Consider the following 115,343-nt stretch of genomic DNA (forward strand, 5'->3'; position numbering starts at 1 on the left):
TGCAGATCGGCGCAGCGATCATTCATCTCCCCGTCTATGAAACCGAAGACCTTGTCGACCAGGTACGCGTCATTACTGCCCAAGGAGTCGTTTATGCTGTCGACAGCCTGTTTGAGCGAGTTTATGTGGAAGCGCTCGATGGCCGGTATTTTGCCCCTCTCACCGATCCCAGCGCAGTATTGCCCAGTGCACTGTCCAGCCTGACATCCGAAGAACTGAAGGTGCTTCACATTGCCGTCAAGGATGGGTCTCCTGGCACCTTGAGCTATCACCTCAAAACCCGCAAATGGACCCTTGATACAGATAAGTCCCGAGTCATAGAGGCGGCGAACCTGAGAAAAACAAACCTGTGTGAGCACGCTCTCAAGATCTATCAGGATCTGGCTCGCGAAGGCCTCAATCAGACCCCACCCATGAGTGATGACGCCCTTCGTTTGTTGCGCACAAAGTGCACTGAATTAATGGAGAGCTTCACATTGGAACACTCGGTGAGGTTTGCCCGAGCGCTAGCACTGAGCGCGGTCTTCGGCATAAGGCTTTCTCAACTGAATTGGTTCCTCTCATTGGGTGAGGCCTCTTCCAAACGTACATAGCCTTCACAACTCTTTTTCGAAGGTTTTTCAGACGCCATATATATATGTAGTGCACCTGCCTGTTGGTTTTCCATGAACATTCTTAAGCCCGAGGCCTGCCAGCTATATGACAGGCCATTCGCTTCATGGCCACATGAAGCATCAATACTTAAGAGCAGGCGTTTTCAATGAGTCCAAGACGAAACACCCGGCCCAATATGCCAAAGTCGTCCCCTGATACACCTCACTCCAGTCGCGATACGCCACTGGAAACAATGCTCGGAATGCGGGGAGATGGGACCGATCAGGCGTCCGTCTCGCCAACCGGGCATCCCATTGAAGCCCGTGAATCTCAGCGCCCGACCATTCGCATATCCGAAATGGCATCACAGACCGCCATCAGTGATGCCCCCCTCTCGGTAACGCTGGACAACTATTACCTCTCACCCGAGCTGGTGCCCATGTTATCGGAGCCAGACCCAACCTCTGGAATCCGCACGTTCAGGACACGCACTTATGTCGATCTTTCAGAAGGTGGAACGGTGCTGCTGGGTCGTGATTCGGAGCAGAATTACAGAGCTCGCTCAGGCATCGAACTCGTCGCCTCCGGACCACGCCTGGAGCAAGTGGAAGGCAGCCATCTATGGCGTCGGATTGCGCACCGAGAGGTATTCAATAAAAACTGGGGGATTGACCCAAGGTTCACAGTGTCCGGCTTCATCACCCTGGACAATGTTCACTATAAGGTGGTGACACGCAGCGACGCGCGCGAACACCCGATCGCCTACATTCAGCCACCCACCCATCCCACCTATGATTTTGATCTGTTGGAAGCCACCCTCAGGCATACGCCTGACGAGCAACCCCGAGGCGCAGTGCAAATCCCACCGCACAACCATTGGGAAATTGACGCCCGGCTTCCCTTTGAAAAACCACTGACGGCTTACGTCAGGGATTGTTTTCCAGAGGTCACGACAACCACTCTGGAAAACATCGCAAGAAAGCAATTTGAACTCGCCAATGACGCACCGTTCGCCGATGCCGCGGGTTTGACTGCCCTGCGGCAGATTTTCAACAGCTGGAAAAACGCGACGCCCACGCCGCATCCACACTGGTCCGATCCGCTCTTGATGCTGCCGACGCTTGCGACCGCGTCCTCTTCCAGAGGGGCTGCCCGCTCGATAACGCTGCCCATCCCATCCTCAACGGGGACGTTGGAGCGGCTGGATTTTGATCCCCTGCGGTTCCAGCGACAGTGGCTGTTTTTCCAAACGACGTACACACCCGTGGAGTTCAAACGCTTTATGACCGCCCTTCTGACTCGCAATGGCTACACGGTCATGGAGCCAAGCTCCTACAATAGTTTTCCAGCGTTGGTATTCCAACGAGCAGGGCATGACTATGTATTTTTCATAAGCCTGCATCGCACCAGGATCCCAAAGATTTCCCTGCCAACGTACCTGGATCCCAATACAGCCGGCGTCCTCTTGGAAAACCAGATCGGCGAAGCCGCGGCGAAAGTCGTCAGGGAGGCCCACGCTGCCAACAAAATCATCTGGCTCAGAGGCGGTACCGAAATCCGTCCAGGCATTCCAGACACAGTCTTTATCATCCGGGATGACTATTCCAGGCTGTAAATACGCCGCAAAAAAAAGCCCGCAGTGTGGGCGGGCGAAAACCAAAGAAGCGCTATGCGCAGTCGCTTCCAGGACAAGGCAGTTGCTCCGGGGATCAACTGCCTCGATAGGTTGAATAGGCGTAAGGCGAAATCAGCAGGGGTACGTGGTAATGCTCCTGCTCGGCCGACAAGCCGAAACGCAGTACCACTACATCCAGAAACGCCGGTTCGGACAACTGGACGCCACGGGCGCGGTAGTAATCGCCAGCGTGGAATTGAATCTGGTAGACCCCGGTACGGTAGTCATCCCCTTGCAGCAACGGCGCATCGCAACGACCATCGCTGTTGGTCTGCGCGTTGGCGACCAGGTGCAATTGCGAACCTTCCACACGGTACAGCTCGACCTTGATCGAGCTGCCCGGGCAGCCGTGTGCGGCATCCAAAACGTGAGTAGTCAAACGTCCCATAGATTGTGCGAGCCTCGCTGCTGGGCAGCCCGGCCCGACGCCTCCTGAATCAGTTGAAAGACAGGCCGCACCGTTTCGGAGCAGGAAACGTCACGGCGATGAACGAATTAAGACACTTTAAAAGAAAATTGTACACAATAAAAAACAGATATTTCCCCCGCACCTGTTCCGACCATGCTTTCTGTCCAATCTGAAGCCAAGCCAACGGATACGTTATCCTTCCACCGATTAATTGACCAGGTGGGGCAGGTTTCTTGCAGTGTAGACAAGCCAGGAGGCGCCTTGAAAAATGCAAAAAATCAGGCTTACAAATCGCACATAAAGTTGTATACAATCACCCCATCGTCGTGACGCCAGCCTGTGACACATATCCAAGGCGCCACCAACATGGTTCGAACAAGAAGGAAGACTGCAGTGAGCGCTGACTACCCACGCGACCTGATCGGTTACGGCAGTAACCCTCCCCATCCCCGGTGGCCGGGCAATGCCCGCATCGCCCTGTCCTTCGTGCTCAATTACGAGGAAGGCGGCGAGCGCAACATCCTGCACGGTGACAAGGAGTCCGAAGCGTTCCTCTCGGAAATGGTCGCGGCGCAACCGCTGCAGGGCGAACGCAACATGAGCATGGAATCGCTGTACGAGTATGGGAGCCGTGCTGGTGTCTGGCGGGTCCTCAAGTTGTTCAAGGAATTCGACATTCCCCTGACCATCTTCGCCGTGGCCATGGCCGCCCAGCGCCATCCTGACCTCATTCGCGCCATGGTCACCGCCGGTCACGAAATCTGCAGCCACGGCTATCGCTGGATCGACTACCAATACATGGATGAAGCCCAGGAACGCGAGCACATGCTCGAAGCGATCCGCATCCTCACCGAAATCACTGGCGAGCGCCCGCTGGGCTGGTACACCGGCCGCACCGGGCCCAACACCCGTCGGCTGGTGATGGAAGAAGGCGGTTTTCTCTATGACAGCGACACCTACGACGACGACCTGCCCTACTGGGAGCCGAACACGCCCAACGGCAAGCCGCATCTGGTGATCCCGTACACCCTCGACACCAACGACATGCGCTTCACCCAAGTGCAGGGTTTCAACAAGGGCGACGATTTCTTCCAATACCTCAAGGACGCCTTCGATGTGCTGTATGCCGAAGGTGCCGAGGCGCCGAAGATGCTGTCCATCGGCCTGCACTGTCGGCTGATCGGCCGCCCGGCCCGCCTTGCTTCCCTCAAGCGTTTCCTCGAATACGCCAAGGGCCACGAGCAGGTCTGGTTCAGCCGTCGTGTCGACATCGCCCGCCACTGGCAGCAGACCCACCCCTGCCCGGAAGCGGTGAAACCAGGAGCGTCGAAATGACTGCGTTCCAGACGCTCAAGCCTTCCACCTTGGGCCGCGAAGCGTTCGTCAACGCCTTCGCCGATATCTACGAACATTCGCCATGGGTCGCCGAAAAGGCGTTCGACCTGGGCCAGGACCCGTCGATCGACCAGATCGAAAACCTGCACCAGCGCATGAGCGATATCCTGTTGAGCGCCGATCACGCCAGCCAGCTGGCCCTGATCAACGCTCACCCGGACCTGGCCGGCAAAGCCGCCGTCCAGGGCCAACTGACCGAAGCCAGCACGAACGAACAGGCCGGCGCCGGTATTCACCAATGCACGGCCGAAGAGTTTCAACGCTTCACCGAGCTGAACGACGCCTACAAGGCCAAGTTCAAGTTTCCCTTCATCATGGCGGTAAAAGGCAGCAACCGGCACCAGATCCTCGCGGCGTTCGAAACGCGCATCCATCACTCGGTAGACACCGAATTCAAATGCGCGCTGGCAGAGATCAACAAGATCGCGTTGTTCCGACTACTGACCCTTTAGCGAGCAGCCTCCTGCAAGCATCCCCAGCCAACTTATTTAAAGGCAGACAAGAAGAATGAAAGCTTACGCCGTACCTTTCGAGAAGTTCGTCAACCTGGCCGACGCCCGCCTGGGCACCCGGATCATCTCGGTCACAGATGACTGGTTCGCCGACGCCAACCGTCTGTTCCAGCCGACCCCGGCCGTCTGGAAGGAGGGTGTGTTTGATGACAACGGCAAGTGGATGGACGGCTGGGAGTCGCGCCGCAAGCGTTTCGAAGGCTACGACAGCGCAGTGATCCGCCTGGGCGTGGCGGGTTCGATCAAAGGCGTGGACATCGACACCTCATTCTTCACCGGTAATTACCCGCCCTCGGCCTCCCTCGAAGCTTGCTTCCTGACTGAAGGCGAGCCGGACGAAAACACCCAATGGACGGAAGTGCTGTCGGCCGTCGAGTTGCAAGGCAACAGCCACCACTACCATGAGATCAGCAACGACCAGGCCTTCAGCCACTTGCGTTTCAACATCTACCCCGATGGCGGCGTGGCCCGGTTGCGGGTCTACGGCATTCCGTACCGCGACTGGTCGGCCGTCGGCGACAACGAACAGATCGACCTGGCCGCCGCCCTCAACGGAGGCCGTGCCCTGGCCTGCTCCGACGAGCACTTCGGCCGCATGAGCAACATCCTCAACCCGGGTCGTGGCGTGAACATGGGCGACGGCTGGGAAACCGCCCGTCGGCGTACCCCGGGCAATGATTGGGTGATCGTCGCCCTGGGCCATGCCGGCACCGTTGAGCAAGTCGTCGTCGACACCCTGCACTTCAAGGGCAACTACCCGGACAGTTGCTCGATCCAGGGCGCCTTCGTCAAGGGCGGCACCGACAGCCAGATCGAAACCCAGTCGCTGTTCTGGCGCGAACTGCTGCCGAGCCAGAAGCTGGAGATGCACGCCGAGCACACCTTCGCCGAGCAGATCAAGGCCCTGGGACCGATCACCCACATCCGCCTGAATGTGTTCCCGGATGGTGGCGTGAGTCGTCTGCGGGTGTTGGGCAAGGTATCGAAGTAAACACCGCACCTGTGGCGAGGGAGCTTGCTCCCGCTGGGTCGCGAAGCGGCCCTCAAAATGGGACTGCTGCGCAGTCCAGCGGGAGCAAGCTCCCTCGCCACAAAAGCTGAACAAACGACACAGATTTTTTTGGATAAGAAGACCAGCATGCGCACACTCAAGATCGAACCGTTGACCAAAGAAGCCTTCGCCCCGTTCGGTGACGTGATCGAAACCGACGGCAGCGATCACTTCATGATCAACAATGGTTCGACCATGCGTTTCCATCGCTTGGCGACGGTGGAAACCGCCACGCCAGACGACAAGGCGATCATCAGTATCTTCCGCGCCGACGCGCTGGAGATGCCGTTGACCGTGCGCATGCTGGAGCGCCATCCGCTGGGCAGCCAGGCGTTCATTCCGCTGCTCGGCAACCCCTTTCTGATCGTGGTCGCGCCACTTGGCGATGCACCTGTATCAGGTTTGGTCCGCGCCTTCGTCACCAATGGCAGGCAGGGCATTAATTACCATCGCGGCGTCTGGCACCACCCGGTGCTGACGATCGAAAAGCGGGATGACTTCCTGGTGGTTGATCGCAGTGGCACAGGCAATAACTGCGATGAGCATTTTTTCAAAGAGGATGAATTTCTAATCCTCGCCCCCCACCAATAAGAGAAGGTCCGATCACGCGAAAACAAGCGTGACGGGCGAGAGGTAAAGACTGTGGAAGCACATATGCTGGAATGGCTGAACCTGAGCGTACGCTGGGTTCATATGATCACTGGCGTGGCTTGGATCGGCGCGTCGTTCTACTTCGTCTGGCTGGAAAACAACCTCAATCGCGTCAACCCCCGAAGCGGCCTGGCCGGTGACCTGTGGGCCATCCATGGCGGCGGCATCTATCACCTGGAAAAATACAAACTCGCGCCACCGTCCATGCCGGACAACCTGCACTGGTTCAAGTGGGAAGCCTACTTCACCTGGATGTCGGGGATCGCGCTGCTGTGCGTGGTGTTCTATTGGAACCCGACCGTGTACCTGCTGGCCCCCGGCAGCGGCCTGAGCGGCCTCGAAGGCGTCGCCCTGGGCATCGGCTCGTTGTTCGTCGGCTGGTTCGTCTATTCCTTCCTGTGCGACTCGGCCCTGGGCAAGCGCCCTGCCCTGCTCGGCCTGATCCTGTTCGTGCTGTTGATCGCCGCCGCCTACGGGTTCAGCAAGGTGTTCAGCGGTCGCGGCGCCTACCTGCATGTCGGGGCTGTCATCGGCACGATCATGGTCGGCAACGTGTTCCGCATCATCATGCCGGCCCAGCGCGCGCTGGTGGCGGCCATCACCGAGAACCGCACGCCCGATCCAGCGTTGCCGGCCAAGGGCCTGCTGCGCTCGCGCCACAACAACTACTTCACCCTGCCGGTGCTGTTCATCATGATCAGCAACCACTTCCCGAGCACTTACGGCAGCCAGTACAACTGGTTGATCCTGGCCGGTATCGCCGTGGCGGCGGTGTTGGTGCGGCATTACTTCAACACGCGCCATGACAGCAACCGGTTTGCCTGGACGCTGCCGGTCGGCGCCCTGGCGATGATCTGCCTGGCGTATGTCACGGGTCCCAAACCGATGCCCAGCGCACCGGAAGTGGCCAAGGCACCCGGCGTGATCGAGTACCAACCGTTGCCGGAAACGGCAGTGGGCGGTGGCGCAAAACCGGCGACGGCCCCTGCCGCACCGGCTTCGGCGCCCACCCAGGCCGCCAACGCCCAAGGCCCGTCGTTCGAGAAGGTCCACAGCGTGATCCAGGAACGCTGCTCGGTCTGCCACTCGGCCAAGCCCACCAGCCCGTTGTTCAGCGCGGCGCCGGGGGGCGTGATGTTCGATACGCCGCAGCAGATCCAGCAACAGGCCGCGCGCATCCAGGCCCAGGCCGTGACCAGCCAGATCATGCCCTTGGGCAACATCACCCAGATGACCCAGCAGGAGCGCGACCTGATCGGCGCCTGGATCAACCAGGGCGCGCGCACCAACTGAGCCGCGCCCCAAATTCGCCGCGAATGCGCCGTTGCAGGGCACTTTAGCCCGTCAGGGCAAGCCTGTATCCTGCGCGGCCGTTCGCATCCGGGCACCGTAAAAACCATCGAATCCTGACCGAAACGCCAACTTACCCCGGCATCACGGGGGATATTTTCGACTGTTCCAAATAGCTGGACGAGCTTTTTCCGGCCTTGGCGCAGCTCTTGCTATCAGCATCTGCCACAAACGAAAAGCTGACCGAACGGATGTTTTTCTACGTCGGAAAACAGCGCCACACCAGAGCGCTGACCTTAAAAAATTGCGGTACCACTTACCTTTGGGAGCAAACCGAATGAAACGTACGTGCACCAGCCTGATGTTCGCCGGATCCTTGCTGGCGGGGGGCCAGGCGATGGCAGATGACCTGTTCCAATGGCAGAACAACAGCCTGACCTATCTCTATGGCAAGGACTTCCAGGTCAACCCACGCATCCAGCAGACCGTGACCTTCGAACACGCCGACGCCTGGAAATACGGGGACAATTTCTTCTTCCTCGATCGGATCTTCTACAACGGCCAGGACGACAGCCAGTCCGGCCCGAACACCTACTACGGTGAGTTCAGCCCGCGCCTGTCGTTCGGCAAGATCTTCGACCAGAAGCTGGAACTGGGTCCGATCAAGGACGTGCTGCTGGCCATGACCTATGAGTTCGGCGAAGGCGACAACGAGTCCTACCTGATTGGCCCGGGCTTCGACCTGGCCATTCCCGGCTTCGATTACTTCCAGCTGAACTTCTACAACCGCCAGACCGAAGGCCCACGCGCCGGCGACAATGTCTGGCAGATCACCCCGGCCTGGGCCTACACCATTCCAATGGGCTCATCCGACCTCCTGATCGACGGTTTCATCGACTGGGTGGTGGACAACGACAGCAATTCCAAGGGCACCTACCACGCCAACCTGCACATCAACCCGCAGATCAAATATGACCTGGGCAAGGCCTTGAAACTCGGCGCCAAGCAGTTGTATGTGGGCGTGGAATATGACTACTGGAAGAACAAGTACGGGATCGAAGACAGCGAAGGGTTCAAGACCAACCAGAGCAACACCAGCTTCTTGCTCAAGTATCACTTCTGACCTGATTCAGTCTCAGCTTAATCCCGAACCTGGAGCCCGCCACAAATCCCCTGTGGGAGCGGGCTTGCTCGCGAAAGCGGTGGATCAGCTTGCACTGATGTTGAATGTGCAGCCGCCTTCGCGAGCAAGCCCGCTCCCACAGGGGCTCGGGATGGAATCACCCCTGAGCCAACCCCAAAAACCGGCTCAACGCCTCACGCTGCGCCAACGCATCCTGCCGTCCCAGCTCGATCAGCTCGCTGCAATACCCCGCCTCGAATAGCAGGTAACTCAGCACCCCCGCACCGCTGGTCTTGGTCGCGCCCGGCCCGCGCAGAAATACCCGCAGCGCACGAGGCAGTTCCTGGCGATGCCGGGCCGCAATTTCATCGATGGGCTGGCTGGGCGAAATCACCAGCACCTCCACCGGCGCCGCCCCCAAGGCATGGGCCGGTACATCATCGGGCAACAGGTGGCTGAAGCCGTTCAGGCGCTGAAGCAACTCGATATCGCTTTCCAGGCTGTCAATGAACGTGCTGTTGAGCATATGGCCGCCGATCTGCGCCAGGGTCGGTTGCAGTCCGGTGTAGCTGCGCTCCAAAGGATCCTGCCCACCCGCACCACGCGGGTTGCCGCTGACGCCGATGACCAGCACTCGATTGGCCCCCAGGTGCAGGGCCGGGCTGATGGGCGCCGATTGACGCACGGCGCCGTCACCGAAGTATTGCGGGCCGATCTTGACCGGTGCAAATAACAAGGGAATCGCCGAGCTGGCGAGCAAATGCTCCACCGACAATAGCGTCGGCACGCCGATGCGCCGGTGTCGCAGCCAGGCGTCGATGGTGCCGCGCCCTTGATAGAACGTCACGGCTTGGCCGGATTCATAACCGAACGCCGTCACCGCCACTGCCCGCAATTGCTGCTCAGCGATGGCCTGCTCGATACCCGAGCCGTGGAATTGTGCCTGGAGCAGCTCGCGCAATGGCGAACTGTCGATCAGCGCCACCGGCAACTTGGCCCCCAGGCCCAGCAGGCTGTGGGTGATGAAACGCGTCGCCTGCGCTATCACGCCGCGCCAGTCGCTGCGCATCACCTGATGGCTGCGCACCGCTTGCCAGAAGGCGGTCAGGCGTTCGATGGCAGTCTTGAAGTCCATCGCCCCGCTCGCCAGGCTGACCGCGTTGATCGCCCCGGCCGAAGTGCCGACGATCACTGGAAATGGATTGTGCGCCCCATCGGGCAGCAATTCGGCAATTGCCGCCAATACCCCCACTTGATACGCCGCCCGAGCCCCGCCGCCGGAAAGAATCAAACCTGTAACCGGTTCAGCTGGGGTCATCGCAACACTCCGTGCTCAAGATGCGGCTCAAAAAAACGGACTCAACCGCGTTTTTCGTACAGTTTCGGCTCACCCGGCGGACGGCTCTTGAAGCGCCGATGAGCCCAGAGGTATTGCTCGGGGCAATCGCTCACCGAGCGCTCTACCCACTGATTGATGCGGATGCAATCGGCTTCCTCGGTCTCGCCCGGGAAATCTTCCAACGGCGCCTGGATCACCAGACGATAGCCGCTGCCATCGGCCAAGCGCTCCTGGACGAAGGGCACGACCAACGCCTTGCCCAGGCGGGCGAACTTGCTGGTGGCGGTGACCGTCGCGGCCTGGATACCGAACAATGGCACAAACACGCTTTGCTTGGCGCCGTAATCCTGATCCGGCGCATACCAGATCGCCCGACCGGCCCGCAGCAACTTGAGCATGCCTCGCACGTCGTCGCGCTCCACCGCCAGGGAATCGAGGTTGTGCCGCTCGCGGCCGTGGCGCTGGATGAAGTCGAACAGCGGGTTCTTGTGCTCGCGGTACATGCCATCGATGGTGTGCTGCTGGCCGAGCAGCGCCGCGCCGATTTCCAGCGTGGTGAAATGCAACGCCATCAGGATCACGCCCTTGCCTTCGCGCTGGGCCTGCTTGAGATGTTCCAGTCCTTCGACATGGGCCAGCTTCGCCAGGCGCGAACGCGACCACCACCAGCTCATGGCCATTTCGAAAAAAGCGATGCCGGTGGAGGCAAAGTTTTCCTTGAGCAAACGCTTGCGCTCGGCAGGGGATTTTTCAGGAAAACACAGTTCCAGGTTGCGCCGGGCGATGCGCCGTCGGTCGCCTGCCACCCGGTACATCAGCGCACCCAGTGCACGCCCTACCCGCAGCAGCAGCGGATAAGGTAACTGGACGATCAGCCACAACAGCCCCAGGCCGCACCACAGCAGCCAGAAACGCGGATGAAAAAAAGCAGCTCGTAAACGCGGGCGATCCATTAAAGCTTCCACAAAGGCATGGGCCGCGCATTCTACATTGTTCGACCCGGGTTGCGGCTGGCGGACGTTCTCGTTATAAGTCTCGGCACTTTTAGTGACAAGCCGTTGTACGCCGACCATGAGCCAAACCGAACCGCTAGACCAAGATCCCGTGTTCCAGCTGAAGGGCAGCATGCTCGCCATTACGGTGCTGGAACTGGCCCGCAACGACCTGGAGAGCCTCGACCGGCAGCTGGCGGCCAAAGTCGCCCAGGCCCCGAACTTCTTCAGCAATGCCCCGCTGGTGCTGGCGCTGGACAAGCTGCCGGCCGGCGAAGGCGCGGTGGACCTGCCGGGCCTGATGCGCGTTTGCCGCCAGCATGGCCTGCGCACCCTGGCGATCCGCGCCAGCCGCATCGAAGACATCGCCGCCGCCATCGCCGTGGACATTCCGGTGCTGCCGCCGTCCGGTGCCCGGGAGCGTCTGCTGGAGCTCAACCCGGTCGAAGCGAAGAAAGCCCCGGAAAAACCACCGGAGCCCACCATCAAGCCCACCCGCGTCATCACCTCGCCCGTACGCGGCGGACAGCAGATTTATGCCCAGGGTGGCGATTTGGTCATCGTGTCCTCGGTCAGCCCAGGCGCGGAACTTCTGGCCGATGGCAATATCCATGTATACGGCCCGATGCGCGGCCGTGCGCTGGCCGGTGTCAAGGGTGATACGAAAGCCAGGATCTTCTGTCAGCAATTGAGCGCTGAACTGGTCTCCATCGCCGGGCAGTACAAGGTTTCCGAGGATCTACGCCGCGACCCGTTGTGGGGGGCCGGCGTCCAGGTCAGCCTGTCGGGCGACGTGTTGAACATCATTCGGCTTTAACGGATACTGCCGCATTTTCCAAGCATCTCTAAAACGTAGCGAAAACGGCTTAAACGACGTAGGAAACAGGATCAGGCAGTGTTTACCGGAGGTAGACCCCGCCCACCATCCGATTCCAGCCAAGCCTGTCCAATTGCAGCAGTTTTCCAGAGATGTTTTTCAGGGCTGACAAAGTCCTTTTTCCTTAGGGGTGAAACACCTTGGCCAAGATTCTCGTGGTTACATCCGGCAAGGGTGGTGTGGGTAAGACCACCACCAGCGCCGCTATCGGTACCGGCCTCGCTCTGCGCGGCCACAAAACAGTCATCGTTGACTTCGACGTCGGCTTGCGTAACCTCGACCTGATCATGGGTTGCGAGCGTCGCGTGGTCTATGACTTCGTCAATGTGGTCAACGGTGAAGCGAACCTGCAGCAGGCCCTGATCAAGGACAAGCGTCTTGAGAACCTCTACGTGCTGGCCGCCAGTCAGACCCGCGACAAAGACGCGCTGACCCAGGAAGGCGTGGAAAAAGTCCTGATGCAACTCAAGGAAGACTTCGAGTTCGTGGTCTGCGACTCCCCGGCCGGTATCGAGAAAGGTGCCCACCTGGCCATGTACTTCGCCGATGAAGCGATTGTCGTGACCAACCCGGAAGTCTCGTCGGTACGTGACTCCGACCGTATGCTGGGCCTGCTGGCGAGCAAATCCCGTCGCGCCGAGCAAGGCGAGGAGCCGATCAAGGAACACCTGCTGCTGACCCGCTACAACCCACAACGGGTCAGCGACGGCGAAATGCTCGGCGTCGAAGACGTCAAGGAAATCCTGGCGGTCACCCTGCTGGGTGTGATTCCGGAATCCCAAGCGGTACTCAAGGCCTCTAACTCCGGCGTGCCGGTGATTCTCGACGACCAGAGCGACGCCGGTCAGGCGTACAGCGATGCGGTCGATCGCCTGCTGGGCAAAACCGTGGAGCATCGTTTCCTCGATGTAACGAAGAAAGGCTTCTTCGAGCGCCTGTTTGGAGGTAGGTAATGAACCTTTTTGACTTCTTTCGTGCCAACAAGAAGCCCAGTACCGCCTCGGTCGCGAAAGAGCGTCTACAGATCATCGTGGCGCACGAACGCGGCCAACGCAGTACCCCTGACTACCTGCCAGCCTTGCAGAAGGAATTGGTGGAAGTGATCCGCAAGTACGTCAACATCGGTAGCGATGACGTGCATGTGGCGCTGGAAAGCCAGGGCAGCTGCTCGATTCTGGAACTCAATATCACCCTGCCGGATCGCTGATAGATCCTGCGGGAGCCACGGCGGCTCGGGTCCCCACAGCCTTTTTTTGTGGGAGCGGGCTTGCTCGCGAAGACGGTGGCACATTCAATATCAATGTGCCTCAGACACCGCTTTCGCGAGCAAGCCCGCTCCCACAAGGGGCGGGACCCGGCCGCCGTTGGCGTTTGTACGAGACTGTTTCAATGCCCCTCTCCAATATCCGCATCATCCATCAGGACGCCGCCGTCCTGGTGGTCGACAAGCCGACCCTGCTGCTGTCCGTGCCCGGCCGGGCCGACGACAACAAAGACTGCCTGATCACCCGCCTGCAGGAAAACGGCTATCCGGAAGCACGAATCGTGCACCGACTGGACTGGGAAACCTCCGGCATTATCCTGCTGGCCCGTGACCCGGACACGCATCGCGAACTGTCTCGGCAGTTTCATGATCGAGAAACCGAAAAGGCCTACACGGCGTTGTGCTGGGGCCAGCCGGCGCTGGACAGCGGCAGCATCGACCTGCCCCTGCGCTACGACCCGCCGACCAAACCTCGCCACGTGGTGGACCACGAACACGGCAAACACGCCCTGACCTTCTGGCGGGTGCTGGAGCGTTGCGGCGATTGGTGCCGTGTCGAACTGACGCCAATCACCGGGCGCTCGCACCAGTTGCGCGTACACATGTTGTCCATCGGTCACCCGCTGCTGGGCGACGGGCTTTACGCCCATCCGCAGGCCCTCGCCGCCTGGCCACGCCTGTGCCTGCACGCCAGCATGCTGAGCTTCACCCATCCGCAAAGCGGCGAGCGCCTGCGCTTCGAGTGCCCGGCACCGTTCTGAAACACACCACAGCCCCCTGTGGCGAGGGAGCTTGCTCCCGCTGGGGCGCGAAGCGGCCCTAAAGACTGACACCTCGGAAAGTCTGCTCGATTGGGTTGCTGCTGTTGGGGCTGCTGCGCAGCCCAGCGGGAGCAAGCTCCCTCGCCACCGGTCAACAATCCAAGTCACCCACATATCCCTACCTCACCCTCCCCATCGACCACCAATACGGTAAACTCCCGCCCATCGCTGTCTGGAGCTTTTTATGCGCGCAGAGTTGAACCAAGGCCTGATCGATTTCCTCAAGGCCTCCCCCACCCCATTCCATGCCACCGCCAGCCTTGCCCAGCGCCTGGAAGCGGCAGGTTATCAGCGCCTTGACGAACGCGAGACCTGGACCACCGAGGCCAACGGCCGGTATTACGTCACGCGCAACGACTCCTCGATCATCGCCTTCAAGCTGGGCCGCAACGCACCGCTGCACGATGGCATCCGCCTGGTCGGCGCCCACACCGACAGCCCCTGCCTGCGGGTCAAGCCCCAGCCGGAACTGCAACGCCACGGTTTCTGGCAACTGGGCGTGGAAGTCTACGGCGGCGCATTGCTGGCACCGTGGTTCGACCGCGACCTGTCCCTCGCCGGCCGCGTGACCTTCCGTCGTGACGGCAAGGTCGAGAGCCAGTTGATCGATTTCAAGGCCCCCATCGCCACGATTCCGAACCTGGCCATCCACCTCAATCGCGAAGCCAACCAGGGCTGGGCCATCAACCCGCAGAATGAACTGCCCCCGATCCTTGCCCAGTTCGCCGGTGACGAACGCGTCGACTTTCGCGCCGTACTCACCGATCAACTGGCCCGCGAACACGGCCTGAACGCCGACGTGGTGCTCGACTACGAGCTGAGCTTCTACGATACCCAAAGCGCCGCGATCATTGGCTTGCATGGCGACTTCATTGCCGGTGCGCGCCTGGACAACCTGCTGTCGTGCTATGCCGGCCTGCAAGCCTTGCTGAATGCCGACACTGAAGAAACCTGCGTGCTGGTGTGCAACGATCACGAGGAAGTCGGCTCTTGCTCAGCCTGCGGTGCCGACGGCCCGATGCTTGAACAGACCTTGCGGCGTCTGCTACCGGAAGGGGAAGAGTTCGTACGGACCATCCAGAAATCCCTGCTGGTCTCTGCCGATAATGCCCACGGCGTGCACCCCAACTATGCTGACAAACACGACGCCAACCACGGCCCCAAACTCAACGCCGGGCCGGTGATCAAGGTCAACAGCAACCAGCGCTACGCCACCAACAGCGAGACCGCCGGGTTCTTCCGTCACCTGTGCATGGCCGAAGAAGTCCCGGTGCAGAGCTTCGTGGTACGCAGCGACATGGGCTGCGGCTCGACCATCGGCCCCATCACCGCCAGCCAGCTGGGCGTGCGCACCGTGGACATCGGCCTGCCGACCTTCGCCATGCACTCGATCCGCGAGTTGTGCGGCAGCCATGACCTCGCGCATTTGGTGAAGGTGTTGAGTGCGTTTTATGCCTGTCGTGAGTTGCCTTAGCCGCAGCTGGACCGGTTTGGAGCAAAGGCAGATGAACACTTGTGGCGAGGGGATTTATCCCCGCTGGACTGCGGAGCAGTCCCAGAATCCACCAACCACCGCGATTATCCGGTAGGGCGTAGGGGGTTGCTGCGCAACCCAGCGGGGATAAATCCCCTCGCCACAAGAGTGTTCGCCTCTGGATTGGGGGGTGATGTGACCCACATCACCACAACCCGACAAAACCCCAACTAGACTGGCCTTATCCCCCCCGACAAGGCTGTCACCATGATTTCCATGTCTTCGTTCAACGCCATGCTGGTGCCCATCATCGCCGGCATGATCCTGCTGGCCATCGGTTTCAACTTCCGTGACAAGAACGTCGGAGTCTTTGCCATGTGGATCGGCATGTTGCTGATCCTCGCCACGGTGCTGTTCAAGATCCTGGCCAAGCTCAACGAATCAGCCTGAGCTCACCTCAAGGGGCGGGCGGTTGCTCGGGCACGTCCACCCCGACGTGAATCGCATCGTGTCGCCAGAACTCCAGGTCACAGTCGATCAGCCGCTGATGCTGGTCATAGTTGACCCGTGCAATCCGCAGCCCCGGGCTGCCCACCGAGACCTTCAGCGCCGCCGCGGCTTCCGGCTGGAGAGACGTGGGCACGATCTCGAATTTCACCCGGCCATAGTGCAAGTCGTAGTGGCGAGCATACAGCTCGGTCATGGATTGGTTGAGGTCGAACTCGAGGATGTCCGGAAAGTACTGCGGGTTCAGGTAGTGCTCGACGTACAGCACCAGACGCTCATCGATGCGCCGCGCGCGACAGATCTGGATCACGCTGGACAGCGCCGGCAGTTGCAACCAGGCACACACCGCCGCCGAGGCAGGTTGCAGGCGCGCCGAGATCACTTGGGTAGAAGGCACCCGCCCCTGCGCCGCGACCATGGCGTGAAAATGGCTGCGCTGCATCAGGTTATAGGCCAGGCGTGGTGGCGAAACGAACCAGCCCCGGCGTTCCTCCCGATAGATCTGCCCCTGGGCTTCGAGCTGCAACAACGCCTCACGCACGGTAATCCGGGTGGTTCCGAACAACTCACTGAGCTTGCGTTCGGCCGGCAACTTGCTGCCCGGCGCCAGCAACCCATGGTCGAGCTGCTCTTGCAGGACCTGCCCAATGGTTGTCACCGCCTTGGTTGTCTCGATGCGCATCAACGTTACCTATCTGGACTAGACCAGCACTGTTTCAGGGCGAAATCGATGGCGCATCGATCCGCTTCTCGTTCCCGCAAGCCTAGGCACTGCTCATGACTGCGAGATGACAGACCCGCCGAACGGTTGCCAGGCAAACCTGCAAATTAACGGCCAAGTCCTTGCAGATCAGCTGTTTAACCATGGTCTACGCTTAATTCGCAGCCAACCGGTACGTGCCTGATATTTTCCGCCTCCATCGGCGTCGACATCAAAATGTCACAGGGCTCGCCTACATTGGCTCAGGTATTGCTGACCTAGACCAACACAACCGCAATCGCAGCGTTGAAAACGCCCATAGGAGCTTCGGATGAAACAGCTTTTCCTGGCATCACTGTTAGGCTCGACCATTGCCATGTGCACCGCCGCCATGGCCGCTGACACCGATCTGAAAACGTTGGAAGCCGCTGCGAAAGCGGAAGGCGCCGTGAACAGCGTCGGCATGCCCGATGACTGGGCAAACTGGAAAGGCACCTGGGACGACCTGGCCAAGCTCTACGGCTTGAAGCACATGGACACCGACATGAGCTCGGCCCAGGAAATCGCCAAGTTCGCCGCCGAGAAAGACAACGCCAGCGCCGACATCGGCGACGTCGGCGCGGCCTTCGGCCCAATCGCGGTCAAGCAGGGCGTGGTGCAACCCTACAAGCCAAGCACCTGGGACCAAGTGCCTGCCTGGGCCAAGGATAAGGACGGTAACTGGGCGCTGGCCTACACCGGCACCATCGCGTTCATCGTCAACAAGAAGCTGCTGCACGGCTCCGAAGTACCGACCAAATGGGCTGACCTGAAAACCGGCAAGTACAAAGTCTCCATTGGTGACGTGAGCACCGCGGCCCAGGCCGCCAACGGCGTGCTGGCAGCCGCCCTGGCCAACGGCGGCGACGAGAAGAACCTGCAACCGGCCCTGTTGATGTTCGCCGAAATTGCCAAGCAAGGGCGCATCTCCATGGCCAACCCGACCATCGCCACGATGGAAAAAGGTGAAGTCGAAGTCGGCGTGGTCTGGGATTTCAACGGCCTGAGCTACAAGGCCAAGATGGCCAACCCGGATGATTACGTCGTGCTGATTCCGTCCGACGGCTCGGTGATCTCCGGCTATACCACCATCATCAACAAATACGCCAAGCACCCGAACGCCGCCAAGCTGGCCCGTGAGTACATCTTCAGCGACGCCGGCCAGATCAACCTGGCCAAGGGCAACGCCCGGCCGATCCGCGCCGAGCACCTGACACTGCCGGAAGAGGTCAAGGCCAAGCTGCTGCCAAACGAGCAGTACAAAGGCGTGACCCCGATCAAAGATGCGGATGCGTGGGAGAAGACTTCCAAGGCACTGCCACAGAAATGGCAGGAAGAAGTGATCATCAATATGCAGTGAGGCGGTAGTTAGCCCGTTCGGATATCCGATGCAAATCCCTTGTGGGAGCGGGCTTGCTCGCGAATGCTGACTGACATTCAACATTGATGTTGGCTGACAGACCGCATTCGCGAGCAAGCCCGCTCCCACACGGGACCTTCGTTGATTCGAGTTTTCTGGTATCTGCCCCGGAGTCCCGGTCCCTATGAAGCACAACGTCATCCTGGTGGTGCTCGACGGCCTCAACTACGAAGTCGCCCGGCATGCCATGGGACATTTGCAGGCCTATGTTGGCGCAGGACGCGCAGCCCTCTACACACTGGAATGTGAACTGCCGGCCCTGTCCCGTCCGCTCTATGAATGCATCCTCACCGGCGTCGTGCCCATCGACAGCGGGATCGTGCACAACAATGTCACGCGCCTGTCGAACCAACGCAGTATTTTCCACTACGCCACCCAGGCCGGCTTAAGCACCGCCGCCGCTGCGTATCATTGGGTCAGCGAGCTCTACAACGTGTCACCGTTCATCGCCGGCCGGGACCGTCATACCGACAACCCCGACCTGCCCATCCAGCACGGGCATTTCTACTGGAATGACCATTACCCCGATTCCCATCTGTTCGCCGACGCCGAACACCTGCGCCAGCGCTACTTGCCGAACTTTCTGCTGGTGCACCCGATGAACATCGACGACGCCGGCCACAAGCACGGCCTCGACACGCCGCAATACCGCAACAGCGCCCGCTCGGCTGACATCAACCTGGCGGTCTACCTGCAAGCCTGGCTCGACGCCGGTTATCAGGTGCTGGTGACGTCTGACCATGGCATGAACAACGATCGCTCCCATAACGGCCTGCTGGCCGAAGAACGGGAAGTGCCGCTGTTTGTCCTGGGTGACGGCTTCAGTCTCGATCCCGCGGCAGCGCCCCGGCAGACCGAACTGTGCGGCACCATTTGCCAGTTGCTCGGCGTCGACCACGACAAACCCTATTGCCAGGAGTTACTCAAGTGAACGCCATGACGCGCGGCAAATGGCTGGCAGCGTTGTGCCTGGTGCCCTTCGCGATTTTCTTCATCGTGTTCCAGATTGCCCCGCTACTCTGGGTGTTGATCAACAGCCTGGAATCGGAAGAGTTCGGCTGGGGCCTGGCCAACTTCAGCAAGATTTTCAGTTCCAAGTTCTACCTGCAAGCGATCCAGCACAGCCTGGAGATCAGCTTCTGGTCCAGTGTGTTCGGCATCATCATCGCCGTGCTCGGCAGCTACTCCCTGCGCCGGGTGGATTCGCGGCTGCGCAACTTCGTCAACGCCTTCGCCAACATGACCAGCAACTTTGCCGGCGTGCCCCTGGCCTTCGCCTTCATCATCTTGCTGGGGTTCAACGGCAGCATCACGATCATGCTCAAGCAGGCGGGGATCATTGAGGATTTCAACCTGTATTCGAAAACCGGGCTGATCATTCTCTACACCTACTTCCAGATTCCTCTGGGCGTGCTGCTGCTCTATCCGGCCTTCGACGCCCTGCGTGAAGACTGGCGCGAATCCGCCGAGCTGCTGGGCGCCAATGGCTGGCAGTTCTGGCGGCACATCGGCTTGCCGGTGCTGACGCCGGCACTGCTGGGCACCTTCGTGATCCTGCTGGCCAACGCCCTCGGCGCCTATGCCACGGTCTACGCGCTGACCACCGGCAACTTCAACGTCTTGCCGATCCGCATCGCCGCCATGGTTTCCGGGGACATTTCCCTCGACCCGAACATGGCCAGCGCCCTGGCCGTGGTGCTGGTAGCGTTGATGACCCTGGTGACCATCGTCCATCAGTTGCTGCTCAAGAGGAGCTACCATGTCTCGCGCTGAACCGGGCTCCGCCGGGCTCTATCATCGGGTGGTGGTGTACCTGCTGTTCGCCATCCTGCTGCTGCCCCTGGTCGGCACGCTGGTCTACTCCATCGCCAGCAGTTGGTCGGCCACCGTGCTGCCCAGCGGCTTCACCTTGAAATGGTATGTGCAGTTGTGGAGCGATCCGCGCTTTCTCAACGCCTTCGGTCAATCACTGCTGGTCTGCGTCGGTGCCCTGGTGCTCTCGGTGGTGTTGATCCTGCCGCTGCTGTTCGTGGTGCATTACCACTTCCCGAAACTCGACGCGCTGATGAACATCCTCATCCTGCTGCCCTTTGCGGTGCCGCCAGTGGTGTCGTCGGTGGGGCTGCTGCAACTCTACGGCTCCGGGCCGCTGGCGATGGTGGGCACGCCGTGGATCCTGATCGGCTGCTACTTCACCGTCGCCTTGCCGTTCATGTACCGGGCGATCACCAACAACCTGCAAGCCATCAACCTGCGCGACCTGATGGACGCTGCCCAACTGCTCGGCGCCAGCACCTTCCAGGCCGCCGTGCTGGTGGTGCTGCCGAACCTGCGCAAAGGCTTGATGGTAGCGCTGCTGCTGTCTTTCTCGTTCCTGTTCGGCGAGTTCGTGTTTGCCAACATCCTCGTCGGCACGCGCTATGAAACCCTGCAGGTCTACCTGAACAACATGCGCAACAGCAGCGGCCACTTCACCAGTGCGCTGGTGATTTCCTACTTCTTCTTCGTATTGGTCCTGACCTGGGCGGCCAACATCTTGAACAAGGACAAAAGCCAATGAGCTACGTCAGCGTCCAACACCTGCAAAAAAGCTACGCGGGCACTCCGGTGTTCAGCGACATCAACTGCGAGATCCGCAAGGGTGAATTCGTCACCCTTCTCGGTCCTTCCGGTTGCGGCAAGTCCACGCTGCTGCGCTGCATTGCCGGCCTGACGGCGGTGGATGCCGGGCAGATCCTGCTGGATGGCCAAGACATCGTCCCGCTGAGCCCGCAGAAGCGCGGGATCGGCATGGTGTTCCAGAGCTATGCCCTGTTCCCCAATATGACTGTGGAGCAGAACGTTGCTTTCGGCCTGCGCATGCAAAAGATCGAGACCGAGGACAGCCGCAAGCGGGTACAGGAAATCTTGCGGCTGGTGGAACTGCAGGATTTTGCCGCCCGCTACCCTCATCAACTCTCCGGCGGCCAATGCCAGCGCGTGGCCCTCGCCCGCTCCCTGGTTACCCGTCCGCGCCTGTTGCTGCTGGACGAACCGCTATCGGCCCTGGATGCGCGGATTCGCAAGCACCTGCGCGAACAGATCCGTCAGATCCAGCGCGAACTGGGCCTGACCACGATCTTCGTCACACACGATCAGGAAGAAGCCCTGACCATGTCTGACCGGATTTTCCTGATGAACCAAGGAAAGATCGTACAAAGCGGCGATGCCGAAACCCTTTACACGGCACCGGTCGATGTCTTCGCCGCTGGTTTTATCGGCAACTACAACCTGCTGGACGCCGACAGCGCCAGCCGGTTGCTGCAACGGCCGGTGAACGGTCGCATCGCGATTCGCCCGGAAGCCATTGAACTGAGTCGCAGCGGCGAGCCCGATGCGCTGATCCGCAGTCACAGCCTGCTGGGCAACGTGATCCGTTACCGGGTCGAGGCCCGCGGCGTGGAGCTGGTGGTCGATGTGCTCAATCGCTCCGCCGCCGACCTGCACCCCGATGGCACACGCTTGTCACTTTCCATCGATCCAACGGCGCTGTGTGAGGTAGCCTGATGGCTTTGTTGATTTTCAAGAGAGAAGCGCGCTGATGGCCCTGGCAATTTTTGATCTGGACGAAACCTTGATTCACGGCGATTGCGCCACCCTCTGGAGCGAGCAGATGGGACGCCTGGGCTGGGTCGATCCCGAGTCGTTCATGCATCGCAACAACGCGCTGATGGACGCCTACAGCCATGGCAAGCTGCGCATGGAGGAGTACATGGATTTCAGCCTGGAGCCGATGATCGGCCGCACGCCAGAAGAAATCGAACACCTGGTGGCGCCGTGGGTGGAGGACTTCATCGAACCGATCATCTTCAGCGACGCCACCAAGGCCATCGCCGAACACCGCAAGGCCGGCGACCGGATCCTGGTGATCTCGGCCTCGGGCACGCACCTGGTCAAACCGATCGCCGAACGCCTGGGCATTGATGAAATCCTGGCGATTGAACTCGAAGTGACCCATGGGGTGTACAGCGGCAAGACCGTGGGTACCCTGACCTACCGCGAAGGCAAGATCGCGCGGTTGCTGGACTGGCTGGATGCCGAGGAAGAGAACCTGGAAGGCGCGAGTTTCTATTCCGATTCGCGCAATGATTTGCCGCTGTTGCTGCGGGTGGATTTCCCCCACGTGGTCAACCCGGACCCGGTACTGAAGGCCCATGCCGAATCGGCCGGGTGGCCGATTCATACCTGGAAGTGAGCGCTGATCGGTCCCTGGAAGAACAATCAGGCTCTATTTGGAGCTGGAACAGTGGACCCTGTGGCGAGGGCTGCCTCAACGACTATCAATGAGAGTTCACAAACCAGCGCGTGTAGGGGCAACGTGATCTGGCATGGCAGCGCCCTACTTGAACTTGGAAAAGGCTTTTGCCAGATCCAGAATGGCTTTTTCGTCTTGCCTGTCCATATCGCCGTCGCCATCAGCGTCGGTTTTGACATTGACGGTATCGTAGGGGCCGTTCTTTTTCGAAGCAGAGACGAAGGTGGCAAACTGCAGTTGTTTGCCCCTATAGATTTCCAAGACAACTTCAGGCGATCTATCACCGTCAATATATTCCTGGGTCATGCGGAGTTCTTTCGTAGCCATCACAACACCTCTTCTGTTAGTGAACACTAATCAGAGAGACATCTATTACTCTCGAACCCACTCTAGGATGGCTTTCTTCGTAGTGTCTACTGTCAGACTTGACAGTGTGCAAGCCTATCCAGCCCTTGAAAGGTCACGGCGAAACGCAGGACCGAGCGCTCACTAAAGAGCACTCAAACTCCTGTGGCGAGGGAGCTTGCTCCCGCTCGGCTGCGCAGCAGTCGTAAACCGGCTGGCGCGGTCTGCCTGGACAACCACATCGCCCCGATTGGGGCGGCGGCGCCGCCCAGCGGGAGCAAGCTCCCTCGCCACAGAAGCTGTATCAGCTGGATTGCTTGCGCGACTAGCTCAGGCTTTCATCGATCACCAACACCAACTTCCCAGACACCTTATTAGTTGCCAGCTCCGCAAATGCCGCCTCGGCATCCTTGATCGCAAAGGTCTTGGCCAGCTGCGGGCTCAAGCGTTTGTCGGCAAACAGCGGCCATACCTCTTGCCCCAGCCCACTGATCAGGTCGGCCTTGAACTGATCGTCGCGGCTACGCAGAGTCGAGCCGAGCAATTGGATACGCTTGCCCAGCACCTGTGCCAGATCGAGGTCGGTCGAGCGCCCGCCCATCAGCCCGATGAGCACCCATCGCCCGTCAACTGACAAAAGTTTCACGTTGAGTTTGGCGTAGTTGGCGCCCACCGGATCGAGGATCACGTCGAAGGGGCCGAGGTCGTTCAGGCTTTCCATATCGTCGGTGCGCACCACGCCACCTTGGGCGCCCAACGCCTCGCAATAGGACAGGCGCTCAGCCGAGCCAACGCTGACCCAGCACGGGTTGCCAAACGCCTTGCACAGCTGGATCGCGGCCGAGCCGACGCCACTGGCACCGGCGTGCACCAGTACTTTTTCACCCGGCTTGAGCCCGGCAAGTTGGAACAAATTCAGCCACGCGGTGCTGTAAACCTCCGGCAGCGCGGCCGCTTCAGCCAACGACAACCCCTCGGGCACCGGCAAGACATGCCGGCCATCGACCACCACTTCTTCGGCCATCCCGCCGCCGGCCAGCAAGGCGCACACGCGGTCACCAATCTGCCAGGACGAGCCCGGCCCGACTTCGCTGATCACCCCGGAACACTCCAACCCCAGCACCTGGCTGGCACCGGGTGGCGGCGGATAATGCCCGGCCTTTTGTAACAAATCGGCCCGATTCAGGCCGGCGGCGGCCACACGAATGCGAACTTGCCCCACATCACACGCCGGACTTGGCTCATCAGCCCATACCACTTGGCCTTCAACGCCTTGCAATGCTTTCACGGTGCCTCCATAGTGAGTCTCGACTGGGCCCGCTGCTGTAACGCCGGGCTTTCTTGCATTATGCGCCCGGGCCACATGGAACCGGCGACTTCAAAGACGGCCTAATATGCGTTATCAATTGTCCCTGCGTCGAATCAGCATGAAGCACCTGTTCCCCAGCACCGCCCTCGCGCTTGTCATTGGACTCGGTCTGTTGCCGCTGTCGAACGATACGTTCGCAGCCAACAGCTGGGACAAGCTTCAGCCCGATCGTGACGAGGTGATTGCCAGCCTTAACGTCGTTGAGTTGCTCAAGCGCCATCACTACAGCAAGCCGCCGCTCGATGACGCGCGTTCGGTCATCATCTATGACAGCTACTTGAAGCTGCTTGATCCGTCGCGCAGTTATTTCCTGGCCAGCGACATCGCCGAATTCGACAAGTGGAAAACCCAGTTCGACGATTTTCTCAAGAGCGGCGACCTGAACGCCGGGTTCATCATCTACAAGCGCTACCTGGACCGCGTGAAAGCGCGTCTGGATTACGCCCTTGCCGAGCTGAACAAGGGCGTCGACAAAATCGATTTCAATGCCAAGGAAACCTTGCTGGTCGACCGCAAGGACGCCCCTTGGCTCAAAAGCACGGCCGAACTTGATGACCTGTGGCGCAAACGCGTCAAGGATGAAGTGCTGCGCATGAAAATCGCCGGCAAGGATTCCAAGCAGATCCAGGAAACCCTGACCAAGCGCTACAAGAACCAGTTGGCTCGACTGGACCAGACCCGCGCCGAAGATGTCTTCCAGGCGTACATCAACACCTTCGCCATGTCCTATGACCCGCACACCAACTATCTGTCGCCGGATAACGCGGAAAACTTCGACATCAACATGAGCCTGTCCCTGGAAGGCATCGGTGCGGTGCTGCAGAGCGACAACGATCAGGTGAAGATCGTGCGCCTGGTGCCCGCCGGCCCTGCCGACAAGACCAAACAGGTGAGCCCGGCGGACAAGATCATCGGCGTCGCCCAAGGCGACAAGGAAATGGTCGATGTGGTCGGCTGGCGCCTGGACGAAGTGGTCAAGCTGATCCGTGGCCCGAAAGGCTCGGTGGTGCGCCTGGAAGTCATCCCGGCCAGCAATGCGCCGAACGACCAGACCACCAAGGTCGTGTCCATCACCCGTGAAGCGGTGAAGCTGGAAGAACAGGCGGCGAAGAAATCGGTCCTCAACCTCAAGCAGGACGGCAAGGACTACAAGCTCGGCATCATCGAGATCCCGGCCTTCTACCTGGACTTCAAGGCGTTCCGCGCCGGGGATCCGGACTACAAGAGCACCACCCGCGACGTCAAGAAACTGCTGACCGAGTTGCAGAAGGAAAAAGTCGATGGCGTCGTCATCGACTTGCGCAACAACGGCGGCGGCTCCCTGCAGGAAGCCACCGAATTGACCAGCCTGTTCATCGACAAGGGCCCGACCGTGCTCGTGCGTAATGCCGATGGCCGGGTGGACGTGCTGGAAGACGAAAACCCGGGCGCATTCTACAAAGGCCCGATGGCCTTGCTGGTCAATCGCCTGTCCGCTTCAGCCTCGGAGATTTTCGCCGGCGCCATGCAGGACTACCACCGGGCACTGATCATCGGCGGCCAGACCTTCGGCAAAGGCACCGTGCAGACCATCCAGCCGCTCAACCATGGCGAGCTGAAGCTGACCCTGGCGAAGTTCTACCGGGTTTCCGGCCAGAGCACCCAGCATCAGGGCGTACTGCCTGATATCGATTACCCGTCGATCATCGACACCAAGGAAATCGGCGAAAGCGCCCTACCCGAAGCGATGCCGTGGGACACCATCCGCCCGGCGATCAAACCGGCCGTGGATCCGTTCAAGCCGTTCCTGGCTCAACTCAAGTCCGAGCATGATGTGCGCACAGCCCAGGACGCGGAGTTTGTCTTCATCCGCGACAAGCTGGCCCTGGCGCAGAAGTTGATGCTGGAGAAAACCGTCACGCTCAACGAAGCCGACCGCCGCGCCCAGCATGCCGACATTGAAGGCAAGCAACTGGTCATGGAAAACCTGCGTCGCAAGGCCAAGGGCGAAGAGCCGCTCAAAGAGCTGAAGAAAGAAGACGAAGACCTGATCACCGAGCCGGAAAAAACCAAGCCGGAAGACGATGCCTACCTGAGCGAGACCGGGCGGATCCTGCTGGATTACCTGAAACTCAACACGGCCGTCGCCAAACACTGAGATGATGGCCATTTAATGGTGAAGCTCGTCGGAGTGTCATCAAACTGACATCAGTCTGTCGTGAAATACAGGACCGGGCGCTCCCTTGAAGGGATCGCGCCCCGTCCTTTTTTTATCGCCAGAGATTGCCATGACCACGACAGAACAGCTGAGTGCCTTGAGTTCGATCCTGGCTCAAAGCGGTTTGCACAGTCTGTTCCAGCCGATCGTCTGCCTTTCTGAACGGCGCATCGTTGGTTACGAAGCCTTGACCCGCGGCCCATCCAACAGCCCGCTGCACTCCCCCATCGCCCTGCTCTCCGTGGCCCGCCAGGCCGGACGCCTCAGTGAGCTGGAACTGGCCTGCCGCCGCAGTGCCTGCCAGCGCTTCAACGAGCAAAAACTGCCCGGCAAGCTGTTTCTCAACGTCTCGCCCGAGTCCCTGCTGGAATCGGCGCACCAGACCGGGCGCACGCTGCAACTGCTGCAGGACTTTGGCATCCCGCCCAGCCAGGTGGTAATCGAACTGACCGAACAAACCCCCATCGATGACTTCCAGCTCCTGCAAACCGCCTTGCATCACTATCGGGCCATGGGTTTTTCCATTGCCCTGGATGACCTTGGCGCCGGCTATTCGAGCCTGCGGCTGTGGTCCGAACTGCGGCCCGATTATGTGAAGATCGACCGGCACTTCATCGACGGCATTCACCAGGACGCGCTCAAGCGCGAATTCGTCGGCTCGATCCTGAAAATCGCCCGGGCGTCCCGGGCCCAGGTCATCGCAGAAGGCATAGAACTGCCGGAAGAGCTGGCGGTGCTGATCGAAATGGGCATCGATCTGGTCCAGGGTTACCTGCTCGCCCGGCCCCAGGAGCAACCGTCCAAAGACGCCAGGGCGCTGATGCCACGGCAGGACAGCGGCGCGGTGTCGCTGACCGAGGAGGTCAATGATCTCGGGGCGCTGCTCAACGAACAACCGGCCGTGGCCCACAACACACCGACGGCCACCGTGCTGGAAGCGTTTCGGCGCCAGGCCAACCTCAACTCTCTGGCGGTGCTGGACGATCAGCAGCAACCCTGCGGCATCGTCCATCGCCATTCACTCTCGGACGCCCTGCTCAAGCCCTTCGCCACCGACCTGTTCGCCCGCAAACCCATCAGCCGGCTGATGAGCGATGACTTCCTCGCGGTGGAACTGAGCCAGTCGTTGCAACAAGTCAGCCGCCTGATCACCAGCCGCGCCCGGCAACGTATCGAAGAAGACTTCATCATCACCCTCAACGGCAACTACCTGGGCCTGGGCCGGGTGATCGACGTGCTCAAGCTCATCACCGAGCTGAAAATCCAGCAGGCCCGCTACGCCAACCCACTGACGCTGCTGCCGGGCAACGTACCGATCCAGCAGTGCCTCACGCGCCTGCTGCAACAACGGCAGGAGTCGGTGATCTGCTACGTGGACATCGACAGCTTCAAACCCTTCAACGACATCTACGGCTACGGCCGCGGCGACGAAGTCCTGCTGTGCCTGGCCCAATGCCTGAACGAACGCATCGACCCCAGCCGCGACTTCGTCGGCCACATCGGCGGTGACGACTTCCTCCTGGTCCTCGGCCCAGACGACTGGCGCAAGCGCCTGAACCAACTGCTGAACGACTTCCAGACCCATTGCCGACGCTTCTACCGGCCTGAACATCTGGAGGCTGGGTGCTTTACCGCGCTGAATCGGCAAGGGGTTCGGCAGGAGTTCGCGTTGCTGTCGTTGTCGATTGGGGTCGTGCATCTGCGCTCGGAGGCGTGTGGGGAATTGGATGCGAGCCAGTTGGCGGAACTGGCTTCGCAGGCGAAGCATCATGCGAAGGAGATTGTTGGGGGGAGTGTGTATCTGGTTGATGGTTTGGTTGAGCGGGAGCCTGTGGTGGAGTTGGGTTTGTTGATGTGAGTGGATTACTCGCTCGCATCCGCGCCACGGCCCGAACGCCTGGCGATACCTCTGTGGCGAGGGGATTTATCCCCGCTGGGCTGCGAAGCGGCCCCCAACCAGACAACCCGGAGTGCCAGGAAGATTGAGTTCGCTGCTTTAGGGCTGCTCGTAATAGAAAACTTGATGATGCTGCCACGCGGGGCCTTGGATTTCTATCTGCAACCTACACCTGTCACTCTACTTCCATGATTTTTCTATATTTTTCAAAAATAGCTTCAGCTTGATCGTCGCCTGAGATTAGGTTTTCATAAAAAACCTCATCAGTGGCCCATTCAAAAAAAACCAGTTGAGTTTGATTTTCGCCATTACTGGTTTCTTTAAAATTAAGCTCCCAATGGGCTGAAAGGCGCTTGTCAGTGATCTCAAAAAAATCGGCGGCAACGGGGATTGGGTATTCATCGTAGTCGTCGGGGCAGAGATAGAACCAGGGGCAGTTATCCCAGAATTCTATGCCGTAGACGACATACTCTTTGCCTATTTCCAAATTCAGTTCGCCATCGGAGCGAGAGATGTAAGGTTTTAGGCGTATGAGTGTTTGTGCTGAGAGCTTGTCGCTGCTTAAGTTATTTACTATGCATTTAACTTTCATTTTTTAATGTCTCCGGGTGGTACCGATGGATCATTACCCCAAGACCTTATGTTGTCGTGGCTATGCTTTTTGAATTTAAAATCCATTAACTTTTTTGTGCTTGGGTCTCGAACGTAATGCACTACGGAGTCGTTTCCGTTATTGGACTTCGTTTTTAACGTTACGACTAAGGGTCCTCGAGGGTTTTGAGCTTGATCAATTCCTTCTCCCCGACCTACCAAGTAGATGGGTCTTCAAGGGATGCTTTTTTTAGATCCTCTTTCCAAGCCTCTTTTGCTAGAACATGAACATCTTGAAGAAACTCTTTAGGATTTTTCAAGTTATACCACTCCCCACGAGGCCAACTACCTGCACAGTCCTCGTCTATTTCAAAGAGGCTTTGAAAGTCGAAGTTTGGATCATTAAGCTTATCCTCCAAAAACTCCACCAACACATATTTATGCCTGTATGATAGGCACGCCAAATCCAGGCCGTATTTAACAATAAGCTCTGTCCTTTCGCGTTCGTCATCAGGATTGTAAACTTCCAGTAATGCCCCGCGCGTCTCTTCACGGTCATACACATCAAACTGACCGATAAACCACATCAGATCAGGAACGAATTCCTCATCAATAAAAGGATTTTTCAACATTATTTTCTCTCCATGGGAAATGCGGTGTACGGCACTCCGTTCTTATCGAACTTAATTTCAAACCAATTTAAATTTTCATTAAGTTTGGGATTTTGCTTATCTTTTTTGTTGGGTTTATAGCCGCGCCCTGCCCCCGGCAGCTCCTGCCTAACAACTCTATCTTTCTTGTGGTCCAAGCCCGTAAACGGATCCAATCCAAGCTTTTCTCTAGTCATCGCTTTATTCAGCGCATTTAAATGGACTCTCCAGTTATTAAACTGGGAACTCAAGCTTCCATTTGCCCCCTTTGGAATTTCACCTGTATGAGGATTTGCACCGTTAATGGCTCGCTGCTTGAGTGCGGCATCTGATATTTCCGGGCTATGTTTTTCAACAGTATGCATATCGTATTCTTTTTCCATTCGAGTAACTCGCCGCTTAGCATTCGCCTCCCCCAATTCATCAATTCGCGCCCGCCGCTGCTCCGCCGTCATCGGCAGCCGCGGCTCCCCCTCATCCACCCCGACCTTACCCGCCGAATCCTGCTCCCCAACCGCCGGCCGACACCCACCCGTCCCCGGACAATCCACCAACCCCAACGGATCCACCCACCCCGTCGGATTCACGGTGTAGCGATACCCATTGAGCCCACCCGCCAGTTTGCTCGGGTCAGGCGTCAAATAGCGGCCGGTTTCGGGATTGTAGTAGCGGTGGCGGTTGTAGTGCAGGCCGCTTTCCGGGTCGAAGTATTGGCCCTGGAAGCGCAGTGGTTGTTCCAGCTGTTCGCCGCCGCCGTGGACCAGTTCGGTGGTTTTGCCGTAGCCGTTGTAGCGTGCCGACCAGACGATCTGGCCGCCGTAGTTGGTCAGTTCCTGCGGCGTGCCCAGGTGGTCGAGGTGGTAGTAGAACGGGCAGGCGTTGAGGCCTTTGCCGTCGAGCATTGCCAGCGGGCGGAAGGTGCCTGGTTCGTAGAGGTAGCTGCGGTGGTGACGCGGGCTGCTTTCGGCGACGAGCTGGTCGCCCTGCCAGAAAAATTTCGTGGTCAGGCCGTCCACGGTCTTGCTGATGCGTCGGCCGAAGGCGTCGTAGCGGTAGGACGCTTCGCGACCGTCCGGCTGGGTCACGCCGATCAGCCGGTGTTGGCTGTCGTAGCGGTATTCGCTGACGAGGCTGTGGGCCTTGCCGCGGCGTTCGCGGATCAGGTTGCCGAAGGCGTCGTAGTCGTAGTGGCGGTCGCCCTGCATCAGCAGGCGGTTACCCTTGACGGTGCTCGGGCCGGGGCGGTCCAGCATCAACAGGTTGCCGGCCGGGTCGTGGGCGAAGTGTTCCGGTGGTGCGCTGTGGGAAGAGTCGATGCGCACCAGGCGATCCAGTGGATCGTATTGGTAGCTGCGGCGGTTGCGGTTGTCGGAAAGGACTTCAAGGTTGCCCTTGGCGCTGTAGGCATAGTCGCGCCAGAACAGTTGCTGCTGGTGCTGCCACACCGTCTGGGCCTTGAGGCGGCCCTGTTCGTCGTAGTCGTAGTGGCTGCGCAGCAAACCCTGTTGCCGCTGTCGTTCGCGACCGCCGTCAAACTGATGCTCGGTGAGGCGTGTGCCGTTCAGGTCTATCGCGGTCAGCGCGCCGCCCCGGGCGTGGTGGTAGTCGAGCGTGCTGTGGTCCGGCAGGCGCAGGTGATTGAGCCGGCCGCAGGCGTCGTAGCCATAACGCAGGGTGCCCCAGCCCTGGTGCTCGGTGATCAGCCGGTCCTGGGCGTCGTACTCGAAGGCCAGCGGATGATCGCTGCCGTCATTGACGTGGACCAGCCGACCGAGCCGGTCGTAGCGGTACTCGATCGCCTGGCCGTCGGGCAGGGTCTTGACCCGCAGTCGCCCGGCCGCGTCGCGTTGGTAAGCGGTGACAAGCTGGCTGCCGTCGTCGCCGTATTCGGTTTTCTCCAGCAAGTGGCCGTTACGGTCGTAGGCGTAGGCGGTGCGTTGGCCGTCGAAGCCGATCTGCTGTCGGATCAATCCATTGGGCGTGTAGTCCAGCTGATATTTTTCGCCGGATTCGTTTTCGATCTCGGTCAGCAACAGCCGCGCCGAGTCGTAGCGGTACTTCAGCTCGGTGCCGTCGGGGTTGAGGCGGCGGCTGACCAGGTGCAGGTCGTCGGCGTATTCGTAGCGGGTGACGCGGCCCTGTTCGTCGCGCTCGCTGGTGACCTTGCCGTAGGCGTTGTAAGTCCAGGCCCGGGTCGCCCCGCTCGGCAAGATGGTCTGGAGCAGGCGGCCGACGGCGTCCCATTGGTAGTGCGTGAGGGCGCCGTGTTCGTCCTGGCGGGTCAGCAGACGCCCCAGGGCGTCGTAGGAAAAACACCGGCGGCCGCCGTCGGGCAGGGTTTCTTCCGTCAACTGGCCCAGGCGATTCCAGGTAAACCGATGTGCGCTGCCGTCCGGGTAATCCACCGACAGCAGTTGCCCCTGGTCGTCGTAGGCATATTCCGTACGCTGACCATCCGGATCGATGCGCTCGGTCACGTCACCTTGGGCGTTGCGCCGATAGGTCCAGACGGCTTTGCCGCGACAGCGGGTATGTAGGAAACCGTTGCGGTATTCGTAGGACGTGGGCTCATCCAGGGGCGGAATCAGCGCCACCAGCCGGCCGGCTTCGTCGTAGCGGTATTCGGTGACGGCGCCCAGCGGGTCCTGCTCGGCGATCAGCCGGCCCTGTGCATCATAGGCCTTGAGGTGCTCGCCGCCATCGGGCTCGACCTGGCGCACCAGCCGCGCCCGGTCGTCGTGGACATACACCTCCTGGCTGCCATCGAGGTGCTGGACCGTGACGCTGCCGTCCTCATCCCAGCGGTAATGGCTGTCCATCTGCGCAAACGAGGCCCAATGCCTGACGCAGCGAGCCGCCCGCCCGACGCCTTGCCACTCCCAGAAAAAACTCGCCCCGCCGGCCAATTGCCGCTGGAGGATGACGTGCTGGTCGTCGTAGTCGTAGCGTTCGCTTTCACCGGCGGCGTTGGTCGCTTCGATCAGTCGGAAACGTGCGTCATAGCGGTAGGAAACCAGCGTCTGCTCGGTGCGCCAGGCGTCGTCCAGGGTCAGGGCCGGGTGGAAGCTCTGGTAGTCGATGGCGACCAGGTGGCGCTGCTCGTAGCGCAAGCGCAGGGCGCGCCCGGCGCCGTTGTCCAGGCGACAGATGTCGCCGTGGATGTTGCGCTGCAGGGTCAGGCGGTTGTCGTAGCGGTCGCTGAGGGCGGTCAGATGACCGTCGCGAAAGTGTAGGAAAGGTGCGTTTTCGCCGGGCTGGGCGATGATCAGTTCGTCCGGCTCGGCGCCCAGGTAAATCGCCGCACGGGCCAGGCTGTTGTGGATCGCAGGGCGCTGGGCGTTGGGCAGCGGAAAGGTCGTACGGCGGTTTTCTTGGTCGATCCAGATGACCTGCTCGCCTTCGAGCAGCAAGCGGTGCGCCAGGGCATGGCTCCAGCCGCGCCCAAGGCCGACGTCCAGGTCCACCGCGCTGGTGCGGCGGTACAGGCGGGTGAAGACAAACGGTAGGCGCCCATCGAGGCTGCCATCCTCCAGGGTCAGCAGTTCCTCGCCGGTGACCATCGACACCGGGCAGCCGCTGGTTTGGGTCTGGGCCGCGGTGTCGGCGCTGTCGCCGTTGGGGTTTTTCGATTGCGCCGGGGCGTCGTCGTGGGGTTCGTATTTTTTCAGCGTGGTGTTGCGCTGCGCATCCCAGCGCAGCTGCATGCGACCCTTTTTCACCCCGGCCGCGATCCCCCGCGCCGCCACGGTCTTGTAGCGGTCCACGTAGGCCATGACACCGTTGACCACCGCGAAAATCCCACGGATAAAACGCTGCGCGGCCTCCAGCAGTTGCGCACCCACCTTAGCCAGGCGCATCGACAGATAAGCAATCCCGGCCCCCGCCCCGGCGAAGGTCAGGACTACACCAATCAACAAGTCGATCAACAACTGCACCGTCACCCTCGATAAGGCTTCGGCGGTTTCGCCAGCCATCTCGCTGGGCGGCAGCATCTCCAGCCAGAGGCTGGCGGTGCGCACCAGCAGGCACAACGCCGCTTCGTCGCTGGCCAGCAGTTGCAGCTTGGCCATGAGCAACGGCGTTTTCTCCGCCAGCTCCGCCAGTTGTTTAGCGCTCTCGCCCAACCGCTCAACAAACTGATTGGGGTCCTTGAGGATGTCCGAAAGCAGGCTGATGCTGTCCCACACGCCCTCGATCGCCGCCCAACTGCCGGCCAGCAGGCCATTGCCGACCGCGGCCGCCGAAGTCGCCAACGATTGCTGTGACCACTGCGGCTTGAAGCCCTGCCACTCGCCGCGCAACCAGTCTGTCAGGTCGTTGCTCAAGCCATCGTAGGAAGAAAACAGAGTCGCGATTTGTTTGGGGGATACTTCGCCCTGGACATGGACCCGATAGGACTTGCCTGCCTCGCCCTTGAAGGTTCCCAGGCCCTGGGCATCCAGGGTAACCGGCGTGACCTCGCCGCTGTCCACCGCGACCACATCCACCACGATGCCGCCCAACGGGATGTCGTACACCGACTCGAACTTGCTCTCGATCGTCATCTCCCCACCCTGGGGGCACTGGACGACGGTGGAGAGAAAGTCATCATCGCCGGTGCTGACGGCGGTGGTGCTATCGCCGAAGCGGATCACGCGCTCCATGCCCATCAGCGCGGGCAGGTCGGCCGCCTGGCTGGCCCGATCCGCCGCGCGGCTGTACCAGCGTTCAAGTTGCTCGCGGTAAAGCCAAAGGGTGTCTTTGAAGCTATCGAGTTCCTGCTCGATACGGCTCACCTGATCCATCAGGACAGGGCTCGATCAAGGGCCGGCAGGAAAAAACGGTCGAACATGGGCAGACGTCTCGCAGCACTCAGGAAGCGCGAGACTTTGCCGGGGATGACAGGGGAAATAAGTCAGAGAAGGAGACGGTGCATGTAGGGCGATTCGCTAAATTCGCCGAGCACGAAAAACAATCAACTGGCTAGGGAGGAAGGCAGTTTTCCAAACGGCCTGGGGATAACGTTACGGCTGAGGGTCCTCGAGGGTTTTGAGCTTGATCTCGGCCAAGGGATGCCCGGCTTTCGCCGCCAAGGTCCACCAACGTGCCGCTTCGACCGGATCCGGCGCCTTGCTGGCCGTACCGGCGAGGCTGATCACGCCGATCTGATAGGCCGCCTTGCCGTCACCGGCCAATGCCGCCAGCCGCAACAGGCGAATCCCCTCTTCCCGAGCCCCCAGCCCATGGCCGCGAAACGTCAGGATATGCCCGTAGAAACTTTGCGCACCAACGTCGCCCAGATTCGCCATCCGTGAGAACTGCCCCTCGAGCCAGGCCCAGCCACGCGGCTGACGGACAAACCATGACCAATGAAACAACCGCCGCGCCAGCCAGTAGCCGGCCCGTGCCTTGATACGCCAGAGCACTCAGGCCTCCGCCGATTCGGGGTACTCGTATTCGAATACCCGGACCACTTCCGAGGCATGCCAGGAAGCGGCGGCCACGCCATCGGAAGGCCCGGAAAAACGGCCAAGGCGTTCAACGCATTCGAAGAAACCGGTGCGCGGCAACCGACTGGCGCCCTGGCTGATGACCAACGAACTGCGCAGCGGCTGTTCAGCCCGGGCGTCCAGCGCAGCCAAATGCTCAAGGGCCGCCGTCAAGGTTTGCATGGCCGGGCTGGGAAGCTGCAGGCGCTCCAGCAAGGCGCGGTAAGTCAACAAATGGCGCTGGCGGCGCGCCTGGTCCAATTCACCCAACAACCCATCCCAATGCTGCCGACTGATGCGTACGCTCACGATTCATCCCTCCAACCCGGAACCGTCAATTCCCAGGCCAGACTGCGCCGAATCGCGGCGTCGGGCTGACGCTCGCCACTTTCGATCAAGGCCAGATAAGACGGACTGATACCTACCGTGCGGGCCAGCGCCTCAATGGCGATACCCTTCCCTTCGCGCAAACTGCGTAATTGATCCAGGCCAGGAAGAACCTGACCGGGTGCCGCCGCGTGACGGACGGTGGCCTCGCGCGACGGAGCTTGTTCGATGCCTGCTGCCTTCAGCAACGACTGGTACTGATCCCACGGTAAAACCGCGTATTCGGGCTCACCGTCGCGTGTGATTATTTGGATATCCATGTCTACCCCGTAGGACAACAACACTTAGCGAGTCAGCTTTTTTCTTTAGAAGTGTAATCCTAATAGCAGCTAAGGTCGCGGGGCTATGAATCTCTGCAGGGGAATGGCGCAGGATCAGGTTTTTTTCTGACCCTGGAGTTGGAGTTGTTCCGGGGTGTCGGGAAGTCTTTCGGCACGGGCAAGCTGCTCGGGCGATTGCCGATAACGCCAGGCACGGAAGGCTTCGAGTTCGCCGTCGAGGTTTTTCATGATCCAGGCCAGGACGGCGATATCGTCGAACATGCCGAACATCGGCAGAAAATCGGGAATCGCATCCAGGGGGCTGAGGAAATACATGAGCCCCGCCACAATCGAAAGCAGCGACTTGGCACTGACCGCCCGGTATTCGCCACGCCAGTAAGCCAGGCACAGCGCCTGCAGCAAGCGCAGGTCCTCCTTGAGCTTACCCAACCGGCCACCTTCCCGGGCACTTTTGCTGGCGACGGCAAACAGCAACGTCGGTAATCGACCGCGGGCCAGCAAGCGCCCTGCCAAGGGCAGAAATCGCGCAAAATTCCACGGGGCCTTCATTTTTTCTCCCACTGAAATGTTATCCACACAAATTGTGGATAACCTTGTGAACAGAGCTGCATTTCACCGCTGAAGCCCCCGTTTCATAAGGGCCTGGCTCAGATCGGGCGTTTTTTACTCACATAAAAAAACCCAATATTTCATTGACTTGACCGGCTGACTGCGTCTAGCACAGCGCCTGTAATGCCTATGACTGTCACCTGCGTTGGCCGTTCGGTTTTTTTTGGTATTGACCAAACCCCAGATGCAACAACGCCCCGCATAAGCGAGGCGTTGTTGTTATAGCAGATGCCGTTACTTGGCTGCGTCTGCTTTTGCCGGATCCTTGATCGCCAGCAGTTCCAGGTCGAACACCAGGACCGAGTTGGCTGGGATGGCCGGGCTCGGGCTCTGGGCGCCGTAGGCCAGGTCACTTGGGATGTACAGCTTGTACTTCTCGCCGACATGCATCAGTTGCAGGCCTTCGACCCAACCCGGGATGACGCCGCTGACCGGCAGATCGATCGGGCTGCCACGTTCAACGGAGCTGTCGAACACGGTGCCGTTGGTCAGCTTGCCAGTGTAGTGGACAGTCACGACGTCGGTCGGCTTAGGCTGTGGGCCATCGGCTTTCTTGACCACTTCGTACTGCAGGCCGGAAGCGGTGGTGGTCACACCGGTTTTCTTGCCGTTTTCTTCAAGGAATTTCTTGCCGGCGGCTGCCGACTCTTCGCTCATCTTGGCCATGCGCTCTTCGGCACGTTTTTGCAGTGCGGCAAAGGCTTCGACCAACTCTTCGTCTTTCAGCTTCTGTTCTTTCTTGCCGACGGCATCTTCGATGCCCTGGGCGACTGCTTTGGAGTCCAGGTCATCCATGCCTTCCTGAGCCAGGCTCTTGCCCATGTTCAGGCCAATACCGTAGGAAGCTTTCTGCGCCGGGGTTTTCAGCTCCACGCTGGTCTGCGAGTCGCAACCCGCGAGTACCAGGCCAACCAGGGCCACCGCCGCCGCCAACCGATGCTGTTTCATGCTATTTCCTTGTTCATGCGCCTAAAGGGCAATCGAATAAAGCCGCGAGCTTATCAGGCGGCCACGACCAATGGCTACCGGCATGTGAGCAGCAAAGTGATGATAAGTTCACGTCCGCAAACGCTTTTTAATCCTGGGCCGATGAAGCCTCTGTCATCCGTTACGTACAGAGACAAATTGCCGCTGACCAACGTCCCGCAGGTAATGGCCACTTGCCGGTGGCGCGACGCTGAGGCATAAGGGCATATCAAAAAAACAAGGACGTTACCGTGCGCCTTCTCTCTCGCATCCTCTTGCTGCTCCTCGCGCTGCTTGTTGTCGCCGTGGCCGTGGTGCTTTATTACATCGCCAATCCTCGCCTGCCGTTCTATACACCGGCCCAGCAGGTGCACTACCTGGATCAATGGAGCGCCGCCGAGCGCCAGACGTATTACTTCACGCCCCAAGGCACCCAGGTCAAAGGCCTGCGCTACGACTGGTTCACGGCACTCGAATTACCGTTTTCGCAACAACGCTTTGCTTCGCCGGACTATCTGGCGCGGTTCGGCTTCCTGGTCGACCCGGCGCAAAAAGCCTCGCCGAACAATCCCGGTAACTTGCCGGTGGGTTTCGCACGGCATCAGAATTCGGGCAGTAGCGATGAGTTTCTGGATATTACCTGCGCCGCCTGTCACACCGGCGAGTTGCGCTTCAAGGGCCAAGCCATAAGGATTGATGGCGGCTCGGCGCAGCACGTCCTGCCTTCCAGTGTTCCGACACTGCGCGGTGGCAGTTTCGGACAAGCACTGGTCGCCAGTCTGGCTTCCACCTACTACAACCCGTGGAAATTCGAACGCTTTGCCCGCCAGGTTCTGGGCAAGGACTACGATGCCCGTCATGAAGAATTGCGCGAGCAATTCAAGGCCTCCCTGTACACCTTCATACGGGTGGCCTGGAACGACACCCATCGCGGCCTCTACCCCACCGAAGAAGGCCCCGGCCGCACCGACGCCTTTGGTCGCATTGCCAATGCCAGCTTCGGCGATGCCATTTCGGCGGAAAACTATCGGGTTGCCAACGCACCGGTGGATTACCCGCAGCTGTGGGATATATGGATGTTCGACTGGGTGCAGTGGAACGGCTCGGCCCAACAACCCATGGCTCGCAACGTTGGCGAAGCGCTGGGCGTGGGTGCCACGCTGAATTTCTTCGACGCCCAGGGCAAGCCGTTGCAGGGCGATGCGCGATACCCCTCCAGCGTGCGCGTGCGCGACCTGAATAAAATCGAAGAAACCCTGCAATTGCTCAAGCCCCCGGTGTGGCCGGAGGCACTGCTTGGCACGATCGACAAACCTCTGGCCAGCAAGGGCCGGGCGCTGTTCGTCGAAAACTGCGCCGGTTGTCATGTGCCCAAAGTGGTTCAGGGGCCCGACAGACCGGTTCAGCAACTGCACATGCTGCCAGTGAAAGCGATCGGCACCGACCCGGGCACCGCCAATAACATTGCCGACCATCGCTTCGACCTGACCAGCCTGCAGTGGGATCCGGCCGAGCTGGCGAAACTGGACGTGCAACTGCACCCGACTCCGACGGCGCCGCTGGACATGAGCCAGCTCTCGGTTGCCAAAGGCCTGGCCTACGTCACCGCGTTTGTCGAAAACCGCGCTTACCGCGACGCCGGCGTCACCCCCGTCGAGCGCCCGGCCCTGGACGGCTTCGGCTTGCCCATCGGCGTACGCGAACTGCGCGCCTATAAGGCCCGGCCGCTGGCGGGCGTCTGGGCCACGCCACCGTTCCTGCACAACGGCTCGGTGCCGACGATCTATCAACTGCTGTCGCCCCAGGCCGAGCGTGCGACCAGCTTTTATAAAGGCAGCTTCGAATACGATCCGCGCCACCTGGGCTATCGTACCGAAGCCTTCACCAATGGTTTCCTCTTCGATACCCGAATCACCGGCAACCACAACAGTGGCCATGAATTCCGCGCCGGTGAGCGGGGCAACGGCGTGATTGGCCGGCTACTGCAACCGCAGGAACGCTGGGCGTTGCTGGAGTACCTCAAGGTGCTTGGCGGGCCGCTGGAGTCGCAACTGTAATGATGACCTTCTCAGGCAAAAGGATTTTCCCATGCTGATCACGCTCTGGCTGCGCCTCGGCGCCTTTTTGGGCAAGACGCTCCTGTGGCTGCTGGGCATCGGCCTGCTCGGCTGGGCGCTGGCCACGGCCTGGTTCGCCTGGCAACACAGCGGGGCGGTGTCGGACAAAGAGCAGATACCGCCCGGCGAATCCGCCATGACCCAGGACATCATCCAGACCGCGATCCGCATCGTCGATCAGCACCGTGAAGGCACGCGCTATCTGCGCGACGCCCATGCCAAGGCGCACGGTTGCGTCATGGCCGAGGTCCAGGTGCCGAACGACCTGCCGACGCCGTTGCGCCAAGGCGTGTTTGCCGAACCGGGCAAGACTTGGCAGGCAACGATCCGTCTCTCCAACGGCAACGCCTATCCTCAATTCGACAGCTTGCGCGATGCACGGGGGATGGCGATCAAGCTGCTGAACGTGCCGGGCAAGCAACTGCTCGCTGATCGGCAATCACAAGGCGAACAGGATTTCGTGATGTTCAATCACTCGAACTTCTTCGTCAGCGATGTCGCCGAATATCGTCAGAATGTGGCGGCCCAGGCCGATGGCAAAAAAGCGCTGGCATTCTTTCCGAGCGTGGACCCACGCAGTTGGCAGATCCGCCATTTGTTCATCGCCCTGGCGACCCTCTCACCGCCACCGGCCAGTCCGACCCAGACCACGTACTTTTCCGTATCGCCCTACAAGTTCGGTGAAGCCAACGCCAAGTTTCGCGTCGCGCCGGACCCGGACAACTGCCCGGCCTATACCCTGCCGGCGCAAAACCAGGACTTGCCGAATTTCCTGCGCAGCGCCCTGAATCAGCAGCTATCCACAGACCGGGTGCCGGCGTGTTTTGTCCTGCAGATCCAGCGCCAGGATCCGAGCAAGTACATGCCAATCGAAGACACCAGCATTGAATGGCGAGAAAGTGATGCTCCGTTCGAGACGGTGGCGAAAATCAAGGTACCGGCCCAGGACTTCGATACACCCAAGCTGAACCTGGCCTGTGACAACCAGTCCTTCAACCCCTGGTTCGGCATTGAGGCCCATCGCCCCATCGGCGGCATCAACCGCTTGCGCAAAGCGGTGTATGAGGCGGTCAGCGATTACCGTCACAGCCGTAATGCCGAGCAGTAGATAGCCGGCAAATCCCAGACAGCAAAAAGCCCGCTCGATTGAGCGGGCTTTTTGTAGGTGACCTGGCGTTCAGCGGGCCAGGAAACCGAATATGGCGCAGCGGACGGGACTCGAACCCGCGACCCCCGGCGTGACAGGCCGGTATTCTAACCGACTGAACTACCGCTGCGCGTAACATTGAAAGTTTGGTGGGTGATGACGGGATCGAACCGCCGACATTCTGCTTGTAAGGCAGACGCTCTCCCAGCTGAGCTAATCACCCTTCACTTTCGATGCGGGGCGCATTCTCTCACAGTTTTTCGTAACGCGCTGATTTAAATAGAAAATTCAGCAAAAAACCTGAGAAAAGCACATCGCATTAACTGCAAACAGCAAAAAGCCCGCGTGAGCGGGCTTTCCGTGGTCATCTGGCGTTCAGCGTTCCAGATAACCGAATATGGCGCAGCGGACGGGACTCGAACCCGCGACCCCCGGCGTGACAGGCCGGTATTCTAACCGACTGAACTACCGCTGCGCGTAACACTTGAAACGAATGGTGGGTGATGACGGGATCGAACCGCCGACATTCTGCTTGTAAGGCAGACGCTCTCCCAGCTGAGCTAATCACCCTTCGCTTTCGGTGTGGCGCGCATTCTACGGAGCACTCCCTAAGCTGGCAAGCACTTTTTAAATTAATTTTTTCATGCCTTCCAAAGGCTTAGCGAAGGGTTGGCCTATGGCGCCGCGAAGAGAATAATGCCCCCCTTTGTATAAAGGAGAGACTCACCCCATGTGGTTCAAAAACCTGCTTATCTATCGCCTGACCCAAGATCTGCCTTTTGATGCCGAGGCGTTGGAAACTGCACTGGCCACCAAACTGGCGCGTCCATGTGCAAGCCAGGAGTTGACCACTTACGGTTTCGTCGCGCCGTTTGGCAAAGGCGAAGACGCGCCATTGGTGCATGTCAGCCAGGATTTCCTGCTGATCGCCGCTCGCAAGGAGGAACGCATCCTGCCGGGCAGCGTCGTGCGCGACGCCCTGAAGGAAAAGGTCGAAGAGATCGAAGCCGAGCAAATGCGCAAGGTCTATAAAAAGGAACGGGACCAGCTCAAGGATGAAATCATCCAGGCGTTCCTGCCACGGGCCTTCATTCGTCGCTCGTCCACCTTCGCCGCCATCGCGCCGAAACAGGGCCTGATCCTGGTGAACTCCGCCAGCCCGAAACGCGCCGAAGACCTGCTGTCGACCCTGCGCGAAGTCATCGGCACGCTGCCGGTGCGCCCACTGACGGTGAAAATGGCCCCGACCGCCACCATGACCGACTGGGTCAAGACCCAGAAAGCCGCGGACGATTTCTTCGTGCTGGATGAGTGCGAATTGCGCGACCCCCATGAAGACGGCGGTATCGTGCGTTGCAAGCGTCAGGACCTGACCAGCGATGAAATCCAACTGCACCTGAACACCGGCAAGGTAGTGACGCAATTGTCGCTGGCCTGGCAGGACAAGCTGTCCTTCGTGCTCGACGACAAAATGGTGGTCAAGCGCCTGAAGTTCGAAGACCTGCTGCAGGACCAGGCGGAACAGGACGGTGGCGAAGAAGCCCTCGGCCAGTTGGACGCCAGCTTCACCCTGATGATGCTGACGTTCGGCGAGTTCCTGCCGGCGCTGGTTGAAGCGTTGGGTGGAGAAGAGATGCCGCAGGGGATCTAAAGGCTGGTGATTCTCCTGTGGGAGCGGGCTTGCTCGCGAAAGCGGTGTATCCGTTAACGACTATGTTGACTGGCATACCGCTTTCGCGAGCAAGCCCGCTCCCACATTGGTTTTTATGGTGTTATCAAGAATAAGGATCAGGTCATGCGTGCATTGGCTGCATTGAGCCGCTTTGTCGGCAATACCTTCGCTTACTGGGTACTGATTTTCGCCGTCGTGGCATTCCTGCAACCGCAGTGGTTCGTCGGCCTGAAAAGCGCCATCGTGCCGCTGCTGGGCCTGGTGATGTTCGGCATGGGCCTGACCCTCAAGCTCGATGACTTCGCCGAAGTCGCGCGCCATCCCTGGCGCGTGGCCTTGGGCGTGGTCGCCCATTTCGTGATCATGCCCGGAGTGGCGTGGTTGCTCTGCCAGGTGTTCCACCTGCCGCCGGAAATCGCCGTCGGCGTGATCCTGGTGGGCTGCTGCCCGAGCGGCACCTCGTCGAATGTCATGACCTGGCTGGCCCGTGGCGACTTGGCCCTGTCGGTGGCTATCGCCGCCGTCACCACCCTGCTTGCGCCGCTGTTGACCCCGGCGCTGATCTGGCTGCTGGCCTCGGCGTGGTTGCCGGTATCGTTCATGGAACTGTTCTGGTCGATCCTGCAAGTGGTGCTGCTGCCTATCGTGCTGGGCGTGGTCGCGCAACGGCTGCTGGGGGACAAGGTGCGTCATGCCGTGGAGGTGTTGCCGCTGGTGTCGGTGGTGAGCATCGTCATCATCGTCACCGCTGTGGTAGCCGCCAGCCAGGCGAAAATTGCCGAATCGGGCCTGCTGATCATGGCCGTGGTGATGTTGCACAACAGCTTCGGCTTTTTGCTGGGTTACTTCACCGGGCACCTGTTCAAGCTGCCGCTGGCCCAGCGTAAATCCCTGGCGCTGGAAGTGGGCATGCAGAACTCCGGCTTGGGCGCGGCCCTGGCCAGCGCGCATTTCTCGCCGCTGGCGGCAGTCCCCAGCGCGCTGTTCAGCGTCTGGCACAATATTTCCGGGGCTTTGCTCTCGACGTACTTCCGGCGCATGAGCGAAAAACAGGACCGTGAAACGCTAGCCGCCCGGCAAACCGCCGACTGAGGCAGACTTGATCGAGTGCCCGATCATGGGCACTCTATCCATCCACTGCGGGGACGACCCCGCCACTCGATTGAGTCTTGAATCCGGGGACGACCCCATCCATCGATGAGGTGCCTGATGTCCTGGATCATTCTATTTTTTGCTGGCCTGTTCGAAGTTGGCTGGGCGGTCGGCCTGAAGTACACCGACGGGTTCAGCCGCCCTCTCCCCACTGCACTGACGATTGCCGCCATGGCCATCAGCCTCGGGCTGCTCGGCCTGGCGATGAAGGAGTTGCCCTTGGGCACGGCCTATGCGATCTGGACCGGGGTCGGTGCCGTGGGCACGGTGATCGCCGGGATCATTTTGTTTGGCGAGTCGATGGCACTGGTTCGGTTGGCCAGTGTGGCGTTGATCATCGTCGGGCTGGTAGGGCTCAAGGTCAGCGCCTGAATGGACCTGTGGGAGCGAGCTTGCTCGCGATAGCGGTCTGCCTGCGACATCAACGCCAGCAGACAGATTGCAATCGCGAGCAAGCTCGCCCCCACAGTTTTTCTGTCCTAGCGGACGGTGCCGCGCAAATCTCCCACCAATGCCTGCAAACTCGAAGGCGTTGCCGCCTCTACCGCGACCGCCGAACCCGCCACCAATGTCACCCGCGACCAGAACCGACGGAACATCCCCTTGCTTGGATCGCGACTGAAGAAACTGCCCCAAAGCCCCTGCAACGCCAGGGGAATCACCGGTACCGGGGTTTCCTGGAGGATGCGCGTCAGCCCACTCTTGAACTCATTGATCTCACCGTCAGCCGTCAGTTTTCCTTCCGGGAAGATGCACACCAACTCACCGTCCTTAAGGTATTGGGCGATTCGGGTGAAGGCCTTTTCGTAGATGTGAATGTCTTCCTGGCGCCCGGCAATCGGAATCGTCCCGGCGGTACGGAAGATGAAGTTCAACACCGGCAGGTTGTAGATCTTGTAGTACATCACGAAGCGAATCGGCCGACGCACCGCGCCGCCAATCAGCAAGGCATCGACGAAGGACACGTGATTGCAGACCAACAGCGCGGCGCCTTCATCGGGGATCGTCTCCAGGTTGCGATGCTCCACGCGGTACATGGAATGGCTCAGCAGCCAGATCATGAAGCGCATGCTGAATTCGGGGACGATTTTGAAGATGTAGGCGTTGACGCCGATGTTCAGCAGCGACACCACCAGGAACAGTTGCGGGATCGACAGTTTGGCCAGGCTCAGCAAGACGATGGAGACCAGCGCCGAGACCACCATGAACAACGCATTGAGGATGTTGTTGGCGGCGATCACCCGCGCCCGTTCGTTTTCGACGGTGCGTGACTGGATCAAGGCGTACAGCGGCACGATATAGAAACCACCGAAGACACCCAGGCCAAGGATGTCGATCAGCACCAGCCAGGCGTGGCCGAAACCGAGTACTTCAAGCCAACCGTGCCCCTCGACACTGTCGGGAATTCCACCGGAATGCCACCACAGCAACAGGCCGAACACCGTCAACCCGAACGAGCCGAACGGCACCAGGCCGATCTCGACTTTGCGCCCCGAAAGCCTTTCGCAGAGCATCGAACCCAGGGCGATCCCCACCGAAAACACGGTCAGGATCAGGGTCACCACTGTTTCGTCGCCGTGCATCCACTCCTTGGCGTAGGCCGGGATCTGCGTCAGGTAAATTGCCCCGACAAACCAGAACCACGAGTTGCCGACAATCGAGCGCGATACCGCCGGGGTTTGCCCCAAGCCCAGTTTCAGGGTGGCCCAGGATTGGCTGAAGATGTTCCAGTTCAGGCGCATTTGCGGCGAGGCCGCCGCCGCTCGCGGAATGCTGCGGCTGGCCAGGTAACCGAGCACGGCCACGCCGATGATCGCGGTCGACACCACGGGGGCGTAATGCGCCGAGGACATCATGATCCCGGCGCCGATGGTGCCGGCCAGGATCGCCAGGAACGTGCCCATCTCCACCAGGCCGTTGCCGCCAACGAGCTCATCCTCACGCAAGGCCTGCGGCAGGATCGAATACTTCACCGGGCCGAACAGCGCCGAATGGGTGCCCATGGCAAACAGCGCCACCAGCATCAGCGATAAATGATCGAACACAAAGCCCACCGCGCCGACCGCCATGATGACGATTTCGCCGAGTTTGATCAGGCGAATCAACGCATCCTTGGCGAACTTCTCCCCGAACTGCCCCGCCAACGCCGAGAACAGAAAGAACGGCAGGATAAACAGCAGTGCGCAGAGGTTGACCCAAATCGAGCGATCACCGTCGATGGTCAACTTGTAGAGGATGGCGAGGATCAGCGACTGCTTGAAAATGTTGTCGTTGAACGCGCCAAGGGACTGCGTGATGAAGAACGGCAGGAAGCGCCGCGTGCGAAGCAAGGTGAACTGCGAAGGGTGACTCATCTTCCATGTTCCTGAGTGGCGTGGACGCTTATTGGAATGACGCTTTTTGATCCAGGCCACACATTACCTGTCTTTAGCGATTATTTCGCCAGCCCCGCAATGCACGGCGACACAAACAACTCACCGTGCCAGGCCCCCGCGAGGGTACGCCGCCCGACGATCAGCCACATCACCACCAGCATCGCCACCAGCACGCCCCCAAACACGCTGAAAAAATCCAGGTTCAGCAGGTCCGCCAGCTTCAGCGTCGTCAACGCATACACGCCCAAGGGGAAAGTAAAGCCCCACCAGCCCAGATTGAACGGGATGCCCGCGCGTAAATAACGCGCGGTGATCAGCAGCGCCATCAACATCCACCAGAACCCGAAGCCCCACAGCGTGATACCCGCTACCAACCCCAACCCGGCAGCGATTTCACCCATGCCAGGCAGGCCATTGGCGGCAAAAATCAGCGGCGCATCGCTGCCCAGCAGCAACATGCCGAGGGCGCCGGTGCCGATGGGGCCGAGGGCCAGCCAGCTCGAGGCGGCCATGTTTTCGTGGGGCAACTTGTGCAGGGCCATGCGCAACAGCAGGATCGTCAGAATGCTGAACGCGACCGGTAGGGAAAAAGCCCAGAGCACGTAGCTGGTGACCAGCATCACCAGTTGCCCATGAGCGTCTGCCAGATGCGGTGCCAACAGCCCACCACTGGCGGCTGCCACTTCGGCGGCCACCACCGGCAGTAACCACACAGCGGTCATCTGGTCGATCCGGTGTTCCTGACGGGTGAACATCAGGAACGGAATCAGTACACCGCAGGCTATCGACATGGCCACGTCGAACCACCATAAGGCTTCGGCCAACGGCACCACACCGCTTCCCCAGCGCGGCAGCCCGAACACCAGAAAGCCATTGATGATTGTCGCCAACCCCATGGGAATGGTGCCGAAAAACATCGAAACCGTTGAATGGCCGAAGATCCGCCGCGCCTCGTCGAAGAACAATAGCCAACGGGCCGTGTACAAGCCGGCGAACACCACAAACAACAGCATGTTGAACAACCATAACCCTTCACCCAGTAGGTGCAGGCCCGGCACCTCCCCAGGCCATTGCGCCAAAGCCAGCGCCAGCACACCGGTGCCCATGACGACGGCAAACCAGTTGGGCGTGAATTGGCGAATGGCTTCCAACGGCCTGGGCAAATGGCTCAGTGGGCGAAAGCGGGTCTTGGCGGCGCAGCATGTCATGGCGAACTCCTGTCCTCGGATGAGGTGGAGCCATGCTAGATCCGGATCGAATATCTATATAACGGGTAATTTCTCTATATGTTATCGATCCAGCAGATAATCATCAGACGCTGCCCTCGGTCTCGATCACCAGGATTCTCGCTTCGCCCAACGGTTTGGCCACATGCTCGGTGCCCACCGATGCGTAGAAAATATCCCCTACACCTAGCAGGGCTGCTTTTTCGACGCCCTCCTCCCGGTAGCACATTTGCACTTGTCCATCGAGCACCACGAAGACTTCCTGGCCGTCATTGATGTGCCATTTGTACGGCTGGTCGGTCCAGTGCAAGCGCGTGGTGATGCCGTTCATGTTGGCGATGTCCAGCGCCGCCCAGGCGCGGTCGCCGGTGAAGGATTTGCTGCGGATAATTTTCAAAAGCGATCGACCGAAAAGAAGGCTGAGGCGCCAAGGCTAGCGCAAATCAGCCGACAGCGGCGTCAGTATGCAAACGTTTTCAAGGTCGAAGTCCATCGCCTAGCGGTTTTGCAGGCTGGCGCAACAAACCCAGCAACGCAGTAGCCGACAACACGATCAGCACCGCGCCATAGCCATCGGTGGTCGGAATCAAGCCGAATACCCGCGTCAGGTTCCCGGCCAGCAGCGAGGGCAGGCTGAAGGCCAGGTAACTGAGGACATAGAACGCCGACATCAAACCGGCCCGTTCATGGGGCAAGGCCAGCGGCATGATGCTGCGCAATGCGCCGAGGAACCCGGCGCCAAAACCGCTGCCGGTGACCAGCGTGCCGACGAAAAACAACGGCAAGCTACCGCCGTGTACCGCGAGCAACACCAATGCCAGGCCGATCACCAATAGGCTGGCGGCCAGGCGCAGCATCTTGTCTGCCCCCTGGTTGCGCAGCGTATAGATGGACAGCGCGCCGGTAAGCGTCAACACCGCCACCAGTGCGCCGCCAATCAGGTTGGACGTCGATCCGGTTGCGGCCCGCACCAGGGACGGCGCCAATGACAGATAAAAGCCGCCCACCGCCCAGGCCGCCAGGTTCAGGGGCAGGATCAACCACAAGGCGCGCCGCGCCTGGACCGGTACATGCAAGGTCGGACGCAGCGACTGCCAGGCACCGGGTTGCGGGCTGACGCTCTCCGCCAGGCGCCAGATATAAAGCGCCTGAAGCAGGAACAACCCCAGCAGAATCCAATACGTCAGTTGCAAGGGCCGCGGCGCGAATTCCGCCAGCAGGCCACAACCCAGCGCCCCAGCAGCCATGCCCAGCAAGGGCGCGACACTGGTGATCAGCGGGCCTTGGCGACGGTCGAAATCCAGCAACGCAGCGCCCAGCACGCTGGTGGCCATGCCCGTGGCGAAACCTTGGATCAAGCGGGCACCGACCAGCCAGGCGACACTGTCGGCGTTGATGAACAGCAGCATCGCCAGCATATTGAGCAACAGCGCGACGAAGATCACCGGTTTGCGGCCCAGGTAATCCGACAGCGACCCCACGGTCAGCAAAGCCGCCAACAGACTGAAGGCGTACACCCCGAAAATCAGCGTCAGAATCGCCGGGGAAAATTGCAATTGTTCCTGATAGAGGTGATACAACGGCGTCGGCGCGCTGGACGCGGCGAGAAAACCGAGCAAGGTGATCGCCAGGAATATCAGGCTGGCACCGGTCGAAGCTGGACGAGACATGGGCACGCTCCACGAAGGCATACACAAAAGCTAATTTTTTGCTTTTGCGGAGTGTGCTACCGATGTGCGCTTAAAGCAAATTCTTTGTGTTAAGGTCCGATGCATGGCTATTAAAGAAGGTTTACGCCCGGGCGGCAGAAGCGCCCGGGTCCAAGAGTCGATCCATTCGGCGGTCCGTGCCCTGCTCCAGGAGCAGGACCGCGCCACTCTGACCGTGCCGCAAATCGCTGCGCGCGCGGGCGTCACGCCGTCGACGATCTACCGGCGCTGGGGCGATTTGCCGGCGCTGCTGGCCGACGTCGCCATCGCCCGCATGCGCCCCGACAGCGAACCGGCCAACACCGGCAGCCTGCGCGGCGACCTGCTGGCCTGGGCCGAACAGTACCTGGACGAAATGAGTTCCGAGCCCGGTCGCAACATGATGCGCGACATCCAGGCCTGCGCGACGCCGGGGCATTGCGTGGGCATCCTCAGCGCCCAGTTGCAGATCATCCTGGATCGCTATCCCGAGGCGCCAAACCCGGGTATCGAGCGGCTGATCAATGTGGTGGTGGCGCCGACGGTGTTTCGCATTCTCTTCGCGACCGCGCCGCTGGAGGTCGAGGAATTGTATCGGTTGGTGGATATCGCGTTGGGGCAGTAACACCGTCATCGCGAGCAAGCTCGCTCCCACACTGATCGAGTCGTGTACAAATAATGTGTCCACTGAAGATCCAACAGGTGGGAGCGAGCTTGCTCGCGATGAGGCCCGCCCAAACCTCTCTTCACCCTATGTTTACCGCCATCCGCGACACCCCGCCACGCCTCGACCTTGGTCGACACTGACGAACCCGAGCGGGCATGCCAGACTGTCCTGTCGGGCCCACGCACCGGTGTCTTTGTTCGGGAGTTTCCATGTCGCTGTCCAGCGGGCTGATCGCCGTTGTTGCCCTGGCCTATATGGCCATCATGTTCGCCATCGCCTTCTACGGCGACCGGCGCAGCACGCCGCTGCCGCCACGGGTGCGGGCCTGGGTCTATAGCCTGTCGCTGGCGGTGTACTGCACCAGCTGGACGTTCTTTGGCGCCGTGGGCCAGGCTGCCGAACAACTCTGGTCGTTCCTGCCGATCTACCTCGGGCCAATCCTGTTGCTGGTGCTGGCGCCGTGGGTCTTGCAGAAAATGGTGATGATCAGCAAGCAGGAGAACATCACCTCCATCGCCGACTTCATCGCCGCTCGCTACGGCAAGTCCCAGTCCCTGGCGGTGGTGGTCGCGCTGATCTGTTTGGTGGGCGTGCTGCCGTACATTGCCTTGCAGCTCAAGGGTATCGTGCTCGGCGTGAACCTGCTGATCGGCGCCGGCGCCGATGCCATGGGCACCCGTGCCCAGGACACCGCGCTGATCGTCTCGCTGATCCTGGCGCTGTTTACCATCGTCTTCGGTACCCGCAACCTGGACGCCACCGAGCACCACCGGGGCATGGTGCTGGCGATTGCCTTCGAATCCCTGGTCAAGCTGTTCGCCTTCCTCGCGGTCGGCGCGTTCGTGACGTACGGCCTCTACGACGGCTTCGACGACCTGTTCAATCAGGCGATGCTCGCGCCGCGCCTGGAGCAATACTGGAAAGAAACCATCAACTGGCCGTCCATGGTGGTGCAGACCGGGGTGGCGATGATGGCAATCATCTGTTTGCCGCGACAGTTCCACGTGACCGTGGTGGAGAACATCGAACCCCAGGACCTGCGCCTGGCCAAGTGGGTGTTCCCCGCTTACCTGGCCCTGGCCGCACTGTTCGTGGTGCCCATCGCCCTCGCCGGGCAAATGATGTTGCCCAGCTCCGTGCTGCCAGACTCGTTCGTCATCAGCCTGCCACTGGCCCAGGCCCACCCGGCCCTCGCGGTGCTGGCCTTCATTGGCGGTGCCTCGGCGGCCACCGGCATGGTGATCGTGGCGAGTGTGGCGCTGTCCACCATGGTTTCCAACGATATGCTGTTGCCCTGGCTGTTGCGCCGCAACAACGCCGAGCGGCCATTCGAAGTGTTCCGCCAATGGATGCTCTCGGTGCGGCGGGTGAGCATCGTGGTGATCCTGCTGCTGGCCTATGTCAGCTACCGGCTGTTGGGGTCGACGGCGAGCCTGGCGACCATCGGCCAGATCGCCTTCGCCGCCGTGACCCAACTGGCCCCGGCCATGTTGGGCGCGCTGTACTGGAAACAGGCCAACCGCCGTGGTGTGTTCGCCGGTCTCGCCACGGGCATTTTCCTGTGGTTCTACACCCTGGTGCTGCCCATCGCCGCCCACAGCCTGGGCTGGTCGCTCAGCAGCTTCCCGGGCCTCGCCTGGCTGCACGGCAACCCCTTGAACCTGCCGATTACCCCACTGACCCAAGGGGTCGTGCTGTCCCTGGCCGGGAACTTCATTCTGTTTGCCTGGGTGTCCATGCTGTCGCGCACGCGCGTGTCGGAACACTGGCAGGCCGGGCGCTTCATCGGCCAGGAAATCAGCGCCCGCCCCAGCGCCCGTTCGATGCTGGCGGTGCACATCGAAGACCTGCTGCAACTGGCCGCACGCTTCGTCGGTGAGGAACGGGCGCGTCAGAGTTTCATCCGCTTTGCCTACCGCCAGGGCAAAGGCTTCAACCCCAGCCAGAATGCCGACAGCGAATGGATCGCTCACACCGAACGCCTGCTGGCCGGCGTACTCGGCGCCTCTTCGACAAGAGCGGTGGTAAAAGCCGCCATTGAAGGTCGGGAAATGCAGCTCGAAGACGTCGTGCGGATCGCCGATGAAGCGTCGGAAGTGTTGCAGTTCAACCGCGCCCTGCTGCAAGGTGCCATCGAGAACATCACCCAAGGCATCAGCGTGGTCGACCAATCCCTCAAGTTGGTGGCCTGGAACCGTCGCTACCTGGAGTTGTTCAAGTATCCGGACGGCTTGATCAGCGTCGGACGGCCCATTGCCGACATCATCCGCTACAACGCCGAACGCGGCCTCTGCGGCCCGGGCGAGGCGGAAGTGCATGTCGCCCGGCGCCTGCACTGGATGCGCCAGGGTCGCGCTCATACCTCCGAACGCCTGTTCCCCAACGGCCGGGTCATCGAGCTGATCGGTAACCCGATGCCCGGCGGCGGTTTCGTCATGAGCTTCACCGACATCACCGCCTTCCGCGAAGCCGAACAGGCCCTGACCGAAGCCAACGAAGGGCTGGAGCAACGGGTGGCCGAGCGCACCCGGGAATTGTCGCAATTGAACCTGGCGCTGACCGACGCCAAAAGCACCGCCGAAGCGGCCTATCAATCCAAGACGCGCTTCCTGACGGCCGTCAGCCATGACTTGATGCAGCCGCTTAATGCCGCGCGCCTGTTCTCCGCCGCGCTGTCCCACCAACACGAGGGTTTGCCGGAAGAGGCCCGACAACTGGTGCATCATCTGGACAGCTCGCTGCGTTCGGCCGAAGACCTGATCACTGATTTGCTGGACATTTCCCGCCTGGAAAACGGCAAGATCAACCCCGACCGCAAGCCGTTTGCCCTCAACGAACTGTTTGGCACCCTTGGCGCCGAGTTCACCGCGTTGGCCCAGGAACAAGGCCTGAAATTCCGGGTGCGAAGCTCGCGACTGCGGGTCGACAGTGACATCAAGCTGCTGCGGCGGGTGTTGCAGAATTTTCTCACCAACGCCTTTCGCTATGCCAAAGGCCCGGTGCTGCTAGGTGTACGGCGCCGCAACGGCGAGTTGTGCCTGGAAGTCTGGGATCGCGGGCCGGGCATCGCCGAAGACAAACAGCAGGTCATCTTCGAAGAATTCAAACGCCTGGACAGCCACCAGACCCGCGCCGAAAAAGGCCTCGGCCTGGGCTTGGCGATTGCCGACGGGCTGTGCCGTGTGCTGGGTCATACCTTGCGCGTGCGTTCCTGGCCGGGGCGCGGCAGTGTATTCAGCGTCAGCGTACCGCTGGCCGGCACACAGGTAGTCGCGCCCAGCCCGGTGGCCGAACTCAATGGCCATTTACCCAGCGGCGCTCAGGTGCTGTGTGTCGATAACGAAGACAGCATTCTGATCGGCATGAGCAGCCTGCTGACACGCTGGGGTTGCCAGGTATGGACCGCGCGCAACCGCGAAGAATGCGAGCGTTGGCTCGCCCAGGGCGGGCGACCGCAACTGGCCTTGGTGGACTTTCATCTGGACGACGGCGAAACCGGCACCGAGCTGATGGCCTGGCTGCGCACGCGCATGGGTGAACCGATCCCAGGCGTGGTGATCAGCGCCGACGGCCGGCCTGAGATGGTGGCGCAGGTGCATGCGGCGGGCTTGGACTATCTGGCTAAACCGGTGAAGCCGGCGGCGTTGCGGGCGTTGTTGAGTCGGCATTTGCCGTTGTAGGGAACTGGGGAGGTAGGGTGGCCTCTGTGGCGAGGGAGCTTGCTCCCGCTTGAGTGCGCAGCACTCACAAAAAAAGGGCTGCTGCACAGCCCAGCGGGAGCGAGCTCCCTCGCCACAGGGTTTTGCATCAAGCCTAAGGGTTTCATCAATCCCGGGTTTTTGCCGTTTCTTCAGGCAATTCAGGCAGTCCATCCGCATCCGTCATCGCGCGTTCGAGCAAATCGGCGGGCAAACTCTTGCTCGCCCGGGCACCGAGCAGCTTGAGCTGTTCGCTGCGGCTGATCAGGTTGCCGCGCCCTTCTGTCAGTTTGTTGCGCGCTGCGCTGTAGGCTTTGTCCAATTGCTGCAGGCGACCGCCGATCTCGTCCAGGTCCTGGATGAACAGCACGAACTTGTCATACAGCCACCCCGCCCGCTCGGCGATTTCCCGGGCGTTCTGGCTCTGGCGCTCCTGTTTCCACAAGCTGTCGATCACCCGCAACGTCGCCAGTAGCGTGGTCGGACTGACAATCACGATATTGCGGTCAAACGCCTCCTGGAACAGGTTCGGCTCGGCTTGGAGGGCGGCGGAAAACGCCGCTTCGATCGGCACGAACAACAACACGAAATCCAGGCTGTGCAGACCGTCCAGGCGCTTGTAATCCTTGCCGGCCAAGCCTTTGACATGGGCTCTCAACGACGCCACATGTTGCTTGAGGGCATGTTGGCCAATGGCGTCGTCCTCAGCGGCCACGTACTGCTGATAGGCCGTGAGGCTAACCTTGGAATCGACCACCACTTGCTTGTCGCCGGGCAGGTAAATCAATACATCAGGTTGGAAACGCTCGCCGTCCGGCCCCTTGAGACTGACCTGGGTCTGATACTCGCGGCCCTTCTCCAGGCCCGCGTGTTCGAGCACCCGCTCCAGGATCAACTCACCCCAGTTACCTTGAGTCTTCTGGCCTTTGAGGGCGCGGGTGAGGTTGGTGGCCTCATCGCTCAGGCGCAGGTTCAGTTGCTGCAGCCGTTCCAGCTCCTTGCCCAGGGAGAACCGTTCCCGAGCCTCAGCCTGATAGCTTTCTTCGACACGTTTTTCGAAGGACTGGATGCGCTCCTTCAGCGGATCGAGCAACTGGCCCAGGCGCTGCTGGCTGGTTTCGGCGAAACGTTGCTCACGTTCATCGAAGATTTTTCCTGCAAGCTCGGCGAACTGTGCCCGCAGCTCATCGCGCGAACCTTGCAGATCATCCAACCGTTGCTGATGGCTTTCCTGCTGCTCGCGCAATTCGGCATGCAACGAAGCCGCTTGGGCATCGAGCCGCCGCAGCTCCGCTTCTTTACCGGCACGCTCCAGATTCCAGGCATGGGCCGCGTCCCGGGCATTGTCGCGCTCGATCTGCAACAGCTCGACTTCGCGACAGGCGGCGGCTAGCTCGGCTTGCTTGGCGGCGTTGGCCTGGCTCAAGTCGCTGATTTCGTCGCGACAGGCATCGAGCTGGGCATTGAGGCCATCGTGGGCCATATGGGCGGTGGCCAAGCGTTCTTCCAGCAGGGCCTGTGCGGTCTGTGCGGCGCTGGCCTGGCGTTGCAGGTGCCAGGCCAGCGCAAGCAACGGCAGCGCCGCGCCCGCCAGGCCCAACAATAGGCTGGTCAAATCCATAGCCATGAAAATTCCTGCCGATGAAATAAAGCCCGAAGGTTAACCAAGCGGCCGGGGGTTGCCCAGCTCAGTCTTCGATTTCACCCAGTGCCAGGCGGGCGCGTTGATCCCCGGCCCGGGCGGCTTGGCGCAGCAGGTCGTGACCAATGCGTCGGTCCCGCGCGTTCCCGCATTCACGGCACATCAGCTGCCCGAGACGACTCTGCGCAGCCACCACGCCTTCACGGGCCGGTTGCTTGAGCAGACGGCCGGCCAGATGTTTGACACTGGGGCTTTCTCCCAGGCGCGGGCTGTCGAGCAGCCACTCGGCCACACGCATCGACATGCGCTTGGGTGGGGTAACACCAGAGGGTGTGGAAGTAACAGGATTTGATACTGAGCGAAACTTCATAACGCACTGTGGGCTAGATCGGAAGGCGCGCCACTCTACTCCTTTTTTCGCACGGGTAAAGTCGAAAAAAACCGGCACGCCCGTTCTAGAGCAAGCGCTTGGGACAATCCACAGAAGCTGTGGATAACTCAGTGGACAACCCACCCTGAACTCTCCGCAACCCCTATGACACGGGGCCTGCGCTCAAACTGACGATTTTTTCACCAGTAAAAAAAAGCGATGTTTTTCATTGACTTAAATTTTGGACACAGGCACCCACCTCGGATTGTTCGCACATGACAGTTCGGTGACAAGCCTCGTCGTGAGTGTGCACAAGTAACACCCGAAGGGGTTATAAGGCTGCGTTTTTTTGGTGTGTTTGGCAGCAGAACCTGGGGATAACCTTGGTGGACTGCCTGGCGCAACAGTGGGCTTGGATGCACCGCAGGCCTTGGAATCCTGTGCTATGTCGGTGGCGAGGGAGCTTGCTCCCGCTGGGCTGCGCAGCAGCCCCAAAAACAGGGCCGCTTCGCGCCCCAGCGGGAGCAAGCTCCCTCCCCAAGGGGTCAGTGTCCACCTTGTCTCCGTACAGGTGTCCACCCTGTCCTCGGTGCAAACAGTCATGGCTTGGCTTTGCTCTTATGGCCCGTTTGAATATTTTTTAACCAACGCCCTTCCCTTCAGTCATTCGTTCCGTTAGTATCCGCAGCGTTAGTACCAAGCTGAAAGTCAATTCCGGGTCGAACACATCTCCGCGGTCAGCCTTCCCTCAAGAGAAGCCTCACCGATAAAAAGAGACCGACCCCCTCGATGGTTTCCAGGTAACCCTTGCACCAACACAGCCTTTGATCCAATGCAAAGGGTGTTGCCAAGCTCATTACTCTGACCGAACCAACCTGCAAATTGATCAGGATCTTCACCCCGGGCCCAGAACCTTTGCCCTTGATGTGTTGCCTGCCCTCCTAAGTACCTACCTGCCAGCCCAAGCGCGCACTTTTTATAGCGCTCAAACTGGCTGCTTTGTTCCAGTCGGGTTCTTCGTTCGACCAATGGTGGTCGACGTTACTGGAACGTTTTAACGTTGCACGGTTCTTAACCGTGTCATTTGTAGGAACACCCATAACATGTCTACTCAAATCCATACCCAGGACGCTATCCGCACCCTGACCAACGCTTTTGCCCCAATGAACTGCCTGATCATGGCTGCTCGCAAAGGCTGCTTCAGCTTCACCCTGGTCAACGAACACGGCATCGCTCGTCACAGCGAACGCCTGTACCCCGATCAATACTCCAGCGCCGAACCGCTGCAGGCCGTGATCGAGCGTACCCGTCAGGCACTGGTTGCCTGAGACGCCAGAAAAGGCTGAAAACCCAAAGGCCCCGCCCAAAAAGCGGGGCTTTTTATTGCCTGGAATTTCTCAACAAAACGAAACGGCTTAAGCACCGAGGGATATAAGGGTTATAACCGTTCGCTGAAGATGTTTTAAAAACAGTCCTTTACAGCGGGAATATGACACTACACTTCAAGTCAAGCGGCATGAGCCGCTTCCGGCGGGCCTGAACCGATCCACTGCTGCCAAACCCACACCCTTCAGGTCCCGCCCTTTTCACACTTCGAGGGTTTTATGGGTATCGCTGCCAGCGAACTGTGTCGATATGTGATCCGCCCGACGCTCCTGTACCTGGGGCGCCACAGTGCAACGGCGGAATCCCTGCTGCTGGGCATTGCCGCCAGCCAGTCGGCCCTGGGTTCGGCCCTGCATGACCGTCGCGGGCATGGCCTCTATCGCATCCCCGAGCCCCGCCACCAGGCGCTGTGGGACCATTACCTGGCACTGGACCCGGAGCGTGCCAGCCTGGTGCGTGGCCTGGCCAGCCAGCACGCCTTTCTCAGCGGCCCGCATCTGGAATTAACCGTCAACCTGCGCTACGCCACGGCCATTGCCTGGCTGCTGGTGGAGGAACAGAACACCCCGCTTCCCGAAGCCGATGATCTGCTGGGCATGGCCCGGATCTGGCGTCAGACCTTCCATCCTCAAGGACGTTTGCGAGATTTCACCTACGCTTGGCAACACTGTGTTTCACCGTTGAGTCAGGTCGCTTGCTGACGGGAAATTTGGAAACTTCCTACAACGGTCGCGAATTTGGTCGGATTGTCCTACAAAACCGCTCTAAATCAAGCAAATCAGGCTATGGCGCTTGAACGAAAATGTTGGTAATTTTCGCCCCGGTGATCATCAGGAGTTCTAACAATGAAAAAAATACTCAAAACCACCCTTGGACTTGCCGTGACCTTGGCGTCCACTCAGCTTTTCGCCAGTGGCTTTGCTTTGAACGAACAAAGCATCAGTGGCATGGGGACTGGTTTCGCGGGTCGCTCTTCCGCTGCCGACGACGCAAGCACTGTATTTGGCAACCCTGCCGGCATGTCGCGCCTCAAGCGCCAGCAAGTCACCGGTGGTTTCGCCGCCATTGACGCTTCTACCGATATCAACGATGCCAGCGGCACCCAATCCGGTACCAACAAGGGCGACATGGTGCCGCTCACGGGCGTCCCGATGGGCTACTACGTCAAGCCTATCGATGATCAATGGGCTTTCGGCCTGGGTGTCTACGCACCGTTCGGCCTGATCACCGACTACGAAAACAGCTTCCAGGGCCGTAACTTCGGCAGCAAGAGCGAAGTGAAGGTCGTGACCTTCCAGCCGACTGTCAGCTATGCGTTCAATGACAAGGTGTCGATTGGTTTTGGTCCGACGATTAACCGGATTTCCGGTTCGCTGGAATCGTCGCTGGACGTACCAGGCCTGTCTACCAACGGCGATGTGAAGATCAAGGGCGACGACATTGGCTACGGCTACAACGTCGGGCTGCTGGTCCAGGCAACCGACACCACCCGTGTTGGCCTGACCTATCACTCCAAGGTCAAGTACAAGCTCGAAGGCCACACTGAAGTGACTCCTGGTGGTACTCCCGTTTTTCCTGGCGTACTCGTCGGAGCACGCTACGACGCTTCGCTGGACATCACGACCCCTGAGTCGGTGGACTTCTCGGTTACCCAGCAGCTCAACGATGCCTGGACCGTCTACGCTGGCAGCACTTGGACCCGCTGGAGCCGCCTGAAAGAAATCACCGTAAACAACGACGTAACGGGTGGCGGCGCCCTGAACCCAACCCTTTTCGGCACCATCACCGAAGAACAAAACTGGCACGACACCTGGGCCTACGCCATCGGCACGTCCTACCAGCTGAACAAGCAATGGGTGCTGCGTACCGGCCTGTCCTTCGACCAGTCGCCTACCAACAACCAAGACCGCTCGCCACGCATCCCGACCGGCGACCGGACCATCTTCAGCCTGGGTGCCGGCTGGAGCCCGACCGATGACCTGACCATCGACGTGGCTTACTCCTACCTCAAGGAAGAGAAAGTCAACATCAACCGCAGCAATGCGCTGGGTCAAACCTACAACGCCGAATATGAAAACAGCGCCAACGGTTTCGGTGTCGGTGCGACCTACCGCTTCTGATGATCCACGGCGAAGCTGAACGCCTCGCCCGCTATAACGAAAAAAGCCCCGCACTCTGCAAAGAGCCGGGGCTTTTTCGTGGTTGGCGATCAGGGCTTCGAAGCGATGGCAGCTTCTACGGCCTTGATGAACTCAGGATCATCGGGCTTGATCCGGCTGGAGAAGCTGGCGATCACCTTACCTTGGCGATCCACGACGTATTTGTAGAAATTCCATTTCGGCGCGCCGGATTGTTCAGCCAGGTGCTTGAACAACGGAATGGCATCAGTCCCCCGCACCGGTTGCGGTTCGGTCATGGTGAAGGTCACACCGTAATTGACATAGCAGACCTTGGCCGTCTCAGCACCGTCCTTGGACTCCTGCTTGAAATCGTTGGACGGCACGCCCAGCACTTGCAGACCTCGATCCTTGTAGCGCTGGTTAAGCGCCTCGAGGCCTTTGAATTGTGGGGCGAAGCCACAGAAGCTGGCGGTGTTGACCACCACCAGTGGCTTGCCGGCGAAGCGTTGGCACAGGTCGATGGTCTCTTTGGCCCGCAACTTGGGTAACGAACCTTCCAGCAACGGCGGGCAATCGGCCGCCCATACCGGCCCGGCCACAGCCAGTAACAGAGCGGGAACAGCAAACCAGCGCATCAACATGTCCGTTTTTCCTTAAAAGCATGTCAGACCACGACGTTACTCGCAGCGTCCGTTGCCGTCCATTGTTCAGCACGTCCCCATGCCCAGTTGCATCAAGGCCAACCCACCCTGATGCCAGCCCCACCAGGCGATCGCCAGCAGCAGGCCGGCGCCGGCCGCGACCAACCACAGGCCGACGCGACTCATGCTGCACCGGCCTGAGCCTGCAGGCGCGCCACCGGACGTTCACGCACCGGCCAATTCAACGCCGCTGCCAACAAGCTGAGCAGGATCGACACCTGCCAGATCAGGTCGTAACTGCCGGTGCGGTCATACACCACCCCGCCCAACCAGCCGCCCAGGAACGAACCCAACTGGTGGAACAGGAACACGATCCCACCGAGCATCGAGAGATTTCGCACACCGAACAAGGTCGCGACGGTGCCATTGGTCAAGGGCACGGTGGACAACCACAAGAAGCCCATCGCCATCCCGAACGCATAGGCCGTGGTGGTGGTCACCGGCAGCCACAGGAACAAGCCGATCACCACCGCTCGCACCAAGTACAACCCCGTCAGCAGCCGGGGCTTGGACATGCGTCCGCCCAGCCAGCCGGCGGTGTAGGTGCCGAAGATATTGAAGAGCCCGACCAGGGCCAGCACGGTGGTCCCGACGCTGGCCGGCAGGTGTTGGTCCACCAGGTAGGCCGGCAAATGCACGCCGATGAACACCACCTGGAAACCGCAGACAAAAAAACCGATCGCCAGCAGCCAGAACCCCGAATGGCTGCACGCCTCGCGCAACGCCTCGGACAAGGTTTGCTCATGGCCCAGCAGCGGCGCCGGGACGTCCTTGAGCATGCTCACCAATGGCACGATCAACGCCACCAGCAGTCCCAGCGCCAACAAGGCCGCCGACCAACCGAGCCAGCCGATCAGCCCCAGCGTGCCGGGCAACATGGCGAACTGGCCGAAGGAGCCGGCGGCACTGGCGATGCCCATGCCCATGCTGCGTTTTTCCGGCGGCACGGCTCGCCCGACCACACCGAGGATCACCGAGAACGACGTGCCTGACAGGCCGATGCCAATCAACAGACCCGCGCTCAACGACAGCGACCATGGCGAGTCAGCCATGCCCATGAACACCAGGCCAATGGCGTAGAGGACACCGCCGACCAGCACCACTTTCGCCGCACCGAAGCGGTCGGCCAGCGCGCCGGTAAACGGCTGCGCCAGGCCCCAGATCAGGTTCTGCAAGGCAATGGCGAAGGCGAACACCTCGCGGCCCCAGCCGAACTCGGCACTCATGGGCGCCAGGAACAGGCCGAAGCCATGCCGCACGCCCAGGGACAACGCCAGGATCAGCGCGCTGCCCACCAGGACCCAACCACAAGTACGCCACATCGATGTCATTCTTATTCTCCGCTCGCGGGTAGATACCCGCTTTTCATCGAACGAACCGGCTTCACGCAAGTTCATCCAGCAAGGCTAGCAACGCTGTGCGCTTCTCGGCGCCCAGTTTTTCGATCAATCGTTGTTGCGCCGCTTCCCAGGCCGGCAATGCGGCCGCCAACCGGGCATGCCCGGCGTCGGTCAGCTCGACGATACGATTGCGCAGGTCTTCACCCTCGGCCAGCGCCACCAGCCCCTCGCCTTCCAACACCCGCAGGTTACGCCCCAGGGTGCTGCGGTCCAGGCCCATGGCCTCGGCCAGGGAAGAAATACTCGGCTGGTCCAGGCGCGCCAGGTTACTCAGCAAAGAATACTGGGCAACGTTGATCCCGAAGCCATCGAGGGCGCCGTCGTAATACCTGCTGACGCCACGTGCGGCGCGACGCAGGTTGATGCACAAGCATTGGGAAGGAAGCATGATGCGTGTATATACCCGTGATTAAGGGAATGCAAATTTAAATAAAAAAAACCTAACACAAAGGGGCGTTCAATTTCAGATCAATGCCGCCACCAACACCACCATTTCAAGCAGTTCCAGCAAAGCCCCAGCCGTGTCCCCGGTGCATCCCCCCAGCCGACCCAGCATCATCTGTCGCAGCGAAAAAAATACCGAGGCCGCCACCACCAGCATCCATGCCCCCGTCCAACCCGCCACCAGCACGCAGGCCAACGCACAGGCCAGCAGCACCTGCCAACCCACGCGCCGAGGCAAGTGATCAGCGAGGGCCTGACCCAAGCCAGCAGCACGCACGTAAGGCGTGGTCAGGAACAGCCCAAGCAACGCGCCGCGCCCCAACACTGGGACGATGAGCAACGCCAAGGTCTGCCCTTGCTCGATCAGTGCCAGCAGCGCGGCGAATTTTAGCAACAGCACCAACACCAAGGTGATCACGGCGATCGGCCCGCTGCGCGGGTCTTTCATGATCAGCAGTGTGCGGTCGCGGTCGCCGAATCCACCCAACCAGGCATCCGCGCTGTCGGCCAGGCCATCGAGGTGCAGTCCGCCACTGAGCAACACCCACGCCGTCAGCAACAGCGCGGCATGCAGCAGCGGCGGCGCGCCGAGCAGCACGGCATCGAGCAAGCACAGCAAGCCACCGAACAGCAGCCCCACCAGCGGGTAGAACAGCAGCGAACGGCCCAGTTGCTCAGGCTCGGGCATACCCGGCAGGCGAACCGGCAGGCTGCTGAGAAATTGCAGGGCGATCCAGAACGGCAACATGCTCAAACCGCCTCTTTCAGCATTGGACCGGACGACACGCGCAGGGAGAACACCGCGCCATGACCGACTTCGACATTGAGCAGTTGCTCGCGAGGTAGGCCGCGGGCCTGGGCCAGCAACAAGCGCATCACGCCACCATGGCTGACCAGCAAAACGCGCTGGCCAGCATAGGCGGTATGCAGGCGTTCGACCGCCGCCAAAACGCGCCCGGAGAACGCCAGCACCGGCTCGCCATCGGGTGGAGTAAAACTGTAGGGATCGGCCCAGAACCGGCCCAGGGCTTCGGCGTCAGTCTCCATCAACGCCGCCGCGCTGCGGCCTTCCCAAGCGCCGAAATTCAGCTCTTGCAGATCCTTGTCCAAATGCACTGGCACACCGAGTTGGGCGCCAAGTTGCTCGGCGAAACGCGCACAACGCTGCAATGGCGAACTCACCAGCCGATCCCAGGGCCCGCCCTCTATGACAGCCGCGTGCATCTGTTCCCAGCCCTTCGCGGTCAAGGCGTCGTCGAGGCTGCCGCGCAATCCGCCGCCCAACTCGGTTTCGCCGTGACGCAGCAGGTCCAGGCGCAACGTCATGCCGGGCGATCCGCCACGGCGGCTTCGGCAAACGTCGCCATCTGCCCATGAAGGTCACAGGCCAGGCGCAACAGCGGCACCGCCAGCGCCGCGCCACTGCCCTCGCCCAGGCGCAGGCCGAGCTCAAGCAGAGGTTCGGCGCCGAGGGTTTCGAGCACGTGGCGATGGCCCGGCTCGGCACCGCGATGGCCGAACAGCAACCATGGCCGGCATTCCGGATTGAGGCGCACCGCCACCAGGGCCGCAACGCTGCAGATGAACCCGTCCACCAGCACAGCGACGCCCTTTTGGGCACAGGCCAGATAAGCGCCGGCCAACGCGGCGATTTCAAAACCGCCGAGGTTGAACAGGGTCTGCAACGGGTCGTCGCACTGGACAGCGTGCCGTGCCAGGGCCCGTTCGATCACTTGGGCCTTGTGGCTGATACCCGCCGCGTCCAGGCCGGTGCCCGGGCCGACCAGATGCGCCACCGGGCAATCGAGCAAGGCACAGGCCAGGGCGCTGGCCGCCGTGGTGTTGCCGATGCCCATCTCGCCGCCGATGAACAAGTGCGTCCCGGCCGCAACGGCACGTAGCACACTGTCGCGGCCGGCTTGCAAAGCCTGTTCGCCCTGGGCCACGGTCATCGCCGGGCCGTGGACGAAATTCGCCGTGCCGGGACCGACGCGCAGATGCCGCACGCCGGGTAGGTCCAGCGCAGGCGTCACGGTGCCTAGGTCCACCACTTCCAGATATGCACCCAGTTGCCGCGCCAGGACGCTGATCGCGGCGCCGCCACTGACGAAGTTGAGCAGCATCTGCCCGGTTACTTCCTGGGGAAAGGCTGATACACCCTCCGCCACCACGCCATGATCGCCGGCAAAAATCGCGATCCAGACTTGATCCAGGCTCGGCTTGACCTGCCCTTGCAGCCCCGCCAGTTGCACCGCCACCGACTCCAGTCGCCCCAGGGAGCCGGCCGGCTTGGTCAGTTGTTGCTGACGGGCTGCGGCCTGTTCCAGGGCCTGGGTATCGAGGGGCTTGCACGGGTCCAGCCACCAACGGTGATTCATAACGCAGTACCTTTGAGAGTCAGGGGCAGGCCGGCGACGGTCAGCACGACGCGCTGACACCGTTCGGCCAAGGCTTGATGCAGCCAACCGGCTTCATCGACATAACGGCGAGTCAACTCGCCCAGGGGCACGACACCCATGCCGGTCTCGTTGCTGACAAAAATGATGTCCCCGGGCAACGCGGCGAGGCAGTCCAGCAGTGCATCGCGTTCTGCGCTCAATCGCTCAGGGTCGTCGAGCATCAGCAGATTGGTCAGCCACAGGGTCAGGCAATCCACCAGCAGGCATTGTCCGGAGGCAGCGTTTTCCCGCAGCACCCGGGCCAGGCTCAAGGGTTCCTCCACCAGCGCCCATTCGGCCGGGCGGCGAGCGCGGTGTTGGGCGACTCGTGCGTTCATCTCACCGTCCAGGGGCTGGCTGGTGGCGATGTAGGTCACTGGCCAGCCTGTTTCGACCGCGAGTTTTTCCGCCAGGCGGCTTTTGCCGGAGCGGGCGCCGCCGAGGATGAGTTGGAGCATGGTGCATTACCTTTTATTGGCGGTGTGACGACTGACGCTTTCGCGAGCAAGCCCGCTCCCACATTTTGAAATGCATTCCCCTGTGGGAGCGGGCTTGCCCGCGAAGAGGCCAGCCTAGCCACCCTAAATCCCACAGAGTTCACGCAACAACCGAGTATCCAAATGCCGCTCCACCAGATCCGCCAACCGCTCGATGTCCCGCTCACGCAACCCGTGGTAATCCACATCCTGCACATCCTGCAACCCGGCCCAACGCAACAACGCACTGCTGGCCTGGGGAGACTCGAACAACCCGTGCAGATAGGTGCCGAATATCTGCCCATCGAGACTTTGCGCACCGTCGCAACGGCCGTCTTCCAGGTACACCGCCGCGTGTTCCAGGGCCGGGCCGGAGGTCACACCCGCATGGATCTCATAGCCGCTGACTTCAGCCTCTTCCAAGGCCAATCGCCCGCGGACATTGCGCAATTGCTTCTCGTGTTCCAGCGTCGTTTCGAAGGCCAGCAAGCCCAACCCGGCGCTGGAACCCGCCGCGCCTTCCAGCCCCAGCGGGTCGTGGACGTGCTGGCCGAGCATCTGCAAACCGCCGCAGATGCCCAGCAGCTTGCCGCCGTAGCGCAGGTGCCTTTGGATCTCGCTTTCCCAGCCGTTGGCGCGCAGGTAGGCCTGGTCGCTGCGCACGCTTTTCGAACCGGGCAGGATAATTAGGTCGGCCGGGGGGATGGCCTGGCCAGGGCCGATGAATTGCAGGTCGACCTGCGGATGCAGGCGCAGCGGATCGAAATCGGTGTGATTGCTGATGCGCGGCAACACCGGCACCACCACCTTGAGCACCTGTTCGGCCTTGTCGGTCTGGCGCTGGTCGAGGCCGTCCTCGGCTTCCAGGTGCAGGTCCATGACGTAGGGCAACACGCCCACCACCGGTTTGCCGGTGCGCGCCTCCAACCAATCCAGGCCCGGTTGCAGCAAGGCGATGTCGCCACGAAAACGATTGATGATGAAACCCTTGACCCGCGCCTGCTCACTGGGCGACAGCAGCTCCAGGGTACCGACGAGATGGGCAAAGACCCCGCCGCGATTGATGTCGGCGATCAGCAGCACCGGGCAATCCACCGCCTCGGCAAAGCCCATATTGGCGATGTCGCCGGCGCGCAAATTGATCTCTGCCGGCGAGCCCGCGCCCTCCACCATCACCACCGGATACGCCGCGCTCAAGCGTGCGTGGGAGGCCAGCACCGCCTGCATCGCGATGGCTTTGTAATCGTGATAGGCCACGGCGTTCATGGTGGTGACGGCGCGCCCATGGATGATCACCTGGGCGCCCGTGTCGCTGTTGGGTTTGAGCAGCACCGGGTTCATGTCGGTATGCGGTTCAAGGCCGGCGGCCTGGGCCTGCACCGCCTGGGCGCGGCCGATTTCGCCGCCGTCGGCGGTCACGGCGCTGTTGAGCGCCATGTTCTGCGGCTTGAATGGCACCACGCTGACGCCCTGGCGCCGGACCCAGCGGCACAACGCCGTGACCAGGGTACTTTTGCCGGCATCGGACGTGGTGCCTTGCACCATCACAGTGGTCATTGAATGTCCTTGGTGTAGGCCTCGAGCGCCTGTTCGAGGCGCAAGAACTCGGCGTCATCGGCCGCAAGCCCGAAACGCAGGCTGCTGTTGTTCACGAACAGCCGCAGGAGAATGCCGCGATGGGCCATGAAATCGTGAAGCCCCACGGCATGCTCAGTGACCAGCCATTGGAACAAACCGCAGCCGCCCTGGGGCTTGAAGCCATGGCGCTCCAGCATCAGCGCGAGGCGTTGGCTGGCAGCTTCGCAGCGTTGGCGTTGGCGGACGTGGGCGGTGGTGTCCAGCAGACAGGCTTGGCCCAGCACCCGGGTTGGCCCGCTGACGGCCCACGGCCCGACCTGTTCGGCGAGCAACTTAAGCAAGCGCCGCTCGGCCAGGACAAACCCCAGACGCACGCCAGCCAGGCCAAAAAACTTACCGAACGACCGCAGCACGATCAGCCCGACCTGATGGGCGTGCGCCGCCAGGCTCAGGTGCGGCGTGATGTCCATGAACGCTTCATCCACCACCAGCCAGCCACCGCGCTGGGCCAGGCGCGCGTGCCAGTCCAGCAAACGCTCCGGGTCCAGGCTCAAGCCCGTGGGATTGTTCGGGTTGACCACCACCAGCACGTCGAGGCTGTCGAGGAAGAAATCCACCTCCGGCTCCAGCACTTCGCGCACGATGTAGCCGGCGCGGCGCCAGGCTTCGGCGTGCTCGGCGTAACACGGCGACAAGACGCCGACCTTGCCGGCCCGGCGCAGGCGCGGCAATAGCTGGATGGCCATCTGCGAACCGGCCACCGGCAGCACATCCAACGCCCCGTAGTAATCGCAGGCGGCCTGTTCCAAGCCGTCATCGGTTTCAGGCAGGCGCGCCCAGGCCCGCAGTGGAATCGCCGGGACGTCGAACGGCCAAGGCGCCAGGCCGCTGGACAAATCGAGCCAGTCCCCCTCGGCGATCCCGTATTGCCGGGCCGCGTTGCGCAGGCGCCCACCGTGCTCAAGCATAAAACTCAGCTCCCAGGCAGAGAATCAGCAGCCATAACCATACGCCGCGCTGGACCAATTGCCAGCCGCGATCAATGGAGTCCGCGCTCGCTGGCACGCCTTCGCCCAGGGCTGGACGCTGGTGCAGTTCGCCGTGATAAACCGCCGCCCCGCCCAACTCGACGCCCAGCGCACCGGCACCGGCGGCCATGACCGGCCCGGCATTGGGGCTGTCCCAGGTCGGACCCTGGGTGCGCCAGCATTTGAGCGCCAGGCGGGTCTTGCCGAGCAGCGCATAGGTCAACGCCACCAGGCGCGCCGGAATGTAGTTGAGCGCATCATCGATCTTTGCCGCCGCCCAGCCGAAGCGCTCGAAGCGCTCGTTGCGATAGCCCCACATGGCATCGAGGGTATTGCTCAGGCGATACAACACCACACCGGGCGCACCGGCCACGGCGAACCAGAACAGCGCGGCGAACACCGCATCGCTGCCGTTCTCCAGTACCGACTCGGTGGCGGCGCGGGCCACGGCGGTTTCGTCCAGTTCCCGAGTCTCGCGGCTGACCAGATAGCCGACACGCAGGCGCGCTTCGTCCAGATCGCCACTGCGCAACGCCTGGGCCACCGGCTCGACATGTTCCCCGAGGCTGCGCAGGCCGAGGGCACAGTACAGTGCGAGGATCTCCACCAGCCAGCCAACCATGGGCGCCCAAGACAGGGCGGTGGCCAGCAGGGTCAGCGGCAGTACAGCGATGATCCACGCCGTCACCCCATGGCTGCGCCAGCCGCGCCCACCGGAGTTGAAGCGTTGTTCGATCCGCTCGGCAAAACCGCCGAACGCCACCAGCGGATGCCAGCGCCGGGGCTCGCCCAGCAGCGCATCCAGCGCCACTGCGGCGACACTGAGCAACGCCACGCTCATGGGCTCACTCCCCAATGGTTTTCATAAAGCAATTCATTCAGCGAACGCGGTTGTGCCCAACCTTCCAGGGCGAGCATCGGCGCCGGGTAAAACCCCTCGACCGGCCCCAGGCAGAGTATCGCCAGCGGTTTGGCACCGGCGGGCAAGCCCAGCAGATCGGCCAGGGCCTGAGGCTCGAACAATGACACCCAGCCCAACCCCAGCCCTTCAACGCGAGCGGCCAGCCAGAGGTTCTGGATCGCGCAGGACAGCGAGGCCAGGTCCATTTCCGGCAAGGTCCGTCGGCCGAAGATGTGCCGCTCGCGATCCTCCATCAACGCCGCCACCAGCACTTCGGCGCAGTCGTTGATGCCTTCGACCTTGAGCTTCATGAATTCATCGCTGCGCTCGCCGAGGGCCTCGGCGGTGCGGATGCGTTCTTCCTCCACCAACTGCTGGATGTTCCCGCGCAAGGCGCGGTCGCTGATGCGGATAAATCGCCAGGGTTGCATCAGGCCGACGCTGGGCGCCTGGTGCGCGGCTTCCAGCAGGCGGCGCAGCAAGGCCGGCTCGACCGTGCCGCCGGTGAAGTGGCGCATGTCACGGCGCTCGGCGATGGCGCGGTAGACCGCATCGCGTTCGGCCTGGGGGAAGGCGTTGTCGGTCATGGCCTTTTCGCGAGCAAGCTCGCTCCCACAGGGTTCAGGTGATCAAATGTGGGAGCGAGCTTGCTCGCGAAGGCGGCCTCGAGGTCAGGCGCAAACAGCGCGGCAATCGCCCTCGGATTGGACGGAAAATAAAAGTGCACATAAGAAGCCGTCATCCGCCCCAACCGGAAAACCGCCTCGGCGCCGCGTCCGCCATTAGGGCTATGCCCACGGGCAATCGGCGCCAGCTCGGTGCTGGTCAGCGAATGATGATAGGTGTGCCCACGCAGGGTGCCTTCCGGCAAATCCACCGCTTGTAGGGCCAGGGCTGCCAGACGCTTTTGCATCTGCGCCTCACCCGCCAGCAAGCCCAATAGTTTGGCGCGGTTGCCTTCGACGTCAGTCAGGGAATCCAGCAGATACAGCATGCCGCCGCATTCGGCGAGCAGCGGTTTACCGGCTTCATGGTGAGCACGGATCGCCGCCAGCATCGGCGCGTTCCGGGCCAACGCAAGGTGATGCAGCTCCGGATAACCGCCGGGCAGGTAAAGACTGTCCGCCTCGGGCAGCGCGGTGTCATGGATTGGCGAAAAAAAGCTCAACTGCGCGCCCATGGCCCGCAGCAGATCCAGGCTCGCGCCATAGGTGAAGGCAAACGCTTCGTCCCGAGCCACGGCGATGCGCACACCGTCGAGCCACGGCAGCGGGTTGATCACCTCGGGCGCGGCGAATTCGACCGCTGGCGGCAGTGCCACCTCGCAACTGCCGGCCAGGGCCTCGGCTGCCGCATCGAGGCGCAGGTCGAGGTCGTTCAACTCGCTGGCCTGGACCAGCCCGAGGTGGCGACTGGGCAATTCAATGCCGGTTTCCCGGGACAGCGCGCCATACCAACGCAGGCCTTCGGTCAGGCTGCCTTCGAGCAACTGCGCGTGGCGCAAGGTGCCGACCCGGTTAGCCAATACGCCAGCGAACGGCAAGTCCGGTTGATAACGCGCCAGGCCCAGGGCCAGGGCGCCGAAGGTCTGGGCCATGGCCGTGCCATCGATCACCGCCAGCACTGGCACGCCAAAATGCCGGGCCAGGTCAGCGCTGGACGGAGTGCCGTCGAACAGCCCCATCACCCCTTCGATCAGGATCAGGTCCGCTTCGGCGGCGGCTTCCCACAACAACCGGCGACTTTCCTGCTCACCGACCATCCACATGTCCAACTGATAGACCGGCGCGCCGCTGGCACGCTCGAGGATCATCGGGTCGAGAAAGTCCGGACCGCACTTGAAGACGCGCACCTTGCGCCCCTGATTGCGATGCAAGCGGGCCAGGGCGGCGGTAACGGTAGTCTTGCCTTGCCCCGAGGCCGGGGCGGCGATCAGCACCGCCGGACAGCGGCGGCTTGTCAGGCAAGGGTTACTCACAGTTCGACGCCTTTCTGCGCCTTGATACCGGCCTGGAACGCGTGCTTGATCATGCCCATCTCGGTGACGGTGTCGGCCAGTTCGATCATTTCCGGCTTGGCGCCGCGACCGGTCACTACCACATGCTGCATGGGCGGACGGGCCTGGAGATCGCTGAGGACCTGATCGAGGTCGAGGTAGCCGTGCTTGAGGGCGATGTTGAGTTCATCGAGCACCACCAGGCCAAGGGAGGGATCGCCGAGCAATTGCCGCGATACCGCCCAGGCGGCTTCGGCAGCGGCGATGTCGCGCTGGCGATCCTGGGTTTCCCAAGTGAAACCTTCGCCCATGACGTGAAAGCGCACCTGTTCCGGGAAGCGGCGGAAAAACAGTTCCTCGCCAGTGCTGTTGCGCCCCTTGATGAATTGCACCACGCCGCATTGCATGCCATGCCCCATGGCCCGGGCGAGCATACCGAACGCCGAGCTGCTCTTGCCCTTGCCGTTGCCGGTCAGCACCAGCAGCAAGCCACACTCGTTCGGCGAGTTGGCGATGCGCTCGTCGATCACGGCTTTCTTGCGCAGCATGCGCGCCAGGTGGCGTTCGTCGCGATCAGACGTATCGGTGCTGAGGGAGTCGGTCATGGGGGGCTCTCCGTTGGGATTGGATAACGGCGGGCAGGCACAAAAAAGACGGCAACAAGCCTGGCATCGCCCACCGTGATGCCGTTGGATGAATCAGGCCGGTCTCCGGGCTCATGAGCGGCGTGGTGCCGGGCTGCGCGCCTTCCCATGTCCATGGACACAGTGGCCTGTAGGCAACCTTGACTCATTTACCGTTGCGGGGGCAGCGCCGGGTTCGTGTGCACTCACCGGCTTCCCTGTTTCACTCTGTCGGCCAAACGGCCACAGAGCACCTGAAACAAGCGGCGAAGGTTAGAGGGTTGGGGGTGGAGCGTCAATTAAAGCCGTTTGTCGACACAGTCATTGGCGCCAATCAATAAAATGACGCCAATCTTGTGTGATTCTGCGGCAAGTGATATCAAAGCGACATTACGACCCGATATCACAAAAACAAGAGGGCAAGGTATGCAAGGCATGATCATCAGCAATCCAAAACTGGAGTTCCTGCGCCCGGTGCTGGAACGTTGGTTTGACTGTATCGACCGCTACAACGCCGTGCGCGGCGATAACGACACGCCTTACTGGTTCGATGAACGCGCCAATCTCAGCTTGCTGTCGGCCGCCGCCTGGATGGCCGAGATGGTCACGCTGCAGAACGCGCCGACCCGCAAGCAGAATGAAGAAGGCGAACGCAACGTCAGCGCCGATCTGCTTATCGCCAGTACCGAGGAGCGCGCCTTCATCCAGGCCACCCAACGCTGGCCCAAGGTCAACAACCTGAACCTGACCCAACCGCTGTCGGAAGCCGCCAGCGATGCCAAGCGCATCAGCTACCCCAGCGACCTGAAGCTGGGCTGCCTGTTCGTCTCGCCGCAAAAAGCCCAGCAAAGCGCCACGCCCGAAGAACTGCAAGACATGATCGACGACCTGCAAAAGGAAAACACCTGCGCCGTGGCCTGGTACTTCCCTTATGCCTATCGCAAGTTACGCAACGAGGCTGGGCACTATCACCCCGGCATCGCCGTGCTGTTCAAACAGGCCCACGGCTGACTCATTCAAGAACTGTGGGAGCGAGCTTGCTCGCGATAGCGGTGCACTTGGCAACATCAATCTTGGCTGTCACACCGCCATCGCGAGCAAGCTCGCTCCCATAAAGTTTTACCTGGCAGACTGGCCTACCCGCAGTTGAACCATCGCGCGTCTACGCTTCTCTATGAATAACTACATGCATTCATAGGGAAGCCAGCATGCTCAAGCCACCGCACCTTCTGATCGTTGCCCTTGCCGCCGGGCTTGTCGCTTGTGGCGAGTCTTCCACGCTGCAAGTGTCCGACGGCACCGGTCCTGCACCGAAACTGCCCGAACCAAACAAGACCCTGGTCCCTACCGTCAACATCGCCGAAGCAATCGGCTGGCCGGACGGCGCCAAGCCTACCGCGGCCCAGGGCCTGCAAGTGGGCGCCTTCGCCGAAGGGCTGGACCATCCGCGCTGGCTCTATGTGTTGCCCAATGGCGATGTGCTGGTGGCCGAAACCAACGCCCCGCCCAAACCAGACGATAGCAAGGGCATTCGTGGCTGGGTGATGAAAAAGGTCATGGGCCGCGCCGGTGCCGGCGTGCCCAGCCCTAATCGCATCACGCTTTTGCGCGACGCCAATCACGACGGCATCGCCGAAACCCGTACGGTGTTCCTGGAAAATCTCAATTCACCGTTCGGCATGACTTTGGTGGGCAATGACCTGTATGTGGCCGACACCGACCGACTGATCCGCTTCCCCTACAAGGACGGTGACACGCAGATCAAGGCGCAACCGACCAAGGTCGTCGACTTGCCGGGCGGCACACTCAACCATCACTGGACCAAAAACGTGATCGCCAGCCAGGATGGCAGCAAGCTGTATGTCACCACCGGCTCGAACAGCAACGTCGCGGAAAACGGCATGGAGGCCGAAGAAGGCCGCGCCGCCATCTGGGAAGTGGACCGTGCCAGCGGCAATCACCGTATTTTTGCCTCGGGTCTGCGCAACCCCAACGGGCTGGCCTGGGAACCCAGCAGCGGCGCCCTGTGGACAGCAGTGAACGAGCGGGATGAGATCGGCAGCGATCTGGTGCCGGACTACATCACTTCGGTCAAGGACGGCGCGTTCTATGGCTGGCCCTACAGCTACTACGGGCAGCACGTCGATGTCCGGGTCGAACCGCAGAACCCGGCCCTGGTGGCCAAGGCCATCGCCCCGGACTACGCCGTCGGCCCTCACACCGCCTCGCTGGGCCTGACCTTCGCCGAAGGCAGTCGCTTGCCCGCGCCGTTTACCGAAGGAGCTTTCGTCGGGCAGCACGGTTCCTGGAACCGCAAGCCCCACAGCGGTTATAAGGTGATTTTTGTACCGTTCACTGGCGGCAAGCCAGTGGGACAACCCGTGGATGTACTCACCGGTTTCCTGAACACCGACGAAAAAGCCCTGGGCCGGCCGGTGGGCGTGGTGATCGATAAACAGGGGGGGTTGTTGGTGGCCGATGATGTGGGGAACAAGATTTGGCGGGTGTCGGCTAAATAACCCGCCACCCAAGACTTGTGAAGGAACTCTGTTTGGTCTGGGGACATGGTGAACACCTGTGGCGAGGGAGCTTGCTCCCGCTGGGCTGCGAAGCAGCCCCCAGCTTCTGGCGGTTGCTGCGCAACCCAGCGGGAGCAAGCTCCCTCGCCACAAAAGCTTTCTAGCACTGCAAAAGTCGAAGGGTCAGGGATTACGCGCCAGATGCTCCGGCTGCAGCACCCGCTTGGCGCCCAGGTAAGCCTTCTGCCAATAGGCCTTGGACAGGCTATCGAGCTTGACCGTGCCACCGGTGGCCGGTGCATGGACGAAACGGCCCTCGCCTACATAGATCCCGGCATGGCTGACTTGGGAGCCGCCGTTGGTGGCGAAGAAAATCAAGTCACCGGACTGCAAGGCTTCCTTACCGACATCCGGGGCGCGCATGCCGATCATTTCCCGCGTGGAACGCGGCAGGGAAATGCCCGCCGCATCGCGGTAGACATAGCCAATCAGGCCGCTGCAATCGAAACCCGAATCCGGCGTGTTACCCCCCCAGCGATACGGCGTCCCCACCAGGCCCAGCGCCCGAAAAAGCACATCTTCGGCGGCCGGGGAAAAGGCTTGCGAGGGGGCGAAGACCACTGGAGCCCGCACGGGTGCTGGCGGCGGAGTGCGGCTGGCGCAGGCGCTGAGCAGCGCGGCAAGGAACATGAGAGCGAGGCGGGCCGACGTCGACATATGCAGAACAATCCTGATCTGGATGCGGCTTTTCTGCCGTGGGCATGAAAACAAATCCGCCTGCGTAATACGCAGGCGGATTGCCATCAATCAATGATCAAGGATTCTAGCGGCTATGCAGCAAACTTCAAGTAAGACTTTAAGTTTGCCTTACAAACTGTGTGCTTACTTGCGGGCAGTGACCACAGTCGGGGCCATGGCGAGGGCGCGCTTGGCTTCGATGAAAGTCTTGTTCCAGTAGCTGTCGCCCAGGCTATCGATTCGCACGCCACCGCTGCGGCGGCTGCTGGAATGGATGAACTGGTTGTCACCCAGGTAGATACCGGCGTGACTGACACGACCGCGACGACCGTTGGTGCTGAAGAACAGCAGGTCACCGGGTTCCAGTTGGTTGCGCGCAACCAGCGGAGCGTTCACGTTGATCATTTCCCGCGTGGAACGCGGCAGGTTCATGCCGGCCTCTTCGCGGAACAGATAGCCGATGAAACCGCTGCAATCGAAGCCGGCTTCAGAGGTACCGCCAAAACGGTACCGGGTACCGATCAACGACATGCCACGCTCCAGAATGCTGTCGGCCAACACTGGAAGCTGATAAGGCTTGCTGCCGGCGAAAGCTGCCAGCTCTTTGTCGGAGGCCATTTCTTCCTGGAACGCAACGGAGGAAGACTGGGCGGTAACGGAGTTCCTGACCTGTGGTTGTGGCGCTTGCTGGGACACTGGAGAGTGGGCAGCGCAACCGAACAACAGGGTAACGAGTGCGAGAGGCACGAGGGGTGCGAAGCGATTTAGCATGGGCACGACCGTGGCTGAAGTAGTAAAGATGGCGAGACTATGCCTTCTATCATCCTCATTTGCAAATTCAATCGATGCAAATGTGACTTCTCGGTTTCGCCTTTACATCTAAGCGCTTAAGCCCGATTTGAACGGCTTGCAGCCCTGCAGCCCAGCAAAACCGCGGGCTTCACCGCGTCCAGAAGAGGCTTTGAGCCATCATCGCGGGACAGTTTTACCAGCCCAAAGTTTCTTTCAAAAAAGGAATAGTCAGCTTGCGCTGGGCTTGAAGGGAGGCTTGGTCGAGGCGCTCGAGCAATTCGAACAGCGCGCTCATGCTGCGGGTGCCACGGGTGAGGATGAAATGCCCGACTTCATCGGTCAGGTGCAGGCCACGTCGGGAAGCACGCAGCTGTAGGGCACGGAGTTTGTCTTCGTCGGAAAGTGGACGCATCTGGAAAATCAGCGCCAGGGTGAGACGGGACTTGAGGTCCGCCAGCTTCACCGGCAACTCTCGCGGCGACGTCGATGCGGCGATCAGCAACCGCCGACCGCTGTCGCGCAACCGATTGAACAGATGGAACAGCGCTTCTTCCCAATCGGACTTGCCGGCCACCGCCTGGAGATCGTCCAGGCAGACCAGCTCGTACTGTTCAAGGTTGTCGAGGATTTCAACACCGCGATCCAGCAATTCAGCCAGCGGCAGATACACGGCCGGTTCGCCCAACTGCTCGAACCGCAGGCAAGCCGCCTGCAACAGGTGCGTGCGCCCTACCCCGTCCTTGCCCCACAGATAAATCAGGCTTTCGGTCCAGCCGGCGTCGGCTTCGCAGAGCCGCTCGACATAGCCGAGTGCAGCGGCATTAGCGCCTGGATAGTAATTGATAAAGGTAGCGTCATCACGCAGACGCACACCTAGGGGCAGCTGAATCGGTTTCATGCTGACTGAACAGTTCCCAAGGAACCGTTAGTGGCCTCTGTGTAAAGTGCGCAAAGTTTATACCCGTGGCGCGGGCCGCACAATGCGCCGGACCACGAGCAAAATCAAAGGTTTGCAGCGGCAAGGGTATGGAGCGTCAGTTTCCCTGACGCCCAGCCCCATCAGCCGCCCTATAGGTCGGGGTCTTCGGCGCCGCTATAAATGTCCGAATCCTTGTACAGATCGTGCATATGGCGCACCAGCACCATGATCACTGCCGCCACCGGCAGCGCGAGCAGGATCCCAGTGAAACCGAACAACTCGCCGCCGGCCAGGATCGCAAAGATCACCGCCACCGGATGCAGGCCAATCCGGTCGCCCACCAGCAGCGGCGTCAACACCATGCCCTCCAGGGCCTGACCGACCATGAACACCGCCACGATGCCAACCATTGGGTACAAGTCGCCGCCGAACTGGAACAACCCGGCGACCAACGCCGCACCGATACCAATCACAAACCCCATGTACGGCACGATGGCCGCCAGGCCGGCGATCAGGCCGATCAACAGCCCCAACTCCAGCCCCACCAGCATCAAGCCGGCCGCGTAGATGAAACCCAGCGCCACCATCACCAGCAACTGCCCGCGCACGAACGCCCCCAGCACTTCGTGGCATTCGCCGGTCAGGGTCATGATGCGTTCTTCGCGGTGACGCGGCAGCAGGCTGCGGATCTTGGCCATCATCAAGTCCCAATCCCGCAGCAGATAAAAGGCCACCACCGGAATCAGCACCAGGTTCGCCAGCCAACCGATCAACGCCAGGCCCGAGGCTGTGGCCTGGCTCAACACCACGCCAACGATGTCGGTGGTCTGGCCCATGTGCTCGCTGATGGCCGCCTTGACCTTGTCGAACTTCCAGAAACCGTCCGCCAACCCCAGCTTCGACTGCACCCACGGCACCGCGCTGTGCTGCAACCAATCGAGCATCTGCGGCGCCAACTCGTACAGGCGCACCAGTTGCTTGGCAAGCATCGGTATCAGCACCAGCAACAGGGCGCTCACAATCAGCGTGAACAGCGCAAATACCGCCACCACGCCCCAGGTTCGCGACAGGCCGAGTTTTTCCAGGCGATCCACCACCGGATCGAACAGATAGGCCAACAGCAGCGCAACCAGGAACGGCGTGAGGATCGGATGCAGCAAATAGATAAGCGCAATCAGCAGGGCGACCCCACCCAACCAGAACCAACGCCGCGTATCGCCCATGAACCACTCCCTAGCTATATAAAGAAAGAAAACCTACCAACGGAACCGCAGATTGGCTGCCGGCGCAGGCGTTGGCGCGGTGACCGGAACCGAACCGTCGGCGGCTGGCTGAGGCACAGGCTCTGGCGCGACAGGCTCACCGGCAGGCACTTCCTGCAACTTCGCCAGGGCCAGTTGCGCTTTCAGTTGCTCGGCGCTGCCGTTGACCCGATAGACGATCCGGTCGCCTTCAACCCGCTGCAACTGCCCACCAAACGGCTCGAGCAAACGCCCAAGGGCCGCATAACGCTCCAGGTTCATGCCCTGCACTTCCAGCAATTGTTCGGTGGCCACGCCCGGCTTGGCGACGAAGCGCGGCGCCAGCCGTTGACTCACCGCCAACATCACCGCATCGGCCAGGGCGGCAGGATCGGCGCCTTGGGCGGTGCCCTGCTCGCGCTGGTCGCCCAACCACAGGCGCCAGGTCCCATGCCACTGCCCGCCCTCCTCCTTGGCATGAACCGCCAGCAAGGCGTCCGTCGCGTATCGCTCCGAGGCTTCACGCAAGGGCGCCGGGTCGTTGCCTTCCAGATTCGGCGCGGTGGCGACGATCTGCTCGCTCAAGTCCGCCAGCGGCAGGTGCAGCGGCAAACCCCGGTGCTGGGCGGCACGCCGCAGTGGCGCGGCGCTGGCCTGACCATCGCCCACCAGACTGGAGCCCTCGGTCGAGTCGTTCAGCCACCACCCCAGGATCGATGGCCGATTCGCGCCCCACAGCGACAACCCCGCCGAACGCAAGGCCCGGTCGGAGCTCGCCGGATCGAAGTCCACCTTGAGGCTTTCTGGAGGGCCGGCGTCATAGCCATATTGAAGAATGATCTGTTGCGGATCCTTGCGGATCGCCGCCAGGCCCGGATTTTGGGCGGCCTTGGCGTCGCCGGTCAGGCGCAGCACCAACGTGTCCAGCGCGCGCAGAGTTGCCTGGTTGCGCTCTTCCGGGGTTTGGTTGCTGACCGGCTCGAGTACTTGAAACAGGCCATTGAGGGTTTCGGCATGGCTCGCCAGGCTGATCAGCGACAGGCAGCCCACAGACAAGAATTTGAACAAACGCATGGAAGATTCCCGGACATAACGGCTGGAACAGGCCGTGTGAAGAAGATTGAGCATGGCTGTGACCACAGCACCCGGCAAAACATTCACACGCCCGATGGAAGTTTCGCCCTGTCATCACCATAACCGGTTACCGCTACACCTTATACAGACGCGCTACGCAGTACCAATATAAGAAATATCGGTTTTTTTCCGTGGATATGTCCCTGCCCGTCGGCGCGAGGATGGCCGCTGCCCCTCAAGCCTGATAAAATCGCGCGCCTTCGCAGACCGGCAATGGCTGGGCTCCCGGAATAATTCGTACAACGGTTATTCAATGGCCCCGGCGCCGGTCGTTACCCAGAAATCCCCCCTAAAGGCCTGGATCATGAGCAAGCAACCCTCCCTGAGCTACAAGGACGCCGGTGTAGACATCGACGCCGGTGAAGCATTGGTCGAACGCATCAAGAGCGTCGCCAAGCGCACTGCGCGTCCGGAAGTCATGGGCGGCCTGGGCGGTTTCGGCGCCCTCTGCGAGATCCCGGCCGGCTACAAGCAACCCGTGCTGGTCTCGGGCACCGACGGCGTCGGCACCAAGCTGCGCCTGGCACTGAACCTGAACAAGCACGACAGCATCGGCATCGACCTGGTGGCCATGTGCGTGAACGACCTGGTGGTCTGCGGTGCCGAGCCGCTGTTCTTCCTCGACTACTACGCCACCGGCAAACTGAACGTCGACACCGCCGCCCAGGTCGTGACCGGCATCGGCGCCGGCTGTGAATTGGCCGGCTGCTCGTTGGTCGGCGGTGAAACCGCTGAAATGCCGGGCATGTACGAAGGCGAAGACTACGACCTGGCTGGTTTCTGCGTCGGCGTGGTAGAAAAAGCCGAGATCATCGACGGGTCGAAAGTCGCCGCCGGCGATGCCCTGCTCGCCCTGCCGTCCTCCGGCCCGCACTCCAACGGCTACTCGCTGATCCGCAAGATCATCGAAGTCTCCGGTGCCGACATCGAAAACACCCAGCTCGACGGCAAGCCACTGGCCGACCTGCTGATGGCCCCGACCCGCATCTACGTCAAGCCGCTGCTCAAGCTGATCAAGGACACCGGCGCCGTCAAGGCCATGGCCCACATCACGGGCGGCGGTCTGCTGGACAACATCCCCCGCGTACTGCCAAAAGGCGCCCAAGCCGTGGTCGACGTGGCGAGTTGGACCCGTCCAGCGGTGTTCGACTGGCTGCAAGAGAAAGGCAACGTCAATGAAACCGAAATGCACCGCGTGCTGAACTGCGGCGTGGGCATGGTGATTTGCGTAGCCCAGGAGCACGTCGAGACCGCCCTGAACGTATTGCGTGAAGCCGGCGAGCAGCCTTGGGTCATCGGCCAGATCGCCACCGCCGCCGAAGGTGCTGCCCAGGTCGAGCTGAAAAACCTTAAGGCGCACTGATGTCCGCAACCTGTGACGTGGTGGTGCTGCTGTCCGGCACCGGCAGTAACTTGCAGGCGTTGATCGACAGTACGCGGACCGGCGACAGCCCGGTCCGTATCCGCGCGGTGATTTCCAACCGCGCCGATGCCTACGGCCTGCAACGTGCCCGGGAGGCGGGTATCGACACCCGCGTCCTGGATCACAAGGCGTTCGAGGGCCGCGAAGCCTTCGATGCCGCGCTGATGGAACAGATCGATACCTTCAACCCACAACTGGTGGTACTGGCCGGCTTCATGCGCATCCTCAGCGCCGGCTTCGTGCGTCACTATCAGGGTCGCCTGTTCAATATCCATCCCTCGCTGCTGCCCAAATACAAAGGGTTACACACTCACCAGCGGGCCCTGGAGGCCGGAGACACGGAGCACGGCTGCTCGGTACACTTTGTCACCGAGGAACTCGATGGCGGACCACTGGTCGTACAGGCAGTAATACCGGTAGAGTTGCACGACACGCCGCACAGCCTGGCGCAACGGGTTCACGCCCGCGAGCACCAGATCTACCCGATGGCCGTGCGTTGGTTTGCCGAAGGACGGCTGACCCTCGACGATCGCGGTGCCTCACTGGACGGCCAGTTACTCGCCGCCAGCGGCCATTTGATTCGATACTAGGAGATTTTATGCGTCGCGCCCTGCTCTTCGCTTGCGCTCTGCTTGCCTTGCCCTTGGCACAGGCTTCGGAACTTCAACCGTTCTCCGCCAGCTACACCGCCGACTGGAAACAGTTGCCCATGAGCGGCACCGCCGAGCGCAGCCTGACCAAGGAAGCCAATGGCACCTGGAAGCTGAGCTTCAAGGCTTCGATGATGATCGCCAGCCTGACCGAAGAAAGCACCCTGACCCTGGACAAGGACACTTTGCTGCCACAGTCCTACCATTTCGAACGCGGTGGCCTGGGCAAGGCCAAGAAGGCCGACCTGGACTTCGACTGGAACACCAAGATGGTCACCGGTACCGATCGCGGTGACGCGGTCAAGCTGCCGCTCAACCGTGGCATGGTCGATAAATCCACTTATCAACTGGCCCTGCAGCACGACGTGGCGGCCGGCAAGAAAAGCATGAGCTATCAGGTCGTTGATGATGGCGAAATCGATACCTATGACTTCCGCGTGCTGGGCTCGGAAAAGGTCGACACCAAGGCCGGCCAGATCGAGGCGATCAAGGTCGAGCGCGTGCGCGACCCGACACAAAGCAAACGCATCACCGTGCTCTGGTTCGCCAAGGACTGGGACTACCTGCTGGTGCGCCTGCAACAGGTCGAGACCGACGGCAAGGAGTACAACATCATGCTCCAGGACGGTACGGTCAACGGCAAGGCTGTGAAAGGCAGTTGACCCACGCTGATACCAAGAAGCCCCGCACATGCGGGGCTTTTTTTGCCCGGATTTTCATGAACACCCAAAAGGGCTGTGCCTTCACGGGGCATTGCCGCTGCAACATGAAATCTTCTTCATGAAAAACACCTGCGACCGAATGCCGCGCACCACCTGGCCCGTAGGATTGGTGTGATTTTCATGAAAACTTCTTAACGAACCGGAGCATTTACTTAGCAGGCTATCCAAACCTATAACAAAGGCCTGCACACGCCTTGCTGCAGATAAAGAGATTGGAGAGCTTGCAAGATGACTGTGAAAGTAACTGAACGCGACGACGCTCACATGTCCCACGAAGGCATTGCCGCCGGTATCCGAATCTGGGATGTGCATCAACAGGATTTGCTGGTGGGAATGTTCCATTCGGAGACAGATGCTCATAGCTACAAGGCTGAGCTGGAGCGCGAGGAAAGGCTGCGTTCGCGAGAAATGGCGGAATCCTGAACAAGAGAAAACACCTGTGGGAGCGGGCTTGCTCGCGATAGCGGTTTATCAGCGACAAACATAGCGACTGACACACTGCTATCGCGAGCAAGCTCGCTCCCACAGGCTTTGTGTTTCAGCTCAACGGCATTGCGCCGTTCTTACCACATCAAATCATCCGGAATCTGATACGCCGCGTACGGATCATCAGCATCCACTTCTTCAGTCTGGGTGTTGAGCTGGACGATGCGCTGGGGATCGCGCTCCTGGATTTTCAGGGCCGCCTCGCGCGGGATCACTTCGTAACCGCCGGCATGGTGGACGATCGCCAGCGAGCCACTGCTCAGCTTGTTGCGCATCAGGGTGTTGACCGAGATGCGCTTGACCTTTTTGTCGTCGACGAAATTGTAGTAATCCTCAGTGGTCAGCTTCGGCAGGCGCGAGACTTCGATCAATTGCTTGATTTGCGCGGCCCGGGCTTTCTGCTCGACCTTTTCCTGCTGCTGACGGTTGAGTTCCTGGTCGCGCTTGACCTTCTCGGCCATGGCCTCCTGGGCAGCGCGCTGCTGGGAGTCGTCCAGTTCGATCTGGCCTTTGTGGGCCAGGCGCTGCTGCTTCTGTTTCTCTTTGCCGACCTGTTTGGCCTGCTTTTGGTTGACCAGCCCTGCTTTGAGCAACTGGTCGCGAAGGGAAAGGCTCATGGTGCTTACTCACTTAGGCAACGGCCTCAGCCACAGCTGGGCAAATTCTTTTCCTGACGTTTGGCTTCGCCCCACAAGGCGTCCAACTCTTCGAGGGTGCAATCTTCCATGGGACGATGGGTGTCGCGCAATGCCTGTTCGATAAATCGGAAGCGTCGTTCGAATTTCCCGTTGGCGCCACGCAGGGCGGTTTCCGGGTCGACTTTCAGATGCCGGGCCAGGTTTACCACGCTGAACAGCAGGTCGCCGATCTCGTCGCTGATGGCGACCGGATCATTGTCGGCCATGGCTTCGAGGACTTCGTCCAGTTCCTCCCGGACCTTGTCGAGCACCGGCAACGGGCCTGGCCAGTCGAAACCGACCTGCCCCGCACGCTTCTGCAACTTCGCCGAACGGGACAACGCTGGCAAGGCCGCCGGCACATCGTCGAGCAACGATAACTGCTCCGGTGCCGAAGCCTTCTCGGCCCGCTCCTCCGCCTTGATTTGCTCCCAGCGCAGCTTGACCTGCTCTTCGCTCAGGCGCGGTATGTCCATTGGCGCGTAAAGATCACCGGTAGGAAACACATGGGGATGACGGCGGATCAGCTTGCGGGTGATGCTGTCGACCACGCCGGCGAATTCGAAGCGGTTTTCTTCCCGGGCCAGCTGGCTGTAATACACCACTTGGAACAACAGGTCGCCCAACTCGCCCTGCAAATGATCGAAATCACCGCGCTCGATGGCATCGGCCACTTCGTAGGCTTCTTCCAGGGTATGGGGAACGATGGTCGCGTAGGTTTGCTTGATGTCCCACGGACAGCCGTACTGCGGGTCCCGCAGGCGGTTCATGAGGTGGAGCAGGTCTTCGAGGCTATACATTAAATCGTCTCATCACACAAAACCCTGTGGGAGCGGGCTTGCTCGCGAAAGCGGCGTATCAGACAACATTTATGTCGACTGACACATCGTCTTCGCGAGCAAGCCCGCTCCCACAATTAGTTATGGGATCACCCCGGCGTCCGGTTACGCCGGGTCTCGATGATGTTCGGCAACTGGGAAATCCGCCCCAGCAACCGCCCCAGCGCATCCAGCCCCGGAATTTCGATGGTCAGGGACATCAGCGCGGTGTTGTCTTCCTTGTTCGAACGGGTGTTGACTGCCAACACGTTGATCCGCTCGTTCAGCAACACCTGGGACACGTCACGCAGCAGGCCGGAGCGGTCGTAGGCGCGGATGACGATGTCCACCGGGTAGGTGAGCACCGGCACCGGGCCCCAGCTGACCTGGATGATCCGCTCCGGTTCACGACCGGCCAGTTGCAGCACCGAGGCGCAGTCCTGGCGGTGAATGCTCACGCCACGGCCCTGGGTGATGTAGCCGACGATCGCATCCCCGGGCAACGGCTGGCAGCAGCCCGCCATTTGGGTCATCAGGTTGCCCACGCCCTGGATCTGGATGTCGCCGCGCTTGCCTGGCTTGTAGCCGGTGGCCTTGCGCGGGATCAGTTCCAGTTGCTCGTTGCCGCGTTCCGGCTCCACCAGTTGCTGGGCCAGGTTGACCAGTTGCGCCAGGCGCAGATCGCCGGCACCGAGGGCGGCGAACATGTCCTCGGCGGTTTTCATGTTGGCTTTTTCGGCCAGCTTGTCGAAATCCACCTGCGGCAGGCCCAGGCGACTGAGTTCGCGCTCGAGCAAGGTCTTGCCAGCGGCGACGTTCTGGTCGCGGGCCTGCAACTTGAACCAGTGGACGATTTTCGCCCGCGCCCGCGACGTGGTGATGTAGCCCAGGTTCGGGTTCAGCCAGTCGCGGCTCGGCGTGCCGTGCTTGCTGGTGATGATCTCGACCTGTTCACCGGTCTGCAGGCTGTAGTTGAGCGGCACGATCCGCCCGTTGATCTTGGCGCCACGGCAGTTGTGGCCGATCTCGGTGTGGACCCGGTAGGCGAAGTCCAGTGGCGTCGCGCCCTTGGGCAGGTCGATGGCGTGGCCGTCGGGGGTGAAGATGTAGACCCGGTCCGGCTCGATATCGACCCGCAGCTGTTCGGCCAGGCCACCGATGTCGCCCAGTTCCTCGTGCCACTCCAGCACCTGGCGCAACCAGGAGATTTTCTCTTCGTAGTGATTGGAGCCGGACTTGACGTCGGTGCCCTTGTATTTCCAGTGGGCGCAGACCCCCAGCTCGGCTTCCTCGTGCATGGCGTGGGTGCGGATCTGTACTTCCAGCACCTTGCCTTCCGGGCCGATCACTGCGGTGTGCAGCGAGCGATAGCCGTTTTCCTTGGGGTTGGCGATGTAGTCGTCGAACTCCTTGGGAATGTGCCGCCACAAGGTGTGGACGATCCCCAGCGCGGTGTAGCAATCGCGCATTTCCGGAACCAGTACGCGAACGGCGCGAACGTCGTAGATCTGGCTGAACTCCAGGCCCTTGCGCTGCATTTTGCGCCAGATCGAATAGATGTGCTTGGCCCGGCCACTGATGTCGGCTTCCACGCCGGTGGCCTGTAATTCTTCCCGCAGTTGGGTCATCACATCGGTGATGAAGCGCTCGCGATCCAGGCGCCGCTCATGCAACAGCTTGGCGATCTGCTTGTACTGATCGGGCTCCAGGTAGCGGAAGGACAGGTCCTCCAGCTCCCACTTGATGTGACCGATGCCAAGACGGTGGGCCAGGGGGGCATAAATGTCGAACACTTCCCGGGCGACTCGGTTGCGCTTTTCGTCATCGGCGCCTTTCACCGCGCGAATTGCGCAGGTTCGTTCGGCCAGCTTGATCAGCGCGACGCGTACGTCGTCGACCATGGCCACCAGCATCTTGCGCAGGTTTTCCACCTGGCCTTGGGTGCCCAGGACCATGGACTGACGCGGGCTGAGGCTGGCGCTGATGGCGGCCATGCGCAGCACGCCGTCGATCAGCTTGGCGACCACCGTGCCAAAACGCTGGCTGACCACCGGAAGCTGGATCTGGCCTTCGCGCACGCCCCGGTACAGCACCGCCGCCACCAGCGAATCCTGGTCGAGCTTGAGGTCGGCGAGGATTTCGGCGATCTCAAGGCCCGTCTGGAAACTCGAGGTGCCTTCGGACCACAGGTTTTTCGCCGCGTTGTGTTGTTGTTCCGCCTCGCGAGCGAACTCACAGGCTTCCTTCAAGGCTTCGCGATCCAGTGCCGTGTCGACACTGACCGCATGATCGAGCCAAGCCTCGAGGTTGATACTGCCGTCGGTGTTGATCGGCTGGTGTGCTCTCACCTGTACCATCTTTACCTACCTTCCCTACGACGCAGATTCAATGCGTCAACATCGCTGACCTTCGCTGTTCGTGTTTCCGCACAGGGCTGTGACGGGTTGGCACGAACGGGTCAGTCGGACAAGCCATCCTGGCTCGCTTCAAATAACGCCATGGCCTCGACATGTGCCGTTTGAGGAAACATATCGAGAATCCCGGCACGTTTTAACCGGTAGCCCTGCTTGATCAATTCGACCGTGTCCCGCGCCAAAGTTGCGGGGTTGCACGATACATATACCAACCGCCTGGCGCCCAGGGACGCCAGCTTGCGCACCACCTCGAAAGCACCGTCACGGGGTGGGTCCAAGAGTACCGCAGAAAAGCCTTCGCCGATCCATTCGGCACCTGCCAGTGGCTGGGATAAATCGGCCTGAAAAAAGGCAGTGTTATTCAAATTGTTGCTGACGGCATTGGCCGCCGCACGGTCCACCATGGTTTGCACGCCTTCCACGGCCACCACCTGGCGCACATGCCGGGCCAGGGGCAAGGCAAAGTTGCCCAGGCCGCAGAACAGATCCAGTACTCGCTCTTCGGCTTGGGGCGCAAGCCATTGCAGCGCCTGGGCAATCATCGCTTCGTTGACCCCAGCGTTCACCTGGATGAAATCCCCCGGCCGGTAAGCCAGGTCCAGGTCCCAGGTCTCCAGGCGATAACCCAAGGCTTGCCCTGGATCGACCGGTTGCGGCTCGCCTTCACCGTGCAGCCACAACTGGGCCTCGTGGAAAACACAGAAGTCCTTGAGGATCGTCAGGTCGGCGTCCGACAGCGGCGTCATGTGTCGCAGCAGCAGCGCCAGGGACGAGCCCGCGAACAATTCCACGTGCCCCAGGGCCTGGGGTTTGCTCAAGCGTCGAAGCATGTCCGGCAGACGGCTCATGATCGGCTGCAAGGGCTGTACCAGTACCGGACAATCGCCGATGGCAACGATGTCCTGGCTGCCGACGGCGCGCAAACCCACTTCGAGCTTTTTCGCCTTCTGATCCCAGCGCACCGCCACGCGGGCGCGACGTCGATAACCGAACTCAGGCCCGCTCAACGGCGCCGCCCACTCATCGGGTTCAACCCCGGCCACTCGCGACAACTGCTCGGCCAGCATGCGCTGTTTCAGGGCGAGTTGTTCGTCATGGGGCAAATGCTGGACGCTGCAACCGCCGCAACGACCGGCATGGATGCACGGCGCCGCACGCCGCAGTTCACTGGGCTGGAACACACGCTCGGTCCGGGCCTCGACCACTTTGCCATGGGCCCCCAGCACCCGCGCCTCGACCTCTTCGCCAGCCAGGGCGCCGATGACAAACCAGGTGCGCCCGTCAACAAAGGCGATGCCCCGGCCATCGTTGGCCAGGCGCTCGATGGTCAAGCGCTGCTTTTTACCGGTGGGCACTTGCGGGGCCCGGCTTCCGCCGCTGGGCTGGAAGCGCAGGCCTCTCTCTTGCTTGGCCATCAGTTGGGCGCGTCGAAAATGCCGGTCGACAGGTAACGGTCGCCACGGTCGCAGATGATCGCGACGATCACCGCGTTTTCAACTTCCTTCGACAGGCGCAGCATCCCCGCCACGGCACCGCCCGAAGACACGCCGCAGAAGATGCCCTCTTCGCGAGCCAGGCGACGGGTGATGTCCTCGGCTTCGCTCTGGGCCATGTCGATGATGCGGTCCACGCGCTCGGCCTGGTAGATCTTCGGCAGATACTCTTCGGGCCAGCGACGGATGCCAGGAATGGCCGAGCCTTCCATCGGTTGCAAGCCGATGATCTGCACGTTCGGGTTCTGTTCTTTCAGATAGCGCGAGGTGCCCATGATGGTACCGGTGGTGCCCATCGAGCTGACGAAATGGGTGATCGTGCCGTCGGTCTGGCGCCAGATCTCGGGGCCGGTGGTGGTGTAGTGGGCCTCTGGATTGTCGCCGTTGGCGAACTGGTCCAGCACCTTGCCACGCCCTTCGGCCTGCATGCGCTCGGCCAGGTCCCGGGCGCCTTCCATGCCCTGCTCCTGGGTCACCAGGATCAACTCGGCGCCATAGGCGGTCATGGCCGCCTTGCGTTCGGCGCTGGAGTTGTCGGGCATGATCAGGATCATCTTGTAGCCCTTGATCGCCGCCGCCATCGCCAAGGCAATACCGGTGTTGCCGGACGTCGCCTCGATCAGCGTATCGCCAGGCTGGATCTGCCCGCGCAACTCGCCACGGGTGATCATCGACAGCGCCGGCCGATCCTTGACCGAACCCGCCGGGTTATTCCCTTCGAGCTTGAGCAAAAGCGTATTGCTGGTGACGCCGGGCAGGCGTTGCAAACGGACCAGCGGAGTGTTGCCGACGCAATCGGCGATGGTGGGGTACTGCAAAGTCATGGCGTATTCGCAATCCGGACTGCGGGGGCGCCTATCATACCGGCAAACCTGGCGCGGCCATATCACGCAAAGTGTGGTGGTTATGGCTTATGGGAATAAGCGGGGCGAAAGCCGAGGACGCTGCTCTATGGGTAGCTTGTCTCCCCGCCACCACACAGTCCTTTTCCTACAGATTTGAAAGCTCAAATCGTGAATGCATATCTGTTGTAAGCACCGTCTGTAAGCACTCTTCCTGCCTGCTTGTGGGTTCGTTCCTTTATAGCAATGACCAAGCAGTCAAAGATATCTGGCTTTGCACCGTGTTCTTTACTGTTGTATGGCTAAACGTATTAGTAGGTGTTGAGCAATAACGATGGCCGACGCAACACCAAAAGATCCACAGCCCAGCGCCCGGCGGACTTGTGGGCAACGCTTGCGCAACCTATTGGAAGAGTACGGCATCTCTCACTCGGCCTTTGCCGACGTGCTAGGTGTCAGCCCTCAATGCATAACTAACTGGAGCTCGCGGGGTATCCCTCGGCTGTGGGTGGAGCCATTGGCACGTTTGCTGAGTGTCAGTGAGGAGTGGCTGACGACTGGGGAGGGTAAGCGGACACGTGACCTACATCGGGAGGTAGAACAGGATCAAACAGGTCTGAGGGGTTGAGACCGGAGCACCCCCCGATAAAAGCACCCTCCTCAACTTCCTCGCCTGATTGAAAAGCGCGAATTGGTTACCGGCATTCTGGCTGTAATCAATGGCTAGCTGGGCGCCCGGGCCTGTCGCTGCGCCAAGGCTTTATCGTTGGCTTCCTCCATATTCGCTCCATCTAACTGTCATATCTGCCACTTTCTGTAGTACTTATTACCCATCAGAGGAAGTTCTTTCCTCGCACCACATAAAAATCTGTAGGAACACGATTTTTTATCGGATCTTTCCTGCGATTCATCGAGACATTCATGAACTAGCGAATTATCAGACATACCGATAATATTATTACCAAGCAATTCAGCACTCAATCTTAACCAAGGAACAGCCAATTGAAGAAAAACAATGAAGACCTAACAAAGCGAGAACATGAAGTCCTGCAATTACTTCTGCTAGGTGAAACAAACAAAAAAATAGCTTTAGTGCTCGGCATTAGCGATTTCACCGTGCGAGAATACGTTTCCTCAATTTTAAGAAAGAAAGGGGTAAACTCCAGAGGAAAATTATTCTCGGAGAAACTCAATAAATATTAAAATCCGTAGCTAATTTAAAAGTCTTAACCGCCCGCCCCTCCAGACAAATTATCAGTCGCGGGACCACCTGAATTAGAAACACAAAAACAACCGGATATATAAACATAAACATCATATTATCTGAAATCGTATAATCAAACGCAGACCTACATACCGCAACCAGCCCCCTTAAAGCAAGCCCCGTCATCCCGCCCATTAAAACCCATAACAGAATAGACATACCAACTCCATTGAAAACCGATAAGACAAGCGCTATAAACGTGCCTAGAACAACAGACATATCATATACATAGCACCACCGACAAAACAACTAAAAATATACAAAAGTCAAAGAAATCCAACACAATCAACTTTTTTAAATTACGAGACTGCAATCCGGTTATTCCTTCACCAATAACGGCCCTTAGATAGAGTTGTACGATAACAACAAAATTACGTGATTTGTACCCTACACATGTAGGGATGACCTCGACGAACATCCATGTAAAGCTTCAACGCTGTAGTGGCGTTAGCTAGGCAACCTAGACCGCTCTTGCGAACTCAAGGGAAACCTAGAGGGAAGTGCCGACAATTATATTGTGATTCATAATAATGGATGAAATGGAGAGCAAGTGTAATGACAGAAGCACGGCTGTCTGATCTGCAGGAGATTTTCGTACCGTTTGAAGTCGAAAAAATTGATGGATGCAGTGTTATTTATTTTAATAAAGCACTAGCCGAAGGAAAAACCGCGACAGACATCCTCAACTCTTACAGCTATATTGTGAGGTCTAAGTCATCAGATCCATGCAACCAGGGTTCAGTGAAGACGTTCATGGCCGAGCGATATGGTGGTGACGGTATACTTGGCAATGGCGGCGGAGGACGTTGCGGTTTCGACGGAACATGGCAGCTTAAGGGGCTCGGCCCCAACCAGCTAGTTGGAAAGAATGTCGACGCAGGTCATAGTGATGGCAACTTAAGCTTGGACACAGCTATTTATGAGTCTATTTGGTCTGAAATAATAAATGTGGCGCTCCCTTATGGAGCCATTAGAACTGTAGCTATTTTAGATACTGGACGCTCATACGAAGCGCAGGGAATTTCAACCCCCCGCGGGCTATTAATTCGCCAGCCTGTCGTGCGTCCAGCTCACTTTATTAGGGCGACTTTCTTTAAAGAAAATCAGCAAAATGGGCTAAGCGAAGACGCTAAACGGGTTAAAACTGCAATCGCTAAACTTGAAGAGTTTCTTCCAAGCGCAATGCCCGCATCACCATCTGACAGAGCGAATAAATGCTTGAAATCTGGATTTTTCGAGCTTGCTTCCCGATTTGCAGAGCAATTCGCCGCGGCCAAAGCGAAGCGTATTATCCATTACAATGTAAGTGCGTCTAATTTATCTATTGATGGGGCTTGGCTAGATCTGAGCGGGACTCGTCTATTCACCCACTTGATTGCGCCCGACCAAATTGATATCGAGAGATTTAATACCGAGTATTTCCCAGCTATAGATTGCATAAAGAGCTTATGCTATTACCTCAATAAGTACTCGGTAGTCACCCCCCAGGCATCCACACATCTTATGGAGGTAACAGTCAATCGATTCATACAGACATATCAGAGAAAGCTCAATTTGTATCAAGCGGCACAAGCCGGATTTCCTTTATGGGTATTGCGATTACTAGAAGATAGTCCAGAATTAAATAATTTCTCCAAAAACCTGCAGAAAATTTTTGCCTTAAACGATTTCACGGTTAGCGCCGTGAATTTGAATGGAGGGTGGAGCGGGTATGTACGCTGGACGGCACGGCTATTTACTGACTTACTTTTAAATACAGCTGATGCTTCGGCCGCAAACTTATTTTGGTTAAAAACAAACGCCTTGACCAAAGAACAACTGCTCACAAGCTTTAAACAATTATTTTATCGAGCATCCGTAATCTCCGAAGAACATAGCATCAGCCAGATGCACCTCTGCCACTGCATGCTAATAAATATAACGCGACTAAACCGCAGCGACAACATCCTACACAACCTTGAATCAAGGATAAAACTTATTACAAAAGATCCATCAGCAGATAAAAGAACCGCTTACCAGAAGCTTTCAGATGAAGCCATTTTTGCCGCAAACATGAGCCTCGGCAATGAAGAACAAAAGCATATTCTATTCTGGTTGAGCAGTACACTATCCATCTGGTTTGACCCCGTAACTGGAATGTTTAAACTGCATAACACTAGCGGCACTTCATTGTCGTTCGACACACTTATCAATCTAAGCGAACACAGGATGGACATACAGAACGCGCTTAGCTTTTACAGCGAAATTAGGAACCATCTAGCGAAAAAAACTCAGTTTAAGGGTATTGAGGCACTCTATCTAAATTAAGGCAATAAATCGAAGAGCTAATATTCTCGCCCCAAACGACTCACAACAATCATCCACCTCGCTGAGCACTAAATCACCTATTAGTGATACAAACAAAACGGCTCTACACTTGCGTCAAGAAAGTGCGATGCAATTGAAATAGAGCATACAAACCCTAACATTTGTTAACTGCCACAGGACTAAAATATGAAAACCTCATCCGGCCTATACACCTACTGCCGAAGTAATTACTCATCAAACAGGGCAAAACTCATTGGTTTTGCCTGTATGATAATTTGCACGAGCAATAACTATTCGTTATTTGAAATCATGACTTTGCGGCTCTGGATAGCTCCGGCCATAGACCACAAACAGATTTTATTTTTTTTCGATAGAAATGACTCCCCCATTGGATATGTAACTTGGGCTCACTTAGCTCCAGACAGCGAGACCAGGCTCCTGAGAGATCCAAACTTTTTACTTCATGCATCCGAATGGAATGAAGGAGGTAAAACCTGGATTATTGACTTTTGCTTTCCTTTAGGGCGCACCGCAGAAGCTATCAAACCTCTAAAAATGCATTTCCAATCACTTGGAATAGATAGGGTGTTTTGGGCGCGTCGGAATAGCGAGAACTTAATCAGAAGGGTAGGAAGCAGTGCCATCCCCATCAGGAAACAGATAACGAATTCGATAAATTTTGCAGATATTAATTCATAAGCGAAAGCTATTGATCGCCATCTACTCCATACTGCCAAATTTTGAAAAAGGCGAACCTCCAACTCATGTAGACTCAGTGCATACATGTGACAATTTTAACAGTTTGTCGTAGGGCCCCGTAAAAACTGTCGCCCCTCTTTGCGGAGTATATGTTATAGCTTCTGACTTGCAATAAAAAAAGAAACTGAAGAGCTTCTTTGATAAAAATACATTAACTTTTTTCTCCGAATAACCGATGGATAGCATCGCCATGTACAATATTTCTTGCTTCACCTCAGAACTTATTCTAAGCTCAGAAAGCGCTCCATCATAATACATTTTTTTGGTGGTAATCGCCAAATACCCAATCAGTCCGCTCAGCACCTCCCAACCAAAAAATCCGTTCGCCAGGGATATTCTATTAATAAAAACAAATACCAGCATCATCAGCGCAGAAGCCATTAGAGTTTTTTCAACCAAAGCAAAAACCTTTAAAAGATCAGTCGACAACTGCTCTTTAATCTGCAACCTATTTAATTTTATTTCGGTCATACCTCAACCTCTTGCGCTCTATTAGTTTCAATCTACTAGACATGCTCGCAACTTCACATCTAGTAGACAATCTAGTAGTTAACTACCCATACCTCCGGGCCCTTGGGGAAAAAAAGAAGTCCCATGAAAAGCACTTGGATCCCAAGAGTTAGCTGCGTTCCTCACAGCATTGTAAGCCGCGCCCCCTACCAAGGCTCCCAGCCCACTCCCAACGGCCGCGCCTGGCGTGGCAAGTCCTACTCGTCCCCCTATCGCTGCGCCCGCTGCTGCGCCCAAAGTGGCTCCTGCATTTCCGAAAAACGTGAAACCCGAGTCACCTGAACCGGCCCCGGACACTAATGACATTTCAATACATGATAACTTTCTCATGACAATTTTTTCCTTTCTCTAACTAAGTAGCATAGCGATTACCTTCTTACTTTATCCACATTAATACAAATGTGACAAAGTGCAGTTCACGATAGCGACCAAATTCGATGATTTGTACCCTACACATGTAGGGATGACCCAAACAGGCATCCATGGGATCTTCCCTGCCTCGCCGCGATGCGGCATGGCTTCCCAAGGGGCTCCGGAATGCAATTATTGTCAGCAAGGAATGCTCACATTGACCCAAGACACGTCACTATTCAGAACAGAGGCTCTAGAAGCCCAACAGGTGCAATGGTTAGGCAGCATCGTGCTGATTCGCCCCGTCTCATTCACCTTCCTCACAGCCTTCGCCACACTCCTTGCATCAATCGTAATTATTTTTTTCATATGGGGAAGCTATACCAAGCGAAGCACCATAGCTGGGCAGTTACTGCCCTCCTCGGGACAGATTAAAGTTTATGCACCACAGCAAGGACGGGTGCTCGAAAGCTTTATCCATGAGGGGCAATACGTTAAGGCGGGCACGCACTTGCTCACATTATCCAGTGAGCACTATGGCGAAAATTCCGATCCGATTCAGGAAAGCATCAGTAACAACCTCAAGGAAAGGAAACTGTCCTTGATTGATGAGCTCAAAAAAATAAAATCTCTGCAGGCTGATGAAAGAAAAAGCCTCACCAGCCACTTAAGCAGCCTAGAGAATGAGTTGGATATTCTAGCCGGACAAATTTCCAGTCAAATACAGCTGGTCGCCTTGGCTTTAAATGCCACCAGTCGCTATTCGGGATTAATGGAAAAGGGATATATAGCTATGGATCAGCTACAGCAGCGCCAAGCAGAGCTACTCAATCATCGACAGAAACTAAATACTCTTGAACGTGACCGCTCCGCGCTGCGACAACAGATAACCGAGCGGCGCAACGCGCTTTCTGGCTTATCCTCTCGACATGAAAATCAACTCGCCATCGTGCATAGAACGCTATCAGAAATTGATCGAGAGCTCATTGAGAGTGAGGCGCGGCGAATATTAGTTATCAAGGCTCCCCAAGAAGGTGTCGTGACTGCAATTTTTGCGGAGCCCGGACAGACCGCAGGCACCGCTAGGCCGCTTTTAAGCATCGTCCCAAACAACTCGCAATTGCAGGCCGAACTTTATTCCCCAAGCAAATCTATCGGTTTCATCCGGGCCGGCGATGAAGTACGTATTCGCTATCAAACCTATCCCTATCAAAAATTCGGGCAGCACAACGGTACAGTTAAATCCATCTCCAAGGCCTCGGTTTCTGCCGGGGAGCTTGCAAACGCGGTCGGAGAAATACCCGGCATTGGCCTAGACGGCGAACGCTATTACCGGATACGCGTCGGCCTGGACCAACAGCATGTTCTGGCGTATGGCGAACAACGGCCATTGCAAACGGGCATGTTACTTGAAGCGGACATAATGCAAGAGACTCGTCATCTTTATGAATGGGTACTTGAGCCTCTTTATAGCTTGACGGGAAAGTTTTAGGAGCAATGCCGTTGAATTATACGAATGCAGTTTCACTCCACTGGAGGCGCCGGCTTCCGCTATTGCTGCAAACCGAAGCCACTGAATGCGGCCTGGCCTGTTTAGGAATGATTCTTGGCTATCATGGACATAACTCAAGCCTGCATGAACTCCGAAATAGATTCCAAACCTCATTAAAAGGCATGACATTAAAGCAGATAATTCAAATAGCGCACCGATTGAAGCTAGGAACACGCGCCATCAGGCTCGACATAACAGACCTTCTGCAACTTAAACTACCGTGCATTCTACACTGGAATTTCAATCACTTTGTAGTTCTGAAGTCCGTACATAAAAGCCACCTTGTGCTACATGACCCAGCCAGAGGTATTCTACATATATCACTTACCGACAGCAGCGATTCTTTTACCGGAATAGCGCTGGAATTATGGCCAGAATTTGATTTTGAAGAGAAGAAAAAAAAGCCAAGCATCAGACTTTACAAGATGCTCGGAAAAACGACAGGGCTGTTTCAATCGCTATTGCAAGTACTTCTACTGGCGTTCGCACTGGAAATATTTTCTCTCGTCAGCCCATTTCTTCTCCAGTGGACAATTGATAATGTTCTTATCAGTGAAGATAACGAATTACTGAAAACACTTGTATTAGGCTTTGGGTTATTAATGCTTATGCAACAGGGGGTAGCGGCCATTCGTGCATGGGTGTTGATCTACATGAACACAATGATTAGCGTGCAATGGCGAGCCAATGTATTCACTCATTTATTGAGATTGCCCATTCACTTTTTTGAAAAACGACATCTGGCGGATGTTGTATCGCGTTTTGGTGCAGTTAACCAAATCCAACAGACACTTACCGCCGCATTTTTCTCCGGCGTTCTTGATGGCCTGATGAGTGTTGCTACATTAGCACTGATGTTCATGTACAGTCCTACTCTAGCTTCTATTTCCCTCATCACCATGGCACTTTATATATTAGCTCGCTGCATCTGGTACGCCCCTTTCCGCAGGGCAACGGAAGAACAGATAATCCACGCTGCGCGTCAGGAGAGCCACTTTCTGGAAACCGTCAGGGGTGTTCGGGCGATCAAACTATTCCGGCGACCCGATGAACGACGTTCCACTTGGTTAGGCCTATTGATTGAGCAAATCAACGCGGATATTCGAACCCAAAAAATGCAACTTCTTTATACACAACTTAACGGTTTACTTTTCGGCATTGAAAATCTGCTTGCGGTGTGGTTTGGCGCCGGCATGGTGATGAGTGGACATTTCAGTGTGGGTATATTAATGGCCTTCACCGCCTATAAGGCACAATTCGTCAGTAGAGTGTCGAACCTGGTAGACCATGTTTTTGAATTGCATATGCTCCAACTCCATGGTGAGCGCTTGGCCGACATTGTTCTTCACCCGCCGGAAAATATCCACGGGGAAATTAATTTAGCCATACCCCCCACACACAGTGCAAATATTGAAATAAGAGACTTGATGTACCGCTACTCCGACCAAGAGCCTTATATCATTAACAAACTAAATTTATCTATAGCCGAGGGAGAATCGGTAGCCATCACGGGAGCGTCAGGCGCCGGGAAAAGTACATTGTTCAACTTGATGCTAGGAATTCTCCCTCCCAGCGAAGGGCAAATAAAAATCGCCGGAATTGACGTAAAAGACATGGGCGTGAACACACTCCGAGACATGGTCGGCACGGTGATGCAGGATGATATCTTGTTTGCCGGGTCACTTGCGGAGAACATTTCTTTTTTCGACCAGGATGCTGATATGTCCTGGATAATGCAGTGCGCACAAATGGCCGCGATCCATAATAGTATCCAATCAATGCCTATGGGATACAGCACGTTGGTTGGGGACATGGGGACGGTGCTCTCAGGTGGACAGAAACAACGCGTATTCTTGGCTCGCGCGCTTTATAAAAGAGCTAGAATTTTATTCCTTGACGAAGCCACCAGCCATCTAGATCTGCAATGCGAGCAATTAGTCAACGACGCCATTCGCTCCCTCAAAATAACCCGAGTAATTGTCGCACATAGGCCTGAGACGATCGCGTCTGCGGACCGGGTTTTCATATTGGATTCTGGCAAATTAGAACCTTCACCCATCCACGCGAATGTGGATGCGATTAAATGATGGGCTATTCCAGCTGTGCGCTTTCCATACTTGTCGGGGGCATAACGTTATCAGCTATAGGTGCTGAGCTTGTTGCATCTAAACAAGTGACGTCAGCCTCTTCAAAGGCAAGCTCCTACACGGGCCGGCCGTGCGCCTTTGGAAATCTCCCAGCAAAATTGTCTCTACAAGAAACTATAGAACGAATACTTTGCAGCGACCCGAAAACACGCTCGGCCTGGGCTCATGCAAAAGCGCAAGCCGCTCAGATCGGAGTCAGTCGATCTTCGTATTTTCCGAAACTTACCGGCAGCACCGGCATGTCTACGGGACGGACCATTACCAGTTATGAGCAACGCAGTGAACTTTCCAGAGAAGGTAACCAACGGCAGATTTCCAATAGACTGCATTTCAGCTGGGTCTTGTTCGATTTTGGGCATAGGGAGGCCGAGCTGCGAAGATCCATACAACTCTTGGTTGCTGCCAATGCCAATCAAGACGCCGTACTGCAAAAATCTTCCGCGTCCGCTGCGGAGCTCTACTATGGTGCTCTCGCCGCTCAGCGCAGCTTGATCATCTCATCAAAAGTTACATCGTTTGCAGCCGAAAATCTCGATGCAGCAGAAGCCAGGTATCGATCTGGTGCCGCAGCACTTTCTGATTTATTGCAAGCGAAGGCAGCCTATTCCCAAGCCAGTCTGAATCAGATTCGCGATAAGGGAGCGCTCCGCAATGCCGCTGGGATGCTTGCGCTGCGCATGGGACTCTCTCCTGAAACGCCATTCGAATTGGAGGGTAATCTGACGTCGTTACCTGACACGCGATTCATCAAGGCAATTGATGACCTATTTCAACAAGCCCAACACGATCATCCCGCCTTGATAGCCGTTAGAGCCAAGATCAAAGCTACTGAGGCGAAGCTTGACGAGAGTCGTGCGGCTGGAAAGCCGACTCTTTCACTAACGGCGGATATTTCCCATACCCGAATTGATCAATCCCAAATGCTTAACGGTGACAGGCGCGACCGGGATAGAGCCCTTGGCCTGCAATTAAATATTCCTCTGTTTGACGGCTTCAGCCGAAAGTATCAAATACGTAGCGATCTTGCCCTTCTTGAGGCAAGCAAAGAGGAGCTTCTGGAGGAAGAACAGAGGTTATCGCTTGAGCTATGGGAAAACTATCAAACCCTAAGCACCGAATTTCAACGACTGGACCATACCAATAAATTGATCACACAGTCACAGCAATCCCTCGAGGTGGTACAAGGTCGCTATCGATCCGGGGTCGGTAGCATGATTGAATTATTGAATGCTTTAAGTACCTACGCAGCCGCTGAAGAGCAACACATCAACGCCTTGACTACTTGGCACACCACACGACTAAGACTTTCTGAAAACCTTGGATTGCTTGGCTTTTGGAGACTGCCCTAACGCTTCACAAAAAATCATAAACAAGGACTTTACTATGAGATTAGCATGGACCCTGCCCTTTTAGATCCCAAACCTTCGCAACACCACGAAAACTTCATCAAGAATACCTTCTCCATTTTGTTACCGTATTGGCAGAATGAAGAACGAGTATTTGCGCGAGTTACAGCGGCAGCGCTTATACTTTTATCGCTTCTAGCCGTTGCTACAGCGTTGGCCGTCAATGAATGGTATAGATACTTCTACGACGCAATACAGGAAGGCGACATAAAACAATTTTATCTCCTGATATCAATATTCATTGGCATCGTCATTTTTTCTGTCTTCAGATCGGTCTTGATAGCCTATCTGGTTGACATCCTGGCTTTGAGATGGCGAAGATGGTTAACTACTCATTACCTTCTCCTTTGGACATCAGATCCTGCCCCAGCCGATCAAACTGGAAACGCCGTAGATAATCCAGACCAGCGTATAGCAGAGGACATTAATAAATTTACCTTTGAGACCATCGACCTGGCTTGTGGGCTAACCTTTACCTTCGCCAGCATAATATCTTTTAGTATAGTATTAATCAGCGCATCCGGCGATGCTGTAGTCATGGGACTCACAATACCTTGCTACATGTTCCTAGCTGCCATTATCTATGCGTTCATCGGGACTCTTATCAGTCAGAAAATCGGTTTCAAACTAATTTCCTTAAGCAACGATCAACAACGATTGGAAGCCGATCTACGCTACTTCTTAATTAGGCTCCGGGAGAAACTCAGAACGTCTCCCTCACACCTCAAATATGAACCTAAGAAAAGCAGCATTAATCAAAGACTAGAAGCCAGCCTGGCTAACATGCGCACAATAATAAAAACCAAGATGCGTCTATCATTATTCACCGAAACGTATGGTCAACTCGCCTTGATCCTTAGCAGCTTATTGGCCGCCCCACGCTTCTTTGCAGGCCATATAACCTTTGGCGACTTGATGCAGATTAATTCGGCTTTTGGAAATCTCAGTGAAAACCTAAGCTGGTTTATCAACGCCTACCGCAGGATCGCAGATTGGAAAGCAACGACAGATCGCCTGATCGCTTTCAATAAGGCAATGAGGAACTCTCCTGCGGAGGCGCCGAAGTATCCAGCGCATGACTGCTCATCTTTTCGTGCTCCTGAGCCACCAACCTAAAGTTCAACCGCAACCTCTTCCAGCCACTCGGCACCCACAGCCGCCCTCCCCCTGACACTGGTCTATCGGCGGATACTCACTAAGCGATTCAGGGCGCGTTACGACTAGTCCCCTGCCGGACCGATGCACGGCGCACACGAATTTTGCGAAGATTGCCCGCCCGCAAATCGCTACACTGCGCAGGTATTGCGTGCCGGATGCGCGCAAAGTTCAATCAAACCCGCTGGATGCAGGAGACAAGTGTGCTCAAGAAACTGGGAATCAAAGGCCGTGTGCTGTTGCTGACCCTGTTGCCGACCAGCCTGATGGCGCTGGTCCTGGGCGGCTATTTCACCTGGATGCAGCAATCGGACCTGCACGCCCAGCTGTTGCAACGAGGCGAGATGATCGCCGAACAGCTTGCCCCGCTGGTCGCCCCGGCCATGAGCCGCCAGGACACCGAACTGCTCGAACGTGTCGCCACGCAGTCCCTCGAACAAACGGACGTGCGTGCCGTGACTTTTCTCGCCCCCGACCGTACGTCGCTGGCCCACGCCGGCCCGACCATGCTCAACCGGGCGCCAGAAGGCAACAGTGCCCAACTGCTGCAACGCACCGGCAACGACGCCACGCGCTACTTGCTGCCGGTATTCGGCAAGCACCGCAACCTGGCCGGCGAACTGATTCCCGAAGAATCCGACCGCCTGCTGGGCTGGGTCGAGCTGGAGTTGTCCCACAGCGGCATGTTGCTGCGTGGTTACCGCAGCCTGTTCGCCAGCCTGCTGTTGATCACCGCCGGCCTGGGCCTGACTGCATTGCTGGCCTTGCGCATGGGCCGCACGATCAATCGACCGCTCAGCCAGATCAAACAAGCCGTGGCGCAACTCAAGGATGGCCATCTGGAAACCCGCCTGCCACCGCTGGGCAGCCAGGAGCTGGATGAGTTGGCCTCGGGCATCAATCGCATGGCCGGCACCTTGCAGAACGCCCAGGAAGAACTGCAGCACAGCATCGACCAGGCCACCGAAGACGTGCGCCAGAATCTGGAAACCATCGAGATCCAGAACATCGAACTGGACCTGGCCCGCAAGGAAGCCCTGGAGGCGAGCCGAATCAAGTCCGAGTTCCTGGCGAACATGAGCCATGAGATCCGCACGCCGCTCAACGGCATCCTCGGCTTCACCCACTTATTGCAGAAAAGCGAACTGACCCCGCGCCAGCTCGATTACCTGGGCACCATTGAAAAATCCGCCGACAGCCTGCTGGGGATCATCAACGAAATCCTCGACTTCTCGAAGATCGAGGCCGGCAAGCTGGTGCTCGACAACATCCCATTCAACCTACGCGATCTGTTGCAAGACACCCTGACCATCCTTGCCCCGGCCGCCCACGCCAAACAACTGGAGCTGGTGAGCCTGGTCTACCGGGACACTCCGCTGTCGCTGGTGGGTGATCCGCTGCGCCTCAAGCAGATCCTCACCAACCTGGTGAGCAACGCCATCAAGTTCACCCGCGAAGGCACCATCGTCGCCCGGGCCATGCTCGAGGACGAACACGAAGACAGCGTGCAGTTGCGCATCAGCATCCAGGACACTGGCATCGGCCTGTCCAACCAGGACGTGCGGGCGCTGTTCCAAGCGTTCAGCCAGGCCGACAATTCGCTGTCCCGGCAACCGGGCGGCACGGGGTTGGGCCTGGTGATTTCCAAGCGCCTGGTGGAGCAAATGGGCGGAGAAATCGGGGTCGACAGCACACCGGGCGAAGGCTCGGAGTTCTGGATCAGCCTGCGCCTGCCCAAGACCCGCGACGACGCCGAGGACTTGCCCGGCCCGCCGTTGCTGGGCCGGCGCGTGGCGGTGCTGGAGAACCATGAACTGGCGCGCCAGGCCTTGCAGCACCAGCTCGAGGACTGCGGCCTGCAAGTGACGCCGTTCAACACCTTGGAAAGCCTCACCAACGGTGTCACCGTCGCGCACCAGACCGAACAAGCCATCGACTTGGCCGTGCTGGGCATCACCAGCAACGACATGCCGCCGGAACGCCTCAATCAGCACATCTGGGACCTCGAACACCTGGGCTGCAAGGTGCTGGTGCTGTGCCCCACCACCGAACAGACGCTGTATCACCTCTCGGTGCCCAACCCCCACAGCCAGCTGCAGGCCAAGCCGGCCTGCACTCGCAAGTTGCGCCGTTCGCTTTCCGACCTGGTCAACCCACGCCCGACCCGCAGCGAACCCCATGAACCGGTGGCCAGCCGCGCGCCCAAAGTCCTCTGCGTGGACGACAACCCGGCCAACCTGCTGCTGGTGCAAACCCTGCTCGAAGACATGGGCGCCAAGGTGCTGGCCGTGGAAAGCGGTTATGCGGCGGTCAAGGCTGTGCAGAAGGAAACCTTCGACCTGGTGTTGATGGACGTGCAGATGCCCGGCATGGACGGCCGCCAGAGCACCGAGGCGATCCGTCAGTGGGAGAGCGAGCGACACTGCACGCCACTGCCGATCGTCGCCCTCACCGCCCATGCCATGGCCAACGAAAAACGCGCCCTGCTGCAAAGCGGCATGGACGACTATCTGACCAAGCCCATCAGCGAACGACAACTGGCCCAGGTGGTGCTCAAGTGGACCGGCCTGGCCTTGCGCAATCAGTCACCGGAGCGCAGCGGCGACGCCCAGGGCGGCAGCGAACTGCTGGTGCTCGACCACGAAGAAGGCCTGCGCCTGGCTGCCGGTAAGGCCGACCTGGCGGCAGACATGCTGGCGATGCTGCTGGCGTCCCTGGAAGCCGACCGCGAAGCCATCCGACAGGCCAGCGAGGCCAACGATCACAACGCTCTGATCGAACGGGTCCATCGTCTGCACGGCGCCACACGCTACTGCGGCGTCCCGCAATTGCGCGCCGCCTGCCAGCGTAGCGAAACCCTGCTCAAGCAACAGGACCCTAAAGCCGCTGCCGCCCTCGAAGACCTGGAACGCGCCATCAACCGCCTGGCCAGTGAGGCACGTATCAGCGCCTGATCCAGGGCAATAGCGACAGGGACGATGGCGGTTAAGCTGAGTCGATTCCAGTGCCAGGAGGCCGCCATGCGCGCGATTTTTTTCAGCAGCCAGACCTACGACCGCGACAGTTTCAATAAAGCCCCGGCGCCCGCCGGCCTTGAATTGCAGTTCCAGCCGGCCCGCTTGGACCTGGACACCGTGGCCCTGGCCGAACGGCATGAAGTGGTCTGTGCGTTTATCAACGATGACTTGAGCGCCCCGGTACTGGAGCGGTTGGCAAATGGTGGCACCCGGCTGATCGCCTTGCGCTCGGCCGGCTACAACCATGTCGACCTGCCCGCCGCCAAACGCCTGGGGTTGAGCATCGTCCGGGTGCCGGCCTACTCGCCCCACGCCGTGGCTGAACATGCGGTGGCGTTGATCATGGCGCTCAATCGCTGCTTGCACCGCGCTTACAACCGCACCCGAGACGGTAACTTCAGCCTCCACGGGCTGACCGGTTTCGATCTGGTGGGCAAGACCGTCGGCGTGATCGGCACCGGGCAGATCGGCGCCACGTTCGCGCGGATCATGGCCGGTTTCGGCTGCCAGTTGCTGGCTTACGACCCCTACCCCAACCCTCAGGTCGAAGCCTTGGGGGCTCGCTATTTGCCCCTGGCCGATCTGCTGGCGCAAGCCCAGGTCATCAGCCTGCACTGCCCGCTGAACGAACAAAGCCACCACCTGATCAACGCCCAATCGCTGGCCACGATGCAGCGCGGCGCCATGCTGATCAATACCGGGCGTGGTGGCCTGGTGGACACACCGGCCTTGATCGAAGCGTTGAAAAGCGGCCAGTTGGGCTATTTGGGATTGGACGTGTATGAAGAAGAGGCCCAACTGTTTTTCAAGGACCGCTCCGACCTGCCCTTGCAGGACGATGTACTGGCACGACTGCTGACTTTTCCCAACGTGGTGGTCACCGCGCACCAGGCATTCCTGACCCATGAAGCGTTGGGCGCGATTGCCGTGACCACCCTGGACAACATTGCTGCCTGGGCCGACGGCGTACCGCAGAACCTGGTGGACCGCTAAACCTGCTCCCCCCCCTGTGGGGGCGCGCTTGCTCGCGATAGCGGTCTGCCAGTCAACATCAATACTGACTGATTTGCCGCCATCGCGAGCAAGCTCCCACAGGGGTGGAGTTTCGTCGGCAAGATTCGTGGTTGACCATCCCAAGCCATGCCCCGTGCTAGCATGTCGCGCCTATTTGGAGGACCCATGGCCGAACACGATTTCCGCTACACCCTGATGAACCCCCAGCACACCCTGACCGAAGTCCGCGCCCTGGCGCCGGGCCGCTATCAGGTCACCGGCAATGGCGGTTCGATCCAGGCCAACGATGTACTGCTCGTCACCCTCAAGGGCAGCAAGGATTTGTCCATGCGACTGACCGTGGACACCGTTCGGCACTTGCTCAAGCCCATGGGCCAATGGACTGCCATGGCCACCGGCCCGGTGTTTGGCGAGCTGGCGATCCATACCTGGCAGGTCAATTGCGACGGTTGCGCCAAGGCGTTGAGCTTCGAATTCGCCGTCGATGCCAAGCTCGGCGTCAAGGCCCAGAAACCGGCGGCCACCGCGCGCATCGCCGAGTTAGGCTGGACCAGCGTCGGTGAAAAACACCTGTGCCCGAAATGCCAGGAAGCCGCCTGATGAAGCGCCTGGTCCTGCCCGCGCTGATCAGCGCCGGCCTGATGGGGTGCGCCGCCGAACCGGTGCAACTGCAACACAACCGCAGCTACATCCTGGAATGGATCGGTGAACGGCCGTTGATGGACTATAGCCACCTGACCATCACCCTCGGTGACGATGGCCGGGCGTATGGCAACGGCGGCTGCAACCACTGGTTCGCGCCCTACACCCTGGAAGGCCACCGTTTGAGCTTCGGCAAGATCGGCAGCACGCGCAAGCTGTGTGCCCCGGCGGTGATGGAGCAAGAGACGCGCTTTTTGCAGGCGCTGGAAAAGGTCGAACGCTGGGACATCTCGCCCATCGAGCAAATGCGCTTCTGGCCGGCCCAGGGCAAACCGCTGCGGTGGTGGCTGGAAGAAGGCTGAAGCTGACGCCGTCCCCCAGTGGCCTAGAGCCCCCTTGTGGCGAGGGAGCTTGCTCCCGCTGGGCTGCGCAGCAGCCCCAAAATGTATCTGTCACCGCGGTGTCGGACAGGACGCAGGGGCCTGCTGCGCAGTCCAGCGGGAGCAAGCTCCCTCGCCACATACAAAACTCTCAGCCATAACAGGGGTTATTTGAACGCCTGTAACGCCTCAAGCTTCGCCATCACCCCGCCGCCGTCTGTTCCCCCAGCAACTGCTCGCGCACCTTGCCCTGGTTATCGATGATGTAGGTCACTGGCAGACCCTCGCTGCGAGGCAGGTCGAAGATCTCGGCCGGATCCCGGGCCAACACCGTGAAACGAATCCCCATCTTGTCGCTCGCGCTCTTGAGCTCCTCGCCCTGGACCTGATCGAAATTGACCCCGAACACACCGACATTTCGCCCCTTGAGCTGTTCGGCCAAGGCATTGAATTCCGGGATTTCGGTACGGCACGGCGCGCACCACTCGGCCCAGTAGTTGAGCACCAGCCAGTGTTTGTCCAGCCGTTGCGAGGCGATGGCCTGGCCGTTCTGGTCCACCCCGTAGTCGTTTCCGCAGCCGGTGAGCAACAAAATGCCGATGAATGTCAGTGCCGCCGTCAATCGCCTTGCCATGTGCCAATCCTTGTCTGAATGTAAACGCTGCCGCAGCCCATCGACCTCTCTCAACGTGCCGGCCGCCTCGCGGCACAGTAGAATAGCCGCCACCTTACGCAAGATGCGACCCGCTCATGACCGATCTGACGCTTTATCACAACCCGCGCTGCTCGAAATCCCGCGGCGCGCTGGAACTGTTGGAGGCCCGAGGCCTGGCGCCCACTGTGGTCCGCTACCTGGAAACCCCGCTCGACGCCGCCCAGCTTGAGCGCCTGCTGGGCAAGCTTGGCATCACCGCCCGGCAGTTGCTGCGCACCGGCGAGGAGGAATACACCGCACTGAACCTTGCCGACCAAAGCCTGAGCCAGGCCCAGTTGATCGCCGCCATTGCCGCCCACCCGAAACTCATGGAACGGCCGATTCTCGAAGCCGCTGACAAGGCCGTGATCGGTCGTCCACCGGAGAAGATCCTGGAGATCCTGCCGTGAGCACGCCATACATCCTGGTGTTGTATTACAGCCGCAGCGGCTCCACCAACGAAATGGCCCGGCAGATCGCCCGTGGCATCGAGCAGGCCGGGCTGGAAGCCAGGCTGCGCACGGTGCCGGCGATTTCCACCGAGTGCGAAGCGGTGGCCCCGGACATCCCCGAACAAGGCCCGCTGTACGCGACCCTCGATGACCTGAAGAACTGCGCCGGCCTTGCCCTGGGCAGCCCGACCCGTTTCGGCAACATGGCCGCGCCGCTGAAGTACTTTCTCGACGGCACCAGCAATCTCTGGCTGACCGGCGCGCTGGTGGGCAAGCCGGCCGGGGTGTTCACCTCCACGGCAAGCCTGCACGGCGGCCAGGAAACCACCCTGCTGTCGATGATGCTGCCGTTGTTGCACCACGGCATGCTGATCACCGGACTGCCCTACAGCGAATCGGCTTTGATCGATACCGTGGGTGGCGGTACACCGTACGGCCCGAGTCATCACGCCGGCGCCGACGGCAAAAGCGGCTTGAACGAACACGAAGTCGCCTTGTGTCGGGCCCTGGGCTCGCGGCTGGCGAAAACTGCCCAACTGCTGGAGAACGGCCGTGGCTAAGAAGCCGAAAATCCTGCCGTCCATCCAGTGGCTGGAGCCGCGCGTACGCATCGCCCGAACCCTCAGCCTGCTGTGCTTTCTCGGCCTGGTGGGGTTGCTCAGCGGGTATTACTTGCTGATCGCCGACCTGCACGGCGCGCGGCCCTGGGTGATTCTGCTGATCGAGCTGGTGCCGCTGCTGATACTGGCGCCCGGCATGCTCAGCGGCAGCGCCCGTGGACACTCATGGATGTGTTTCGTGGTGAACCTGTACTTCATCAAGGGCGCGCTGGCGGCCTATGACCCGAACCGGCAACTGTTTGGCGTGCTCGAAATGGCGGCGAGCGTGGCGGTGTTCTGCTCGGCCTTGCTGTATGTGCGCTGGCGGTTTCAGTTGAACCGGCGGTTGGCGGGGGAAGGCGGGATTTCCGTCGCCTGATACACCGCTATCGGGAGCAAGCTCGCTCCCACAGGGTGCCATCGAGCCCTTGTGGGAGCTTGCTCGCGATGGCCGCAACGCGGCCTCAATGATTAACGGTATACGCCAGCATCATCGATATCTGGCTCATGGGCCGTCCCCCGCTCTCTTCATGCCACTGGTTGAAGGCATTCTGCACCGTCGCCAGGTCCCGCTGGCTGGTGGGGACTTTGTCGATGATGTCCTGGGCATTGAGCGCTGCCACTACGTCATAACTGGATGTGAAGGTGTCCTTGCCCATCATCCGCAGGTAGCGCGGCGCTGAGTGACCGCCCAGTTGATGGCCGTGTTTTTTCAGGTAGGTCCACAGACCGACAATGTCGGTCACTGGCCAGTCGGCGATCAGCGCGCCGAAGCTGCCCTTTTCATGGGCCACATCCAAGATCATTTGCGCGTTGCGTGGCACGCTCTTGAGCTTGCCCAGGTGGCGGATAATCCGCGTGTCCTGCATCAGTCGCTCCAGATGCTCTGCGCCCATCAGCACGACTTTTTCCGGGTCGAACTTGAAAAACACTTCCTCAAATGCCGGCCACTTGGCATCCACCAGGCTGTGCTTGAGCCCCGCGCGGAAGACCCGCAGCGCCATGGTCGAGAGGTAGCGGTCGTCGCTGATCTTGCGCAGTTGCGCCGGGGTCTTGGGAACCGGCAGGTGGGCTTCCAGTTCAGCCGCCGAACCGAAGCGGTTCAGACAATACTCGTGCAGCCACTTGTAATCGCGCATGCCCTCTCCTGGGGTCGGAAATGAAAACGGCGCCAGCGGCCCGTATAGCCAATGGCGCCGTGAATAGAGCGGTTGGGAGCGTCAGAGGTTCACCACGTTGACGAACCGCGGCGTGGCGTTTTCGTCGATGCGCAGGTTGGTGAAGTCGAACAGGTTACGGTCTGCCAGTTGCGATGGAATGACGTTCTGCAAACCGCGGAAAATGCTCTCGGTACGGCCCGGGGTCTTGCGTTCCCACTCCTGGAGCATCTCCTTGACCACCTGGCGCTGCAAGTTCTCCTGGGAGCCGCACAGGTTGCAGGGGATGATCGGGAATTGCTTGAAGTCCGAGTAGGCCTGGATGTCTTTCTCGCTGCAATAGGCCAACGGGCGGATCACCACATTGCGCCCGTCATCGGCCCGCAACTTTGGCGGCATGGCCTTGAGCGAGCCGTTGTAGAACATGTTCAGGAAAAATGTCTCGACGATGTCGTCGCGGTGGTGACCCAAGGCCATCTTGGTCGCGCCGATTTCGTCGGCGAAGGTGTAGAGCGTGCCGCGACGCAGGCGTGAACACAACGAGCAGGTGGTCTTGCCTTCGGGGATCAATTCCTTGACCACCGAATAGGTGTCTTTCTCGACGATGTGATATTCCACCCCCAGCGACTCGAGGTAGGCCGGCAGCACATGCTCGGGAAACCCGGGCTGCTTCTGGTCCATGTTCACCGCGACGATGTCGAACTTGATCGGTGCAACCTTCTGCAAATGCATCAGCACATCGAGCAAGGTATAGCTGTCCTTGCCGCCGGACAGGCAGACCATGACCTTGTCGCCGTCCTCGATCATGTTGAAATCGGCGACCGCCTCACCGGCCTGGCGGCGCAGGCGCTTTTGCAGTTTGTTCTGGTTGACCGTAAGAGTGCCCATGACGCGAAATCCGTGAGGTGTGACGAAAGGGCGGGATTTTAGCTTTTCAAGCAGCTACAAGCTACAAGCTGCAAGCCAGGCGCGGTGCCCTCTCTTGCGGCCTGAAGCTTGAAGCTTGAAGCTAATTAGCTATCAACAGCCTCTCATACAGCGCGATTTGCTCTAAGCCTCCCATCCCCCTGGCGATAACTCCTTTCTATACTGCGACATAAGGTCGCACACATATTCAGACCTTTACTTACTTGGCCACTTTGGCCCGTGTAGGCGCTCCGTTGGGGGGCGATGGCAATAACAAAGGAGTGACTGACTATGATCCATCATGTCGTGGGGCTCTTTACCCACCCTGATCAAGAATGGAAAGACATCCGTGGCGATCAGGAGGAAAGCATCAGCCACATGTACCTCACCCACACGCTGATCCTGGCGGCCATTCCGGCGGTATCAGCGTTTATCGGCACCACGCAGGTGGGATGGGTCATCGGCAGTCGTCCACCGGTGATGCTGACCCAGGAAAGCGCCCTGTGGATGACCGTCATGTCGTACCTGGCCATGCTCGGCGGTGTGGCGGTCATGGGCGCCTTCATCCACTGGATGGCCCGCACCTATGACGCCAACCCAAGCCTGGCCCGTTGCATCGCGTTCGCCACTTATACCGCGACACCGTTGTTCATTGGTGGCCTGGCGGCGCTCTACCCGCACATGTGGCTGGGGATGATCGTCGGCACGGCGGCGATCTGCTACACGGTCTACCTGCTGTATGTGGGCCTGCCCACCTTCATGAGCATTCCCCAGGACGAAGGCTTCCTGTTTTCCAGTTCGGTGCTCGCCGTCGGCCTGGTGGTGCTGGTGGCCATCATGGCGTTCACGGTGATTGTATGGGGGCTGGGTGTCGGCCCGGTCTATACCAATTGAAGTAATGCCCTCCAATAAAAAAGCAGGATCTGCCAACACAGGCCGCCGCAAGGCGGCCTTCCTGCGTTTTGAGCTGTCGAAACGACCACTGGGCGCCTGAGCGATTCGCAACGGTCGACGCTTGCGGCATACTCGCGCTTCTGGAGACCCGTAAAGCATGCTCGAGCAACTCAATACCCGCGTCGAAGAGTGTTACCAACAAGCCGAATCTTTTTTCAAACGTCCTTTCAAACGCCCGGTGGTCAGCTTCAAATTGCGTGGCCAGAAGGCCGGTGTCGCGCACCTGCATGAAAACCTGCTGCGCTTCAATCCCCAGTTATATCGGGAAAACGCCGACGATTTCCTCAAGCAGACCGTCGCCCACGAAGTCGCGCACCTGATCGCCCATCAACTGTTTGGCGAGCGCATCCAGCCCCATGGCGAAGAGTGGCAGTTGATCATGCGCGGGGTGTACGAACTACCGCCCAACCGCTGCCACACCTACGAAATCAAACGCCGCAGCGTGACTCGCTACATCTACAAATGCCCCTGCGACGGCAGCGACTTCCCATTCTCGGCCCAGCGCCACAGCCTGGTGCGCCAAGGGCGACGGTATTTGTGCCGCAGTTGTCGCAATACCTTGGTGTTCAGTGGGGAGACGCGGGTGGAGTAATGCGCTTGTGGTGTCTGGGCGGGCCTCATCGCGAGCAAGCTCGCTCCCACAAGGATCAGTGAAACGCCAAAGATCCAGTGTGGGAGCGAGCTTGCTCGCGATAGCGGCCTTGCCGCCCTACAAAACCACCCCGCTATTGCGCAATTCGGCAATCCGCCCAGCACTGAACCCCAACGCCCCCAACACCTGATCCGTATGCGCCCCCAGCCCCACGCCAATATGTCGAGGCTCGGGCAGCCCTGCTGAAAACCTCAGCGGACAGGCCATCTGCGCCTGGCTCGAGCCATCGCCTCGGGGCACTTGGGTCACCACCTGCCTGGCCTGTAACTGTGGATGCCCGAGGGCTTCTTCCAGGCTCAGCACAGGCTCGACGCAGGCATCGATCCCGGCAAACAGGCTGCAAAGCTCGGCGAAATCATGTTTCTCGAACTCGGCTTGCAGGGCCTCCTTGAGTTCGCGCTGTTGCTCGGGTTTCGGCGACAGCCCCCGGGCCGCCAGTTCCGGTCGCCCCAAGGCCCCGCACAATGCCTGCATGAACGCCGGCTCCAGGCTGCCCACCGACATCCAGCGCCCGTCCCGGGTGCGGTAATAGTCGTAGAAGCTGCCGCCATTGAGCATCTGGTTTTCCCAACCCGGTTCCACTCCGCAGGCCAGGTAACCGGCACCGGCCATGGCGTTCAGACTGAACACACAGTCGGTCATGCTCACGTCCAGGTGCTGGCCCTGCCCGGTCTGCTGACGGGCGATCACCGCCGCCAACAGCCCGATCACCCCATGCAGCGAACCACCGGCGATGTCCGCTGCCTGGATCCCCAGCGGCAAGGGGCCGCTGCTGGCACGGCCAGTGTGGCTGGCCAGCCCCGCCAGGGCCAGGTAATTGATGTCGTGACCAGCGCGCTCCTTGTAGGGGCCGGTCTGGCCGTAGCCAGTGATCGACACGTAGATCAACCGGGGATTGATTGCCTTCAAGGCCTCATACCCCAGGCCCAGCCGATCCATCACGCCGGGGCGGAACTGTTCCAGCAGAATGTCGTAGTCCCCCAGCAACTGCTCGATCACCTCCAGCGCCGCCGGCTGCTTGAGGTCCAACGCGAGGCTGCGCTTGTTGCGATTGAGGTAGGCATGACTGGCCGAGACGCCCTGGTCATGGGGCGGCAGTATCCGCAACAGATCCGGGCGGGTCGGCGACTCGATGCGCAACACCTCGGCCCCCATGTCCGCCAGCAACAGCGAGGCGAACGGGCCGGGCAGCAGGGTCGAGAAGTCCAGAACCTTGAGCGATGCCAGTGGACCTTGCATGGGCGATCTCCGAAGGATGACGGCTAAAGACTAGGCAGGGACTGGCGGTGGGGCAATTACCGCAGGTGCCAGTCTGGATGACCATTGCGCTCAGCGTGAGAGTTCTTGTGGCGAGGGAGCTTGCTCCCGCTGGGCCGCGTAGCAGCCCCCCGCCATTTGTCTGAGGAACCGTGGTGGCAGACACATCTTAGGGTCGCTTCGCAACCCAGCGGGAGCAAGCTCCCTCGCCACAGAAGCCTCCTCGACTGAAGAGTTCTTCCAATAAAAAACCCGCCGAAGCGGGTTTTTCATTGCAGCCTGAGAATTACTTCACAGCGCCTGGAGCAGAGGACTCAGCCGCTACAATCTGCGCCGCCGCGATCTGCTCGTCATCTTCACGAACGTCGGAGATACCGCGACCACCGGAAGCCAGTTCGGTCTGCAGCTGGTCTTCATCCAGCTCCTTGACCCACTTGGCAACCACGATCGTGGCCACAGCGTTGCCCACCAGGTTGGTCAGGGCGCGGGCTTCGGACATGAAGCGATCGATACCCAAGATCAGTGCCAGGCCGGCCACCGGCAAGGTACCCACGGCCGACAGGGTGGCCGCCAGTACGATGAAGCCGCTACCGGTCACGCCAGCAGCACCTTTGGACGACAGCAACAACACCAGCAGCAGGGTGATCTGGTGAGTCAGGTCCATCGGGGTGTCGGTGGCCTGGGCGATGAACACCGCAGCCATGGTCAGGTAGATCGAAGTACCGTCGAGGTTGAACGAGTAGCCAGTCGGGATCACCAGGCCTACGACAGACTTCTTGGCACCCAGGCGCTCCATCTTGATCAGCATGCGTGGCAGGGCCGATTCCGACGAGGAAGTACCCAGCACGATCAGCAGTTCCTCACGGATGTAGCGGATCAGCTTGACGACGCTGAAACCGTGGGCGCGGCAGATGGCGCCCAGCACCACCAATACGAACACCACGCAGGTGATGTAGAAGCAGATCATCAGCTGGCCCAGTTGCACCAGCGAACCAACACCGTAGGCGCCGATGGTAAACGCCATGGCACCGAAGGCACCGAGGGGCGCCAGTTTCATGATCATGTTGATGATGATGAACATCACGTGGGCGAAGCGATCGATGAAATCCAGCACCGGCTTGCCGTAGGCACCCAGGCGATGCAGGGCGAAGCCGAAGATCACCGAGAACATCAGCACTTGCAGGATGTCGCCGTTGGCGAATGCGCCAACGATGGTGTTCGGGATCACGTTGAGGATGAAGGCAATGATGCTCTGGTCTTTACCGGCCGAGATGAAACCGGCGATCTTGCTGGTGTCCAGGGTCGACACGTCGATGTGCATGCCGACGCCCGGTTGCACGACGTTGACCACGACCAGACCGATCAGCAGGGCAATGGTGGAGACGATTTCAAAGTAGAGCAGCGCGTAGCCGCCAGTCTTGCCCACCGACTTCATGTTCTGCATGCCGGCGATACCGCTGACGACGGTACAGAAGATGATGGGGGCGATGACCATTTTGATCAGTTTGATGAACCCGTCACCGAACGGCTTGAGGGCAACACCGGTCTGCGGGTAGAAGTGGCCGAGCAAAATGCCGATGGCAATGGCTACGATCACCTGGAAATACAAGGATTTGTACAGTGGCTGACGAGTCGTCATGGCAAACCTTCCTCAAGTGTCTCGTGTGACGACATCCACCTGTCATCCACGACACCTCAATTGCGAACCCTCCTGCGCTGGAGGGATTTGTTTTTGTCGGCTGCACGCGGCAGACCTACGTAACACATCGCAAAGCGCGTGCCATTTTTTGCGAAATGCCCTACATCCGGTATAGCAGACGGGTTTGTGGATTCCACACCACAGTTAAACGCAATGTGTAAGTGGCGGATTTCCGCCTACAGACCACCCAGCGTTCCGGGATTTGGCGGATATCCGCCTTGCCCAGCTTCAAGCCCCTGCTACCATCGCCCGCTTAACGGACGGATTTTCGCCATGCGCCAACGCACGATTGCCAGTCACTTCGCCCGCGCAGCCCTGGGCGGCGCCCGTCGGCAAGGGTTCGACTATTTTCCTTTGCTGCAACAGCTGGGCATCAGCCCTGAGCTGCTGGACGAACCGCGCGCGCGCATTGCGCCGGAACAGTTCACCCGCCTGTTGCAGGCGTTGTGGCAAAACCTGGACGACGAATACCTGGGGTTCGGCCAGGCCCCGAGTAAACCCGGGACCTTCGCGATGATGTGTCACGCGCTGATCCACTGCCGTACCCTGGGTAAGGCCCTCCAACGCGGCCTGTTGTTCTACAGCCTGTTCCCCGACGCCCCGAGCCTGACCCTGGAGGCCGATGGCGAGCGGGTACGACTGGTGCTGAACGACTCGACGTTGTGGGACCCGGATCACTTCCTGAGTGAAAGCCTGCTGGTGGTCTGGCATCGACTCGCCAGTTGGTTGATCGGCCAGCGGATCGGCCTGGAACAGGCAACCTTCGGCTACGCCAAGCCTGCCCACGCTGCCGAATACGACCTGCTGTTTCCCTGTGCACTGGTGTTCGAAGCTCCCAGCAGCAGCCTGTTGTTTCACAGTCGCTACCTGGATATGCCGCTGCTGCAGGACGAACGAACCCTCAAGCATTTCCTCGAACGCTCCCCCGCCAACCTGCTGTCGCGACCGGACGATGGCCACAGCCTGAGCAGCCAACTGCGCCGCCTGCTCAGCCGCGACACCGCACGCTGGCCCGACCTGGAAACCGTGGCCGCCCATCTGCACATCAGTCCCCAGACGCTGCGCCGGCATTTGCGCGAGGAAGGCACCAGTTTCCAGGAACTCAAGGATCAGCTGCGGCGGGATATCGCCATCTATCATCTGGGGCGCGCGGATTTGTCGTTGCAGCAGATTGCCGAGCAGTTGGGGTTCTCGGAACCGTCGGCGTTTCACCGGGCGTTCAAGAAGTGGACAGGGGTGACGCCGGGGGCCTACAGGGAGTTGGAGAACTGATTTCTTGATTGGTTTTTTGTGCTGTGCTGACTGGCCTCATCGCGAGCAAGCTCGCTCCCACAGGGATTTGTGAGCGCCGAAAATCCAATGTGGGAGCGAGCTTGCTCGCGATGAGGCCCGCAAACACACCGAGAACATCCCAGTCACACCACCGGAAAATGAATCCGGAACGCCGCCCCGCCCAGCGCTGAATCTCCCAGGGTCAACCGCGCGCCATAGCTCTCGATGATGTCTTTGACCACCGCCAGGCCAATGCCCTGCCCCGGATGCTGGCGGTCCAGCCGCTCGCCGCGCTGGAGGATCCGCGCACGTTGATCCGGTGGCACGCCCGGCCCGTCGTCCTCGACGCACAACTCCTGGCCGCCGAGGGTCTGATGCACGCTGACCCGCACCTCACCCAGGCAAAGCCGATAAGCGTTTTCCAGCAAGTTGCCGAGCATTTCCAGCAAGGCGCCCTGTTCGATCGGCACCTGGCACTGCTCCGGCAGATCGAAACCGACATTCACCCGTTTGTCGCGATAGACCTTGTCCAGGGTGTCGCACAAGCTTTGCAGCACCGGGCGCAAGGGCACCTGATGGCGCACCAGCCCGCTTTTGCGCAAGCTGGCGCGTTGCAACTGATAGCCGATCTGCTGGCTCATGCGCTCGATCTGGGCTTGCAGCACCCAGGCCTGTCCACGGTCCTCGGGGCGCCGGGCCATGTCCTCGCTGACACCCTGCAACACCGCCAGCGGGGTTTTCAGGCTGTGGGCCAAGTCATCGAGGGAGTCGCGGTAACGGCTGCGCTGCTCCCGCTCGCTGTACAACAAACGGTTGAGGGAACCGGTCAGACGCAACAGTTCCCGGGGATGTTCGGTACTGAGGCTTTCCCGAGCCCCGCTTTCGATTTCATCCAGTTCCTGACTCAGGCGCCGCAGCGCCCGCAGGCCCCAGGTCAGGCCGATCCATAGCAGGGCCAACAACACCGCCAGAGCAGCACCGAAGCCCAGGTAGAGATTGTCCCGCAGGCCCTGCAGGGTCACTTCGTAGTCACGAACCGGTTGCAGGGTGACGATACTGAACGCCGCATTCTGGCCACCGAGCAGCTTGATCTCGACGTCATAGACAAAAAACTCCTGGCCATCGTTTTCGCGGATGCGCGCGAACTGGTTGCCCTGGCCGTCATAGCGCGGCGTGTAGTTGATGTTCTCTTCCTGGGTGGCCTTCGACCGCCAGACCAACCGTCCTTCGCGATCATAGATGTACCCCAGCAGGCGGGCATCGGCGAGGTTGAAGCGTTCGTCGGGCAATTGTGCCGGCATCTTCAACCGATTGTTTTCCACCCGGGCGGCGGAAATCAGCGTGGTCACGTCCGACGCCAGGCGTTGCTCGATGGATTCCTGCAACGCCAGGCTGAACGCCCCCTGCATGGCCGGCAGCAAGGCCAGCATGAACAGCACCGCCAGGGTCATGGCGGCCAGCATCAACCGCAGTCGAAGCGAACGAATCACTGGCAGCGCTCGTTGAACAAGTAACCCAGGCCCCGCACGGTGTCGATCGGTTTGAAGCCGGCCGGGGCCTCCAGTTTGCGCCGCAGGCGCCCTACCAACACTTCGATGACATTGGGATCACGCTCATCGTCATCGGGGTAAAGCTGTTCCATCAAGCGATCCTTGGCCACCACTTGCTGGTGATGGCGCATCAGGTATTCAAGGATGCGATATTCGTAGGCGGTCAACGCCAGGGGCTCGTCACCCAAGGAGGCTTGTTTGCGGTTGAGGTCGAGTAACAACGGACCGGCCACGATGGTCGACTGGGTGAAGCCGCTGGAGCGACGCAACAGGGCGTTCAGCCGAGCCTCCAGCTCTTCGAACTGAAACGGCTTGACCACGTAGTCATCGGCCCCGGCGGCCAGGCCTTCGACCTTGTCCTGCCAGTTACCACGGGCGGTCAGGATCAGGATCGGAAACGTCTTGTCCTGCGAGCGCAGCCGGCGGATCAATTCCAACCCGCTGATGCCCGGCAAGCCCAGGTCGATCACCGCCAGGTCATGGTTGAATTCGCGAACCTGATACAAGGCTTCTTCGGCATTGGCCACGGCCTGTACCACATGGCCGCTGTCGGTAAGACGGGTTTGCAGGTGATGACGCAACAGCGCTTCGTCTTCGACGACCAGTAATTTCATGGAGCCTCTCTCCAGGCAATCAAACAATCCAGTGCGGCGCACCCCAACGAAAGACGCCGGATCGTCTTGGGCCGATCCGGCTCGATACCCTCACTTTCGCCCGCTTAGAACGTGTAGTTGGCGGACAGGTAAG

General features: G+C 59.6%; 108 protein-coding genes, 4 tRNA genes, 1 pseudogene and 1 riboswitch (2 of these 114 cut by a window edge). Of the genes and pseudogenes, 56 read left to right on the forward strand and 57 right to left on the reverse strand.

Translation table 11 applies throughout. The annotated features are described in order from the left end of the window. Window positions 1–593 carry the final stretch of a calcium-binding protein gene (locus CD58_RS21225; protein WP_025214977.1) on the forward strand. Its footprint begins 3,130 nt before the window's first position, so 593 of the gene's 3,723 nt are visible here — the last part of the coding sequence; the start codon falls outside the window, past its left edge; its stop codon occupies window positions 591–593. 167 nt (window positions 594–760) lie between these two features. Further along, entirely contained in the window at window positions 761–2,209 is a 1,449-nt protein-coding gene (locus CD58_RS21230) for a hypothetical protein (RefSeq protein ID WP_144238602.1), read from the forward strand. A gap of 94 nt (window positions 2,210–2,303) precedes the next feature. On the opposite strand, the gene uraH is transcribed toward CD58_RS21230, so the two are convergent. Continuing rightward, window positions 2,304–2,657 carry a hydroxyisourate hydrolase gene (gene uraH / locus CD58_RS21235; RefSeq protein WP_025214979.1) on the reverse strand — a complete coding sequence of 118 codons (354 nt, stop codon included), beginning with the start codon at window positions 2,655–2,657 and terminating at the stop codon, window positions 2,304–2,306. A 414-nt stretch (window positions 2,658–3,071) separates the two neighbouring features. Here uraH and puuE point away from each other — a divergent pair, with 414 nt between their 5' ends. From puuE to CD58_RS21265, 6 genes are all read left to right on the forward strand, one after another. Next, entirely contained in the window at window positions 3,072–4,013 is a 942-nt protein-coding gene (gene puuE, locus CD58_RS21240; RefSeq protein WP_025214980.1) for an allantoinase PuuE, read from the forward strand. Next, the gene (uraD, locus tag CD58_RS21245; protein ID WP_025214981.1) at window positions 4,010–4,525 is read left to right on the forward strand and encodes a 2-oxo-4-hydroxy-4-carboxy-5-ureidoimidazoline decarboxylase; all 516 of its coding nucleotides are present in this window, start codon (window positions 4,010–4,012) and stop codon (window positions 4,523–4,525) included. Before puuE ends, uraD begins: the two co-directional genes overlap by 4 nt. A 55-nt stretch (window positions 4,526–4,580) precedes the next feature. Continuing rightward, window positions 4,581–5,576, forward strand: coding sequence for an allantoicase (alc, locus tag CD58_RS21250; protein ID WP_025214982.1), 996 nt, complete (start codon window positions 4,581–4,583; stop codon window positions 5,574–5,576). Between the two features lie 147 nt (window positions 5,577–5,723). Further along, the gene (locus CD58_RS21255; RefSeq protein WP_025214983.1) at window positions 5,724–6,227 is read left to right on the forward strand and encodes an ureidoglycolate lyase; all 504 of its coding nucleotides are present in this window, start codon (window positions 5,724–5,726) and stop codon (window positions 6,225–6,227) included. Window positions 6,228–6,278: 51 nt separating this feature from the next. Continuing rightward, entirely contained in the window at window positions 6,279–7,580 is a 1,302-nt protein-coding gene (locus tag CD58_RS21260) for a urate hydroxylase PuuD (RefSeq protein WP_025214984.1), read from the forward strand. Between the two features lie 334 nt (window positions 7,581–7,914). Next, complete coding sequence (locus tag CD58_RS21265; protein ID WP_025214985.1) at window positions 7,915–8,700, forward strand: outer membrane protein OmpK; 786 nt, start codon at window positions 7,915–7,917, stop codon at window positions 8,698–8,700. 157 nt (window positions 8,701–8,857) lie between these two features. Here the strand turns inward: CD58_RS21265 and CD58_RS21270 are convergent, their stop codons facing one another. Together CD58_RS21270 and CD58_RS21275 are read right to left on the reverse strand one after the other, a co-directional pair. Beyond that, entirely contained in the window at window positions 8,858–10,018 is a 1,161-nt protein-coding gene (locus CD58_RS21270) for a patatin-like phospholipase family protein (protein WP_025214986.1), read from the reverse strand. Window positions 10,019–10,059: 41 nt separating this feature from the next. Further along, window positions 10,060–10,992 carry a lipid A biosynthesis lauroyl acyltransferase gene (locus tag CD58_RS21275; protein ID WP_025214987.1) on the reverse strand — a complete coding sequence of 311 codons (933 nt, stop codon included), beginning with the start codon at window positions 10,990–10,992 and terminating at the stop codon, window positions 10,060–10,062. A gap of 118 nt (window positions 10,993–11,110) precedes the next feature. Here CD58_RS21275 and minC point away from each other — a divergent pair, with 118 nt between their 5' ends. The 6 genes from minC (at window position 11,111) to CD58_RS21305 (ending at window position 15,917) form a co-directional block, all read left to right on the forward strand. Further along, entirely contained in the window at window positions 11,111–11,848 is a 738-nt protein-coding gene (gene minC, locus CD58_RS21280) for a septum site-determining protein MinC (RefSeq protein WP_025214988.1), read from the forward strand. Between the two features lie 200 nt (window positions 11,849–12,048). Further along, the gene (gene minD, locus CD58_RS21285) at window positions 12,049–12,861 is read left to right on the forward strand and encodes a septum site-determining protein MinD (protein WP_025214989.1); all 813 of its coding nucleotides are present in this window, start codon (window positions 12,049–12,051) and stop codon (window positions 12,859–12,861) included. Further along, window positions 12,861–13,115, forward strand: a complete 255-nt coding sequence (gene minE, locus CD58_RS21290) for a cell division topological specificity factor MinE (protein ID WP_003179111.1) — start codon at window positions 12,861–12,863, stop codon at window positions 13,113–13,115. The genes minD and minE overlap by 1 nt, the downstream gene beginning before the upstream one ends. 182 nt (window positions 13,116–13,297) lie before the next feature. Continuing rightward, window positions 13,298–13,933: an RluA family pseudouridine synthase gene (locus CD58_RS21295; RefSeq protein ID WP_025214990.1), complete on the forward strand. Its 636-nt coding sequence runs from the start codon at window positions 13,298–13,300 to the stop codon at window positions 13,931–13,933. 244 nt (window positions 13,934–14,177) lie between these two features. Next, complete coding sequence (locus CD58_RS21300) at window positions 14,178–15,467, forward strand: M18 family aminopeptidase (protein ID WP_025214991.1); 1,290 nt, start codon at window positions 14,178–14,180, stop codon at window positions 15,465–15,467. Window positions 15,468–15,734: 267 nt separating this feature from the next. Next, window positions 15,735–15,917: a hypothetical protein gene (locus tag CD58_RS21305; protein ID WP_025214992.1), complete on the forward strand. Its 183-nt coding sequence runs from the start codon at window positions 15,735–15,737 to the stop codon at window positions 15,915–15,917. Window positions 15,918–15,924: 7 nt separating this feature from the next. On the opposite strand, the gene CD58_RS21310 is transcribed toward CD58_RS21305, so the two are convergent. Then, window positions 15,925–16,656 (reverse strand): UTRA domain-containing protein, encoded by a 732-nt coding sequence (locus CD58_RS21310; RefSeq protein WP_025214993.1) that lies wholly within the window; start codon window positions 16,654–16,656, stop codon window positions 15,925–15,927. A gap of 349 nt (window positions 16,657–17,005) precedes the next feature. Between CD58_RS21310 and CD58_RS21315 the strand changes: the two genes are divergently transcribed. The 6 genes from CD58_RS21315 (at window position 17,006) to CD58_RS21340 (ending at window position 22,367) form a co-directional block, all read left to right on the forward strand. Then, complete coding sequence (locus tag CD58_RS21315) at window positions 17,006–18,073, forward strand: ABC transporter substrate-binding protein (protein ID WP_025214994.1); 1,068 nt, start codon at window positions 17,006–17,008, stop codon at window positions 18,071–18,073. A 184-nt stretch (window positions 18,074–18,257) separates the two neighbouring features. Next, window positions 18,258–19,064 carry an alkaline phosphatase family protein gene (locus CD58_RS21320; RefSeq protein ID WP_025214995.1) on the forward strand — a complete coding sequence of 269 codons (807 nt, stop codon included), beginning with the start codon at window positions 18,258–18,260 and terminating at the stop codon, window positions 19,062–19,064. 5 nt (window positions 19,065–19,069) lie between these two features. Then, window positions 19,070–19,906, forward strand: a complete 837-nt coding sequence (locus CD58_RS21325; protein ID WP_162178169.1) for an ABC transporter permease — start codon at window positions 19,070–19,072, stop codon at window positions 19,904–19,906. After that, a complete protein-coding gene (locus CD58_RS21330) occupies window positions 19,893–20,693 on the forward strand; it encodes an ABC transporter permease (protein ID WP_025214997.1) in 801 nt (266 codons plus the stop codon). Before CD58_RS21325 ends, CD58_RS21330 begins: the two co-directional genes overlap by 14 nt. Continuing rightward, a complete protein-coding gene (locus tag CD58_RS21335; RefSeq protein ID WP_025214998.1) occupies window positions 20,690–21,679 on the forward strand; it encodes an ABC transporter ATP-binding protein in 990 nt (329 codons plus the stop codon). Before CD58_RS21330 ends, CD58_RS21335 begins: the two co-directional genes overlap by 4 nt. A 34-nt stretch (window positions 21,680–21,713) precedes the next feature. Continuing rightward, window positions 21,714–22,367, forward strand: coding sequence for an HAD family hydrolase (locus CD58_RS21340; RefSeq protein WP_025214999.1), 654 nt, complete (start codon window positions 21,714–21,716; stop codon window positions 22,365–22,367). Between the two features lie 144 nt (window positions 22,368–22,511). Here the strand turns inward: CD58_RS21340 and CD58_RS21345 are convergent, their stop codons facing one another. Together CD58_RS21345 and CD58_RS21350 are read right to left on the reverse strand one after the other, a co-directional pair. Beyond that, a complete protein-coding gene (locus CD58_RS21345; RefSeq protein WP_025215000.1) occupies window positions 22,512–22,754 on the reverse strand; it encodes a hypothetical protein in 243 nt (80 codons plus the stop codon). A gap of 343 nt (window positions 22,755–23,097) precedes the next feature. After that, entirely contained in the window at window positions 23,098–24,060 is a 963-nt protein-coding gene (locus CD58_RS21350) for a zinc-binding dehydrogenase (RefSeq protein ID WP_025215001.1), read from the reverse strand. A gap of 139 nt (window positions 24,061–24,199) precedes the next feature. Between CD58_RS21350 and CD58_RS21355 the strand changes: the two genes are divergently transcribed. Next, window positions 24,200–26,278, forward strand: a complete 2,079-nt coding sequence (locus tag CD58_RS21355) for a carboxy terminal-processing peptidase (RefSeq protein WP_200868933.1) — start codon at window positions 24,200–24,202, stop codon at window positions 26,276–26,278. Between the two features lie 130 nt (window positions 26,279–26,408). After that, window positions 26,409–28,196: a bifunctional diguanylate cyclase/phosphodiesterase gene (locus CD58_RS21360; protein WP_025215003.1), complete on the forward strand. Its 1,788-nt coding sequence runs from the start codon at window positions 26,409–26,411 to the stop codon at window positions 28,194–28,196. A gap of 214 nt (window positions 28,197–28,410) precedes the next feature. On the opposite strand, the gene CD58_RS21365 is transcribed toward CD58_RS21360, so the two are convergent. The 8 genes from CD58_RS21365 to CD58_RS21400 all read right to left on the reverse strand — a co-directional run bounded on the left by CD58_RS21365 (window position 28,411) and on the right by CD58_RS21400 (window position 37,169). Continuing rightward, a complete protein-coding gene (locus tag CD58_RS21365; RefSeq protein WP_025215004.1) occupies window positions 28,411–28,827 on the reverse strand; it encodes a hypothetical protein in 417 nt (138 codons plus the stop codon). A 214-nt stretch (window positions 28,828–29,041) separates the two neighbouring features. Next, window positions 29,042–29,458: a hypothetical protein gene (locus tag CD58_RS21370; RefSeq protein WP_025215005.1), complete on the reverse strand. Its 417-nt coding sequence runs from the start codon at window positions 29,456–29,458 to the stop codon at window positions 29,042–29,044. Beyond that, complete coding sequence (locus CD58_RS21375) at window positions 29,458–34,260, reverse strand: RHS repeat-associated core domain-containing protein (RefSeq protein WP_025215006.1); 4,803 nt, start codon at window positions 34,258–34,260, stop codon at window positions 29,458–29,460. Before CD58_RS21375 ends, CD58_RS21370 begins: the two co-directional genes overlap by 1 nt. Window positions 34,261–34,479: 219 nt before the next feature. Beyond that, window positions 34,480–34,881 (reverse strand): sel1 repeat family protein, encoded by a 402-nt coding sequence (locus tag CD58_RS21380; protein WP_025215007.1) that lies wholly within the window; start codon window positions 34,879–34,881, stop codon window positions 34,480–34,482. Continuing rightward, window positions 34,882–35,253 (reverse strand): hypothetical protein, encoded by a 372-nt coding sequence (locus CD58_RS21385; protein WP_003179080.1) that lies wholly within the window; start codon window positions 35,251–35,253, stop codon window positions 34,882–34,884. Next, entirely contained in the window at window positions 35,250–35,591 is a 342-nt protein-coding gene (locus CD58_RS21390; protein WP_025215008.1) for a helix-turn-helix domain-containing protein, read from the reverse strand. Before CD58_RS21390 ends, CD58_RS21385 begins: the two co-directional genes overlap by 4 nt. 114 nt (window positions 35,592–35,705) lie before the next feature. Then, window positions 35,706–36,161: a YkvA family protein gene (locus CD58_RS21395; RefSeq protein ID WP_025215009.1), complete on the reverse strand. Its 456-nt coding sequence runs from the start codon at window positions 36,159–36,161 to the stop codon at window positions 35,706–35,708. Window positions 36,162–36,455: 294 nt separating this feature from the next. Then, window positions 36,456–37,169, reverse strand: a complete 714-nt coding sequence (locus tag CD58_RS21400) for an FKBP-type peptidyl-prolyl cis-trans isomerase (protein ID WP_025215010.1) — start codon at window positions 37,167–37,169, stop codon at window positions 36,456–36,458. Window positions 37,170–37,438: 269 nt separating this feature from the next. Here CD58_RS21400 and CD58_RS21405 point away from each other — a divergent pair, with 269 nt between their 5' ends. Together CD58_RS21405 and CD58_RS21410 are read left to right on the forward strand one after the other, a co-directional pair. Beyond that, window positions 37,439–39,244, forward strand: coding sequence for a di-heme-cytochrome C peroxidase (locus CD58_RS21405; RefSeq protein ID WP_025215011.1), 1,806 nt, complete (start codon window positions 37,439–37,441; stop codon window positions 39,242–39,244). 31 nt (window positions 39,245–39,275) lie between these two features. Continuing rightward, complete coding sequence (locus CD58_RS21410) at window positions 39,276–40,412, forward strand: catalase family protein (RefSeq protein ID WP_025215012.1); 1,137 nt, start codon at window positions 39,276–39,278, stop codon at window positions 40,410–40,412. 92 nt (window positions 40,413–40,504) lie between these two features. Here CD58_RS21410 and CD58_RS21415 read toward each other — a convergent pair. From CD58_RS21415 to CD58_RS21430, 4 genes are all read right to left on the reverse strand, one after another. Further along, window positions 40,505–40,581 (reverse strand) — tRNA-Asp (locus CD58_RS21415). 17 nt (window positions 40,582–40,598) lie between these two features. Continuing rightward, window positions 40,599–40,674, reverse strand: a tRNA-Val gene (locus tag CD58_RS21420). A 175-nt stretch (window positions 40,675–40,849) separates the two neighbouring features. After that, window positions 40,850–40,926: transfer RNA gene (locus CD58_RS21425), tRNA-Asp, on the reverse strand. Window positions 40,927–40,945: 19 nt separating this feature from the next. Further along, window positions 40,946–41,021: transfer RNA gene (locus CD58_RS21430), tRNA-Val, on the reverse strand. A 160-nt stretch (window positions 41,022–41,181) separates the two neighbouring features. Between CD58_RS21430 and rdgC the strand changes: the two genes are divergently transcribed. The 3 genes from rdgC to sugE all read left to right on the forward strand — a co-directional run bounded on the left by rdgC (window position 41,182) and on the right by sugE (window position 43,647). Continuing rightward, complete coding sequence (gene rdgC / locus CD58_RS21435; protein ID WP_025215013.1) at window positions 41,182–42,102, forward strand: recombination-associated protein RdgC; 921 nt, start codon at window positions 41,182–41,184, stop codon at window positions 42,100–42,102. Window positions 42,103–42,246: 144 nt separating this feature from the next. After that, the gene (locus CD58_RS21440) at window positions 42,247–43,215 is read left to right on the forward strand and encodes a bile acid:sodium symporter family protein (RefSeq protein ID WP_025215014.1); all 969 of its coding nucleotides are present in this window, start codon (window positions 42,247–42,249) and stop codon (window positions 43,213–43,215) included. A gap of 117 nt (window positions 43,216–43,332) precedes the next feature. Continuing rightward, on the forward strand, window positions 43,333–43,647 hold the full coding sequence (gene sugE / locus CD58_RS21445; protein ID WP_025215015.1) for a quaternary ammonium compound efflux SMR transporter SugE: 315 nt from the start codon (window positions 43,333–43,335) through the stop codon (window positions 43,645–43,647). A 107-nt stretch (window positions 43,648–43,754) separates the two neighbouring features. Here the strand turns inward: sugE and CD58_RS21450 are convergent, their stop codons facing one another. The 4 genes from CD58_RS21450 to CD58_RS21465 form a co-directional block, all read right to left on the reverse strand. Then, complete coding sequence (locus CD58_RS21450; protein ID WP_025215016.1) at window positions 43,755–45,629, reverse strand: MFS transporter; 1,875 nt, start codon at window positions 45,627–45,629, stop codon at window positions 43,755–43,757. An 80-nt stretch (window positions 45,630–45,709) separates the two neighbouring features. Beyond that, window positions 45,710–46,858: a TDT family transporter gene (locus CD58_RS21455; protein WP_025215017.1), complete on the reverse strand. Its 1,149-nt coding sequence runs from the start codon at window positions 46,856–46,858 to the stop codon at window positions 45,710–45,712. 103 nt (window positions 46,859–46,961) lie between these two features. Then, entirely contained in the window at window positions 46,962–47,273 is a 312-nt protein-coding gene (locus CD58_RS21460; protein WP_025215018.1) for a cupin, read from the reverse strand. Window positions 47,274–47,352: 79 nt separating this feature from the next. Beyond that, a complete protein-coding gene (locus tag CD58_RS21465) occupies window positions 47,353–48,546 on the reverse strand; it encodes an MFS transporter (RefSeq protein WP_025215019.1) in 1,194 nt (397 codons plus the stop codon). Window positions 48,547–48,649: 103 nt separating this feature from the next. Between CD58_RS21465 and CD58_RS21470 the strand changes: the two genes are divergently transcribed. Then, entirely contained in the window at window positions 48,650–49,189 is a 540-nt protein-coding gene (locus CD58_RS21470) for a TetR/AcrR family transcriptional regulator (protein ID WP_025215020.1), read from the forward strand. 251 nt (window positions 49,190–49,440) lie between these two features. Continuing rightward, window positions 49,441–52,911: a PAS domain-containing hybrid sensor histidine kinase/response regulator gene (locus CD58_RS21475; protein WP_025215021.1), complete on the forward strand. Its 3,471-nt coding sequence runs from the start codon at window positions 49,441–49,443 to the stop codon at window positions 52,909–52,911. A 145-nt stretch (window positions 52,912–53,056) separates the two neighbouring features. Here CD58_RS21475 and rmuC read toward each other — a convergent pair whose 3' ends face one another. After that, the gene (gene rmuC / locus CD58_RS21480) at window positions 53,057–54,442 is read right to left on the reverse strand and encodes a DNA recombination protein RmuC (protein ID WP_162178170.1); all 1,386 of its coding nucleotides are present in this window, start codon (window positions 54,440–54,442) and stop codon (window positions 53,057–53,059) included. Between the two features lie 175 nt (window positions 54,443–54,617). Continuing rightward, entirely contained in the window at window positions 54,618–54,941 is a 324-nt protein-coding gene (locus tag CD58_RS21485; protein ID WP_080712597.1) for a sel1 repeat family protein, read from the reverse strand. Window positions 54,942–56,044: 1,103 nt separating this feature from the next. Between CD58_RS21485 and CD58_RS21490 the strand changes: the two genes are divergently transcribed. From CD58_RS21490 to CD58_RS21500, 3 genes are all read left to right on the forward strand, one after another. Continuing rightward, window positions 56,045–56,269: a hypothetical protein gene (locus CD58_RS21490; protein ID WP_007898912.1), complete on the forward strand. Its 225-nt coding sequence runs from the start codon at window positions 56,045–56,047 to the stop codon at window positions 56,267–56,269. Window positions 56,270–56,545: 276 nt separating this feature from the next. Further along, window positions 56,546–57,028, forward strand: coding sequence for a hypothetical protein (locus CD58_RS21495; RefSeq protein ID WP_025215024.1), 483 nt, complete (start codon window positions 56,546–56,548; stop codon window positions 57,026–57,028). Window positions 57,029–57,172: 144 nt separating this feature from the next. Next, a complete protein-coding gene (locus CD58_RS21500) occupies window positions 57,173–58,447 on the forward strand; it encodes an OmpP1/FadL family transporter (RefSeq protein WP_025215025.1) in 1,275 nt (424 codons plus the stop codon). A gap of 89 nt (window positions 58,448–58,536) precedes the next feature. Here CD58_RS21500 and CD58_RS21505 read toward each other — a convergent pair whose 3' ends face one another. From CD58_RS21505 to cobO, 13 genes are all read right to left on the reverse strand, one after another. Next, entirely contained in the window at window positions 58,537–59,088 is a 552-nt protein-coding gene (locus tag CD58_RS21505; RefSeq protein ID WP_025215026.1) for a glutathione peroxidase, read from the reverse strand. A 182-nt stretch (window positions 59,089–59,270) separates the two neighbouring features. After that, on the reverse strand, window positions 59,271–60,479 hold the full coding sequence (locus tag CD58_RS21510; protein ID WP_025215027.1) for an MFS transporter: 1,209 nt from the start codon (window positions 60,477–60,479) through the stop codon (window positions 59,271–59,273). A 52-nt stretch (window positions 60,480–60,531) separates the two neighbouring features. After that, window positions 60,532–60,936: a MarR family winged helix-turn-helix transcriptional regulator gene (locus CD58_RS21515; protein ID WP_025215028.1), complete on the reverse strand. Its 405-nt coding sequence runs from the start codon at window positions 60,934–60,936 to the stop codon at window positions 60,532–60,534. 75 nt (window positions 60,937–61,011) lie between these two features. Further along, window positions 61,012–61,740 carry an adenosylcobinamide-GDP ribazoletransferase gene (locus CD58_RS21520; RefSeq protein ID WP_025215029.1) on the reverse strand — a complete coding sequence of 243 codons (729 nt, stop codon included), beginning with the start codon at window positions 61,738–61,740 and terminating at the stop codon, window positions 61,012–61,014. Window positions 61,741–61,742: 2 nt separating this feature from the next. After that, window positions 61,743–62,318, reverse strand: a complete 576-nt coding sequence (gene cobC, locus CD58_RS21525; protein WP_025215030.1) for an alpha-ribazole phosphatase family protein — start codon at window positions 62,316–62,318, stop codon at window positions 61,743–61,745. Then, complete coding sequence (cobT, locus tag CD58_RS21530) at window positions 62,315–63,370, reverse strand: nicotinate-nucleotide--dimethylbenzimidazole phosphoribosyltransferase (protein ID WP_025215031.1); 1,056 nt, start codon at window positions 63,368–63,370, stop codon at window positions 62,315–62,317. The genes cobC and cobT overlap by 4 nt, the downstream gene beginning before the upstream one ends. After that, window positions 63,367–63,888 (reverse strand): bifunctional adenosylcobinamide kinase/adenosylcobinamide-phosphate guanylyltransferase, encoded by a 522-nt coding sequence (gene cobU / locus CD58_RS21535; RefSeq protein WP_025215032.1) that lies wholly within the window; start codon window positions 63,886–63,888, stop codon window positions 63,367–63,369. The genes cobT and cobU overlap by 4 nt, the downstream gene beginning before the upstream one ends. 123 nt (window positions 63,889–64,011) lie before the next feature. Next, window positions 64,012–65,463 (reverse strand): cobyric acid synthase, encoded by a 1,452-nt coding sequence (locus tag CD58_RS21540; RefSeq protein ID WP_025215033.1) that lies wholly within the window; start codon window positions 65,461–65,463, stop codon window positions 64,012–64,014. Further along, the gene (gene cobD / locus CD58_RS21545) at window positions 65,460–66,452 is read right to left on the reverse strand and encodes a threonine-phosphate decarboxylase CobD (protein ID WP_025215034.1); all 993 of its coding nucleotides are present in this window, start codon (window positions 66,450–66,452) and stop codon (window positions 65,460–65,462) included. Before cobD ends, CD58_RS21540 begins: the two co-directional genes overlap by 4 nt. Then, window positions 66,445–67,353, reverse strand: a complete 909-nt coding sequence (gene cbiB, locus CD58_RS21550) for an adenosylcobinamide-phosphate synthase CbiB (RefSeq protein WP_025215035.1) — start codon at window positions 67,351–67,353, stop codon at window positions 66,445–66,447. Before cbiB ends, cobD begins: the two co-directional genes overlap by 8 nt. Continuing rightward, window positions 67,350–68,000, reverse strand: a complete 651-nt coding sequence (gene bluB, locus CD58_RS21555) for a 5,6-dimethylbenzimidazole synthase (RefSeq protein ID WP_025215036.1) — start codon at window positions 67,998–68,000, stop codon at window positions 67,350–67,352. The genes cbiB and bluB overlap by 4 nt, the downstream gene beginning before the upstream one ends. Next, window positions 67,997–69,391 carry a cobyrinate a,c-diamide synthase gene (locus tag CD58_RS21560; protein WP_038436706.1) on the reverse strand — a complete coding sequence of 465 codons (1,395 nt, stop codon included), beginning with the start codon at window positions 69,389–69,391 and terminating at the stop codon, window positions 67,997–67,999. The genes bluB and CD58_RS21560 overlap by 4 nt, the downstream gene beginning before the upstream one ends. Further along, on the reverse strand, window positions 69,388–70,014 hold the full coding sequence (cobO, locus tag CD58_RS21565) for a cob(I)yrinic acid a,c-diamide adenosyltransferase (RefSeq protein ID WP_025215038.1): 627 nt from the start codon (window positions 70,012–70,014) through the stop codon (window positions 69,388–69,390). Before cobO ends, CD58_RS21560 begins: the two co-directional genes overlap by 4 nt. Before the next feature lie 78 nt (window positions 70,015–70,092). Continuing rightward, window positions 70,093–70,305: riboswitch (cobalamin riboswitch) on the reverse strand. 153 nt (window positions 70,306–70,458) lie between these two features. Here cobO and CD58_RS21570 point away from each other — a divergent pair. After that, complete coding sequence (locus tag CD58_RS21570; RefSeq protein WP_025215039.1) at window positions 70,459–71,043, forward strand: hypothetical protein; 585 nt, start codon at window positions 70,459–70,461, stop codon at window positions 71,041–71,043. A gap of 197 nt (window positions 71,044–71,240) precedes the next feature. Continuing rightward, complete coding sequence (locus CD58_RS21575; RefSeq protein ID WP_025215040.1) at window positions 71,241–72,551, forward strand: PQQ-dependent sugar dehydrogenase; 1,311 nt, start codon at window positions 71,241–71,243, stop codon at window positions 72,549–72,551. 183 nt (window positions 72,552–72,734) lie between these two features. On the opposite strand, the gene CD58_RS21580 is transcribed toward CD58_RS21575, so the two are convergent. From CD58_RS21580 to CD58_RS21600, 5 genes are all read right to left on the reverse strand, one after another. Further along, window positions 72,735–73,268 (reverse strand): C40 family peptidase, encoded by a 534-nt coding sequence (locus CD58_RS21580; RefSeq protein WP_025215041.1) that lies wholly within the window; start codon window positions 73,266–73,268, stop codon window positions 72,735–72,737. Window positions 73,269–73,433: 165 nt separating this feature from the next. Beyond that, window positions 73,434–74,060 (reverse strand): C40 family peptidase, encoded by a 627-nt coding sequence (locus tag CD58_RS21585; RefSeq protein WP_025215042.1) that lies wholly within the window; start codon window positions 74,058–74,060, stop codon window positions 73,434–73,436. 214 nt (window positions 74,061–74,274) lie between these two features. Beyond that, on the reverse strand, window positions 74,275–74,979 hold the full coding sequence (gene hda / locus CD58_RS21590; protein WP_025215043.1) for a DnaA regulatory inactivator Hda: 705 nt from the start codon (window positions 74,977–74,979) through the stop codon (window positions 74,275–74,277). Between the two features lie 170 nt (window positions 74,980–75,149). After that, entirely contained in the window at window positions 75,150–76,223 is a 1,074-nt protein-coding gene (locus tag CD58_RS21595; protein ID WP_025215044.1) for an AI-2E family transporter, read from the reverse strand. Window positions 76,224–76,256: 33 nt separating this feature from the next. Then, on the reverse strand, window positions 76,257–77,315 hold the full coding sequence (locus tag CD58_RS21600; protein ID WP_025215045.1) for a DUF2066 domain-containing protein: 1,059 nt from the start codon (window positions 77,313–77,315) through the stop codon (window positions 76,257–76,259). Window positions 77,316–77,679: 364 nt separating this feature from the next. Between CD58_RS21600 and purM the strand changes: the two genes are divergently transcribed. From purM to CD58_RS21620, 4 genes are all read left to right on the forward strand, one after another. Continuing rightward, window positions 77,680–78,738 (forward strand): phosphoribosylformylglycinamidine cyclo-ligase, encoded by a 1,059-nt coding sequence (purM, locus tag CD58_RS21605; RefSeq protein ID WP_025215046.1) that lies wholly within the window; start codon window positions 77,680–77,682, stop codon window positions 78,736–78,738. After that, window positions 78,738–79,388 (forward strand): phosphoribosylglycinamide formyltransferase, encoded by a 651-nt coding sequence (gene purN / locus CD58_RS21610; protein ID WP_025215047.1) that lies wholly within the window; start codon window positions 78,738–78,740, stop codon window positions 79,386–79,388. Before purM ends, purN begins: the two co-directional genes overlap by 1 nt. An 8-nt stretch (window positions 79,389–79,396) precedes the next feature. Next, the gene (locus CD58_RS21615) at window positions 79,397–80,110 is read left to right on the forward strand and encodes a DUF3108 domain-containing protein (protein ID WP_025215048.1); all 714 of its coding nucleotides are present in this window, start codon (window positions 79,397–79,399) and stop codon (window positions 80,108–80,110) included. Between the two features lie 288 nt (window positions 80,111–80,398). Then, the gene (locus CD58_RS21620; protein ID WP_025215049.1) at window positions 80,399–80,593 is read left to right on the forward strand and encodes a hypothetical protein; all 195 of its coding nucleotides are present in this window, start codon (window positions 80,399–80,401) and stop codon (window positions 80,591–80,593) included. A 140-nt stretch (window positions 80,594–80,733) separates the two neighbouring features. Here the strand turns inward: CD58_RS21620 and CD58_RS21625 are convergent, their stop codons facing one another. The 5 genes from CD58_RS21625 to cysM all read right to left on the reverse strand — a co-directional run bounded on the left by CD58_RS21625 (window position 80,734) and on the right by cysM (window position 86,882). Then, complete coding sequence (locus CD58_RS21625; protein ID WP_003204668.1) at window positions 80,734–81,273, reverse strand: DUF2058 domain-containing protein; 540 nt, start codon at window positions 81,271–81,273, stop codon at window positions 80,734–80,736. 26 nt (window positions 81,274–81,299) lie between these two features. Further along, on the reverse strand, window positions 81,300–82,133 hold the full coding sequence (mazG, locus tag CD58_RS21630; protein WP_025215050.1) for a nucleoside triphosphate pyrophosphohydrolase: 834 nt from the start codon (window positions 82,131–82,133) through the stop codon (window positions 81,300–81,302). A gap of 128 nt (window positions 82,134–82,261) precedes the next feature. Further along, window positions 82,262–84,508 carry a GTP diphosphokinase gene (gene relA / locus CD58_RS21635; RefSeq protein WP_025215051.1) on the reverse strand — a complete coding sequence of 749 codons (2,247 nt, stop codon included), beginning with the start codon at window positions 84,506–84,508 and terminating at the stop codon, window positions 82,262–82,264. A gap of 101 nt (window positions 84,509–84,609) precedes the next feature. Continuing rightward, the gene (gene rlmD / locus CD58_RS21640) at window positions 84,610–85,980 is read right to left on the reverse strand and encodes a 23S rRNA (uracil(1939)-C(5))-methyltransferase RlmD (protein WP_025215052.1); all 1,371 of its coding nucleotides are present in this window, start codon (window positions 85,978–85,980) and stop codon (window positions 84,610–84,612) included. Then, entirely contained in the window at window positions 85,980–86,882 is a 903-nt protein-coding gene (gene cysM, locus CD58_RS21645) for a cysteine synthase CysM (protein ID WP_025215053.1), read from the reverse strand. The genes rlmD and cysM overlap by 1 nt, the downstream gene beginning before the upstream one ends. A gap of 352 nt (window positions 86,883–87,234) precedes the next feature. Between cysM and CD58_RS31975 the strand changes: the two genes are divergently transcribed. Together CD58_RS31975 and CD58_RS29500 are read left to right on the forward strand one after the other, a co-directional pair. After that, window positions 87,235–87,528, forward strand: coding sequence for a helix-turn-helix domain-containing protein (locus CD58_RS31975; RefSeq protein WP_080712600.1), 294 nt, complete (start codon window positions 87,235–87,237; stop codon window positions 87,526–87,528). A 374-nt stretch (window positions 87,529–87,902) separates the two neighbouring features. After that, entirely contained in the window at window positions 87,903–88,103 is a 201-nt protein-coding gene (locus CD58_RS29500) for a response regulator transcription factor (RefSeq protein ID WP_080712601.1), read from the forward strand. Here CD58_RS29500 and CD58_RS21650 read toward each other — a convergent pair. Continuing rightward, window positions 88,090–88,323, reverse strand: a complete 234-nt coding sequence (locus CD58_RS21650; RefSeq protein WP_025215054.1) for a hypothetical protein — start codon at window positions 88,321–88,323, stop codon at window positions 88,090–88,092. The two genes, CD58_RS29500 and CD58_RS21650, sit on opposite strands and share 14 nt — an antisense overlap. A gap of 396 nt (window positions 88,324–88,719) precedes the next feature. On the opposite strand from CD58_RS21650, the gene CD58_RS28805 reads away from it, so the two are divergent. Further along, entirely contained in the window at window positions 88,720–90,471 is a 1,752-nt protein-coding gene (locus CD58_RS28805; protein WP_025215055.1) for a hypothetical protein, read from the forward strand. A gap of 267 nt (window positions 90,472–90,738) precedes the next feature. After that, the gene (locus CD58_RS31980; RefSeq protein WP_419178846.1) at window positions 90,739–91,170 is read left to right on the forward strand and encodes a toxin-activating lysine-acyltransferase; all 432 of its coding nucleotides are present in this window, start codon (window positions 90,739–90,741) and stop codon (window positions 91,168–91,170) included. A 63-nt stretch (window positions 91,171–91,233) separates the two neighbouring features. On the opposite strand, the gene CD58_RS21660 is transcribed toward CD58_RS31980, so the two are convergent. Then, window positions 91,234–91,701, reverse strand: coding sequence for a hypothetical protein (locus CD58_RS21660; RefSeq protein WP_025215056.1), 468 nt, complete (start codon window positions 91,699–91,701; stop codon window positions 91,234–91,236). Between the two features lie 607 nt (window positions 91,702–92,308). Between CD58_RS21660 and CD58_RS21665 the strand changes: the two genes are divergently transcribed. The 8 genes from CD58_RS21665 (at window position 92,309) to CD58_RS21700 (ending at window position 103,386) form a co-directional block, all read left to right on the forward strand. Further along, the gene (locus tag CD58_RS21665) at window positions 92,309–93,583 is read left to right on the forward strand and encodes an HlyD family secretion protein (RefSeq protein WP_025215057.1); all 1,275 of its coding nucleotides are present in this window, start codon (window positions 92,309–92,311) and stop codon (window positions 93,581–93,583) included. An 11-nt stretch (window positions 93,584–93,594) separates the two neighbouring features. Then, window positions 93,595–95,730 (forward strand): peptidase domain-containing ABC transporter, encoded by a 2,136-nt coding sequence (locus CD58_RS21670; protein WP_025215058.1) that lies wholly within the window; start codon window positions 93,595–93,597, stop codon window positions 95,728–95,730. Continuing rightward, entirely contained in the window at window positions 95,727–97,139 is a 1,413-nt protein-coding gene (locus CD58_RS29510) for a TolC family protein (protein ID WP_144238604.1), read from the forward strand. Before CD58_RS21670 ends, CD58_RS29510 begins: the two co-directional genes overlap by 4 nt. A 45-nt stretch (window positions 97,140–97,184) precedes the next feature. Beyond that, a complete protein-coding gene (locus CD58_RS21680; RefSeq protein WP_025215060.1) occupies window positions 97,185–98,312 on the forward strand; it encodes an SbmA/BacA-like family transporter in 1,128 nt (375 codons plus the stop codon). A gap of 242 nt (window positions 98,313–98,554) precedes the next feature. Then, window positions 98,555–101,305 carry a response regulator gene (locus tag CD58_RS21685; RefSeq protein WP_025215061.1) on the forward strand — a complete coding sequence of 917 codons (2,751 nt, stop codon included), beginning with the start codon at window positions 98,555–98,557 and terminating at the stop codon, window positions 101,303–101,305. A gap of 66 nt (window positions 101,306–101,371) precedes the next feature. After that, on the forward strand, window positions 101,372–102,361 hold the full coding sequence (locus CD58_RS21690) for a 2-hydroxyacid dehydrogenase (protein WP_025215062.1): 990 nt from the start codon (window positions 101,372–101,374) through the stop codon (window positions 102,359–102,361). Window positions 102,362–102,547: 186 nt separating this feature from the next. Continuing rightward, on the forward strand, window positions 102,548–102,982 hold the full coding sequence (locus CD58_RS21695; RefSeq protein WP_025215063.1) for a hypothetical protein: 435 nt from the start codon (window positions 102,548–102,550) through the stop codon (window positions 102,980–102,982). Next, window positions 102,982–103,386 carry an META domain-containing protein gene (locus tag CD58_RS21700; RefSeq protein WP_025215064.1) on the forward strand — a complete coding sequence of 135 codons (405 nt, stop codon included), beginning with the start codon at window positions 102,982–102,984 and terminating at the stop codon, window positions 103,384–103,386. The genes CD58_RS21695 and CD58_RS21700 overlap by 1 nt, the downstream gene beginning before the upstream one ends. A gap of 185 nt (window positions 103,387–103,571) precedes the next feature. Here the strand turns inward: CD58_RS21700 and CD58_RS21705 are convergent. Next, window positions 103,572–104,038: pseudogene (locus CD58_RS21705) on the reverse strand (TlpA disulfide reductase family protein). A gap of 116 nt (window positions 104,039–104,154) precedes the next feature. Between CD58_RS21705 and arsC the strand changes: the two are divergent. From arsC to CD58_RS21720, 3 genes are read left to right on the forward strand one after another with little or no spacing between them, the layout of a single operon-like run. Continuing rightward, window positions 104,155–104,508: an arsenate reductase (glutaredoxin) gene (arsC, locus tag CD58_RS21710; protein ID WP_025215065.1), complete on the forward strand. Its 354-nt coding sequence runs from the start codon at window positions 104,155–104,157 to the stop codon at window positions 104,506–104,508. After that, the gene (gene wrbA, locus CD58_RS21715) at window positions 104,505–105,110 is read left to right on the forward strand and encodes an NAD(P)H:quinone oxidoreductase (protein WP_025215066.1); all 606 of its coding nucleotides are present in this window, start codon (window positions 104,505–104,507) and stop codon (window positions 105,108–105,110) included. The genes arsC and wrbA overlap by 4 nt, the downstream gene beginning before the upstream one ends. Next, entirely contained in the window at window positions 105,103–105,528 is a 426-nt protein-coding gene (locus CD58_RS21720; protein WP_025215067.1) for a DUF2069 domain-containing protein, read from the forward strand. Before wrbA ends, CD58_RS21720 begins: the two co-directional genes overlap by 8 nt. Before the next feature lie 85 nt (window positions 105,529–105,613). On the opposite strand, the gene CD58_RS21725 is transcribed toward CD58_RS21720, so the two are convergent. Both CD58_RS21725 and ttcA read right to left on the reverse strand, forming a co-directional pair. After that, window positions 105,614–106,288 carry a DNA-3-methyladenine glycosylase I gene (locus CD58_RS21725; protein WP_025215068.1) on the reverse strand — a complete coding sequence of 225 codons (675 nt, stop codon included), beginning with the start codon at window positions 106,286–106,288 and terminating at the stop codon, window positions 105,614–105,616. Window positions 106,289–106,369: 81 nt separating this feature from the next. Next, a complete protein-coding gene (ttcA, locus tag CD58_RS21730) occupies window positions 106,370–107,194 on the reverse strand; it encodes a tRNA 2-thiocytidine(32) synthetase TtcA (protein WP_003204698.1) in 825 nt (274 codons plus the stop codon). 309 nt (window positions 107,195–107,503) lie between these two features. Here ttcA and CD58_RS21735 point away from each other — a divergent pair, with 309 nt between their 5' ends. Further along, on the forward strand, window positions 107,504–108,106 hold the full coding sequence (locus tag CD58_RS21735; protein ID WP_025215069.1) for a Yip1 family protein: 603 nt from the start codon (window positions 107,504–107,506) through the stop codon (window positions 108,104–108,106). 157 nt (window positions 108,107–108,263) lie between these two features. Next, the gene (locus CD58_RS21740; RefSeq protein WP_025215070.1) at window positions 108,264–108,758 is read left to right on the forward strand and encodes a SprT family zinc-dependent metalloprotease; all 495 of its coding nucleotides are present in this window, start codon (window positions 108,264–108,266) and stop codon (window positions 108,756–108,758) included. Between the two features lie 117 nt (window positions 108,759–108,875). On the opposite strand, the gene CD58_RS21745 is transcribed toward CD58_RS21740, so the two are convergent. Together CD58_RS21745 and CD58_RS21750 are read right to left on the reverse strand one after the other, a co-directional pair. Further along, the gene (locus tag CD58_RS21745; protein WP_025215071.1) at window positions 108,876–110,057 is read right to left on the reverse strand and encodes a CaiB/BaiF CoA transferase family protein; all 1,182 of its coding nucleotides are present in this window, start codon (window positions 110,055–110,057) and stop codon (window positions 108,876–108,878) included. Between the two features lie 304 nt (window positions 110,058–110,361). Then, window positions 110,362–111,714: a dicarboxylate/amino acid:cation symporter gene (locus CD58_RS21750; protein ID WP_025215072.1), complete on the reverse strand. Its 1,353-nt coding sequence runs from the start codon at window positions 111,712–111,714 to the stop codon at window positions 110,362–110,364. A 333-nt stretch (window positions 111,715–112,047) separates the two neighbouring features. Here CD58_RS21750 and CD58_RS21755 point away from each other — a divergent pair, with 333 nt between their 5' ends. Beyond that, on the forward strand, window positions 112,048–113,046 hold the full coding sequence (locus CD58_RS21755) for an AraC family transcriptional regulator (protein WP_025215073.1): 999 nt from the start codon (window positions 112,048–112,050) through the stop codon (window positions 113,044–113,046). Between the two features lie 143 nt (window positions 113,047–113,189). On the opposite strand, the gene CD58_RS21760 is transcribed toward CD58_RS21755, so the two are convergent. From CD58_RS21760 to CD58_RS21770, 3 genes are all read right to left on the reverse strand, one after another. Next, window positions 113,190–114,536: an ATP-binding protein gene (locus CD58_RS21760; protein WP_025215074.1), complete on the reverse strand. Its 1,347-nt coding sequence runs from the start codon at window positions 114,534–114,536 to the stop codon at window positions 113,190–113,192. Next, a complete protein-coding gene (locus CD58_RS21765; RefSeq protein WP_025215075.1) occupies window positions 114,533–115,210 on the reverse strand; it encodes a response regulator in 678 nt (225 codons plus the stop codon). The genes CD58_RS21760 and CD58_RS21765 overlap by 4 nt, the downstream gene beginning before the upstream one ends. Before the next feature lie 104 nt (window positions 115,211–115,314). Then, window positions 115,315–115,343: the final stretch of an outer membrane beta-barrel protein gene (locus CD58_RS21770; RefSeq protein ID WP_025215076.1), read on the reverse strand. 571 nt of this gene lie beyond the right edge of the window; only the last 29 of its 600 coding nucleotides appear in the window; its start codon lies off the right edge, out of view — the gene reads right to left on this strand; the stop codon is at window positions 115,315–115,317.

It is taken from the genome of Pseudomonas brassicacearum (assembly GCF_000585995.1).
Classification (GTDB): domain Bacteria; phylum Pseudomonadota; class Gammaproteobacteria; order Pseudomonadales; family Pseudomonadaceae; genus Aquipseudomonas; species Aquipseudomonas brassicacearum_A.

Coding starts and splice junctions, on each gene's coding strand:
- CD58_RS21295 (WP_025214990.1), top strand. CDS start 13,298: ATGCCCCTCTCCAATATCCGCATCATCCATCAGGACGCCGCCGTCCTG.
- cobC (WP_025215030.1), bottom strand. CDS start 62,318: ATGACGTTGCGCCTGGACCTGCTGCGTCACGGCGAAACCGAGTTGGGC.
- CD58_RS21650 (WP_025215054.1), bottom strand. CDS start 88,323: ATGTCTATTCTGTTATGGGTTTTAATGGGCGGGATGACGGGGCTTGCT.
- CD58_RS21255 (WP_025214983.1), top strand. CDS start 5,724: ATGCGCACACTCAAGATCGAACCGTTGACCAAAGAAGCCTTCGCCCCG.
- CD58_RS21495 (WP_025215024.1), top strand. CDS start 56,546: ATGGGTATCGCTGCCAGCGAACTGTGTCGATATGTGATCCGCCCGACG.
- CD58_RS21400 (WP_025215010.1), bottom strand. CDS start 37,169: ATGAAACAGCATCGGTTGGCGGCGGCGGTGGCCCTGGTTGGCCTGGTA.
- purM (WP_025215046.1), top strand. CDS start 77,680: ATGAGCAAGCAACCCTCCCTGAGCTACAAGGACGCCGGTGTAGACATC.
- CD58_RS21335 (WP_025214998.1), top strand. CDS start 20,690: ATGAGCTACGTCAGCGTCCAACACCTGCAAAAAAGCTACGCGGGCACT.
- CD58_RS21505 (WP_025215026.1), bottom strand. CDS start 59,088: ATGTTGATGCGCTGGTTTGCTGTTCCCGCTCTGTTACTGGCTGTGGCC.
- CD58_RS21365 (WP_025215004.1), bottom strand. CDS start 28,827: ATGAAAGTTAAATGCATAGTAAATAACTTAAGCAGCGACAAGCTCTCA.
- CD58_RS21315 (WP_025214994.1), top strand. CDS start 17,006: ATGAAACAGCTTTTCCTGGCATCACTGTTAGGCTCGACCATTGCCATG.
- CD58_RS21270 (WP_025214986.1), bottom strand. CDS start 10,018: ATGACCCCAGCTGAACCGGTTACAGGTTTGATTCTTTCCGGCGGCGGG.
- CD58_RS21330 (WP_025214997.1), top strand. CDS start 19,893: ATGTCTCGCGCTGAACCGGGCTCCGCCGGGCTCTATCATCGGGTGGTG.
- CD58_RS28805 (WP_025215055.1), top strand. CDS start 88,720: ATGACAGAAGCACGGCTGTCTGATCTGCAGGAGATTTTCGTACCGTTT.
- CD58_RS21695 (WP_025215063.1), top strand. CDS start 102,548: ATGGCCGAACACGATTTCCGCTACACCCTGATGAACCCCCAGCACACC.
- CD58_RS21275 (WP_025214987.1), bottom strand. CDS start 10,992: ATGGATCGCCCGCGTTTACGAGCTGCTTTTTTTCATCCGCGTTTCTGG.
- CD58_RS21510 (WP_025215027.1), bottom strand. CDS start 60,479: ATGACATCGATGTGGCGTACTTGTGGTTGGGTCCTGGTGGGCAGCGCG.
- CD58_RS21410 (WP_025215012.1), top strand. CDS start 39,276: ATGCTGATCACGCTCTGGCTGCGCCTCGGCGCCTTTTTGGGCAAGACG.
- CD58_RS21440 (WP_025215014.1), top strand. CDS start 42,247: ATGCGTGCATTGGCTGCATTGAGCCGCTTTGTCGGCAATACCTTCGCT.
- alc (WP_025214982.1), top strand. CDS start 4,581: ATGAAAGCTTACGCCGTACCTTTCGAGAAGTTCGTCAACCTGGCCGAC.
- relA (WP_025215051.1), bottom strand. CDS start 84,508: ATGGTACAGGTGAGAGCACACCAGCCGATCAACACCGACGGCAGTATC.
- rdgC (WP_025215013.1), top strand. CDS start 41,182: ATGTGGTTCAAAAACCTGCTTATCTATCGCCTGACCCAAGATCTGCCT.
- uraH (WP_025214979.1), bottom strand. CDS start 2,657: ATGGGACGTTTGACTACTCACGTTTTGGATGCCGCACACGGCTGCCCG.
- cobD (WP_025215034.1), bottom strand. CDS start 66,452: ATGCTTGAGCACGGTGGGCGCCTGCGCAACGCGGCCCGGCAATACGGG.
- CD58_RS21595 (WP_025215044.1), bottom strand. CDS start 76,223: ATGGGCGATACGCGGCGTTGGTTCTGGTTGGGTGGGGTCGCCCTGCTG.
- CD58_RS21455 (WP_025215017.1), bottom strand. CDS start 46,858: ATGACATGCTGCGCCGCCAAGACCCGCTTTCGCCCACTGAGCCATTTG.
- CD58_RS21660 (WP_025215056.1), bottom strand. CDS start 91,701: ATGACCGAAATAAAATTAAATAGGTTGCAGATTAAAGAGCAGTTGTCG.
- CD58_RS21450 (WP_025215016.1), bottom strand. CDS start 45,629: ATGAGTCACCCTTCGCAGTTCACCTTGCTTCGCACGCGGCGCTTCCTG.
- CD58_RS21575 (WP_025215040.1), top strand. CDS start 71,241: ATGCTCAAGCCACCGCACCTTCTGATCGTTGCCCTTGCCGCCGGGCTT.
- CD58_RS21345 (WP_025215000.1), bottom strand. CDS start 22,754: ATGGCTACGAAAGAACTCCGCATGACCCAGGAATATATTGACGGTGAT.
- ttcA (WP_003204698.1), bottom strand. CDS start 107,194: ATGGGCACTCTTACGGTCAACCAGAACAAACTGCAAAAGCGCCTGCGC.
- CD58_RS21580 (WP_025215041.1), bottom strand. CDS start 73,268: ATGTCGACGTCGGCCCGCCTCGCTCTCATGTTCCTTGCCGCGCTGCTC.
- CD58_RS21305 (WP_025214992.1), top strand. CDS start 15,735: ATGATTTCCATGTCTTCGTTCAACGCCATGCTGGTGCCCATCATCGCC.
- CD58_RS21490 (WP_007898912.1), top strand. CDS start 56,045: ATGTCTACTCAAATCCATACCCAGGACGCTATCCGCACCCTGACCAAC.
- CD58_RS21375 (WP_025215006.1), bottom strand. CDS start 34,260: ATGGATCAGGTGAGCCGTATCGAGCAGGAACTCGATAGCTTCAAAGAC.
- CD58_RS21520 (WP_025215029.1), bottom strand. CDS start 61,740: ATGTTGCCGTTCTGGATCGCCCTGCAATTTCTCAGCAGCCTGCCGGTT.
- CD58_RS29510 (WP_144238604.1), top strand. CDS start 95,727: ATGATGGGCTATTCCAGCTGTGCGCTTTCCATACTTGTCGGGGGCATA.
- CD58_RS21735 (WP_025215069.1), top strand. CDS start 107,504: ATGATCCATCATGTCGTGGGGCTCTTTACCCACCCTGATCAAGAATGG.
- CD58_RS21570 (WP_025215039.1), top strand. CDS start 70,459: ATGCAAGGCATGATCATCAGCAATCCAAAACTGGAGTTCCTGCGCCCG.
- sugE (WP_025215015.1), top strand. CDS start 43,333: ATGTCCTGGATCATTCTATTTTTTGCTGGCCTGTTCGAAGTTGGCTGG.
- cobO (WP_025215038.1), bottom strand. CDS start 70,014: ATGACCGACTCCCTCAGCACCGATACGTCTGATCGCGACGAACGCCAC.
- CD58_RS31975 (WP_080712600.1), top strand. CDS start 87,235: ATGGCCGACGCAACACCAAAAGATCCACAGCCCAGCGCCCGGCGGACT.
- CD58_RS21750 (WP_025215072.1), bottom strand. CDS start 111,714: ATGACGACTCGTCAGCCACTGTACAAATCCTTGTATTTCCAGGTGATC.
- CD58_RS21355 (WP_200868933.1), top strand. CDS start 24,200: ATGAAGCACCTGTTCCCCAGCACCGCCCTCGCGCTTGTCATTGGACTC.
- CD58_RS21340 (WP_025214999.1), top strand. CDS start 21,714: ATGGCCCTGGCAATTTTTGATCTGGACGAAACCTTGATTCACGGCGAT.
- CD58_RS21395 (WP_025215009.1), bottom strand. CDS start 36,161: ATGAAGGCCCCGTGGAATTTTGCGCGATTTCTGCCCTTGGCAGGGCGC.
- minE (WP_003179111.1), top strand. CDS start 12,861: ATGAACCTTTTTGACTTCTTTCGTGCCAACAAGAAGCCCAGTACCGCC.
- cobT (WP_025215031.1), bottom strand. CDS start 63,370: ATGAATCACCGTTGGTGGCTGGACCCGTGCAAGCCCCTCGATACCCAG.
- minC (WP_025214988.1), top strand. CDS start 11,111: ATGAGCCAAACCGAACCGCTAGACCAAGATCCCGTGTTCCAGCTGAAG.
- CD58_RS21300 (WP_025214991.1), top strand. CDS start 14,178: ATGCGCGCAGAGTTGAACCAAGGCCTGATCGATTTCCTCAAGGCCTCC.
- mazG (WP_025215050.1), bottom strand. CDS start 82,133: ATGTATAGCCTCGAAGACCTGCTCCACCTCATGAACCGCCTGCGGGAC.
- uraD (WP_025214981.1), top strand. CDS start 4,010: ATGACTGCGTTCCAGACGCTCAAGCCTTCCACCTTGGGCCGCGAAGCG.
- CD58_RS21360 (WP_025215003.1), top strand. CDS start 26,409: ATGACCACGACAGAACAGCTGAGTGCCTTGAGTTCGATCCTGGCTCAA.
- CD58_RS21470 (WP_025215020.1), top strand. CDS start 48,650: ATGGCTATTAAAGAAGGTTTACGCCCGGGCGGCAGAAGCGCCCGGGTC.
- rlmD (WP_025215052.1), bottom strand. CDS start 85,980: ATGGCCAAGCAAGAGAGAGGCCTGCGCTTCCAGCCCAGCGGCGGAAGC.
- CD58_RS21370 (WP_025215005.1), bottom strand. CDS start 29,458: ATGTTGAAAAATCCTTTTATTGATGAGGAATTCGTTCCTGATCTGATG.
- CD58_RS21500 (WP_025215025.1), top strand. CDS start 57,173: ATGAAAAAAATACTCAAAACCACCCTTGGACTTGCCGTGACCTTGGCG.
- CD58_RS21620 (WP_025215049.1), top strand. CDS start 80,399: ATGACTGTGAAAGTAACTGAACGCGACGACGCTCACATGTCCCACGAA.
- CD58_RS21625 (WP_003204668.1), bottom strand. CDS start 81,273: ATGAGCCTTTCCCTTCGCGACCAGTTGCTCAAAGCAGGGCTGGTCAAC.
- CD58_RS21585 (WP_025215042.1), bottom strand. CDS start 74,060: ATGCTAAATCGCTTCGCACCCCTCGTGCCTCTCGCACTCGTTACCCTG.
- CD58_RS21725 (WP_025215068.1), bottom strand. CDS start 106,288: ATGCGCGATTACAAGTGGCTGCACGAGTATTGTCTGAACCGCTTCGGT.
- CD58_RS21320 (WP_025214995.1), top strand. CDS start 18,258: ATGAAGCACAACGTCATCCTGGTGGTGCTCGACGGCCTCAACTACGAA.
- CD58_RS21700 (WP_025215064.1), top strand. CDS start 102,982: ATGAAGCGCCTGGTCCTGCCCGCGCTGATCAGCGCCGGCCTGATGGGG.
- CD58_RS21310 (WP_025214993.1), bottom strand. CDS start 16,656: ATGCGCATCGAGACAACCAAGGCGGTGACAACCATTGGGCAGGTCCTG.
- CD58_RS21265 (WP_025214985.1), top strand. CDS start 7,915: ATGAAACGTACGTGCACCAGCCTGATGTTCGCCGGATCCTTGCTGGCG.
- CD58_RS21765 (WP_025215075.1), bottom strand. CDS start 115,210: ATGAAATTACTGGTCGTCGAAGACGAAGCGCTGTTGCGTCATCACCTG.
- CD58_RS21540 (WP_025215033.1), bottom strand. CDS start 65,463: ATGACCACTGTGATGGTGCAAGGCACCACGTCCGATGCCGGCAAAAGT.
- CD58_RS21390 (WP_025215008.1), bottom strand. CDS start 35,591: ATGGATATCCAAATAATCACACGCGACGGTGAGCCCGAATACGCGGTT.
- CD58_RS21680 (WP_025215060.1), top strand. CDS start 97,185: ATGGACCCTGCCCTTTTAGATCCCAAACCTTCGCAACACCACGAAAAC.
- cbiB (WP_025215035.1), bottom strand. CDS start 67,353: ATGAGCGTGGCGTTGCTCAGTGTCGCCGCAGTGGCGCTGGATGCGCTG.
- CD58_RS21600 (WP_025215045.1), bottom strand. CDS start 77,315: ATGCGTTTGTTCAAATTCTTGTCTGTGGGCTGCCTGTCGCTGATCAGC.
- CD58_RS21325 (WP_162178169.1), top strand. CDS start 19,070: ATGACGCGCGGCAAATGGCTGGCAGCGTTGTGCCTGGTGCCCTTCGCG.
- bluB (WP_025215036.1), bottom strand. CDS start 68,000: ATGACCGACAACGCCTTCCCCCAGGCCGAACGCGATGCGGTCTACCGC.
- cysM (WP_025215053.1), bottom strand. CDS start 86,882: ATGACTTTGCAGTACCCCACCATCGCCGATTGCGTCGGCAACACTCCG.
- CD58_RS21515 (WP_025215028.1), bottom strand. CDS start 60,936: ATGCTTCCTTCCCAATGCTTGTGCATCAACCTGCGTCGCGCCGCACGT.
- CD58_RS21475 (WP_025215021.1), top strand. CDS start 49,441: ATGTCGCTGTCCAGCGGGCTGATCGCCGTTGTTGCCCTGGCCTATATG.
- cobU (WP_025215032.1), bottom strand. CDS start 63,888: ATGCTCCAACTCATCCTCGGCGGCGCCCGCTCCGGCAAAAGCCGCCTG.
- CD58_RS21745 (WP_025215071.1), bottom strand. CDS start 110,057: ATGCAAGGTCCACTGGCATCGCTCAAGGTTCTGGACTTCTCGACCCTG.
- CD58_RS21690 (WP_025215062.1), top strand. CDS start 101,372: ATGCGCGCGATTTTTTTCAGCAGCCAGACCTACGACCGCGACAGTTTC.
- CD58_RS21740 (WP_025215070.1), top strand. CDS start 108,264: ATGCTCGAGCAACTCAATACCCGCGTCGAAGAGTGTTACCAACAAGCC.
- CD58_RS21230 (WP_144238602.1), top strand. CDS start 761: ATGAGTCCAAGACGAAACACCCGGCCCAATATGCCAAAGTCGTCCCCT.
- hda (WP_025215043.1), bottom strand. CDS start 74,979: ATGAAACCGATTCAGCTGCCCCTAGGTGTGCGTCTGCGTGATGACGCT.
- CD58_RS31980 (WP_419178846.1), top strand. CDS start 90,739: ATGATAATTTGCACGAGCAATAACTATTCGTTATTTGAAATCATGACT.
- CD58_RS21615 (WP_025215048.1), top strand. CDS start 79,397: ATGCGTCGCGCCCTGCTCTTCGCTTGCGCTCTGCTTGCCTTGCCCTTG.
- CD58_RS21485 (WP_080712597.1), bottom strand. CDS start 54,941: ATGAAGTTTCGCTCAGTATCAAATCCTGTTACTTCCACACCCTCTGGT.
- CD58_RS21755 (WP_025215073.1), top strand. CDS start 112,048: ATGCGCCAACGCACGATTGCCAGTCACTTCGCCCGCGCAGCCCTGGGC.
- arsC (WP_025215065.1), top strand. CDS start 104,155: ATGACCGATCTGACGCTTTATCACAACCCGCGCTGCTCGAAATCCCGC.
- purN (WP_025215047.1), top strand. CDS start 78,738: ATGTCCGCAACCTGTGACGTGGTGGTGCTGCTGTCCGGCACCGGCAGT.
- CD58_RS21465 (WP_025215019.1), bottom strand. CDS start 48,546: ATGTCTCGTCCAGCTTCGACCGGTGCCAGCCTGATATTCCTGGCGATC.